Raw genomic sequence first — 112,655 nt, forward strand, 5'->3', positions numbered from 1 at the left:
GGCCGTACGCTTTCCAACGCTGCCGTGATCCTCGACGAGGCCCAGAACACCACGTCGATGCAGATGAAGATGTTCCTGACCCGTCTCGGCGAGAATGCCCGGATGATCGTGACCGGCGACCCGAGCCAGGTGGACCTGCCCCGAGGCGTGACCTCCGGTCTGGTCGAGGCTCTTCAGATCCTGAAAGGTGTCGAGGGCGTCTCGGTCGTGCGCTTCAAGGATGTCGATGTCGTACGCCATCCTCTGGTCGGACGTATTGTAAAGGCCTATGATGCCCAGTATGCGGTGCACGAGGAAAGCGAAAAGACCGACCGGTGAGGTCGAAACGGCACTCTATGCAGCTACTGGACATACAGATATCGATTGAAACGGAAGGCTGGCCGGCGGAAGAGGTGCTGGAGGTCATGGCCTCTCGCGTCCTCGGCGCGGCGGCGGATTTCCTGCGCGACGAGGAAAAGCAGCCTTTCCCCGGCATGCCGGTGGAGGTCTCGCTAGTCTTTTGTGACGACGACACCATTCAGGATATCAATGCGGAATGGCGCAATCAGGACAAGCCGACCAACGTCCTGTCCTTTCCGGCGTTCCCCCTTGTGCCGGGTGGCAAGCCCGGCCCGATGCTAGGCGATATCATCATCGCGCGCGAAACGGTGGCTCGGGAAGCTGTCGATCTGGGCAAGAGCTTCGAGGAACACCTGACGCATCTTATGGTGCATGGTTTCCTGCATCTCTTCGGTTATGATCACATGGAAGTGCAGGAGGCGGAAAGAATGGAGTCGCTTGAGACTCGCATTTTGGCGTCACTTGGCTTATCTGATCCCTATGCGGGGCAGGACCCGCTTTGATAGTCAGGACCAATGAACGATTTTTCGACGAAAGTGGCCGCAGAGGCCGATGAAGGGTCGGAGGGTTCCTCTTCGGACGAAGGCAGTAGTCCTTCGCGGCCGGAGACACCCGGCCGACAACGTAACTCAATCTGGGCGCGCGCCGTCCGTATCCTGAAGCCGAGCCAGGCATCGAGCCTGCGGGAGGATCTGACGGATGCGTTGAAAGAAGACGCTGCCACCAGCGATGTGTTCACCCCCGACGAACGGGCGATGCTGAACAACATCCTCCGCTTCCGGGAAGTTCGCGTTGAGGACGTCATGGTTCCGCGCGCCGATATCGAGGCCGTGGACCAGAATGTCAGCATTGGCGAGTTGATGACCATCTTCGAGGTTTCCGGCCGGTCTCGCATGCCGGTCTACAGCGAGACGCTCGATGATCCGCGCGGCATGGTGCACATCCGCGATCTCCTTTCCTATGTGACGAAAGAGGCCCGCGCCAAGCGGCGCACCGGCAACGGATCGGCGCAGATTGCTGCCGATACCTCTGCGAAGGCCGAAAAGCCGGCACGCGGGACTAAGCCCGATTTCGATCTTGGCCGCGTGGATCTTTCCAGGACCGTGGCCGAGGCCGGGATCGTGCGTTCGATCCTGTTTGTTCCGCCGTCGATGCTGGCCTCCGATCTCCTGAGCCGCATGCAGGCGGCCCGCACCCAGATCGCGCTGGTTATCGATGAGTATGGCGGCACCGACGGCCTCGTTTCCCACGAGGACATCGTTGAAATGGTTGTCGGTGACATCGATGACGAACACGACAACGACGAGGCCATGTTCACCCGAACCTCCGACGATGTTTTCGTCGCCGACGCGCGCGTGGAACTTGAGGAAATCGCTGAGGCCATCGGTGATGACTTCGACGTACGTGACCAGATCGAGGAGGTCGACACGCTGGGCGGTTTGCTCTTCTCCGCGCTTGGCCGGATACCCGTCCGTGGCGAAGTCGTGCAGGCCTTGCCTGGCTTCGAATTCCTGATCCTTGATGCCGACCCGCGTCGCATCAAACGTGTGCGCATCACCCGCAAACGTCCGCAGGCACGGCGACGCGCCAAGGCGGATGCGGATGGGGTGGCCGTGACAGTGAAGACGAACAGTGCTCTGCAGACCACGGAAGCGTCGGCACCCGACAACAGCGTCGCATCCTGATCCTTCTGCCGCCAATGCGCGGGACAAGTCCTCCGATTTTTGGAAGACTGCCCCCGTCGTGATTCGCACGGCATAGGGCAAGGAGAATTCATGGAGAGGCTGGCGGGCAGGATCATGCTGCTCTGGGGCGCCAGACGAGCGCTCCTGGCGGTTTTCGCAGGCGCATTCGGAGCTCTGGCCTTGCCGCCCGTGGGTTTTTTCGTTGCGCTCTTCGTCTCGTTCACCATTCTCGTCTGGTTGATGGATGGTGCCACCGGCAATCCTGACAAAAGCCACTCCTGGGGTCTGCGTTCCGCGTTCCTAACGGGTTGGCTTTTCGGCTTCGGCTATTTCGTCGCCGGATTGTGGTGGCTTGGCAGCGCCCTGCTGGTGGAGGCGGATGAATTTGCCTGGGCGCTTCCGCTGGCAATCCTCGGATTGCCGGCGGTGCTTGCCATCTTCTACGGCTTTGCAACGGTCGTCGCCCGCCTTCTCTGGTCCGAGGGTTGGGGCCGTCTTGCGGCCCTCGCTACCGGGTTCGGACTTGCAGAATGGCTGCGCGGCTTCGTCGCGACCGGGTTCCCGTGGAACACCATCGGCTACGGAGCAATGCCTATCCCGGTGATGATGCAGTCGGCCCATGTCATCGGCGTGCTTGGCGTCACGACGCTGGCCGTCTTTGTCTTTTCGGCTCCCGCGCTGATCGCCACGCGCAAGGGCATCGTGCCGGGCCTGACGATCGCCGGTTTGTTGTTTGCAGCTCACCTGGGATACGGCGCCTGGCGCCTGCTGCTGCCGCCCGATATCGCTTCGACTGTCAGTCTGAACATCCGCATGGTGCAGCCTGCCATCGATCAAGCGGAGAAGGTCGGCAACGGCAGGCGCATTGAGATCTTCAATGAGCATCTTGCGCTTTCCGCGCAACCTGCCGCTCCCGGAAAGCCACGGCCCGACATCATCGTCTGGCCGGAGACGTCCATACCTTTCATCCTGACCGAAAATCCAGATGCGCTCGCCCGCATCGGCGACATGCTGCAGGACGGTCAGGTTTTGATTACGGGGGCTGTCCGTTCGGAGGAGCGCGGGGCCGGTCACGCTCCACGCTATTACAACTCGATCTACATGATCGACGACAAGGGGCAGATCCTCGCCGCTTCCGACAAGGTGCACCTGACACCTTTTGGTGAATACGTGCCCTATGAGGATATCCTGCGGCGCATTGGGTTCGACAATCTGATCAGTCTGCCGGGCGGTTTTTCCGCGGCGTCCCGCCGTTCTCCGCTGACGCTGCCCTCGGGAGTAAGTCTCTATCCGCTGATATGCTACGAGATTATCTTTCCGAACGAATGGATGGGTGATCTGGGCAAGGCTGGCGTCCTTCTGAACATCACCAACGATGCGTGGTTCGGTGCGACGCCGGGACCATATCAGCATTTCCTGCAGGCTCGGATCAGGGCCGTTGAGACCGGTCTCCCCTTGGTTCGGGACGCCAATAGTGGCATATCTGCAGTAGTTGACCCCTACGGACGCATCCTGTCCGGCCTAACGTTGAATTCCCGAGGCGTCATCGACGCAACCATAGGCGTAGAAGCTATGGCGGATAGTGGCAACTATAGGGTGGTGAACAACTTTTGGTATGTGTTCCTGGCTGTGGCGTTCGCGGCAGTGATTTCACGTGCAGGTTTTATTTTTGGAAAGAATTGACCAAAAACCCCTAAAATTGCATAGTGCTAAAGATCATAAGTCACTACGTATGCTCCCAGTTCCGCTTTTGCGAATACAACCCGTGTTGTTATGATCGCTGGAGTGCTAAGGATTATGATCGTTATGCCAACATCATCAGGAACGAAACATGATCGAGAATAAGAAGAAGCCGAACCCGATCGACATCCATGTGGGTAGTCGGATTCGCCTTCGCCGTACAATGCTGGGCATGAGCCAGGAAAAGCTAGGCGAAAGCCTCGGCATTACGTTCCAGCAGATTCAGAAATACGAGAAGGGCACAAACCGTGTCGGCGCAAGCCGCCTGCAGAATATTTCCAGTATTCTAAACGTCCCCGTTTCTTTCTTCTTTGAGGATGCCCCAGGCGAACAGTCTGCTGGTCCGACGGGCATGGCGGAAGCGTCAAGTTCCAACTACGTGGTTGACTTCCTCTCCTCATCGGAAGGTCTCCAGCTGAACCGGGCCTTCGTCAAGATTTCCGACCCCAAGGTTCGTCGAAAGATCGTCGATCTGGTGAAGGCTCTTGCCGCCGAAGCAGATGCCGACTGAGCTTGAGCTTCAGTCGTCTTGAAGAGAGCGGCCCTTAGGCCGCTTTTTTTCTACCTGGGGTATCGGATTGCGCACATAAAGATATATTTATGTCGTTGTGCGCTTGTTTTTCGACAGCGAACTGACTAACAAGAGCATGGCTTGTTCTTTGAGGGGAATCCCGAATGCGCGCTAATTACCTCTTCACCAGTGAATCTGTTTCTGAAGGTCATCCGGACAAGGTCTGTGACCGCATCTCCGATGAAATCGTGGACCTCGTCTATCGTGAAGCCGCCAAGACCGGCGTTGATCCCTGGACTGTCCGTATTGCATGCGAGACCTTGGCAACTACCAACCGCGTGGTGATCGCCGGCGAAGTACGCCTGCCGGGAAGCCTCCTGAAAAAGGACAAGGACGGTTCCGTTGTCAAGGATGCCTATGGTGATCCGGCAGTGAACCCCGCAAAGTTCAAAGCGGCCGCTCGCAAGGCCATCAAGGACATCGGCTACGAGCAGGACCGCTTCCACTGGAAGAAGGTGAAGATCGACGTCCTGCTGCACGCGCAGTCGGCCGATATCGCGCAGGGCGTTGACAAGGCCGCCGACCATGGCAACAGCGAAGGCGCTGGCGACCAGGGCATCATGTTCGGTTACGCCTGCCGCGAAACCCCGGATCTCATGCCGGCTCCGATCTATTATTCGCACAAGATCCTTCAACTTCTGGCCGCCGCCCGAAAAAAGGGCGAGGGGGACGCAGGTAAGCTCGGCCCTGACGCCAAGAGCCAGGTGACCGTGCGCTATGTCGACGGCAAGCCGTCGGAAGTCGACTCGATTGTTCTCTCCACCCAGCATCTCGATGAAAGCTGGGATTCGGCCAAGGTTCGTTCGGTTGTCGAGCCCTACATCCGCGAAGCTCTCGGTGACCTCAAGATCGCCGACGATTGCAAATGGTATGTCAATCCGACCGGCAAGTTCGTCATCGGCGGCCCGGATGGTGATGCCGGCCTCACCGGCCGCAAGATCATTGTCGATACCTATGGTGGCGCGGCGCCTCATGGCGGCGGTGCATTCTCGGGCAAGGACACCACCAAGGTCGACCGTTCGGCAGCCTACGCCGCCCGTTACCTTGCAAAGAATGTGGTCGCTGCCGGTCTTGCCGACCGCTGCACCATCCAGATTTCCTACGCCATCGGCGTTGCCCAGCCGCTGTCGATCTATGTCGACTTGCATGGTACGGGCAAGGTAACGGAAGATGCAGTGGAGGCCGCGATCCGTAAGGTCATGGACCTGTCGCCGAGTGGCATCCGTCGCCATCTTGACCTGAATCGCCCTATATATGCCAAGACGTCGGCCTATGGTCACTTCGGCCGGAAGGCGGGTCGTGATGGTTCCTTCTCCTGGGAGCGCCTCGACCTCGTCAAGCCGCTCAAGGACGCCATCAAGGGTTGATCCTGGAATGACGCCGACCGAACGACGCAGCCGCGCGACCGAAGCCTTCTTCGGTCGCCGCAAGGGAAAACCTCTACGCGAGCTTCAGGTCGAGCGCATGACGCATCTGCTGCCGGAACTCCGTGTCGTTCCGGAAGGGCCGGCGTTGGAGAATCTGGCGGATCTCTTTCCGACGCAGGTCGACCGCCTGCGTCTGGAAATCGGTTTCGGTGGCGGTGAGCACCTCGTGCATCGCGCCGGAGAAAACCCTCAGACAGGTTTTATCGGTGTCGAGCCTTTCGTCAATTCCATGGCCAAGCTTCTGGCCGAGGTCGAGGCGAAGGAACTCCGCAATATCCGCGTCTATGACGATGATGCGACCCAATTGCTGGACTGGTTGCCGGCGGCATCGCTCGACCAGATCGATCTGCTCTATCCCGATCCGTGGCCGAAGAAGAAGCACTGGAAGCGTCGGTTCGTTTCTCAGGTGAACCTTGACCGGTTTCATCGCGTGCTGAAGCCAGGCGGGCTGTTCTGCTTCGCCTCGGACATCGATACCTATGTCAACTGGACTTTGATCCATTGCCGGGATCACGGCGGCTTTGCCTGGACGGCGCGCAATCGCGCCGACTGGATCACGCCTTTTGCCGGATGGCCCGGCACGCGTTACGAGGCGAAAGCCAAGCGTGAAGGCCGGTCTTCGGCCTATCTCACTTTCCGCAAAATCTGACGTCAGTGCAGACTGACCGTTTTCAAGTCGTCCTCGGCAGCCTTGTAGAAGGTGCTTGAGCGGTTGTCGGTCAACAGGATCGGAGTACCATCAGCGCCGAACAGAGCCCAGAGGTCGAGGCTGGGGTCGATATCGGGAGCTTCGGGAAAGCAGCGCGTCACTTCTTCGGATCGCATTTTTCTGATGTAACCGACCTCACCGGAGCCCAGATGGGCAAGTTCGTTCTGGGTCAGTCTTGCGTTTGCTTCTCTCAGTAACATTCCCGTTCCTCCGCCGATGAGGGAGCTACGGCACTTCGGCCGTTGCGCTCTATAGTGAAGCGGAAATGTTAATTTTCCTTTCCTCCTGTACGCGTTCGGGACGCACAAGGTAGATCGAAAGCAACCCGTTGCGCAGATGGGCGCGCTCCACGTCCATGCCTTCATCGAGCAGGAAGAGACGCTGGAACTGCCGGGCGGCGATCCCCCGGAAGAGAAAGATGGTTTCCTCCCGCTCTCCACGTCGGCCGCGAATGAGAAGTTCACGCCCCTGCTGAATGATCTCCAGTTCGTCTTCGGAAAAACCTGCGACCGCGAGCGTGATCCGTAGTCGCTCACTGGCATCGGGTACTTGGGTCAATAGCCGTTCGATATTGAACGGCGGATAACCCTCGCTGGCGCGGCCATGACCAGGCCCGGTTCGTTGCTCAGCCTCGAAGCCTACGGGCAGGGGGTGGTCGGGTGATCTCGTACGGCTCATCGCGATCCTTCGAATGCGGTTTTGCTGTTTTATATGGTGTTGCATTGCCCTGCGTGCAAGCTGGCTTACCCTTGACAAAGGCCAACGCCGGGCGCATCAGGCCGACCTTGGAAATCAGGACGAAGACATGAGCGAACGCAGAAAGATCATCATAGATACGGACCCCGGCCAGGACGACGCCGCCGCGCTGATGCTTGCCTTTGCAAGCGGCGAGGAACTGGAAATTCTGGCCATTACCACCGTCGCGGGTAATGTGCCGCTGCGGCTGACGAGCCGCAACGCCCGGATCGTTTGTGAGCTCTGCGGACGTACGGACATTCCTGTCTATGAAGGTGCGGACCGCCCGATCGAGCGCAAGCTGGTGACCGCCGAGCACGTGCATGGCAAGACCGGCCTCGACGGTGCCGAACTCGAAGAGCCGACAATTGCGGTTCAGTCGCAGCATGCCGTGGACTTCATCGTTGAGACGCTGCGCCGGGAGCCGGCTGGCAGCGTTACCCTATGCACCCTCGGCCCGCTGACGAATGTTGCGCTTGCCTTGAAGAAGGCACCCGATATCGCGCCGCGTATTCGCGAGCTGGTGATGATGGGTGGCGGCTTCTTCGAGGGTGGCAACATCACCCCCGCTGCAGAATTCAACATCTATGTTGACCCCCAGGCGGTTGAAATCGTGTTCGGCGCCGGAATCCCGCTTGTCATGATGCCGCTTGATGTGACCCACCAGCTCCTGACGACCAAGGCGCGTGTGGCTCGGATCGCCGCGATCGGCAGCCGTCCTTCTCAGGTGATGGTGGAATGGCTGCAGTTCTTCGAGCGCTTCGATGAAGAGAAGTACGGCTCCGATGGCGGTCCGCTGCATGACCCGACGGTCATCGCTTATCTGCTTAAACCCGAACTCTTCTCCGGGCGCCATTGCAATGTCGAGATCGAGACCCAGTCGGAACTGACCATGGGCATGACGGTCGTCGACTGGTGGAGGGTTTCCGGACGTGAGCCGAACGTTCAGGTCATGCGTAACGTCGATGCCGACGGGTTCTTCGATCTGCTGATCGAGCGGTTCGCGCGCCTCTGATCTCATCGTCATCGGACTATGAAAAAGGGCCGCCGAATGGCTTCGGCGGCCCTTTCTTTTTTTGGGTTATTTCCTTCAGAATTCCTGCCAGTCGTCGGCAGCTGCAGCAACTGCCGCATTGCCGGAAGCCGCACGCCGCGGGACGGCCTTATAGGCCGGAGCAGGGGAGGCGGCCGGACGCTGCACGGGTGCGCGCATCGTCTGGGCGGCGGCCTGCAGGGCCGCCACAGGGTTTTGTGCGCCCGAGACCGAGAAGCGTGAAACCAGCGTCTTGAGGTTTTCCGACTCGTTCTTCAGTGTCATGCTGGCAGCGGTAGTTTCTTCAACCATCGCGGCATTCTGCTGGGTCACCTGGTCCATCTGGTTGACGGCCGAGTTGATCTCTTTCAGCCCCGAAGCCTGTTCGCTGGCCGAAGCCGAGATCTGGCGGATCAGGTCGTTGATCTGCATGACCTGCTCGGCGATCTTGTGCAGCGTCTGGCCCGCCTGACCGACGAGTTCCACGCCGTCCTTGACCTGCGCGCCGGAGGTGTTGATCAGCGTCTTGATCTCCTTGGCGGCATTGGCGGAGCGCTGGGCGAGTTCGCGAACTTCCTGAGCGACGACCGCAAAGCCCTTGCCGGCTTCGCCCGCACGGGCAGCCTCGACGCCGGCGTTCAGCGCCAGAAGGTTGGTCTGGAACGCGATTTCGTCGATCACGCCGATGATGCGCGAGATTTCCTGCGAGGACTGGGCAATGCCGTGCATGGAAGCAACCGCCTTCTGCACCACCTCACCGGACTTCTCTGCATCCTGACAGGCGAGGTTGACTGTGGTCGCTGCCGTGTTGGCGTTGTCGGCGCTCGCATTGACCTGCTCGGTAAGCTCGTTGAGCGCCGCTGCTGTTTCTTCCAGGCTTGCCGCCTGCTGCTCGGTGCGCTTGGACAGATCCGCTGCGCTGTCGGCGATTTCGCCGGAGCCGGAGCCGATATTGATCACGCTGGCATTGACAGCATCGATCGTGCCTTCGAGGCTTGCCAGTGCTGCATTGAAGTCGCGCTTCAGGCCGGCATATTCGCCGGGGAAGTCGTCCGAGATGCGGTAGGCGAGATTGCCCTGGGAAAGCTCGGAAAGACCGGTTCCGAGTAGGGCGACCACATGCTGCTGGACGCTTGCAGTTTCGCTGCGCTCCTGTTCGGAGCGGCGGCGCTCGTCGTCAGCAGCGTTGCGATGACGCTCAGCCTCGGCGGCAACGGTGCGGCTGTCGGCCAGGCGATGGCGGAAGCCTTCGAGTGCCTTGGCGACCAGCCCGAGTTCGTCGGCGCGGTCCTGACCATTCACGGTGGTATTGTATTCGCCTTGGCTCAGGCGGTCGACATCGGCCACGAGGCTGTGGAGCGGCTTCTGGGCGAAGATGCGTACCGCGAAGAACAGGGCTGTCATTACGGCGCCGAGCACGAGGAGTCCGGCGAGGATCATGGCGAAGGTCTGGGCTTCGACGGCAGCGCCGGTCGCGCTATGTGGAATGTCGATGATGACAGCCCAGTTGGTGTTAACGCCCGGAACAGCGAACGGATAGATGAGGCGGTCGAAGCCTTCCTGCCCTTCAGCCTGAAGATCGCGAAGAAGTTCTGCCTTGCTGGAAGACAGTGCCGCCTTCAGTACCTCTGCTCCCGTGCCCTCGTAGGGCTTCATCATCAAGTCGTCCGACGGAGCGACAAGCCACTGGCCCGCCTGGGCGACCAGCAGTACGCGACCGGTTTCGAACGGGCGCAGTGCCTTGAGCTTTTCCGAGAGCGACGACAGCGAGATGTCGACGCCGGTCACGCCGATCAGCTTGTCTCCGGCGAATACAGGATAGCCGATGGAGGTCATGGCGACGGGAACGTCGGTATCCTGCGTCATGTACGGTGCGGTGATCGCACCCTTGCCGCTTGCCTTGGCCAGTGCATACCACTCGGCGCTGTAATCGTTTCGGAAGGTGGAGAACTGGATCTTGCCGTTGCGGTCCTTCGACCAGTAGGGTGTGAAGACACCCTGGTCGTTTGCGCCGAGTTCCTTATTGCCGGCTACGGATTCCTGTTCGCCGTCGAAGGCCTTGATTTCCTCACAGAACCAGCTCCCGAAGGCGAAGGGGTTCTGGTCGACATTCGCCTTCAGGACATTGATGGCGCCCTTGCGGTCGAAGCTCTTCTCTGACTGGGCTCGGCTGAGGACACCCGACATGGTGCGTGCGGCACTTGCAAGTTCGCCGATATCGCTGGCGACGCCATTGGCGATCGCCTTCGCTTCCGAATTGGCCTGGTCCATGGTCAGACCCGATACCCGGCTCCGGGTTTCGGAAATCAGGATGAAGTTGGAGAGGAAGAGAACGACGGCGATGGCAACGCCTGTGACAATCAACAGTTTCGCGGCGATGGAGCGCGATATGAAATGGAACATGGGGACCTCGAAAGAGACCAGGGGTTCTCGGAACAGCGGGGGATTTTCGGCGCCATCATGGTGCGCGATGCGTGTCCGATATCATCTCGGAACACACTCAATCGCTGAGAAAATATGCGGCAATGTTTAACGGTCGTTGAAGAGACCATTGCTCTTCTTGGCAACTGCACTTTTCGCGTCTGCCCGCCTGTGGGTCGCAACTTGATGACGAGCGTCCGGTTGATCAGGATGCGTTGAGTGGACGCAAACAAGCGCAGGGCAAGGCCCGGATGGCCTTGCCGAACATTGTTTGTAATCAGGCTGCTCGCCTAAGGGCTACAGCTTGCTTTCGACCTCTCCGGCGAGCGGGATCGAGGGTTGTGCACCGGCTTTCAGGCAGGCAAGCGAACCGGCGACCGCAGCACGGCGAAGCGCAGCTTCAAAGTCGAGCCCTTGATCGAGGCTCGCGGCGATGTAACCGCAGAAGGTGTCGCCGGCACCCACCGTATCGACCGGTGTGATCTCGAGCCCCTTGGTGCGGTAGAGCCTCCCGTCGCGAGCAGCGATGACGCCATCGGCGCCAAGCGTGACGATCAGCGTCTGGCTGGTCTCGGAATGAAGGCGCAGCAGGACCCTTTCGCGCTCGTCGGCGCTCATGCCGTCCTGGCCGGCCAGCCGCTCGAACTCGGTCTCGTTGGCCACGACGATATCGGCCATGCGCCCAAGCCGGGCGGCATCCGTCGTCAGGGGCGCGATATTGATGATCGTGATAACGCCTTTCGCCCTAGCTGCGGTCAGTGCCTGCTCGACAGCAGGGGCGGGGACTTCAAGCTGCAGCATCAGGGTGTCCCCGACCTTCATGCTTCCGACAGTCGTCAGTGCGTCCTCGGTCGTCACCGTGCCGTTTGCGCCGGGAACGACGACGATCATGTTTTCCCCATCGCCGCCGACCACGATCAGGGCTGTACCGGTCGGTTCCGTTACGTGTTTGATGGTCGAAAGATCGGCGCCGGCTTCCTTGAGCAGACGCAACGCGGGTTCGGCGAACTGATCCGCACCGACGGCCCCGACCATACGCACTTGAGAGCCTGCCCGCTGCGCTGCGAGCGCCTGATTGGCGCCCTTGCCGCCGGCTGCGGTCGAGAAACTGGTGCCGCCGACGGTCTCACCGGGCTTGGGCAGCCGCGGGCTAGTGGCGATGAGATCCATGTTGATGGAGCCGAATACCGTGATCATAGAACTGTCGTCCTCCGTTCCGGCGCTTCTTTTGGACGAATTGCTCAGTCCTCGTCAACAACCCTGAGCTTGAGAAACCCTGTACGGCTCTCGACGGCCTTGCCGGAGGGCGTTTCGCTTGGCTCTTCCTTCGTTTCGCCGGCGGCTTCGAATTCCATCGCTTCGATCCGGGCGCCCCGCTTGTTCAACTTGTCCGCCGAGGTCAGGATCATGTCGACATCCCGCTGAGCTGCAAGGAAATGACCCTGAAGTTTCCTTGTCCGCTCGTCGAGGCGGGCGAGATCTTCCATGAGGTGAACAACCTCACCCTGGATCAGATGTGCCTGCTCCCGCATTCGCTGGTCTTTCAGCACGGCCTGGATCACCTGAATGGAAAGCATCAGCAACGACGGCGAAACGATGACGACCCGCTGCCTGTGAGCCTTCTGCACGACACCCTCGAAGTTCTCGTGGATTTCGGCGAAGATCGATTCCGAGGGGACGAACAGGAAGGCCATGTCCTGTGTCTCTCCGGTGATGAGGTATTTTTCGGCGATATCGCGGATATGCACTTCGATGTCCCGGCGGAATTGCTGGCCGGCTGTCTTCTTGAGGTCGGGCGTCCCTGCCTCCCGGATAGAATTCCACGCTTCCAGCGGAAATTTTGCATCCACTACCAGCGGCGGTGCGCCATTGGGCATACGGATGGTGCAGTCCGGCCGATAGCCGTTCGAAAGCGTGGGCTGGAAGCTGTAGGCGCCCATCGGCAGCCCGTCTGCGACGATCGTCTCCATGCGGGATTGCCCGAAGGCGCCTCGCGTCTGTTTGTTGGAAAGAATTGCCTGCAGCCCGACCACATCCTTGGCGAGCGACTGGATGTTGTTCTGAGCCGCGTCGATGATAGCCAGCCGTTCCTGCAGGCGGCGCAGGTTTTCGTGCGTTGATTTGGTCTGTTCGCTGATCGTTGCGCCGATCCGATGCGTCATGCCGTCCAGCCGCTGATTGATCGTCTGGTTGAGTTCGGCCTGCCGGTTGCCGAAGACCTCGGACATGGCGGTGATCCGGCCCTGCATCTCGGACTGCATCCGAAGCATCTCCGAAAGTCTTGCTTCAGCAGCGGCCTCACGCCTTGCCGTTTCCATCTCATGCTCGATGCGCATCTGCCCGGCCCGTCGAATGGAAAACATCAGAAGGACGAGAATTGTGAGTGCGAGCACCCCGACGACGACGGTGATGACTGTCGAAGTCATGGTAGTTATATCCAGGCCAATGGGTGACATATCGATCATGTTCATGCTTTGATCCTAGCAGATTTCTTGTTTGACGATAGATCAAATCGGGAACGGATGAGGGCGGGGCAGGCCTTTGTCGCTTGTCCGAAGCGGACGTTCTTGTCTCCTCGCCGGTGCTGCCTGAGAATCGATGACGATGGCCCGGAACAAAAAAACTGTGAAATTTCACCTATTGTGCAAGGCAATATTTACCATTGCAGAATTTTATAAAGTTCTAAACGGATGAGCCAAGACGCATCCCGCGCAAGTCATTCTGATCTGGGGCTAATATGATGCAATTGGATGAAAAAGACGCGCTCGCGGCACGCCTGAGCTTTCTTGGTCTTGATGCCAACGCGAAGAATACCCTGCGCAAACTGGCCCCTACGATCAGGAAGAATATTGGTTCGGCGCTCGACGTATTCTACAAGAAAGTACGCAGCACCCCGGAAACGGCGGCTTTTTTCCGCAACGAAGACCACATACAGGGTGCGAAGAAACGGCAAGAAGGCCACTGGGATGTCGTGGCCAACGCGCAGTATGACGCGCGCTATGTCGAAGGCGTTGTCGCTGTCGGCAAGGCCCATGCCCGTATTGGTCTCGAGCCCCGCTGGTACATCGGTGGTTACGCGCTACTTGCGGAGCAGCTGATCCATGCCGTGATCCGTGAGCGTTGGCCGACACGGTTCGCCCGCAAGGAAGCCCAGACACTGGCCGAGGAAGTGGGCGTGCTGGTCAAGGCCGCGCTTCTGGACATGGACTATTCGATTACCGTCTATCTCGACATCCTGTCGGCTGAGCGTAAAGCGGCGGACGAGGCGCGCATCAAGACGGAGCAGGAACAGGCGGTGGCTCTGGCCGCCCTCAGCGACGTGTTGACCAAGCTCGCCGGTGGCGATCTGGAGGCGAAGCTGTCCAATGACCAGCCGCCGAATTTCGTCGGCATGGCGTCGGACTACAACGCATCCGTGGAGAAGCTTCGCGCCACCATCGGCACGGTGCGAAGCGCTGCGGAAGAGATATTGCGCTCGACTACGGCGATTTCTGATGCATCGGACGATCTGTCCCAACGCACCGAGCAGCAGGCAGCGGGACTGGAGCAAAGCACGGCCGCCCTGCACGAACTCACCCAGAATGTCACGCTGAGCGCGGACGGTGCGCAAAGGGCAGCGAAAGTGGTTGGCCTTGCCCTCGATGAGGCCCGCGTTTCCGGTGATGTTGTCATGAATGCCGTAAGTGCCATGGGTGCGATCGAAAAGTCCTCCGACGAGATCTCCAAGATTATCGGAGTGATCGACGAGATAGCCTTCCAGACCAACCTGCTGGCATTGAATGCCGGTGTCGAGGCGGCTCGCGCCGGAGAGGCTGGTCGCGGCTTCGCCGTCGTGGCGCAGGAGGTGCGCGAACTCGCCCAGCGCTGCGCGGGCGCGGCGAAGGAAATCAAGGGCCTCATATCGCAGAGTTCCACCCAGGTCCGGACGGGCGTGGGGCTCGTCAACAACGCCGGCGAGGCGCTCGACAAGATCATCGAACGCATCGGCGAGATAAACGGTATTGTGGCGGGTATCGCGTCGGCGGCTGCGGATCAGTCCGGTAGCCTGCAAGAGGTGAACACCGCGGTCGGCGGCATGGACACGATCACCCAAAGGAACGCGGCAATGGTGGAAGAGACCTCGGCACAAACGGCTACCCTGAGGGACGAGGTTGAACGATTGGTCACGGCATTGCGCGGTTTCCGGACACGCGACGAGAACAGTGCGGTCCAGTCTCACCCCTCCCGGCGGGGCGGGGACGTCCCCGCCTACCGCCGGGCCGGCTGATTTCGGACGTGAAGACAAGCGCGGCTGCATGTCGCGCTCTTGGAATTCGTCAATTTTAAACGGCTGTTGTTCATCGGTCGTTTAGGATTTTCACGAATGCTCATCTCATATTGGATGACATTCACGAGGCTCCTTCGGGAGGCTCGAAAATCGTGGCGAGACAATGAGCATAGATACTGACGATAATCTTTCCGAACGACTTGCTTTCCTCGAACTCGACCAGAAAACCTGCAGTACATTGAGCTCGCTGCGGCCGACACTGGCTGAGATCATCGGCGGCGCGCTCGACAAGTTCTATGCAAAGATTGCCGCAACGCCGAAGCTCAAGCGGTTTTTCAGCGACAAGGCGCACATGGATGCTGCCAAGAACGCCCAGATTGGCCATTGGGAAAAGCTGTCCAGCGGCAAGTTCACCGCCGACTACGTCAAGGGCGTAACCGCGGTCGGCAATGCGCATGCCCGGATCGGTCTGGAGCCTCGCTGGTATATCGGCGGCTACTCCATGTTGATGACCGAGCTGGTTTCGGGCGTGCTGAAGAAGCATTGGCCCTTTCCGTTCGGCAAGCGTCACGCCGATGCCCTGAGCGAGAAGCTCGGCGCGCTCATCAAGGCCTCCATGCTGGACATGGACTATTCCATCTCGGTTTATCTCGATGCTCTGGAGGAGAAGCGTCACAAGCTGGAGCAGGATCGGGAACGTTTCGAGGCCGACCAGCGCCTTGCCATGGATCACCTCCGCAAGGGGCTTGAAGCGCTGGCGCGTGGCGATTTCGAGACCAAGATGTCGACCGATTTGCCGGAAAACTTCAAGGAAATGGCTGGGCATTACAACGAGACGATCGTGCGCCTGAGCGCGTCTTTCTCCTCGATCCGGCGGACATCGGAAGAAATTCTCGACGGAACCGAAACCATTGCCAAGGCTTCCGACGAAATATCCGAGCGCACCTCCAAGCAGGCAGCCGGCATTCAGGAAAGCTCGACGGCCCTGCAGCAGCTTTCGGTGAGCGTCAGCCAGACGGCTGCCAATGCGCAGCGTGCATCGCAGGCCGTGAACGAAGCCCAGCAGCAGGCCCGTGCCTCCGGCGAGGTCGTGTCCAGTGCTATCTCGGCGATGGCCGAAATCGAGAAATCATCCGCTGAGATTTCGAAGATCATCGGCGTGATCGATGAGATCGCCTTCCAGACCAACCTCCTTGCGCTGAATGCTGGCGTCGAGGCGGCCCGCGCCGGTGATGCCGGCAAGGGCTTCGCCGTCGTCGCGCAGGAAGTGCGTCAACTTGCCCAGCGCACCGCCGATGCCGCCAAGGAGATCAAGCGTCTGATTTCCCAGAGCTCGGATCAGGTGAACGAAGGCGTCGGGCTTGTGTCCAATACCGGTACTGCTCTCGGGGACATCATCTCCCGCATCGACGCCGTGCACGCCATCGTCTCTGACATCGCCGGCGCGGCAAAGGATCAGGCAACGGGCCTCAGTGAAGTCAATCAGGCGACACACAGCATCGATCTGCTGACCCACGAGAACAGCGCGATGGTCGAGCAGACCTCGGCTGAAAGCCAGCGCTTGCGGAACGAGGTGGCCGGTCTGGTTCAGTTACTCGGAGAAATTCGCGTTCACGAGAGTTCGGCAGAACGGAACCTCATCCGCGCCCGCGCGGCGTAATGGCGCAAGCCATCCCTGATGCACTCCAAACGCGGGCATGTCCCGCGTTTTTCGATTCCATACGGGAAAAAGATCGGCTATGGGAGGCCATGACCATCAAGCCTCTCATTATCCTTCCCGATCCCCTCTTGCGCCAGGTTTCCGCGTCTGTGGAGCGCATTGATGACGATGTGCGTCGACTTGCCGATGATATGCTGGAGACCATGTATGATGCGCCGGGCATCGGGCTCGCCGCGATCCAGGTCGGCGTCGCGCGTCGCATGCTGGTTATCGACGTCAGTCGGGAAGGGGAGGAGAAGACGCCGCTCGTCTTCATCAATCCCGAGATCATCAAGAGCTCGGACGAGCGCTCCACATATGAAGAGGGCTGCCTGTCGATCCCGGACTATTACGCCGAGGTCGAACGCCCTGCCATCGTCACCGTCAAATCGCTTGATCGGGACGGCAAGGAGCAGATAACCGAAGCCGACGGCCTGCTGGCAACCTGTCTGCAGCATGAGATAGACCATCTGAACGGCGTGCTGTTCATTGATCACATTTCCAGGCTGAAGCGCGACATGGTGATCAAGAAATTCACCAAGGTAGCCAAGCAGAAGGCGCTCTGAGCCTTCTCATGGTTCGTTGACCGCCTCATCCGGCGGATATGCGTGATCGACGGAGGCTGAGAGGCAATGGCACTGCGCATCATTTTCATGGGAACTCCGGAGTTCTCGGTCGCCACGCTTGAGGCTCTGGCTGCCGCGGGCCACGATATCGTTGCGGTCTACACCCAGCCGCCGCGGCCTGCCGGCCGCCGCGGTCTCGATCTGCAGAAGTCCCCCGTTCATCTCGCTGCCGAAAAGCTTGGGCTACCTGTCCGCCATCCCCTGAACTTTCGCGCCGAGGAAGACCGCGAGGAATTTCGCGCGCTCGGTGCCGATGTCGCTGTGGTCGTCGCCTACGGGCTGTTGTTGCCGGAAGCGATCCTAACCGGCACTCGTCTTGGGGCGTACAACGGCCATGCCTCGCTGCTGCCGCGCTGGCGGGGTGCCGCTCCCATCCAGCGCGCCATCATGGCTGGCGATGTCGAGACCGGCATGATGGTGATGAAGATGGACAAGGGGCTCGACACCGGCCCCGTGGCGTTAACGTGTAAGGTGACAATCGATCCCGACATGACATTCGGCGAACTGCATGATCGCCTCCGGGACGCGGGCGCCGACGCCATGGTCGAGGCAATCGCGAAACTGGAAGCTGGTGACCTCGCGACCGTCCCGCAGGCGGAAGAGGGTGTGCTCTATGCAGCAAAGATCGACAAGGCGGAAACTCGCATCGATTTCCGTAAGCCTGCGGAAGACGTTCATAACCACATCCGTGGTCTCGCTCCTTTCCCGGGTGCGTGGTTGGAAATCGACCTGAACGGCAAGCCGGAACGGGTCAAGGTTCTGGCTTCGACATTGGCGGAAGGCGCGGGGGCACCGGGCACGGTGCTCGACGAAACGCTGACGATTGCCTGTGCTTGCGGCGCCATCAGGCTGACGCGATTACAGAAGGCCGGCGGCAAGCCGCTCGATGCCGCCGACTTCCTGCGGGGAACGCCGGTTGCGGCAGGCACGGTGCTTTCCTGATGTCTCGCTTCCGCATGACCGTCGAATATGATGGCACGCCTTATGTTGGCTGGCAGAGGCAGGAAAACGGGCCGTCGGTTCAGGGGGCGCTGGAGGCGGCCGTCCTGTCGCTGACGGGAGAAACAGTGTCCATTCGCGGTGCCGGCAGAACCGATTCCGGCGTTCATGCGCTCGGTCAGGTCGTCCATGTCGATCTCGCGCGCGCCTGGGTGCCTCACAAGCTCCGCAACGCGTTGAATGCCCATCTGGCCATGGCGGGAGAGCGTGTCGCCGTTCTCGACGTCGCCGGCGTCGACGATGCCTTTGACGCGCGTTTTTCCGCGATCCGCCGCCATTATCTTTACCGCATCATCAGCCGTCCGGCGCGTCTGGCGGTGGAGGCGGAGCGAGCTTGGTGGGTGCCGAAGCCACTCAACCATGAAGCGATGCATGCCGCCGCCCAGACGCTGGTCGGTCATCACGACTTCACGACCTTCCGCTCGGCGCATTGCCAGGCAACGAGCCCGGTTCGCACACTCGACCGGCTGGATGTGACAAGAACGGGCGAGCTGATCGAGATCCGGGCTTCGGCCCAGAGCTTCTTGCACAATCAGATCCGCTCCTTTGCGGGCACGCTCAAGCTTGCCGGCGAGGGCAAGATGGCTCCGGCGGATGTGCGCGCTGCACTCGACGCCCGCGACCGCGCGGCCTGCGGGCCAGTTGCACCGCCGGAAGGCTTGTTTTTCATGAAGGTGGATTACCCTGGCGACGAATGAGTGTCCGCTCAGGGATCCCGGTCATCAGCCGGGGTAGACTCCGAGATAGCGTTCCAGAAACTCCGACAGGATCATCGAAGGCACGAGCAACACCATTGTCACAGTGGCGATCGTCAGCACATGGTTGCCTAAGACCATCCGGAAGATACGGAAAAGGCTTACGATGAAGGCGAGCATTAGGCCGAGCCAGGCAAAGGCCACAAGCGTGTCGACTGCGGGAACCAGCATCATTAACAGGACCAGGGCGGCATAGGCATAGGAAACCGGCACTGCCATCCAGTTGGAGATCGCCACGACTGCGGCGAATTTCGAGCCGATCCCCACCATCCAGCAGAGGAGGCCGACGAGAACCAGCGGCACGACCCAGTTGGCGAATTCCACCAGCGTCAGGCGGAAGAAGAAGATGGTATCCACATCGGCGCCGGACGGCAGGGTTTCGAGGAAGGCCTTCCGCCACCAGAGGAACGAAATGACGATGGTGGGCAGGGCCCAGACGGCGGCCCAGAAGGACCGCAGCGCGCCGCGGTCGGAAAGATCGAGAAAAGAGAAGCCGCGTGGATCCTGTTTGAACAGGAGCCATAGTCCGGTCAGGTAGGTCTCGACCTCCTTAAGCGGCGGCATTCGCAAACCATTGTTCGATGAAAGTGCGATAGATGCGGGTCAATGTTTCGAGATCCTCTACCGCAACGCGTTCATCGACCATGTGCATGGTCTGCCCGACGAGTCCGAACTCCACCACCGGGCAATAGTCCTTGATGAAACGCGCATCCGAGGTTCCGCCTGTCGTTGAAAGCTGCGGCGAAGCGCCGACGACCTTCTCGATTGCATCGGAAAGTGACGCAATCAGGGCGTTATTGCGTGTCAGGAAAACGTGGCTCGGTCTTTCCGACCAGACGATGTCATAACCGATCGGTTCGCGGCCCGGACGCAGTGTCGTATCGGCAGCGGCGGCATCGAGGCGACGGAGGATTTCCGCCTGCAGGCTCTCCGCCGACCAGGTGTCGTTGAACCGGATGTTGAACTTGAAGACGGCGCTGGCCGGGATGACATTGGTTGCGGCATTGCCGACATCGATAGAGGTGACCTCAAGGTTCGACGGCTGGAAATTGTCCGTGCCATGGTCGAAGGGTGGGTTCATCAGGGATTCGGCGAGCCTGATCGCCCCGCGCACCGGATTGTCCGTCAGGTGCGGATAGGCGGCATGGCCCTGCACGCCATGCACGGTCACCGTGCCGGAGATCGAACCGCGGCGGCCGATCTTGATCATGTCGCCGAGCTGGTCGGGATTGGTCGGCTCGCCCACGAGGCAGGCATCCCATTTTTCGCCGCGGGAAGCGGCCCAGTCGAGCAGCTTGGTCGTGCCGTTGATCGCGGGACCTTCCTCGTCACCGGTGATCAGCAGGGAAACGGAGCCTTTGGGAGCGCCCTTCTCTTCGACCAGCCGGGCAAGGGCTGCGATGAAGCAGGCGATGCCGCCCTTCATGTCGACCGCGCCGCGGCCGTAGAGCATGCCGTCGGAAATCTCCGCGGCAAATGGCGGATGGCTCCAGGCCGCTTCGTTGCCGACCGGCACGACATCGGTATGCCCGGCAAACATCAGATGCGGTCCGTCCGTTCCGAGACGCGCGTAGAGGTTCTCGATATCGGGCGTGCCTTCGTCACGCGCCATGACGCGCGAGACTTCGAAGCCGAGAGGCTCGAGCAGCTGTTGCAGTGTTGTCAGCGCGCCGCCTTCAGCGGGTGTGATGGAAGGGCAGCGGATAAGAGCCTGGAGAACGTCGACGGGATTGGTAGCGATCATGACATACTGCACTGGATGGAGCCCGGACCACGAACGGGTGATCCGGCCTGAAAAGGGATCGGGCAGATTTATCTGATCGGCTGCGTCGTGTCACCATTCAAGGCGGGCATCACGACCTGGGCCAGTCGGTCGCGCCTCCATAGGCATTGGCATTGCGGGATGATGGCCACATGCAGAGCACGAAGAGGACCAGCATCGATACGGCGGGGATGAAGATCGTCAGCGCGATCAGCCCCGGCATACCCATGTCGTGCAGTCGCTTGATGCTCATCATCACGGCCGACACGATGGAAAGTGCCATGCTGGCGACGAACGCCAGCTGGTAAAGCGGAAAGAGATCGTCATCCTCCGGGACGAGCGTCAGCTTGGCCAGAGCAAAGGAATTCATCATCAGCCAGAACAGCCAGCCGAGAATGAAGGTCTGACGGCCCGCCCGGCCGGACGGGCTGAAGAACAGCCACGAAACAGTCGGCCGACGGGCCGGAGCCAGCATGGGGATCAGTCCCTGAGCAGCTCGTTGATGCCGGTCTTGGAGCGGGTCTTTTCATCGACGCGCTTGACGATGACGGCGCAGTAGAGGCTCGGACCCGGTTCGCCGTTCGGGAACGGCTTGCCCGGCAGGGTGCCTGCAACGACGACGGAATAGGGCGGAACTTCGCCATAGGTGATCTCGCCGGTGGCGCGGTCGACGATCTTGGTCGACTTGCCGATGAAGACGCCCATGCCGAGCACCGAACCTTCGCGGACGATGCAGCCCTCGACGACCTCGGAGCGCGCACCGATGAAGCAGTTGTCCTCGATGATCGTCGGGCCGGCCTGCAGCGGCTCCAGAACGCCGCCGATGCCGACGCCGCCGGACAGGTGGACATTCTTGCCGATCTGCGCGCAGGAGCCGACGGTTGCCCAGGTATCGACCATCGTGCCTTCATCGACATAGGCGCCGAGGTTGACGAAGGAGGGCATCAGTACGACGTTCTTCGCGACATAGGCGGAGCGACGTACCACGGCGTTCGGAACGGCGCGGAAACCGGCCGAGCGGAATTGTTCCTGACCCCAGCCTTCGAACTTGGAAGGAACCTTGTCCCACCAGGTGGAGGCGCCCGGACCACCCTTAACGACTTCCATGTCGTTCAGGCGGAACGACAGGAGGACGGCCTTCTTCAGCCACTGGTGAACGGTCCAAGCGCCGTCTGCGCCACGGGTGGCCGCGCGCGCCTTGCCGCTGTCGAGCAGCTCCAGCGAGGCTTCCACTGCGTCGCGGACTTCGCCTTTGGTCGCCGTCGTGACCGTATCGCGATTGTCGAAGGCGGCTTCGATGACCTTTTCGAGGGCGCTGATATCCGTGGCGTTCATTTGATTTCCTTAAATTTCGTTGTCTATCGTGGAAACGGACGATATCCGAATTCTCTAATCGGGAACCGGGACTGATCTAGCGTATTCGACCGGGGTTGAAAACAGCCACTGGCGTATTCGAGTCCCGGCAATGCAAAGAAAGGCATGAGGTATGGCAAAGCTGCGCAACGGACGGCAACAGCGGGACGGCGAGGTCTGGAAAACGCTGAAGAGCAGCGAGACCGACCGCAGCCGCGTGGCCGGCATCCCGCGCACTCCGCAGTCGGAATCACCGTCCTACCGGCTGGCCTATCTCGATGACGATTTTCTCTGCCGTGAAGAATTGCGGCCGGTCAGGCTTCAACTCGAACTCCTGAAAACTGAGATGATCCTGACCGAGCGCGGCATCAAGTCTACGATCGTCATGTTTGGCGGCGCGCGCATTCCCGCGCCCGGCGCCAGTGCCTGGGCCGCCCGTAACGAAACCCAGAAAGCCAATCTGGAGGCAGCCTCGATCTACTACGAGGAAGCGCGCAAGTTCGCCCGTCTCTGCGGTGAACACGCGGCCCTCCATAATCATCAGGAATATGTGGTCGTCACCGGCGGCGGACCGGGGGTTATGGAAGCGGGCAATCGCGGTGCGGCCGAAGTCGGGGCGCCGACGATCGGCCTCAACATCGTCCTGCCACACGAGCAGGCCCCCAACGCCTATGTCACGCCCGAACTGAGCTTCAACTTCCACTATTTCGCCATTCGCAAGATGCATTTCCTGATGCGAGCGAAGGCAATCGCGATCTTTCCCGGCGGCTTCGGCACGCTGGACGAGTTCTTCGAGGCGGTCACCCTTATCCAGACCAAGCGCATGGAGCCGATCCCGCTCATCCTGTTTGCGGAGAAGTTCTGGCGCAAGATCGTGAACTTCGAGGCGCTGGCGGAGTTCGGTACGATTGCACCCGAAGACCTGAACCTCCTGCACTTCGTCGAAACGGCCGATGAGGCATGGAAGATCATTGCGGAGCGGTACGAGCATACGCACGATGTCGTGGTGAAGTGACCTGAAAATGCAGAAAGCCGCCAGATGTCTGGCGGCTTTCCTTCCTCATCAAGACATATGGTGTCAGGGCAGGATCTTCGGCCCAGCCGGGAAATCGTCGGCCGAGATGAAGCCGTCCTTGTTGGTGTCGAAGCGGTCGAAAAGCTTGGCGACTGCCGCATCCGCTTCCGCCTTGCTGATCTGTCCGTTCTCGTCGGTATCGATCCGGGCCATCATGCGCCGCACGCCGTGGTGTCCCATCGGACCCATGCCCATTTCTTCGCGAGGACCGTCCCGTTCGGGGCGATTGCGGTCGTCATGGCGGCCGAAGCCTGGCTTGTCGTCGCGCCAGTTCTTTCCATGCCAACCCTTGCCGCCCCAGCCCTTGTCATCCCGTGGGCCGCAATCGCGTGCACCATCCGGCGGGATCATGCTGTCATCATCGGCCATGTCTTCCGGCGGCGGAGGTGGCGTCGATGCATCGTCCTGGGGTGCGGGGGCCTTGGTCTTGGCGGCATCTTCGGCGGCGGGCGGTTTCGGCATGGATTCCTTCCAGGCTTCCATCCGGGTCTCGTGATACTTGCGCAGCTCGCCGGGCGTCAGGCTGCCGTCCTTGTCGGCATCTATGGCGGCAAACAGGGTGTCGCCGCCGGCCTTCGCCTCGTCCTTCGAGATCTTGCCATCCTTGTTGGTGTCGAATTCCTGCAATGCGCGGATGAACATGCCGGCCGGTCCGCGCAGCATCATCGGGCGCGGGCCGCAGGGGCTGTCCATCGGTCCAGGCCCCTTACCGCCTTGAGCAAGTGCTATGCCTGATGATGCGCTGAAGAGCAGCGCGGTCGCAAGAGCGGCGAGTGTCGTTTTGCGAGCGTACATGGCTTTTCCTTTCCTCGTTCACGAAGAAAGACTAACCCCGACGGCCCGAAATGCCGACTTAAACCTTGTTAAGGCTGGGTGAAACTTCGGTAATGTTGGGGCTCGCCCGTTGTCAGCTGACCAGTCGTTCAAGAAAACCGGTGAGATCGTCGGTGACGAAATCGATGTTATCGGGCTCCGTATTCTCGGCCCGCTCCCAGCTTTCCAGAACGATCGTTTCCAGATTGCGTGGCACAAGCAGAACCGTCTTCATGCCAAGCGCCTTGGGCACCATCAGGTTGCGCGGCAGGTCCTCGAACATAGCGGCCTTCTTCGTGTCCACCCTGTTGAGGCTCATGAACTTGTCATAGGTGATGCCGGCAGGTTTCGGCTGGTATTCGGCGGCGACGATGTCGAAGATGTCGTCGAAATTGTCGAGGATGCCGAGCGCGCGCGCCGCGGCCTCGGCATGAGCGACAGTACCGTTGGTGAAGATAAACTTCCGGCCGGGAAGCGCCTTGATCGCCTCGCCCAGCGCCTCATCCGGCAAAAGCGCGGAATAGTCGATGGCATGCGCCCGGGCCAGGAAATCGTTGGGATCGACCCCGTGATGCGTCATCAGGCCGGCAAGGGTCGTGCCGTGGTCGTGATAGTATTTTTTCTGCAGGATCTTCGCTTCCGCAGGGTCCATCTGCAAAAGTTCTGACACATAGGCCGTCATGTTGCGATCGATCTGCGCGAAAAGGTCGATGTGATGCGGGTAGAGTGTGTTGTCCAGATCGAAGACCCAGTCACGGACATGGGCGAAATCTGCGGCAGAAGGGGCGGAAGCTGTCTTGTTCATGACGCTCTTATGGCACGCCTTGCTATGAGAAGAAAATGCGAAACTCCGCTTTTCGCCGGAAGTGGCCTTGGCGAGGATATTTGCGCCATGATACCGGCAAAAAATGGAACCCTGGATACTGATCACCATCGCCGCCGCCTTCCTGCAGAACCTGCGGTCGGCGCTTCAAAAGCACCTGCAGACGTCGCTTGGCACCCGAGGCGCGAGCTTCGTCCGTTTCGGCTATGGCTTTCCGATTGCCGTCCTCTATGTGATCGGCCTGCATTTCATCGGCGGTTACGAACTGCCGATGCCCAATCCGGTTTTCGCCTTCTGGGCCGTCATCGGTGGGCTTGCCCAGATCTTTGCGACCATGCTGCTGGTGCACCTGTTCTCGCTGCGCAATTTCGCGGTCGGCACGGCCTATTCGAAGACTGAGCCGGTGCAGGCGGCGATCTTCGGCTTTCTGCTGCTCGGTGAGCGCATCACGACCGGTGCGGTCGGCGCCATCGTCGTGGGCGTGGCTGGCGTGATGATGATCTCGGTCGCGCGCATGCCGTTGACGCTTGCCAACCTGCTGAAGGCGCTTACGGGCCGCACGGCATTGATCGGCATCGCCTCCGGGGCGGTTTTCGGTATATCCGCGGTGGCCTATCGTTCCGCGTCCCTGTCGCTCGGGGCCTCAAACCCCGTTGTCGCGGCAGCCGTCACGCTTGCCTGCGTCACCACCTTCCAGACAGTATTCATGCTTGTCTGGATGTTCGTTCAGGACAGGCGAGAAATCGTCGATGTCATCAGGTCCTGGCGCTCATCCTCGCTCGTCGGTCTCGCCGGTGTCCTTGGGTCAGCATGCTGGTTCACGGCGATGACGCTGCAGCAGGTAGCCTATGTCCGTGCGCTCGGGCAGATAGAATTGGTCTTCACCTTTATCGCCTCGTTCTTCCTGTTTCATGAGCGGGTAAACCGCATGGAAGTGGCCGGCTGCCTTCTGATTGTGACGGGTATTCTTCTCTTGCTGCTCGGTTGATCGCAGGTCGACCATGCCGCGTATCCTGGTTGTTGTCGAGGCAGCCAGCCGCTAGACTGCGAGTGTCGGGGAGGACGGAGTGATGGGACGCAAGGTCTATTGCGAATGGTTCGACAGTCCGGTCGGCGATCTCGCCGCCATCGCTGACGACACCGCATTGCTGGCGTTGCAATTCCGGGAACGGACTTCGCCCGATGCAGACGAGGCCGATATCCGGCAGCAGATGAATGCGGATGCGGTTCTTCCCGGCAACGCGCTGACCCGGACGATTGGCAGCGAGCTTGAAACCTTCTTCGCCGGCCGCGCCTTCGAATTCACCGTGCCGCTCGCGCCTGCCGGAAGCGAATTCGAACAGAAGGTCTGGGCGGAATTGCTGAGGGTGCCGCTCGGCGAAACCTGTTCCTACGGCGATATCGCACGAAATGTCGGCGGCATGGAGACGGTTCGGGCTGTCGGCAAGGCGAACGGCGCAAATCCCATCGCCATCATCATCCCCTGCCACCGCTGTATCGGTTCGGACGGGTCGCTCACCGGCTATGGTGGCGGGCTATGGCGCAAGAAATGGCTCCTGCGCCACGAAGGCAAGATGCGCCCGGTCGGCCTCTTCGCTTTGTGACCAAGCGAACTCAACAGAGCATTTCCGGCGAAAACGGGCTCGCCTTCAATGCTCTCTCTTTGTTTTCATGCAATTCCGGACGCGAAACCGGTTCCCCACTTTCGCTGGAATTGCTTCGGTTCAGGGAACCAGAAGCGTGCCGGCGCCGTGCTCGGTGAAGATCTCCAGCAGCACGGAATGGGCGGTCTTGCCGTTCAGGATGACAACACCCTGAACGCCGGCATGTATGGCGTCGATGCAAGTTTCGACCTTCGGGATCATGCCGCCGGAAATCGTGCCGTCCTTGATCAGGGCGCGGGCTTCTGAAACTGAGAGTTCCTTGATCAGTTCCCCCTGCTTGTTCAGCACGCCCGGCACGTCGGTAAGGAACAGCAGGCGGTCGGCGCGCAGCGCGCCCGCAATGGCGCCGGCGAAGGTGTCGGCGTTGATGTTGTAGGTGTGGCCGTCACGGCCGGGCGCGACCGGCGCGATGACCGGGATCATTTCTGATTTTGCCAGAAGGTCGAGCAGCGTGCGGTCGACTTCCACAACCTCGCCGACGAAACCGAGGTCGAGAACGCGCTCGATGTTCGAATCAGGGTCGATCACGGTCTTCCTGGCCTTTTCGGCGAAGACCATGTTGCCGTCTTTGCCGCACAGGCCGATCGCCCATTCGCCAGTCTGGTTGATCAGCGCGACGATTTCCTTGTTGATCGAGCCGGCGAGCACCATTTCGACGATTTCGACGGTCTTCTCGTCGGTGACACGCAGGCCGCCTTCGAACTTCGATTCGATGCCCATCTTGGTCAGCATGGCGCCGATCTGCGGGCCACCGCCATGGACGACGATCGGGTTGACGCCCGACTGCTTGAGCAGCGCGATATCGGCTGCAAACGCCTTGCCCAGCTCGGCATTGCCCATGGCGTGGCCGCCATATTTCACGACGATGGTCTTGTTTTCATAGCGCTGCATGAAGGGCAGGGCCTGGGCCAGAAGTTGCGCCTGGATTTCGCTATCGGAAGCCGTCATGGAATACCCTCGTCGTTGGATCGCGGCCTTTTAGCGCAAGATCGATCCTGATGGAATAATCGGTCGCCAATATATGAGGTTCATGACAGCCGCTTGCGGCATGGCCTTGGCCAGCCTCCAGGCTGGTGAAACATCCTTCGATTGCCGTGAAACAAAAGCGGATTGACACTCTTATATAAGCGATAGATCCTGTTGGTTGTGTACGCGGGGAGGCGTGCCGATGAGGAGGAGTTCTCACATCAGGGTTCGGCGGAACGGCGTGCCGCTCCGAACGGATTGGTGTGCGTTCGTGGCTGCTTTGCGGCCTGTTGATCGTGGGGGAGGAGTGCATGCATGACGATACCGCATCAGAGCAAGGGTAATCGTTCGCGAGACGAGGTTCTCGCAGGTGAATATGTGCTCGGGGCGCTCGGCACCGAGGACAGGCTGAAGGTGCAGGAGAGGATGCGCAACGATCATCCGTTTGCAGCCATCGTTCGCCGTTGGGAAGACAATCTGCTGCAATTCAGTGACGACTACGGCAGCGAAGTACCGCCGGAGATGTTGTTCACCAGGATGGATGGCCGGCCGTGGAAACCACGTCGGCGCCGATCCCTGGGCATGGTGCTTGCTTTCTGGAATTCGCTGGCTGTCTGGCGCGGCATCGGGCTCGCCGCGCTTGGCACGCTTTCGCTTTATCTCTGTCTAGAGGCCGGCGCGGATATGCGCCCGGGTTCAGAGCAATCCCTCATTGCCGGGTCCTCGGTCCGCAATGGTGCGATTCGCCTTGTGGCCCATTATGACGGCGGCTCGGGACGATTGCAGGTAACGCCCGCGGTTGCCGGTGGCGGCAAGGAAAAATCGTTGCAGATCTGGATGGTCAAGGGAACCAGTGAACCGCATTCTCTTGGCGTTCTGCCGCAGACGGGCGAAAACGAGGTCATTGTGCCGCCGGAACTGCGAAGCCGCCTGGCCGACGGAGCGACCCTTGCCCTGACGGTCGAACCCCTGGGAGGGGTTTCGCCCGGCGCGGCGCGAGGCCCCATGATTGCTCTGGGACCTGCGAATCCCTGAACCTTAAGGCGGACCTCGACCTTAGCTGACGGTCTCGACGATTGCCGCGCGCAACTCGTCGAGACCGTGGCCCTTCTCGGATGACGTTGCGAGGACAAATGGGTAGGCGGCGGGCCGCTTTCGGATCTTTTCCAGTGTTTCCGCGACGAGCCGCGGCACGCCGGCTTCCTTGATCTTGTCGGTCTTGGTCAGCACGATCTGGTAGGAGACGGCGGCCTTGTCGAGCAGGTCGAGAACTTCCTCGTCATTCTTCTTGAGGCCGTGGCGGGCATCGATCAGCACGTAGACGCGCTTGAGCGTCGCACGACCGCGCAGATAATCGAAGACAAGCTTGGTCCATGCATCCACCTGCTCTTTCGGAGCCTGGGCATAGCCATAGCCGGGCATGTCGACCAGAGCCATCGGTGGTAGATCGCCCGCCTCGCCGGAATAACCGTCCGGAACAAAGTAGTTGAGTTCCTGGGTGCGGCCCGGCGTATTCGACGTGCGGGCGAGGCCCTTCTTACCCGTCAGCGCATTGATCAGCGACGACTTGCCGACATTCGAACGGCCGGCGAAGGCGACCTCGAACGGTCCTTCCGGCGGCAGGAATTTCATGGAAGGCACGCCGCGGATGAAGATCCACGGGCGACCGAACAGGGGCTGTTCGCCGGCTGGCATTTTGGATGTCATGGGCGTTGCCTCTCCTGATGCGTTGATCGGACCGTATACCCGCAAGGGGCTCATAAAAAAAGCCCCGGGGAAACCGGGGCTTTTCTGTCTTACTTGGTCTCGGCCGGTTTTCGTTTGAACAGGCCCTTGAGATTGTCGAAAAGTTCGACCTTGACGCCATGGCGCTTCATGATGATCGCCTGCTGCAGGATCGAAAGTGTGTTGTTCCAAGCCCAGTAGATGACCAAACCTGCTGGGAAGGTGCCGAGCATGAAGGTGAAGATCAGCGGCATCCAGTTGAACAGCATCGCCTGCGTCGGGTCCGGCGGCGTCGGGTTCATGCGCATCTGCAGGAACATCGTGATGCCCATGATGATCGGCCAGACGCCGAGATGCAGGAACGTCGGGGCCTCGAACGGCAAGAGGCCGAACAGGTTGACGAAGGTCGTCGGATCGGGAGCCGAAAGGTCCTGAATCCAGCCGAAGAACGGTGCGTGACGCATCTCGATGGTGACGTAGATCACTTTGTAGAGCGAGAAAAACACCGGGATCTGCAGGAGGACGGGCCAGCAGCCCGCCACCGGATTGATCTTCTCGGTACGATAAAGTTCCATCATCGCCTGCTGCAGGCCCATCTTGTCGTCGCCGAACTTGGCCTTCAGCTCTTCCATCTTCGGCTGCATGCGCTTCATGTTGGCCATGGAAGCATACTGCTTGCTGGCAAGCGGGAAGAAGAGAAGCTTGACCACAATGGTGGTCAGCAGGATCGCGATGCCGAAATTGCCGACGTGGCGATAGAAGAAGTCCATCAGCTTGAACATCGGCTTGGTGATGAAATAGAACCAGCCCCAGTCGATCATCAGGTCGAAATGCGGGATGGACAGGGTCTGCTTGTAGCTGTCGACGACCGGAACTTCCTTCGCACCGGCGAAAAGCAGCTGCTTCACGCTGGCGTTCTGGCCCGGAGCCACGGAAACGGCCGAGTTCTTGTAGTCGGCCTGGAAGCGCGGCTGTCCATCGGTGAAGTGCGAGAAGCGGGAATCGTAGCTCAGCGTCTGCTGTGGAACGAGTGCGGTCGCCCAGTATTTGTCGGTGATGCCGAGCCAACCGCCGGTTGCCGCCGCGTTGCTGACGGCTTCTTTCTCGATGCTCGAGTATTTATCTTCGGTCAGGCCGTTATCTGCGCCGATGACCCCGAGGAAACCTTCATGCAGAACATAGACGGAAGGCGTCGAGGGTTTGTTGTAGCGGGTGATGCGACCATACGGCGCTACGCTGGCGGTTGCGGTGCCTGCATTGCTGATCGTGTCCTCGACGGTGAACATATAATGTTCGTCGACAGAGATCTTGCGCAGGAAGGTCAGGCCGGCCTCGTTCGTGAAGGAAAGGGTGACCGGGGTCGACTGCGTGAGCTTGTCGCCCTCGGCCAGCGTCCAGACGGTCGCCGGTCCTGGAGCGGCACCTGCGCCTTCGCCGGCGATGTAGCCGAGTTCGGCGAAGTAGCCGTCCTTGGTGTCAGCCGGGTTGAAGAGGGTGATGATCGGGCTCGTCGGGTCGACGGTCTCGCGATATTCCTTGAGCTTCAGGTCATCAAACCGGGCGCCGGCAAGGTTGATCGAACCGGAAAGGGCGGGCGTGTCGATGACGACGCGGGCCGACTTGGCAAGGGCGGCATCACGGTCGACGCCGCTGGCCGCGGTTGCCGTGGTGCCCGGAAGCGTGCCGTTGACCGCACCGGGCGTGGAGGCGGCGGCGTTCTGGTCTGCGGCGGGGGCGGTCTTGGCCTGCTCCTCGATCCGGGCCTGCTCGGCCTTCCGCTGCGCCTCGATCCTCGGATTCATGATGAAGAACTGCCATCCGAAGACGATCAGCACGGACAGAGCAATCGCGATGATGTAATTGCGGTTGTTTTGCATCATTCTTTCCTGGAACCGGTCGCGGGGGACCGAGTGTTTCTTGGTCTGGCCTTGATCCTCTCGGCCAATTGCGCGGCAAGCTGCTGGAAGGGAGCGTCGAGAACGTCCCTCCGGGCGACAACCACATAGTCGTGTCCGGGCTGCATTGCAAACGCTGCGTTCAACCGCACGGCCTCCTTGAGGCGGCGGCGCATGCGATTCCGCTCGACGGCGTTTCCATGTTTCTTGGTGACGGTGAATCCGACGCGAGCGGGGGCGTCGGGTTCGTTGCGGTCCAGGACCTCGAGCAGAAATAGTCTGCCCTTGCGTTTATCACCCGCGCGAACCGCAAGGAACTGCGGCCGGCTCTTCAGCCGCCCGACAGCAATCTTGTCTTTGGGAGCAGTCATTTGCCCGGCTCTCTCAACGGGCCAGCCCGGCCTTAGGCCGAGAGACGCTTGCGACCGCGGGCGCGGCGAGCTGCGATGACCTTTCGGCCGCCGGTGGTGGCGATACGTGCACGGAAGCCGTGACGGCGCTTGCGGACAAGCTTGGACGGTTGGTAGGTACGCTTCATTTATTTAATACCGCGGTGTGCGGCCCTTCTTGGGTTTGCATTGCTGCAAGAGCGTTGGATTGAGCGCACGGCAGACACCCGTCGGTGCGGGCAGGTCGGGCCGAACGTGCGCGGCTTATAGGTGCGAACGGCGACAGAGTCAATTCCGGCGCCTGAAACCCGCGCATTTCCCGCCTTTGCCAGAAATTGCAATCATCCGTTAACTTTTCGGGCTGAGCTGGACGAAGCTGAAAATCTTGATTTTGGTCAATACTTGCCCGGAATTGCCGGAACGATGAATGAAACGTCGGCCTTGATACCTTATTTGACATGAAGTGATTGCCGGGGCGGTCCGAAACTGGAAATTCTCCTGCCGCAACAGTTCGTTAACGAGCGTCTTCTACTTTAGTAAAATTGTAGGGGTCTTCTTCGACGCCCTCGTGAGGTAACCAGGGAGACGGGTTCGTGAAGATTAGTGGCAAGGTTTATTCGTTAGTTGGTATTCTGGGACTTTCAGCCATCGTGATCGCTGCGATGGGCATGTTCGTGACCATTCAGTACGGCGCGAAGTCCTATGAACTCAATACCGTATCGGACCGCGCCTATCTCGGCGAGCGTCTGAACCGCATGGTCACTGCCGTTGTAATGGAGGCACGCGGCATCTATGCGGCGCCAAACAGCGAAAAGGCTGCATCCTTCGCGAAGGGCTTGCTGAAGAATCTCGATGAAATGGACAAGGTACTTGCCGATTGGCAGCCGATGGTGCCTCCGGCGCAGAAGGCCACCTTCGATGCGATGGTTGCCCGCGCGAAGGAATTTCGTTCCTTCCGTGCGGAAACTGCCCGCCTTGGCACGGATGTCTCGCCGGTGGCGGCTAACGAACAGGGTAACAATGAGGCGAACCGCGCCAACCGAAAGGCTTTCCAGGCGGAGATCGATGCCGTGGTTGACGCCGACAAAGCCGAGCTTCATGCTCTGAGCGGTTCGCTTGCGTCCTTCCAGCAACTGATGCTCATTCTGATTTCGGGCGTCACAGTCGTTGCCGTTGCCGTAGGCTCCGGATTCGGCATCCATATCGGCGTCAATCATCTGAGCCGTCCGATCCGCAATGTCACCGCTGCCATGAAGAGGGTGGCCGACGGCGACTTCTCCACCGATGTGCCCTATAGCGGCCGTTCCGATGAGATCGGCGAGATGGCCGAGGCCGTCGAGGTGTTCAAGCAGAACGGCCTTGCCGTGCAGCGGCTGAATGCTCAGGAAGCCGCCATGCGGGCGAAGAGCGACGACCTGCAGTCGAGCATGTCCGTCGTGGTTGCCTCGGCTGCAGCCGGCGATTTCGGCAAGCGCATCGAGAAGGACTACCAGGACGCGAACCTCAACCAGTTCGCGGCCAATATCAACGATTTGCTTTCGTCGGTCGATACGGGTGTTTCCGAAACCCGCCGGGTTATTGCCAGCCTTTCGTCGGGCGATTTGACCCAGTCGATGCGCGGCGAGTTCCGCGGCGCCTTCGCCGAACTCAAGACCAACGTCAACAATACCTTCGATCGCCTGCGCCAGACAATGATGGAGGTGCGGACCAAGACGGATACGATCAACGGCAGCACGGACGAGTTGACCACCGCCACCAACGACCTTGCCAAGCGCACCGAGCAGCAGGCGGCTGCACTGGAGGAGACGTCGGCCGCGCTCGACCAGATCACCGTCGTTGTCCGCGGTTCCAGCGAGCGTGCCCAGGAAGCAAGCCGTATGGTTAGCGAAGCGAAGGAAAGTGCTGCCCAGTCCGCCGTCGTCGTCAGCAGTGCGGTCGAGGCAATGGGCCGCATCGAACAGGCCTCGCGCGAAATCAGCCAGATCATCAACGTGATCGACGAGATCGCCTTCCAGACCAACCTCCTGGCTCTGAACGCCGGTGTCGAGGCTGCCCGTGCGGGTGAAGCCGGCAAGGGCTTTGCGGTCGTCGCGCAGGAGGTGCGCGAGCTGGCGCAGCGGTCCGCGAACGCGGCAAAGGACATCAAGGCGCTCATCACCAAGTCTGGTGAGGAAGTTGCCGGTGGCGTGTCGCTGGTCCAGCGGACAGGTGAGGCTCTCTCCGAGATCGAAACACGCGTTCTGCAGATCAACGATCATATCCATTCGATTGCATCTGCCGCCAAGGAACAGTCGACCGGCCTCGCAGAGGTTGCCACCGCCATGAACCAGATGGACCAGGTGACCCAGCAGAACGCCGCCATGGTGGAGGAGACTTCTGCCGCCACCCATAAGCTCTCCGGCGAAGCCGATAGTCTCGTGGCGCTGATCGCCCAGTTCCGCACGGGCGAGGGATATGCTCAACAGTCTGCACCGGCGGCCGTAGTCCGCGCAGCGCAGCACAAGCCGGTTCCGTCGCCCGCCCGCCAGATGGTGGGATCGGTTGCCAAAGCCTTCGGTGGCGGTCGTGCGGCGACGGCCCGGGCCGTGGTGCAGGAGACCGAGAGCTGGGAAGAGTTCTAAGCGACACCCGCTCGCGATCACCCGCAAGATGGACCCCGGGCAATCATGCCCGGGGTTTTCGTTTGCCCGACATCAATAAGCAGTCGTCTTTCCGGGGTAGGCAATCGCGCAGTATTGGCGAAATCCCGCCCGCTCGGTTATGGTAGACATTCTGAATGAACGATATGGACCGATGCGCCGCGTGATGACGTAGCCCGGAGATCTGAGATGTTGGAGCACGAGGGAACTGAACCGGGCGCGGGAGGCGACATGATTGCTGCATCGCCGCGTTGGGTGCAGGGCCTTTCCGGCAAGCTTCTGTGGCTGACCATTGCTTTCGTCATGCTGGCGGAAGTGCTGATCTTCGTGCCCTCGGTGGCCAATATGCGGCTGCGCTGGCTACAGGATCGCCTCAATACGGCCGCTGCCGCCGCCGTCGTGATCGATGGCCTTCAACCGCTGGAACTGCCGCGCACTGTTCAGGATGACACGTTGATTGCCACTGGCACCAAGGCGATCGTGCTGCGAAAGGACGGTACCTCCCGCCTGCTGGTGGTGGACGATATGCCGCCGGAGGTCGATGCCAAATACGATCTTGCCGATGTGACGTCCCTACAATCGATAGGCGACGCGCTCTATACGCTCGCTCTTGGCGGTGACCGCATCGTGCGTGTCTATGGCCCCATCGGCGATAACGATACCATCGTGGAGATGGTGATGCAGGAAAAGAGCCTGCGCAGCGCGATGATTGCCTATGCCCGTAGCGTGTTCAAGGTTTCGTTGCTGATCTCCGTTTTCACCGCACTGCTGATGTATCTGGCTATCAACCGCATGATGATTCGCCCGGTAAGACGTCTTACGAGCAGTATGCAGGCCTTTGCCGAACAGCCGGAGGATCCCGCGCGCATATTGCAGCCCACACGGGGCAGCGATGAGATCGCCATCGCGGCACGCCATCTATCGATGATGCAGCAGCAGTTGCAGAAGACCCTGAAGCAGCAGAAGAACCTGGCCGATCTTGGTTTGGCGGTATCCAAGATCAATCACGACATGCGTAACATCCTCGCATCGGCGCAGCTGATGTCGGATCGGCTGGTCGATGTCGAGGATCCCATGGTGAAGAGCTTTGCCCCGAAGCTTCTGCGTACCATCGACCGCGCGGTCGGCTATACGACCGAAGTGCTGGCCTATGGGCAGGCTTCAGAAGCCGAGCCGCGCAGGCGGCGTTTTTGCCTTGCCGAACTCAGTCAGGAAGTCCGCGATATACTGGCGATCGATGCCGACAGCGGCATTGAATTCATCGATCTGGTGGGGACCGACATCGAGGTCGATGCCGACAGTGAACAACTGTTTCGCGTCATTCACAATATCTGCCGCAATGCGGTGCAGGCACTTTCCACTTACGGCGGCGATGTTCCGGGTGCTGTCCGTCGAATCACTTTGTCCGCCCAGCGCGTCGGCAGCGTCGTGGCGATTGCCATCGACGACACTGGTCCAGGCATGGCCCGCAAGGCTCGGGAAAACCTCTTCGCCGCGTTTCGCGGTTCGGCCCGCTCTGGCGGCACGGGCCTGGGGCTGGCCATTGCCCGTGAACTTGTGCTCGCGCATGGGGGTACCATCGCCCTTGTGGAAAAGCCGGGACCGGGCACGCTTTTCCGCATTGAAATTCCGGATCGCCCTGTGTCGCTTGACGATTGGCGTGCTCGGGCATGATCGGAAAAGCCTGAGATTTCAGAGGGTCGGCCGTCTTGTTACAGCAAAATGACTCTTTTTTCCGAAAGGTGCTTGCATTCCTCCGCGGCACCCTTTAGAGGATCGCCACACAGCCGGTGCACACCGGTTGGGGCAAGCACCCGTAGCTCAGCTGGATAGAGCACCAGACTACGAATCTGGGGGTCAGGAGTTCGAATCTCTTCGGGTGCGCCACTCTTCTTCAGAATATGACAAGCGTATTTGCGGTCTTCACGGGCCGCTTTTGCTTTTTGACGCTACTCCGGGTTTCGGTTGCGAATCCGGCGTCTATGCTGGTGCGATATTTCCCGATAGACTTTCGCATAATAGGTATGCGGTGAATGCATGTCAGCTCTGCGGTCGATGCGACTGAAGGATGATTGCGCCGGAAGCGGGGTCGCCGGTAAGCCTTTCGCCACCTGAATTGCTGGAAGGCAATCGGCAAAGCCCATTCATGAAGGACAAGAAATGTTGCGCGACCGGATCCGATACAAGCCCCTGCTTGACCGTGTGGTCAGTGCCGACCAGGCCGCCAGCCTTATAAAGGATGGCATGACGGTCGGCATGAGCGGCTTCACGCGCGCTGGCGAGGCCAAGGCTGTGCCGCTGGCGCTTGCCGAGCGTGCCCGCAGGGATCCCCTGAAGATCACGCTGATGACCGGCGCTTCGCTGGGCAACGATCTCGACAAGACACTTGCCGAAGCCCACGTGCTCGCTCGCCGTATTCCTTTCCAGTCCGATCCGGGTCTGCGCAAGGCGATCAACGCGGGCGAGGTCATGTTCATCGACCAGCACCTTTCAGAGACGGTCGAGCAGTTGCGCACCAACCAGATCAAGCCGGTCGATATCGCTGTCATCGAAGCGGTCGCAATCACCGAGCATGGCGGCATCGTCCCGACGACGTCCGTGGGTAACTCCGCAAGCTTTGCGATCCTTGCTGATAAGGTTATCGTGGAGCTCAACCTCTCCCAGCCGGTAACGCTTGAAGGGCTCCACGACATCTACATTCCGACCCGTCGTCCGGCGCGCATGCCGATCCCCGTGGTCACGCCGGAGGCCCGTGTCGGTCTCCCGTTCATTCCGATCCCGCCTGAAAAGATCGTCGCGATCGTTGTGTCGGAAAAGCATGACAGTTCCGCCACCATCCAGCCGCCGGATTCCGAAACCCGGGCGATCGCCAGCCACCTCACGGACTTCCTGCTGAACGAGGTGAAGCAGGGGCGCATGGGATATGAGTTGCAGCCGCTCCAGGCCGGCATCGGCACCATCGCAAACGCCGTGCTTCACGGCTTCATCGATACGCCTTTCCATGATCTGAAGATGTATTCGGAAGTTCTGCAGGATTCGACCTTCGAGTTGTTCGACGCCGGCAAGATGACCTTTGCGTCCGGCTCCTCGATCACGTTGTCGGCGGAAATGTACCAGAAGGTACTGCCGCGTCTTGCCGAATACAAACATCGCCTGATCCTGCGCCCGCAGGAAATCAGCAACCATCCGGAAGTCATTCGCCGCCTCGGCCTTATCTGTATCAACACCGCGCTGGAGTTCGACATTTACGGGAATGTCAACTCGACGCATGTCGGCGGAACGCACATGATGAACGGCATCGGCGGTTCGGGCGACTTTGCCCGCAACGGCTTCATGTCGATCTTCGTTACCAAGTCGGTCGCCAAGAATGGCGCCATCTCTTCGGTTGTGCCGATGGTGAGCCATGTCGATCATACTGAACATGACGTTGACGTTTTGGTAACAGAGGTCGGCCTCGCTGATTTGCGCGGTCTCGCACCTCGCGAGCGCGCGGCGGTCATCATCGCCAATTGCGTCGAACCCGCCTACCGCGATGCCCTGCAGGATTACTTCGACCGTGCCGTGAAACGCGGCGGCCATACGCCCCATCTTATCGAGGAGGCGCTGTCCTGGCATGTGAACCTGCGTGAGAAGGGCACCATGCGACCCGCCTGATGCGGGTCACACCGCGCAGTACGTTCCGTACAGGGCCGTAATGACGTTGCGTGCCGGTTCGCTCTCGATCCGGTACCAGATCGTCTGTCCATCCCGGCGTCCGGCAATGATCCTGTCGCGGCGCAGGAGCGCCAGATGTTGCGACACAGTCGAATCCCGGATGCCAAGAAATTCCGCGAGCTGTCCCACGGAGCGCTCGCCTTCCGCTAGTTGACAAAGGATAAGCAGTCGGTGGCGATTGGCGAGCGCTTTGAGCAATTCGCTAGCGTCATCGGCTGCAGCCTGCATTGTATTGGGGTCAATTTTCATTTTTGCGTATCTACGTTTGAATGAATACAATAACACGTGACCCACCCCGGCGATATGGGGTTCGAAATTGCGTGAAATTGCAAGACGTCCGGAGCGGGAAAGATCGCTTGTCCGCAATGTTTTGCCCCGACGCCCCGGAGATCGAACCGGTTGACGCCGCGATGGTTTGCCCGATGGCCAGCGAAAGGCCGAGGTAACTCGTCGGAGACGTCCTGGTAAACGCCGGCTCAGGGAAATGGGGCTAGTCACCGGTCGTGAAGCCCGATAAGACGAAAGCCGTTGCTTGCGTCTTGCGTTGGAGGGCTTCTGCCTTTGACATGCGCCGAACCTGATGCCGGAATGGGACCGGAATTCTTCCGCCGGCTTGGCAAAGTGACCCGCAGCCTTTTAATGCTGTCATTTGTTCTGCCCGCGCTGGCGACCTGCGCCGGCCGGCCCATCGGTGTCATGGAACCCGTTGGCAGGATGGGCGATGGCGCAACCCGCGTGGACCTCATCGCCGCGACGACCCGCGCGCCTACCGCCGACAAGGCGATACTTTTTACCGGCGAACGCGGCAGTGGCCTGATGATAGACGCTGTCACAATCTCCATTCCGCCCGAGAGCAAGCGCGAGGTCGGTCAGGTGCAGTGGCCGAAAAAGCTTCCTCCGAATCTCGACAAGGATTTCGCGACGGTTGCGGTCGAACCGATCGAGACGAAACAGGAAGCTTCCAAGTGGCTTGCGGGACACGTGCCGAAGAGCCGTCGCGTGCTGGTCTTCGTCCATGGTTTCAACAATCTCTACGAAGATGCGGTCTACCGCTTTGCCCAGATCGTTCACGATTCCAAGGCCGATGTAGTGCCGGTGGTGTTTACCTGGCCGTCACGCGGCTCCATTTTCGACTATGCCTATGACAAGGAAAGCACTAACTACTCCCGCGATGCGCTGGAGGATTTGCTGACCCAGATCTCTCGCAATCCGGCGGTGGGCGAAGTGACCGTCATGGCCCATTCCATGGGCACCTGGCTTGCGGTGGAATCCCTTCGTCAGATGGCGATCCGCAACGGCCGTATCGATCCGAAAATCAGCAACGTCATTCTGGCCGCGCCCGATCTGGATGTGGATGTTTTCGCCCAGCAATATCGCAGCCTTGGCAGCAAGCCGCCGCATTTCACACTCTTCGTTTCGCGTGACGACCGCGCCCTCACGCTTTCGAAGCGCATTTCCGGTAATGTTGAGCGTCTCGGCCGCATCGATCCCTCTGTCGAGCCCTATCGCAGTGAATTGGAAAAGGCTGGCATTACCGTGCTGGATCTGACCAAGCTGAAATCCGGCGACAGGCTCAATCACGGCAAGTTTGCAGAAAGCCCGGAAGTCGTGCGCCTCATCGGTGATCGTCTCATCGCCGGCCAGGCGGTGACGGAATCCAGCATCGGCCTTGGCGAAAGCCTGGGTGCGGTGGCAATCGGCGCAACGAGCACCGTCGGGCAGGCGGCAAGCTCGGTGATATCGGCTCCGATCGCGATCTTCGATCCGCGCACCCGGCGGAACTACGGCCAGCAATTGTTGCTTCTAGGCGATTCCGCTGGCAATACTATTGGAGCCGTCGGCGACAGTTTGGGAACGGGCGCGAAGTGAACTCTCATCGCCTTGCGGAATGAAAACGAAAGAGCGGCTTGCCGTAATCGGCAAGCGCGCCGTCTCCGACCAACTGTTTGGCAAGAACACCGTCCCGCGGTGCAAGAACGGGACGCAGCAGCATCTCGACCTGCAGATAGCCGATGATCTCGCCGCTACGAACCAGGCGCGGCAACTCGGCCGGTTGCCGGGGGTCGGGATTCGTTGACCGAAAGATCCCTATGAAAGGCGCCGGGATTTCGATGCTCTGTTGAGCTGGAACGGGTTCTTCATGTCGGACGGGGCCGATTTCGCTGATCCGTCCGTTGCTGACCAGGATATGCCGTGTGTCGTCCTCATATTCGAATTCGGCGATGCCGTATTGTTCTACCAGTCTGAGCACTGACTGCAGCCACGCATCGCTCATCGGTTCTGCCTCCCTAAGCCCTCGGCGAGCAGGCGCTCGAGGTGATGAATATCGAAGCCGCCCGCGACGATGCCCGGTTCATCGAGAAGCGCCTGATGCAGCGGGATTGTCGTGTCCGGTCCCGTGATCACCGTTTCAGCCAGTGCGCGCCGCATGCGGGAAAGCGCGATCTCCCGTGTGGGACCATGGGCAATCAGCTTGGCGATCAGCGAATCGTAATGCGGTGGGATCGTGTAGCCGGGATAGAGGTGCGTATCCATCCGCACTCCGGGACCGCCCGCCGCGATGAAGCGGGATACCTGGCCGGGCGAAGGCATGAACGTGAAGGGGTGCTCGGCATTGATGCGGCATTCGATGGCATGGCCGGAGAAGAGCACGTCTTCCTGCATCACCTGAAGCGGCTCGCCCATCGCGATCTTCAATTGCTCTCGGACGATATCGAGGCCGGTAATTTCTTCCGTGACGGGATGCTCGACCTGAACCCGCGTATTCATTTCGATGAAATAGAAGCCGCCGTTCTCGTACAGGAACTCGAAGGTGCCAGCGCCGCGATAGCCGATTGCGATGCAGGCCTCGGCACAGCGCCTGCCGATCGCGTCGATAGCCTCGGCGTCGATCCCGGGAGGCGGAGCTTCCTCGATCAGTTTCTGGTGACGGCGCTGCGTTGAACAGTCGCGCGCGCCAAGGTGGATGGCATGACCATGCGCATCGGCCAGCACCTGGATCTCGACATGACGCGGAAATTCAAGGAAGCGCTCCAGATAGACTTCCGGGTTGCCGAAGGCGCGGCCGGCTTCCTCGCGAGCCATCTGTACTGCCGAAGCCAGCGCCGCGGGTTCGCGCACGATCCGCATGCCACGCCCGCCGCCGCCGCCCGATGCCTTGACGATCAGCGGATAGCCGACCTCGTCGCCAATGGCCGCAATCGCCGCCTGATCGTCGGGCAGTGCGCTGTCCGGACCGGGCACACAGGGAACACCGGCTGCGATCATCGCCCGCTTGGCGGACACTTTGTCGCCCATCATGCGGATCGCGGCTGCAGGTGGTCCCACAAAGGTTATTCCCGCGGATTCGACGATGGCGGCGAAGCGGGCGTTCTCGGAAAGAAAGCCGTAGCCGGGATGAATGGCCCCGGCGCCAGTCAGTTTCGCCGCAAGCAGAATCTCGTCGATGTCGAGATAGCTGCGGGCGGCCGGAGCCGGTCCGATGCAGAGCGCCTGATCGGCGAGCTGGACGTGGCGCAGATCCCGGTCGGCCTCGGAATGGATGGCGATGGTCCTGAGGCCGAGGTCGCGGCAGGCTCTGAGAATGCGCAGGGCGATTTCCCCGCGATTGGCGATCAGGACGCTATCGAACATCGGGTCAGTCCGCGATCAGGGTGATGAGAGGTGTCCCTGCGGTCACCGGCTGGCCGTCCTCGACGAGGATATGGCCGATGCGGCCGGCAAGCGGAGCCTCCACCGGGTTCAGCATCTTCATCGCTTCGATCAGCGCCAGCGTCTGGCCTTCCTTTATGATATCGCCTTCCTTGGCGTAAGGCTCGGCGCCAGGTGCCGGCGCGCGGTAGAAGGTGCCGGGCAGACCTGCGACCACCACCTTCTCCACACTGTCTTCGACCTCCGGCAGGGCTAGAAGCGAGGCTATTTCGGCGGCGGCCATTGCTTCCGGCGATTCGCTCCGCACGTTGGCTGGGATGACGGAGCCACCACCGGCTCGGCCTGCGGTCTTGGACAGGCGGATGCGCGTGCCGTTTTCTGAGAGTTCAAGCTCGTTCAGCGACGAATCCTGCAGCATTTCCATAAGTTTCGCGATTGTGGCCAGATCCATGCGATGTCCTCAGTGCAGGAAGTTGCGGATGGTGATACCGGCGCCTTCCAGCCCGGCGCGCACCTTTGCTGCAATGCCAACGGCAGATGGCGTGTCGCTGTGCACGCAGATCGAATCGATCGGTGTCACGATGGAGCGTCCGGTGATCGTTTCGATCGCGCCGTTCTTCACCATGCGCGCCACCCGTTCGGCGGCCGCTGCCGCATCGTGGATGACCGCGCCCGGCTTGCTGCGATGAACGAGGAAGCCTTCATCCGTGTAGGCCCTGTCTGCGAAGATCTCGGACCGGCAGGAAAGCCCCATTTCCCGCGCCAGTCGCTCCTGATGGCCGAGCGCGATGGTAAGGCAGACGAGCTTCGGATCCACCGCCTTGATTGCGTTGTTGACGGCCTGCGCCACGCTCTCGTCCTGCTGCGTCAGGTTGCCGAGCGCGCCATGGGCTTTCACATGGGTGATCGGATGGCCGGCATAGGTCGCCAGAGCCTGCGCCGCGCCGATCTGATAGGCGACGAGCCGCTCTATCTCCCCGGCAGAAAAGGGAATGTTACGCCGCCCGAAACCCCAGAGATCGGGAAATCCGGGATGGGCACCCACCGCCACGCCCTTTTCCTTGGCCAGCGAAAAAGTCTGCGCCATGATTTCGGGATCGCCCGCATGCAGTCCGCAGGCTATGCTGGTGGAACTGACAATCGACAGCATTGCCGCGTCGTCGCCCATCCTGTAGGCGCCGAAGCCTTCGCCCATGTCCGAGTTGAGATCGACGCTGAGGCTCATGTCTTTGCTCCCATGTGTTCGGTCGGCTAATTCTAGAGCATAATCCGATAGGAGTGAAACGAGGTTCGATAAGATTATGCTTAAAAAATAAGGTTTTAGAGCGCTGATACGAATTATGCGGATCAAAGCGCACTCTAAAGAGAGCTTCGGGGCGCAGACACCGGCGGCTGCGAAGAAATGCTTGGGGTCTCCAGGGGCTTCTGATATATCACATCCGGCGAGGTTATCATGAAAAGCACCATGAGCGAGAGCGACGGCTATCCGAGGGTGAGCGCGGAAGGCGCTGGCTCCCTGTTGTTCGATGTCGCCGGCGCGGTCTTCGATCAGTCGCGGCAGGAGCGCATCTGGACGCTGGCCGAGGCGCTGAAGGGACTTGCCGGCGTTCTCGAGACGGCGCCGGGCATGAACAACCTCATGGTCGTCTTCGATCCGTTGCGCCTCGATCCGGATGTGCTGCAGGCGAAGCTTCTTGCCGGCTGGGAAAAGGCTGAAGCCGGTCACTCTCGCGCGCGTTTGGTGGAGATTTCCGTCGTCTACGGCGGTCCGGGCGGCGCCGATCTCGCTGAAGTCGCAGAGGCCAAGGGGATGACGCCCCGGGCATTGGTCGAACTTCACGCTGCTCCGGTCTACTCCGTGGCCGCGGTGGGTGCCATGCCGGGCTTCGTCTATCTGTCAGGGCTCGATCCGAAGCTGGCGATATCGCGCCGGGCGGTGCCGTGCATGGGTGTTCCCGAGGGTTCGGTGATTATCGGCGGCGCGCAGGCCGGCATCATGCCGCTCACCGCGCCTTCCGGTTGGCACATTCTCGGCCACACGGATTTCCATCTTTTCGATCCGTCCCGAAGCCAGCCGGCTGCCCTTCGTCCTGGCGACAAGATCCGTTTTGTCCCGAAGGAGATCCTCGCATGATCGAGATCCTCACGACAGGTGCCGCCAACAGCGTGCAGGATCTCGGCCGGTTCGGCTATCTCGATGCTGGTGTTTCTCGCTCGGGCGCTATGGACGGGCCGGCGCTCGAAGCTGCCAACCTCATGCTGGGCAACGATCCCGATGCGCCGGGACTGGAGATTGCCGTCTTCCCGTTCCGCGTTCGCTTCGAAGCCGCGACGCTTGTTTCCGTGACCGGTGCGGATTGCCCGGTGACGCTCGGCGGCAGGAGCTATCCGTCGTGGTGGGTCCTGCAGGTCCGCTCCGGCGACGTGTTGGAACTGGGTTTGCCGCGTTCGGGCGCGCGCGCCTATATCGGCTTTTCCGGGGGGATCTCCGTGCCTGCCGTGCTCGGCTCCGCCTCCACCGACATCAAGAGCGGCTGGGGTGGCTTCGAGGGCAGGGGCCTTCGGCGGGGTGACCGGCTGGAACTTTCGCGCGGCCTCGCAGCGCTTGCAAACCTACCGGGCGGTTTCGGCATCGATCCGTCTGCCATGGGGCGTCACGACGGAGCCGGCAGACCTATCCGGGTCCTCGCCGGTGCCGAGCATGCGGTCTTCGATTCGGCTTCCCTCGAGGCTTTCGAGGCTACGCCATGGCGCGTAACCGACGAGGCCAATCGTCAGGGCTATCGCCTTGCGGGCGTCGAGCTGAAACTGACCCGAGGCCTGGAACTCTTTTCCCACGGCATTATGCCGGGCACGGTCCAGGTGCCGCCCTCGGGGCAGCCGATTATCCAGCTGGCGGAAGCCAATACCTGCGGCGGCTACCCCAAGATCGCCCATGTCATCGAAGCCGATCTTTGGCGTCTGGCGCAGGCGCCTGTCGGCAGCGATCTGCGCTTCGCCGTCGTCGGGCGGCATGATGCGGTCGAAGCCCTGAAACGCCAGCGAAGCGCTCTCGACCGGGTCGCGGCGTTCAGCGCGCTCGCTCGCAAGGAACCCTCTCACCGTGAAAACCTTGCCGGTCTCGCGGTGAAATAAACTGTTTGATTGATGGAGTAATCTCATGAGATGGAAACGGACCCTTCAGCTTCTCGACGTGCATGCGGAAGGGGAAATCGGCAAGGTGGCGATCGGCGGCGTGCCGAAGATCCCGGGTGATACGATCGCCGAGCAGCTGCACTGGATGAACAACGACCCCAAGGGTCAGGAGCTGCGCCGTATGCTCGTGCTCGAGCCGCGGGGTGCGCCGATCGGCTCCGTCAATCTGCTGCTGCCGGCCAAGAACCCGAAGGCCGATGCCGGTTTCATCATCCTTCAGCCCGATCAGGCCCATGCCAGCTCCGGCTCCAACTCGATCTGCGTCACCACCGCGCTGCTGGAAAGCGGTATCGTCGAGATGCAGGAACCCGAGACGGTTGTCATGCTGGATACGGCCGCCGGCCTCGTCCGTGCGACGGCCACCTGCCGCGACGGCCGCTGCGAGCGCGTCAAGCTCACCATGGTTCCTTCCTTCGTCCATGAACTCGACGTCGGTATCGATACCGAGCAGTGGGGGCGGATCACCTTCGACCTGAGCTATGGCGGCATTTTCTATGCGCTCGTCGATGTCGATCAGGTTGGCCTCACCATCGAAAAGGGCAACGCGCGTGCGCTGGTCGAGGCAGGCATGATCCTCAAGGAACAGATCAACCGCACAATTCCCGTCGTTCACCCGGAAATCCCGGCGATCTCCGGCGTCGCCTACGTGATGTTCAGGGATGTCGATCCTGACGGAGCCGTTCGCACCTGCACGACCATGTGGCCGGGCCGTGTGGATCGTTCGCCCTGCGGTACGGGCAATTCCGCCAATCTCGCGACGCTCTACGCCCGCGGCAAGGTGAAGGTGGGAGACATCCTGAAGTCCCGTTCGATCATCGGTTCTGAATTCGAGGTCGGGCTCGATTCCGTGACCGAAGTGGCTGGCCGAACAGCCGTAATCCCGACGATCAGCGGCCGCGGCTTCACCTTCGGATTGCATCAGGTTGCGCTCGATCCGTTTGATCCTTTCCCCGAAGGATTTGCGTTGACGGACGTCTGGGGGCCTTCGGCCGGCTCGATAGGCTAGGAAGAAGAGATTTGTTCTTCGAATGAAATTGGTAATAGATCGGTAGGTTTCTTGTCGTCACCTATCTTGCTATTGATGAAGTGCAGGGAATATGTAGGGCCCTCACCCGCGCGCAGCGTAAATTAGCAAGTATAGTAAGTGGAACACACAATTGACGACAGGATCCACCCTCCTGGCAGGCTCACAGAACTCGTATTCTTTGCGTGTGGGTCCGATTTTCTCGAGCCTGACAGTGGAAACTGAACGAGAATGGTTGTCTCGATGCCACACCAGAAATTTATACGCTGGTGAAAGTCTGGTCGATTACGAAGATCTCTCCAAGGATGTATTTCTGGTACAGAGTGGCGAGGTACGCGCAGTCTTGCGTTTCTCGGTGGGGAAGGAAGCTATTCTGGGGAGTTTTCGGCGCGGCGACCTGATGGGCGAGTTGTCGGCTATCGATGATCTCGCTCGTTCTGCTAGCCTGATGGCGGTCAGCGATGCGGTCGTCACTGTCATTCCTTATACCGTTTTTCATGACATACTGCGTGGTAGCGCCGGAGTGAGCCGGGCTCTGCTGCAACTGCTGTCGCGCCGTATTCGCGCGACAAACGAGCGTGTGTCGGAACTGTCTTTCCTCGATACCAAGCACAGGCTCTACAACGCCCTGCTGCGTCTATCCCGTTCACGCGGCGATGGCGGCACTGAGCGCATCATCTCGCCGCCGCTCGTGCACGCGGAGCTTGCTGAACATATTGGTTCGAGCCGCGAGACGGTTTCCCGCGAAATGTCACGTCTCATCCGTGAACAATTGATCGAGCGCACCAGCCGGGCAATCGTGTTGAGGAACCCTGTCGAACTCTCGAAGCGCATCTCGAAGGCGCTGGAGGGTTAAGCTCAGGGGTAGATGACGCCCTTACGCAGGATGACATTGGCGTAGAGCCGCGGTTCACCTGTCTGGATCACCGCATGGGCCGCGCGCACGCGGTCATAGAAGGCTGCACCCACGAGCGGCACGACGGTCATCTTCGGCTCATGGCCGGCGCAGCATGCAATGATCTCCTGATGAACGGGATCGAGCCGTTCGGGATCGGTGCCGACCGTCGAGCGAAAGATCGCCTGCGGCACGAAATCGTCGACGGGGAGAACGCTGAGAACGGCGTTGAGCACGGGGACGAGACCGTGACCATCGAGACGTACGAGACGCCTTGCATGTTCCAGCGCCGGGTAGTTGCCGTCGACGATGGCGATCTCGTCGCCATGGCCCATGGCGCGCAGCGTCGCCAGCAGGTCGGGGCTCAGAAGCGGGTCAATTCCCTTCAGCATTGTCTATTTCCTTGAAAAGGACCGTCTGGTCGATGAGGTAACGGGCAAAGATCGGCAGGCTAGCACCGCCGATAGCGCGGGCCTGGGGACCAACGATGCCTTCGATGATGTCGGGTGTGACGATACCCTGAAGGTCGAGGCGGTTGACTGCCGCGACTGTCGCCTTGACGAGGCGTGCGCGCACCCAATCGGGAAAGCCGCCGTCTATGATCGCGGCGGAAAAGTCAATGATGGAGACGGCCGCGACAATGGCCTGTGCCAGCGCCTCGGCGCTGTCCTGAATCCAGATTTCCAGCGGTTCGCCGAAATCGATCCACTCTTCGGCGGCATACCATAGGGGTTGGGGATCGAGGCCGCGTTCGCGCAGCAGGTTTTCCAGCACGAAGATCGAGGCAATCTCGAGCAACTGCGCCGTCTCCCCACGCTTGTTGCGTACGGGGAGCGGTGCGATTGCGCCGGCAGTGCCGGTGCGTCCCACGAAGACGGACGAGTTCAGGACGATGCCGCCGCCGATAAAGGAGCCGACGTAGAAATAGATGAAATCCGGATAGAGCGGGCCGGCGCCGAAGACGAGTTCCGCACCGCAGGCGCTCGTTGCATCGTTTTGCAGATATACAGGATAGCTGATCCGCGCCGAGACCTCCGCCTGCAGATCGAAACCGCGCCATGCATCCATGGCTCCTTCCGGTGCCCCTACTTCCTCGGCCCAGTTCCACAACTCGAAAGGTGCGGCAATGCCGACGCCGGCGACGCTATCCCGCTGAGCCGCCGGAATGGCGGCCTCAACCTCGGCGATGCCGTCGCTGATGAAGAAGAGGATCTCCTCGGGGTTTGGATAGCGATATGTGCGGTGAAGCTGCGTGCGGATCTTTCCGACGAAATCCATCAGTACCAGATCGGCGCTTCGCCGACCAATCTTCACGCCGAACGAAAAGACGGCCTCGGGGTTGAGATACATCGGGATTGAGGGCTGGCCCACCTTACCGCGCACCGGTTCGCCGCGCATCAGAAGTCCGTCTTTTTCCAGTGCACGCATGATGACCGAGACCGTCTGTGCCGAAAGGCCTGTGCGTCTCGCGATATCCGCCTTGGAGAGCCCGCGATGACGCCGGACGATCGAAAGCACGAGCCGTTCGTTGTAGGCGCGCACGCGCACCTGATTGGCGCCGCCGCCGGCGCTGATCGGTTCCGGCTCGCGGGTCGGCGATGGTGAATGGTCATGCGTCAAGGACATGGTCGCTCCTCTCGACCCTGTCCTACCGTGAAGTAGGGCAGGGCGCCAGCATGTCACATTGGATTAATAATTCAATTGGATTTATTTATTGACGTTCGAATTTTTTGATGTTCTAAATGACCACGTGGAGGAGAGGTACGACCCAGAGTGGCGTGCCAGACCGGGCAGTTTTTATTGCCCGGGCCGACATCTCGCGGCCGGAGGAGCCGGTCGAGTTATCTTCGGGAGGAAAATATGACAAAGTCACTGATCGCAGCAGCCCTGTCCACGCTTGCCCTGGGCGTTGTTTTCGCCGCCCCTGCAACCGCAGCAGACGTGTCCGCATGCCTGATTACCAAGACCGATACCAATCCCTTCTTCGTCAAGATGAAGGAAGGCGCGACGGCCAAGGCCAAGGAACTCGGCATTACTCTGAAATCCTATGCGGGTAAGGTCGATGGCGATCATGACAGCCAGGTTGCGGCTATCGAATCCTGCATTGCAGACGGCGCAAAGGGCATCCTGATCACCGCCTCCGATACCAAGGCTATCGTCGATCAGGTGAAGAAGGCGAAGGAAGCTGGCCTTCTGGTGATTGCGCTCGATACCCCGCTCGATCCCGCCGACGCAGCGGATGCCACTTTCGCAACCGACAACCTTCTGGCCGGAAAGCTGATCGGCCAATGGGCCGCGGCAACCCTCGGCGATAAGGCCAAGGATGCAAAGATTGGCTTCCTCGATCTCACTCCGTCACAGCCGACCGTAGACGTTCTGCGCGACCAGGGCTTTATGATCGGCTTCGGTATTGATCCTAAGGATCCGAACAAGATCGGTGACGAAGATGATCCGCGCATCGTCGGTCACGACGTGACCAACGGCAACGAGGAAGGCGGCCGCAAGGCCATGGAAAACCTTCTCCAGAAAGATCCGGATATCAACGTCATCCACACGATCAACGAACCGGCTGCCGTCGGTGCCTATCAGGCTCTGAAAGCTGTCGGCAAGGAGGGCGATGTCCTGATCGTGTCCGTCGATGGCGGATGCCCGGGTGTGAAATCCGTTGCCGAGGGTCAGATCGGTGCCACTTCGCAGCAATATCCGCTGCTGATGGCCTCGCTTGGTATCGAGGCGATTGCCAAATATGCGAAGGACGGCACCAAGCCGCAGCCGACGCCCGGCAAGAGCTTCTTCGATACGGGTGTATCGCTGGTGACCGACAAGCCGGCCCCGGGTGTCGAATCGATCGACACCAAGGTTGGTACGGATAAGTGCTGGGGCTGATCGACTGACAGATAACACTACGACATCATGAAGAAGGGGCGGTGCAGGCCGCCCCTTCCCAAGGTGCGCACGCACCTGTCCTGGCGCATCGGCCCGAAAATCGGAATCGATTTTCGGAAAGTCCGATGCACATAAACAAGACGTTAGAGCGTACTTTGTGCGTCCGAATGGACGTACGGCGCTCTAGGGGATGGAGACACGTCCATGGCAAGCATCCAGGAATTCGAGAAGGTTCTCGACAAGAGCGACGCGTCTGTCGCGGCATTCGAGGATCATTCGCCCCTTCGCAGGATACAGCATTTCCTGCATTCCACGCCGGCGGCGGTGCCGCTGATCGTGCTGATTGCATCGATCGCCATTTTCGGACTGGCCATCGGCGGCAAGTTCTTTTCCAGCTACACACTCACCCTGATCCTTCAGCAGATCGCGGTTGTCGGTATTCTCGGCGCGGCACAGACACTTGTGATCCTGACGGCCGGCATCGATCTGTCGATTGGCGTCGTCATGGTCATCTCGGCGGTGGTGATGGGCAACTGCGCCCTGCATTACGGCATGCCCTCGCCGATCGCCGTCGTTGTCGGACTGGGGGTGGGTACGCTTTGCGGCCTTCTGAACGGCTTTCTGGTGGCCAAGATCAAGTTGCCGCCGTTTATCGTGACGCTCGGTACCTGGAACATCGTGATGGCCACCAACTTCATCTATTCGGCCAACGAAACGTTGCGCGCCGCTGATATCGAAACGATCGCACCCTTCCTGCAGATATTTGGCGAAAGTTTCCGGGTCGGCAAAGCGGTCTTCACGCTCGGGGTCGTTTTCATGGTCGTCCTCATAGGCGTCCTCTGGTACGCGCTCAATCACACCGCCTGGGGCCGGCATCTTTATGCCGTGGGCGACGATCCGGAGGCGGCGCAACTCGCGGGCATCCGTTCGGATCGCGTGCTGCTCGGCACCTACGCGCTGGCCGGCTTCATCGCAGCGCTGGCGGCCTGGGTTTCCATCGGCCGTAACGGGTCGATTTCGCCTTCCGCGGCCGTCACCGAATACAATCTTCAGGCTATCACGGCGGCCGTTATCGGCGGTATCTCGCTCTTCGGCGGACGCGGGTCCATCCTCGGAACACTGTTCGGCGCACTGATCGTTGGAGTGGTCTCCATGGGTCTCAATATGCTCGGCGCCGATCCGCAGTGGAAGGTTCTCCTGACCGGCGTACTCATCATCTCGGCGGTTGCCGTCGACCAGTGGATCAGAAAGGTAGCAGGCTGATGGAACGCGCACCCATTCTTACCACCCGCGGTTTGGTCAAGCGTTATGGCCGCGTGACCGCCCTCGATAACGCCGATTTCGATCTCTATCCCGGCGAAATTCTTGCGGTGATCGGAGACAATGGCGCCGGAAAATCCTCGCTGATCAAGGCGATTTCCGGTGCGATCACGCCTGATGAGGGCGAGATCAGGCTGGACGGAACCCCCGTGAATTTCCGTAGCCCTATGGAGGCGCGCGACGCCGGCATTGAGACTGTGTACCAGAATCTTGCCCTTTCGCCGGCGCTTTCCATCGCCGACAACATGTTCCTCGGGCGGGAGATTCGCCGGCCGGGCATTATGGGGGCAGTGTTTCGTTCCCTGGACCGGAAGAGGATGGAAAAGATCGCGCGGGACAAGCTTTCCGAGCTCGGCCTGATGACCATCCAGAACATCAATCAGGCGGTGGAGACGCTTTCGGGTGGCCAGCGGCAGGGGGTTGCGGTTGCCCGTGCCGCTGCTTTCGGCTCCAAGGTGGTCATCATGGACGAACCGACGGCCGCCCTCGGGGTCAAGGAATCCCGCCGCGTTCTCGAACTTATCCTTGAGGTCCGTTCGCGGGGTCTGCCGATTGTGCTGATCTCGCATAATATGCCGCATGTCTTTGAGGTGGCTGACCGTATCCACATCCATCGCCTTGGGCGACGGCTTTGCGTCATCAATCCGAAGGACTACACGATGTCGGATGCAGTCGCCTTCATGACCGGCGCTCGCCCCGCACCGGAAGAGAACATCGCGGCATGACATCGGCCATGTCGGCGGTCGATACACTGGCGAAAGCCATCAGCGAACAGGCGACCGTTTCGCCGCGTCTGCTCGTCGCCATTTCCGGGCCTCCGGGTGCGGGAAAGTCCACTCTCGCGGAAGCTCTTGAAAAGGCGCTGATCGCGCAAGGCGTGCCGGCATCCATTCTGCCGATGGATGGATTTCACATGGATAACGCCGTGTTGGAAGAACGTGGGCTGCTCGCTCGCAAGGGGGCGCCCAACACCTTCGACGTCCGGGGACTCGTCGACATCGTGCGCGCTGTGAGGGAAGGTGGGGAAGTTCTGGTGCCGGTGTTCGATCGCACACGCGAACTCGCCATCGCCGCTGCACGTGCAATCCCGGCGGGGCCGCGTGTGGTGTTGGTTGAAGGAAATTATCTTTTGCTCGAAGAGCAACCATGGTCCGTGCTCGCACCGCTCTTCGACCTGACTGTGATGATCGCACCGCCGGCGGATGAACTCCGGCGCCGGCTGGAGGCCCGCTGGCGCTGTTTCGGCCTCGATGAAGAAGAAGTCGCAGCCAAGGTTGAAGAAAATGACTTGCCGAACGGCCGTCTTGTGCTTTCCCGCAGTCGCAAGGCCGATTTCGTCTATAGTGACACCTGACAATCCTTCCGATGCGCACTGTGAGAAGGCATTCCCCTTGCGGCCCAAGGGGAATGCAGCATGTTAGTCAGACCTAAAAATTTAAGAAGCGATTAATGTAGCAACGATTAAAATTGTCGCTAATTGCTTCAACGAATTTCAGGGTCCGGTTGCTACAACCCTTCCATGAACCAATGAGGAAATTCCCCCATCCACAAGCGATGCGGGGCCGATTTCATCGGATGGTGTGATGGAGGAGAACGGCAATGACTATCCTGATCGTAGAAGACAATGCGACGAACGCGCTGATCCTGAAGCGTCTCGCCGGAAAGGTCACAGACGAGGATATCATCATCGAGGCTGATGGTGCGCGGGCACTCTCCCTCTGCCACAACACTTTTTTCAGCATGCTTATCGTCGATTACATGGTGCCGGGTATGACCGGCCTGCAGTTCGTCAAGGCGATCCGCATGCTGCGTCGCTATGACGAAGTGCCTGTCATCATGATCACCGCCGATCAGGATCCGAAGTTGCGCGAAACCGCTGTTGCGATGGGCGTTACCGGATTCCTGACCAAGCCGGTCGATGCCGTCACTTTCCGCGACCTGCTCGCCGCCCATGTCGGCTACGCGCCGGCTACGCTCGCAGCTCATCGCTGATACGAGGGTCCGGACCATCCGCATGAGCAAGCTGACCAACGCAATTTCGGAAAACCCGGTTTGTTCGCCTCGCCTCGTGGCGTTGCGTAACGGCGAGCGGGCAGCCCGTCGTGTTGCCAAGGCCCGGTATGTCGGAGTTTCGCCATGACCGTTCTTGTCCGCAGCAGCGAAGTCATGAAGAAGGCCGGCAGCACTACCCTGATCTTGCAACTTCTCTCGGCTATCTTTCTCGCCGCCTTGATCATGCTGGCGTTCCAGATCTCCCGTCAGTTTCTGTCCCTGCAGGATGGCACCGGAGAGAACGCGGTCTGGTCTGTCTATCAGCTCGATCGAGACATCCGCGCAGTCGGCACGGCTGTCGACGAACTCCGCCATCAGCGGGGAGCGGAAGACTTCGCCTCCACGCTTTCGCAAATACTCGACGCTGCTCACAGGCAAATCGCACATCTCCGCGAGCCGCAGTTCGATCGCTTCATTTCCGGGGATGCCGATGCCTCGGCGTTTCTTGCCGAGATTGACGCCGCCGTCGCGCGTTTTACCCCGCTCGCGCAGGCCAGCCTTCCGGGCCGGCAGTTGGAAGGCGCGCGACTCGACGCTCTGGCGGAGACGGTGGCCGGCCTTGTGCGGATCAGCGAAAAGCTTCTCGCCCATACCAACATGCAGCTTCACAATGAGCGCGTCGCCGCCCGTGAAACCGTCGTCCGGCTTGAAAAGACTTCAGCCGTGATGCTTGGCCTGTTGATGGTCTCGGTTGTATTCCTCGTTGCTACTCTTCGCCGTCAGCTGAAGTCTGTTCGCAAGACGGGTACCGAGCTTGAGACGATGGCACGGCAGTTGACGGAAGCTCTTGAAGGTGCAGACGCCGGAAACCGCGCCAAGTCGCAGTTCATGGCAACCATGGGCCACGAGATCCGCACGCCTCTGAACGCGATCCTCGGCATGTCCGAACTGCTGGAACTGTCGCAGCTGCCTTCCGATGCCCTCTCAAGCGTCAAGACCATCCGCTCCTCGGGCGAGGCGTTGCTGGAGATCATCAACGAGATCCTCGATTATTCGAAGATCGAACATGGTAAGATGGAACTTGAGGAGCGCATCGTCGATGTCGCCTCCCTGGCGGAGACCACGGTCAGCATTATTCGCGGTCGTGCTGACGACCACGAAAACACGGTCGTTCTCGATATCCCGGAATCGCTCGATGCGCTCTATGTCCGCACCGATCCGACCCGCCTACGGCAAGTGCTCCTCAACCTGCTGTCCAACGCCGTGAAGTTCACCAAGAACGGCACCGTTACGCTGCGGCTGCGGGAGTTTTATCGTCACGGTAAGCTGATGCTGCGCTTCGAAGTCGAGGATACGGGTATCGGCATCGATGAAGCCGGCCTTTCGAAGCTCTTCAAGCCATTCTCCCAGGTCGACGCCTCGATCAGCCGCAAATATGGCGGCACCGGTCTAGGCCTTACCATCTGCAAGCAGATCGTCGAAAAGCTTGGCGGCGAACTCGGCATGAGCAGCACCGTCGGCGTTGGTAGCATCTTCTGGTTCGAACTGGGAGTGATTGCCGTCGGCAAGGACGAGATGCGCCGGCTTTCTGCTGTAAAGAGCCAGAAGAGCCACGAGCTTCCCCGTCTGCGTATTTTGCTTGTCGAGGACAACAGGGTCAACCAGCAGGTCGCAACCCGTTTCCTCAACCATCTCGGCCAGGACGTCACCGTCGCCAACGACGGCGCGGAAGCGGTCTCCATGGCGTCCGCCCAGAGTTTCGACGTCATTCTGATGGACATGCAGATGCCAGTTATGGATGGCATCGAGGCGACACGCCGGATTATCTCCGAGCGCGGCCCGTGCGCTGCCGTCCCGATCATCGCGATGACCGCGAATGCGTCCGATGACGACCGTCGCCGTTGCCTGGATGCTGGCATGGCCGGTTTCGAATCCAAGCCTGTTACAATGGAAAGGTTGCGCAACGTGATCTCGTCGCTGAACGAAACCCTGGCCGCCGAATTTGTTGAGGCTCCGGCCGACGACGACGGTCTGCCGGATCCGGTCCTGCTCGGTGCTGTGGATCTTCCGGGCCTGCCGCAGCTCTGCCCTGATGGTCTTGATGAAGCCCGCTATGCGGAACTCGTTGATGCTCTCGGCGAGGATGTTTTCCAGGAACTGGTCGAATCCTTCTTCGACGATGCCTCCACGCTGATCGACGAACTGCATGGCGCGCTGAAAAGCCGCGACATCAACCAGATCGACCGAGTGCTGCACACGATCAAGGGGGCGGCCGTGAATGTCGGGCTCACCGAAATTGCCGGCAAGGCCAATTCGCTGCGCGAACAGCAGCCGACCATGGCCGATGTCGAAATGCTCACCAATGAAATCGAAACGATGAAGTTCAAGCTGGTTGCTTGAGTACTAGGAGGCGTCAATGCGTATCTTGCTGGTGGACGATAACAGCACCAACCTGAAGCTCCTGACGAAGCTCGTCGGCAAGCTTGAAGACTGTGAGGCGGTTGCCTTCTCGAGCCCGGATGAGGTTCTTTCCTCCCTGCCGGATATCGATTTCGACATCGCCATCATCGACTACCAGATGCCGGTCTACAACGGCGTCGAACTCTACACGGAGATCGTCCGCTTCGACAAATATGCCGACGTACCGGTCGTCTTCGTCACCGCAGACAAGGACATGACTACGCGCATGGCCGCGCTGAACGCCGGGGCGATCGATTTTCTCACCAAGCCGGTCAATCCGGTTGAGTTCCAGGCTCGCGTTCAGAACATCGTCAGCCTGTCGCGTGCGCGCCGTCAGCTTGCCGACCAGGCCGAATGGCTGCGTCGCGAAGTGGATCGCGCCGTTGGTGAACTTCGTCTGCGTGAGCAGGAGATCATTCATCGCCTCACGGTCGCCGCTGGCTACAAGGATCCGGAAACGTCGCGCCACACGCTGCGTGTCGCCGCCTATTCCGAGGCGATTGCACTCGAAATGGGCCTTACCCCGGAGTTCTGCAACGATATCCGCATGGCGGCGCCGATGCATGATATCGGCAAGGTCGCGATGCCGGATACGGTGCTTTTGAAGCAGGGCCGCCTGACGGAAGCCGAATACCGCCAGATGCAGGCTCATGCCCAGATCGGCAGCGACATCCTCTCCCGTTCGCATTCGTCGCTGCTGCAACTCGCCTCGGAAATCGCCGTCAGCCATCATGAGCGATGGGACGGGCAGGGATACCCGAACCGTCTCTCCGGTGCCGCGATACCGATTTCCGGCCGTATCGTCTGCATTGCCGATAATTTCGATGCGCTGACCACCGAGCGTCCCTACAAGCCGGCCTGGAGCTTCGAACGCACCGTAGAGCACATCCTCGGTCGCGCCGGTACCCAGTTCGATCCGGATTGTGTTGCCGCCTTCGAGCGCGCCCTGCCGCGCATCCGGCAGATCATGGAGGACGACCGTCGCGAGCAGGCCCAGGAGGCCATGCAGAAGACGTTCACTCCCTCCAGCGAAAAGGTCGCCTGAAAGGCGGCTTTGATCGGCTGATGGAACATGGTATCTGCGGGCGATAATCGAGGCCCGGAGATACCATCATGCGCACCCTTACCATTCGCCGCCCGGATGACTGGCACCTGCACCTGCGGGACGGCGCCATGCTTGATGGGGTGATTGGTGACACCAGCCGGCATTTCGCGCGCGCCATCATCATGCCGAACCTCGTGCCGCCGGTCGTGACAACGGCCGATGCACGCGCCTATCGCGAGCGCATCATGGCCGCCCTGCCGACGGGCGATCGTTTCGAGCCGCTGATGACGCTCTATCTGACGGAAGATACCAATCCCGACGATGTCGAGGAAGGCAGGAAGAGCGGCCTGATCACTGCTGTGAAGCTCTACCCGGCAGGCGCCACCACCAATTCGCACGGCGGTGTACGCAACTTCGAAAACGCCATGCCGGTTCTGGAGCGCATGGCGAAGATCGGCTTGCCGCTCTGCGTTCATGGTGAGGTCACGACACCGGAAGTCGACATCTTCGACCGCGAGAAGGCGTTCATCGACACCGTGCTAGATCCCCTCCGCCGCCGCCTGCCGGAACTGAAGGTGACAATGGAGCATGTCACGACCTCGGATGGAGTAGATTACATCCGCTCTTCCGACCGCAACATTGCCGGATCGATTACCACTCATCACCTGATCATCAACCGCAACGCCATTCTGGTTGGCGGTATCAAGCCGCATTACTACTGCCTGCCTGTAGCCAAGCGCGAGAGCCACCGGCTGGCGCTGCGTGCGGCCGCAACGTCGGGCGACGCCCGCTTCTTCCTCGGCACGGATTCCGCACCGCATGTCGATCCGTTGAAGGAATGCGCCTGCGGTTGCGCCGGCATCTACACCTCGATCAATACCATGAGCTGCCTTGCCCATGTCTTCGAGCAGGAAAACGCCCTTGATCGCCTGGAAGCATTCGCTTCGTTGAACGGGCCGGCATGGTACGGCCTTGCGCCAAACGACGAAACAATCACGTTGGAAAGGGGCGATGAGCCGGTTGAGTTCCCTGCGAAGATCGAGACGGGGGCTGGCCCGGTGACAGTGTTCGATCCTATGTTCCCGCTCTTTTGGCAGGTTCGCTAAATTGACTGCGGATTGCTAGGATTTTCACAATTCGGGTAATCTTTTGGAGAGAAGCTGCAGTTAGCGTCCGTCAGGGGAGGGACGTAATGATTTCAGGCTGAAGAGAGCGCTTGGCATGATGCTTGATTACAATTCTCTTCTGCTTGCACTTGGTTTCTCCGCCACTTGCCTGATGGTCACTCTTCTTGGAACCTGGGTTTCGCGCCGCGCCGATTCCTTCCTTCTGACCCTTGTCGTCGCACTTTTCTTTATCGTCATCGGCATCTTTGCCTTCAGTTCCTACACCATGGAAACCGGCATGCTCATGGCATCGGTCGCCTATGCGTTCCTGATGGCCGGCTTCAGCACGATCTATGCCGGTTCCGCCCAGTTCCGGACTGCTCAAAGCCCATGGATGTTGTCGGCCGCTCTCTCAGCCATCACGATCGCACCCGGTCTTCCGCTGATGGCGTGGGGCCTGGACGGAGTAGCGTTCATCTTCATGAATACGGCGACGGCCGTGCTCTTGATCGGCACGGGCTGGCAATACTGGCGCGCGCGTGCGGAAGCGCCGGGGCCGCTCACGGGGATGGTTTTCCTGTACGTGCTGAGCGGGATCTCCTTCATCCTGTGCGCCGGCGTCCTGCTTTACAAACGGCAGTGGGTTCTTGGCCACGCTCCGAACAATTGGGCTGAAAATCTCAATCTCGCGATCTGCATCGCCGGCATGTCCGGTATCGGTGCCCTTTCACTGGCTCTTCATCAGTGGCGGCTTGCAGCACGGCATCGCCATGAGGCCAATACCGATCCGCTGACTGGCCTGCTCAACCGCCGTGCACTTTTCGATCGCGTCTCCGGCCGTCCGGTCGGTTTGAAAACCGCAGTCGTCCTCTTCGATATCGACCGTTTCAAGTCGATCAACGATCAGCATGGCCATGCGGCCGGTGACCTGGTGATCAGGATATTCGCCGAGGAGCTGACCAATGGCACCGGCGGCCAGCACACGGTCGCCCGCCTCGGAGGCGAGGAATTCGCCATCATCCTAGCCAACACTTTGCCGGGCCGCGCTGAACGTGTGGCGGACGATATCGTCCGCAGCTTTGCTTCGCGGGAAATCCGCTTAGGAGAGGCGACGCTGCAATGTACGGTCAGTGCCGGCGTCGCCTTTGGCTCGCCGGACGCCGATAATTTCGAGGTCGTCCTCAATCTTGCCGATACAGCGCTCTATCAGGCTAAGCGCAACGGCCGGAACCGTGTGCAGATGGCGGAGTTCCTGCATCGGGTCGAAACGGTGGAAACCCGAAGCAACGCTTCCCCCTGAAAGCCCGAACTCTCTAGCATCTGAGGGCACATGCTGCTATTCGCCTGAGCAGGACGATAAGGAGCGGGCGCATGATCCAGACGACATTTTCCGAACCGGCCGTGATGGCCGAACTCGTGGCCAGGATGCTTTGGGAGATCAAGGCGGTGCATTTCAATGCAGCCGAACCCTACAAGCTTTCTTCCGGCATGCGCAGCCCCGTTTATATCGATTGCCGCAAGCTCCTTTCATATCCGCGCATTCGTTCGGCCGTGATGGATTTTGCCGCCGCGACCCTCATGCGCAATGCCGGCTTTGAGCAGTTTGACTGCATCGCCGGGGGCGAGACTGCGGGCATCCCGTTTGCCGCCCTGCTTGCAGATCGCCTCGGCCTGCCGATGATCTATGTCCGCAAGGCTCCGAAGGGTCATGGCCGCAATGCCCAGATCGAAGGCCATATGCCGGAAGGCTCCCGCGTCCTCGTCATCGAGGACCTGACGACGGCCGGCGGCAGCATGTTCAAGTTCATAGACGCCGTACGCGCTGCCGGCGGCATGGTCGATCATGGCATCGCGCTCTTCTACTACGGCATCTTCGCCGAGGCCGAGGAGCGCTTCACCAACGGCAATGTGAAGCTGCACTACATCGCTACCTGGCGGAACGTGCTGGCCGTTGCGCGTGAACAGAAGCTTTTCGATGAAAAGACTTTGTCGGAAGTCGAGGCTTTCCTCGATGCGCCGCTTGCATGGTCGGGCCGCAACGGCGGCGTCACCGAACTCGCCTGACGCATCGACGCGAAAATGGGGAGCCAAAGCGCCGTTTGTGTGCCTAATGGACGCATAGCGCTCTGCAAGGAAAAGCAGTTGTGGCGTTTTCGCGAGAATTGCTTTAAATCGATTTAAATTCGTTCTTGGGAAGGGAGGATGCCCGAATGATCCTGTGCTGTGGAGAAGCGCTCATCGACATGTTGCCGCGGGAAACGACGCGCGGCGAAAGGGCGTTTTCACCCTATGCCGGCGGCGCGATTTTCAACACCGCGATCGCGCTCGGGCGTCTTGGTATCCCGACCGGTTTTTTCACCGGCCTTTCCGACGACATGATGGGCGACATCCTGCGTGAGACGCTGCAGCAGAGTAATGTCGACTACTCCTTCTGCGCGACCCTTTCGCGGCCGACGACCATCGCTTTCGTAAAGCTGGTGGATGGTCATGCGAGCTATGCCTTCTATGACGAGAACACCGCTGGCCGTATGATCACCGAGGGCGATCTGCCGGTTCTCGGCGATGACTGCGAGGCTCTGCACTTCGGCGCAATCAGCCTTATTCCAGAACCCTGTGGCGCTACCTATGAAGCGTTGCTGGTTCGCGAACAGGCAAAGCGCGTCATCTCGCTCGACCCGAATATCCGGCCCGGATTCATCAAGGACAAGCAGGCGCATATGGCGCGCATCAACCGCATGGCTGCCATGTCCGACATCATCAAGTTTTCCGACGAGGATCTCGTCTGGTTCGGCCTTGAGGGCGATCAGGATACGCTCGCCCGCCACTGGCTGAACAAGGGCGCCAAGCTCGTCGTCATTACCCGCGGTGCGGAAGGAGCGACGGGTTACACCGCCGGTTTCAAGCTTTCCGTTCCGAGCGAACGCGTCGAGGTCGTCGATACCGTCGGAGCCGGCGATACCTTCGACGCCGGCATTCTCGCTTCGCTGAAGCGTCAGGACAAGCTTACCAAGGAAAAGATCGCCACGCTTGACGAAGCGGGTGTCGAGGCGGCTCTGCGTCTCGGTGCGAAGGCCGCTGCCGTAACGGTATCGAGGGCAGGAGCCAACCCGCCCTTCGCCGCCGAAATCGGCTTCTGAGGCGCGGCGCACTCTCTTATCTCAGCGCGCCTCAGTTATTTCTCTTTTCACAAGTTGTCGCGGCCTTAGCCGCGCGCAGTCTTCAATGCGGCAACGAGACCGGCGGTCGAACTGTCGTGCCCGGTCGCCGCGACCTTGCCTTCCACCACAGGCAGAAGACCGGTCGCCAGTTCCTTGCCCAGCTCGACACCCCACTGGTCGAACGAGTTGATGCGGAAGATCACGCCTTCCACGAAGACGCGGTGCTCATAAAGCGCGATTAGCCTGCCGAGCGCAAAGGGCGTCAGTTGGTCGTAGACGAAGGTGATCGACGGACGGTTACCCGAAAATACCCGATGCGGCGCGAGGAAATCGGCGGTTGCCTCCTCCATGCCCTTTGCCATCAGCTGCGCCTTCGCTTCCGCAAGCGTACGGCCGCGCATCAGGGCTTCCGACTGAGCAAGGCAATTGGAAATCAGCAGTTCATGCTGGTGCCGCAGTTCCGGTTCGAAGCCGTTTGCGGCGATCATGAATTCGGCCGGGATGATGCTCGTGCCCTGATGAATGAGCTGGTAGAAGGCGTGTTGGCCGTTGGTGCCTGGTTCGCCCCAGACGACAGGACCGGAGCCTCCCGCAACGGGCTTGCCGTCAATCGTCACGCTCTTGCCGTTCGATTCCATGTCGAGCTGCTGCAGGTAGGCAGGGAAGCGCGACAGCCGCTGGTCATAGGGCAGGATGGCGCGCGTCGGATAGCCGAGCACGTTGCGATGATAGACGCCGATTGCGCCAAGCAGCATCGGCAGGTTCTTCGAGAACGGGGCTGTGCGGAAATGCTGATCCATGGCATGGGCGCCATCGAGGAAGCGGCCGAAATTCTCGGGGCCGATGGCGAGCATCAGCGGCAGGCCGATCGCAGACCAGATCGAATAGCGTCCGCCGACCCAGTCCCAGAAACCGAAGACCCGCTCGGGAGCAATGCCGAAGGCCGCAACCTTGTCGAGTGCGGTGGAGACGGCTGCAAAATGCGCGCCGACGGCATCTTCGCCAAGCGCCTTGGCGATGAAGGCGCGGGCCGTCTGGGCGTTGGTCATTGTCTCGATGGTGGTGAACGTTTTGGACGCCACGATGAACAGCGTCGTTTCGGCGGAAAGCAGCTTCAGCGTATCGGCGATGTGAGCGCCGTCGACGTTCGATACGAAATGCAGGCGCGGACCGTCATGGAAGGGCGCGAGCGCCAGTGTCGCCATGGCCGGGCCGAGATCCGAGCCGCCGATGCCGATGTTGACGACATCGGTGATGGCCTTGCCCGTCGCACCGGTCAGCTCGCCGGAACGGATCGCTTCGGCAAAAGCGCCCATCGCGGCGAGCACCCCATTGACGTCAGGCATCACGTCGGCGCCATCGACGATGACGGGCGTGTTCGCGCGGTTGCGGAGCGCGGTGTGCAGGACGGCGCGATCTTCGGTGAAGTTGATCTTCTCCCCGGCAAACATCGAATCGCGCTTCTCGGCAACGCCAGCCTTTGTGCAAAGCTCTTCGAGCAGCGCCATGATTTCGTCGTTCACGGCGCACTTCGAATAGTCCATCAGCAGGTCGTCGAAAGACGTGCTGAAGCGGGTGAAGCGCTGGGCGTCGGCGGCAAAGGCGGCTCGCAGGTCCTCCGCTCGGGTGGCGGCGGCAGTGCTGGTGAGTTTGTCGATGATGGCCTGCATCTTCGTTTCCCTGGTTGGCAAAGATGAGGGCGACACTATTCTGGGGAATGCGCCCGATCAAGGCGCAGTCCATCGGAATAGAGCATCGACGGCGAGCGCCGGCTTCACCGGCAGCCCGCTGTTGCAAAGACGTTACTTGCTGGCCGCGCTGTCGCGGAGTTCGCGCCGGAGGATCTTCCCGACATTCGATTTCGGCAGTTCCTGGCGGAATTCGATGTAACGCGGCCGCTTGTAGTTGGTCAGGTTTGCCGCGCAATGAGCCTTGAGTTCGGCCTCGGTGAGCGCCGGATCCTTCTTCACCACGAACAGCTTGACCGCTTCACCGGAATGCTCGTCGGGAATACCGATTGCCGCACATTCCAGAACGCCCGGATGCATGGCTGCGACTTCTTCGATCTCGTTCGGATAGACATTGAAGCCGGAAACCAGGATCATGTCCTTCTTGCGGTCGACGATCTTTACATAGCCCCGCTCGTCCATCATCCCCATGTCGCCGGAACGGAAGAAACCGTCGGGCGTCATCACCTTGGCGGTTTCTTCGGGCCGCTGCCAATAGCCGGCCATGACCTGCGGACCACGGATGCAGATTTCGCCGACGTCACCGATCGGAAGCGTATTGCCATCCTCGTCGCGGATCTCGATGTCGGTCGAGGGAAGCGGCAAGCCGATCATCCCGGAGAATTCGTTGCTGTCGAGCCGGTTGACGGTGGCGACAGGCGAAGTTTCCGATAGGCCATATCCCTCGGTGATCGGGCAGCCGGTCATCTGGAACCAGCGCTCCGCGACCGGCCGCTGCACCGCCATGCCGCCGCCGAGCACAAGAAGCAGGGACGAAAAATCGAGAGCCTTGAAGTCCGGGTTGTTCATCAAGGCATTGAACAGGGTGTTCAGTCCTGGGAAGATATGCGCCTTGTGCTGCTGCAATTCCTTGACGAATGCCGGAATGTCGCGCGGGTTGGCGATCAGCACATTGTGGCTGCCGGTCGCGATACCCATCAGCGAATTCACCGTCAGCGCGAAGATATGGTAGAGCGGCAGCGCGCAGATGAAGGTCATGACATCGGGACGACCCTTGGCGACGTACACGGCTTCCAACCACAGCGCGATCTGCGTCTTGTTGGCCAGCAGGTTGGCGTGGGTGAGCGTCGCGCCCTTGGAGACGCCGGTGGTGCCCCCGGTATATTGCAGGAAGGCGACGTCACTGCCCTTCACGCTGGCGGGCTTCAATTGCAGCCGGGCGCCTTCCGAGAGCACGCGATTGAAGCTCTTGTGGCCGGGGATGGACCATGCCGGCACGAGCTTTTTGACCTTGCGCACCACGAAATTGACGATGTGGCCCTTGATGCCGAGCATGTCGCCCATGGTGGCGACGACTACATGTTTGATCGCAGTATGGGTGACAACCTGTTCGACTGTGCGGGCGAAGTTTTCCAGCACGAAGATGACCTTGGCGCCGCTGTCCTTCAGCTGGTGCTCCAGCTCGCGCGGAGTGTAGAGCGGATTGACGTTGACCACCGTGAAGCCGGCGCGAAGGATGCCATATACGGCAACCGGGTTCTGCAGGATGTTGGGCGTCATGACCGCGACGCGGTCGCCTGGCTTCAGGCCCTGCGCCTGAAGCCAGGCGCCTATTTTGCGAGACTGCGCTTCAAGCTCGCGGAAGGTCATGCCGCGACCCATGCTGGAAAAGGCCAGACGGTCCGCATATCGGGCGCAGCTGCTTTCGAACAGGGCGCCAAGCGAGGCATGTTCCAGAGGAGGAATGTCCGCCGGCACCATTGCCGGATAAGATGAAAGCCAGATTTTTTCCGCTGCCCGGCCGCTATGGCGGCTGACGAGATCAGACATAATTACCTCCCGGTCAAAGTTTCCTCCATGCCCGCCCTCCCGTGGCCGGCATGCCCCCTCCTCGACGCGCAAACCGAGCTTAGGCCTTTGTCAAGCCGGTTCAAGCCTCAATAGCTCTATATAACCTTGACGTAAGCGTCAATAAATCTGACCGGAGCCTCTCCTTTTTTGGATGGATCTATTTCAGTGCCTTACGGGGATTGTGCGACATCTGGGCGCCCGGCCCCATATCCGGGGGGCTTTTCGATCGGAACCTTGCCCTGACTCTGACGTTGACCTCGGCAAGTATCGACGAACCGCAAGAACGAAGGAGGTGCACCATGTTGCATCAGAACGAACAATCCACAGATCGTGACCCTTATGTGAAGGACACGCCGACGCTGATTGCCAGCGACAAGGTGGACGGTACGGCTGTCTACGGCTCCGACGGCAAGCGCATCGGCTCAATTCAGCGAATCATACTTGAGAAGCGGGGTGGTCGCGTCGCCTATGCCGTCCTGAGTTTCGGAGGCTTTCTCGGAATTGGCGACGAGTATTATCCGTTGCCGTGGGAAAAGCTGTCCTACGACGAGAATCTGGACGGATATCGTGTTGATCTGACGAAGAAACAGATCGAGGGCGCCCCACGTTTTCGTGAAGACGAACGCGACTGGTATCGTGAAAACGGTCGTTCCGTTTATGAGTATTATGGTGTGCCGCCTTACTGGATGTAAGGTCGCGTTGCCTCGGAAAGCCCCGCGAAAGCGGGGCTTTTTGCATGTGTTGCACACAATGCATTTCCGGTTTTATTAAGGTTAAGAAAGTAACCACAACGCTTCGCGCAGGAGGTGCTTGGTTTACGTTTCGCAATGCGGTAAGTGTTAACCGGCGATTAACATTTCTGAGTATCGGTCAGCGGAATGGCCTGTTCTTCGCAAGTCCGTTTGCCGGGTCTCCCAAGTCGGCGCAACGGGAAGGCGAGCTGACTGTTCCCCACAAAAAATCGAGTGGAGTCTGTTGTGCGCATAGCGATTATTGGTACCGGTTATGTCGGCCTGGTCTCGGGCGTCTGCCTTTCTGATTTCGGCCATGATGTTGTCTGTATCGACAAGGTCGAAGAAAAAATCTCGATGCTCAATAGCGGCAAGGTGCCGATTTTCGAGCCGGGTCTTGAAGAACTCATCCAGAAAAACGTTGCTGCAGGACGCTTGAGCTTCACCACGGATCTCGCAGGTCCGGTTGGTGACGCAGATGTCGTCTTCCTCGCCGTTGGTACGCCGTCGCGCAAGAGCGATGGCCATGCCGATCTGGCCTATGTCTTCGCCGCTGCGCGTGAAATCGCCCGGTCCGTGAAGGACTTCACGGTCGTCGTCACAAAGTCGACGGTGCCGGTTGGAACGGGCGATCAGCTCGAGCGCATTATTGCCGAAGAAAATCCGGATGCCGACGTCGCTGTCGTGTCCAACCCGGAATTCCTCCGCGAAGGTGCCGCGATCGAAGACTTCATGGCTCCCGACCGTGTCGTTGTCGGTATGAACGATGATCGCGCCAGGGACATCATGGCCAAGGTCTATGCGGCCCTCGATCCTCAGAAGCATCCGGTTCTCTTCACCTCGCGGCGCACTGCGGAACTGACAAAGTATGCCGCAAACGCCTTCCTGGCGCTGAAGCTTGCCTACATCAACGAGATCGCCGACCTTTGCGAACAGGTCGGTGCGAACGTTCAGGACGTGTCGAAGGGTATGGGCCTCGACAGCCGTATCGGTCAGAAGTTCCTCAATGCCGGTCCCGGTTATGGCGGTTCGTGCTTCCCGAAGGACACGCTTGCTCTCGTCAAGACTGCACAGGATCATAACAGCCCGATCCGTCTCATCGAGACCATCGTGGGCATCAACGAAACCCGTAAGCGCGCCATGGCTCGCAAGATCGAGCGTGCGCTTGAAGGCGACATTCGAGGCAAGACCATCGGCATCCTCGGCTTGACCTTCAAGCCGGATACCGACGACATCCGCGAATCGCCGGCTCTTGCCATCGTCCAGGCGCTTCTGGACAAGGGTGCCGTTCTGCAGGCCTACGACCCGGAAGGCATGCCCGCCGCGCGCGGCATGATGCCGGAGATCAGCTATCGCGACGGCGTCGACGAAGTGGCCAAGGATGCGGACGCCCTGGTTATCATCACCGAGTGGAAGCATTTCCGCGCGCTAGACTTCGACAAGCTGAAGTCCCTGATGAAGCAGCCGGTCCTGATCGACCTGCGCAACGTCTACGTACCGTCCCAACCGCTGAGCCACGGCTTCGTCTACGACAGCGTTGGTCGTGCGGACTATTGATGACGCGGGGCTGTCGGTGGGAGCTTGAAGCCTCCAGCCGGTAACCTGTTGGAATTTTGGGAAAAGGGGTGCCGAACATGCCGGCGCCCCTTTTTCATTCGCCGAGGCTGACGATCCCCCTATGCAGTGATCAGCTTACTCGCAGTCGATCCGGCCGGAACGGCCGAGCGCGAAAGCGTCATCGAAAGATGCAGCCGCTCGGTATGAAATTTTGCTGATTTTTGATGAAATGGTGCCGCTTACGTGACTCGAACACGTGACCCCGTCATTACGAATGACGTGCTCTACCAACTGAGCTAAAGCGGCCCGCACGCAATCTGCATGTCTGCGGTTGCGGCATGTCGGCGCTGATACAGGCATCGCGTCGGAATTTCAAGCGGGGAAATCGGCAGTATTGCGGTTTTCCTTGGGATCATCGCAACACTGCCGCTCTGGATGGTGCCTGTCAGAGCGAAAGGCGGGCGCGGGCCGCCTTGTATTCGTTTTCCAGCCGGTCGATGACCTTTGCCACGGGTTCGACTGCTTTGACCGCGCCGATGCCCTGGCCGCAGCCCCAGATATCCTTCCAGGCCTTGGCGCCGGTCGTGGCTTTGTCGAAATCCATCTTGGACGGGTCGGCTTCCGGCAGGTTGTCCGGATCCATGCCGGCGGCGATGATCGAGGGCTTCAGGTAGTTTCCGTGTATGCCGGTGAAATAGTTGGAGTAGACGATGTCGCTGGCATGGGCGTCCACGATCGCCTGCTTGTAGGCGTCGCTGGCGCGAGCCTCCGTGGTGGCGATGAAGGGCGAGCCGATATAGGCCATGTCCGCGCCCATCGCCTGGGCCGCCAGAATACCCCCACCGGTGGAGATCGCGCCGGCCAGCAACAACGGGCCGTCGAACCATTCGCGAATTTCCTGCACCAGTGCGAAGGGTGAAAGCGTACCGGCATGTCCTCCTGCGCCGGTCGCAACTGCGATCAGCCCGTCTGCGCCCTTGCGGATGGCCGAATTGGCATGCCGATTGTTGATGACGTCGTGAAGCACGATCCCGCCATAGGAATGCACGGCCGCATTCACTTCCGGCACGGCGCCGAGCGAGGAGATGACGATCGGTACCTTGTATTTCACACAGAGCATCAGGTCGTGCTCAAGACGCCTGTTGGAGGTATGAACGATCTGGTTGACCGCGAAAGGTGCTGCCGGGTGATCCGGGTTCTGTGCATTATGGGAGGCGAGCTCTTCGGTAATCTGTGCCAGCCATTCGTCGAGTTGGGCTTCCGGCCGGGCGTTCAGCGCCGGAAAGGCGCCGACAATGCCGGCCTTGCATTGCGCAAGCGTCAGCTCCGGATGAGAAATGATAAAGAGCGGCGAGGCGACCACCGGAAGCCTCAGATTTTCGGACAGAACTGGCGGAAGCGCCATGGTTACCTCCCGGTATGACGTTTACGAAAACGTCAATTTTCTATCAGAGACGACAGGTGAGGAAAAGGGCATCCACGTTCGACAGGCACATTCGTCGCAATCCCGTGTTGCCGTAGAAACACCCGTAAGGGCCGGCCGCCAAACGGTTTGCGTTCTTTTTCACTTCTTTCCGTCCATTGATTTCTGCCAGGTATCGGTGGGAAGCGAAGGGGCGGGGCTTGCAGATCGGCTAAGCAGCCGTTACCGAATCGTTAAGAACGGGTCTTGGCGGCATCGTGCCGCCTGAAGGAGCAGAATAGCCAGTGAACGGATTGGAAACAGCCATCAGAAACGCTCTCGAGCGGTCGGATCGCACCAATGCGGAAACCCGTGCCCGCATCTATCAATCGGCGCGTCAGGCGCTCGAAAGCGGACTGCGCAAGCAGAACGTCAACGATCCTGAAACTGTCGCCTATCAGCGTCACCGTCTGGAAACGGTTATCCACGCCATCGAACTCGAGGAACGTGCTCGTGTCGATGTGCAGGTTGTGCCGCCGGTTCCGGCTCCTTCCGGCCCGGTACCTCCGGTGGCAGCGCCGGTGCAGGCGTCGCCCGCGCCAGCATCTCCCGCATCGCGCGGCGGTATGCGCGAGGAACCGAGTTTCGCAGAACCTCCCGCGGCCGTGCGCCACACGGAGGAGCGGCGTGTAGCCGAGCCTTCCTTCGATGTGGAAGCCCCTTCGCGGGAAGCCGATCCCTGGCTCGATGATCCGTCGGATCGCATTGAACCAGAACCGGAAATCAGGGCCGGTGAGGCGTCGGAACGCGATCATGGTCTCAACCTTGATGTACGCCCCGAAGCCGTCGTGCGCCGCCGTGCTCGGCGCGGGTTTTATTCTCGGCTCTTCATTTCTCTCACCCTGCTTGCGTTTCTCGGCATGGGCGTGTGGTGGGTCTATACCTCCGGGGTCCTGCTGACCGCTGCCGAGCGGGATACCAGCGTACCGAATCCTCCGCCCCATGCGGAAGCCGAGGATTTCGATGAACCTCAGAGAACCCAGGAACCGAAGGCGCTCGATGCCCGCAGCGGCTTCTCCGACGACTGGATCGAGATTTTCGATCCGAAGCAGATTTCCGCAATCCGTCCCCGCAGCAACGCTCTCGTCGATGTCGTCAACGCCAGCGACGGCACCGCGGTGCGGGTAGTGTCGCGTAGCGGCGACGCTGATGGCAGCGTGGAAATCACCGTGCCGCCCGAGGTTCTAAGGGAAATGGCGGGGCGCACCTCGACCATTGCCCTTACCCTGCAGTCGGCGGACGACAAGCAGGTTCAGCTATCGGTATCCTGTGATTTCGATCGGATGGGAGATTGTGCCCGCCATCGCTTCACGGCCAATCCCGAAAAAACGGACGCCCTGTTTCGTGTATCGTTCGAGCGCGCCATGGCGCCCGGCACACCCGGTCGTCTGGTTCTGAACGGCGATCTGGCCGGCACGGGCCGCGGCATCAATCTCTACTCGGTGCGTGTCTTGCCAGGAGAGTGATGCCGGCTGTTGGGGGCCTTCAATGTAGCCTTGAAAGCCTTGAGGAAGGTTACTTCTTCGACAGAAAGTCCGGGCCGGAGCCTATGATCTTGTGGTCGATCTTGCCGATCTTGCTCTCATCCTTGCCCTCGTAGTCGATCGACAGCAGGATGTGGCGAATGACGTTGAGGCGTGCGCGGCGTTTGTCATTGGCCTTGACGATGGTCCATGGCGCGTGGTCCGTGTGGGTTTCCTTGAGCATGCGGTCGCGCTTTTCGGTATAGTCATCCCACTTGTTGAGGGCGGCGATATCCATCGGTGAAAGCTTCCAGAGCTTCAGCGGATCATGTCGGCGGTCGTGGAAGCGCTCGAGCTGCATTTTGCGGCCGATATTCAGCCAGAACTTGAAAAAGTGAATGCCATCCTGCTCGATCAGCTTCTCGACGCGTGGAGCCTGTTTCAGGAAGTCCTCGTACTGTTCCTTGGTGCAGAAGCCCATGACGGGTTCCACGCCCGCCCGGTTGTACCAGGAGCGGTCGAACATTACGAATTCCCCGCTTGTCGGGAAATGTGAGACATAGCGCTGGAAATACCATTGGCCGCGCTCGGTCTCGGTCGGCTTCGTCAGGGCAACGACCCGGGCGGAGCGGGGATTCATGTAGGCGAGCGTGGCGTGTATCGTGCCGCCCTTGCCGGCCGCGTCCCGGCCCTCGAGCAGGGCCATGACCCGCTTGCCCGTCTTCTGTTGCCAGAATTGCAGCTTTACCAGCTCGATCTGAACCTTCTCGAGTTCGTCCTCGTACTGCGCCTCGTCCATCTTCTTGTCATAAGGGAAATCGTCGGATGCGAGGGATTCATTGTTGATCCACTTGGGTAGCTTGGGGTCGTCGATGTCGAAGATGCGGCTCTGTCCGTCGATGACCAGTGTGACGGCGCGGCTTTCCTGTCCTGTTTCCATGTCTTCTCCACTCCCGATTCTGCGACGATATCTTTTCGATCCTGCAAAGGGGGCATATTTGGCACACTGTTTCAAGATCTTGCGGAAATATGCGTGCTGTTGCGGAATGCCACCGTCAGGCATGGGGATAACAGGGGCGAATGATGGCAAGCCTCGCATAGATCTGTCATGAATCGGCGATATCACGGCTGTTTGACGATCGGGCATGCACTCATCAGGCGAGGTTTCAGTGGCAGAAGGTTCATTCGAGTGGAGCAGGCTTTTGCGGCGGATCCGATCCGGTGGGGCATACCTGCTGGCTGCATGTCTGATTTCTCTCGCCGCCTATCTCTCCGGTGCCGACCCCGTATTCTCCGTCATTCTCTTCGTCCTCAGTGTTCTTGCAATTCTGGTGCAGCAGGGTGACGAGCAGGCGGGGGAACCGCTTGCGGTCCTGCCGGAGGTCGTTGCGAACGATGACGGGGAGCCGATTTTTCCCACCATCCTGTCAACGTTGCAGGCGCTGGACCTACCGGTCTTCGTCATTGGTCGGGACGGCATGCTGCGCGGTCAGAATTACTCCGCGCAAAAGGTCTTCGGTGAGCTTTCCCCCGGTCAGCACATTTCCGCGCGCTGGCGCTCCCCGAGCATTCTCGACATGGTGCGCGAGACGATTGCCACAGATGAGCCGAACCAGATAGAGCATTCCGAGCGGCTGCCATCCGAACGGGTCTATATCGTACGCATCGCGCCGGTGCCGATTTCCGAAGAGAGAGGCGATGAGGCACTGTTTCTTCTGTCGTTCAGGGATATCTCGGAACTGAGGCGGCTGGACCGCATGCGCAGCGACTTCGTCGCCAATGCCAGCCACGAACTGCGCACGCCGCTCGCGTCACTGCGCGGGTTCATCGAAACGATGCAAGGACCGGCACGCGCAGATCCGAAAGCGCAGGAGCGCTTTCTCGCCATCATGCTGGATCAGGCCAACCGGATGAGCCGTTTGGTGGATGACCTTCTGTCGCTCTCCCGTCTCGAACTCAAGGCGCATCTCGCACCCGACCAGAAGGTCGACCTCGTGCCCGTGATCGGGCATGTACGGGATTCCCTTGCTCCCCTGGCCAAGGATCTTGAGGTCGATATCCGTCTCCATCTGCCGGAGGAGAAGGCGGAGGTTCTGGGCGACCGCGACGAACTCGTCCAGGTTTTCGAGAACCTCATCGAAAACGCCTGCAAGTATGGACAGGAGGGCCACGTCGTCGATGTCTATGTCCGTAACCCGCCGGGTGGCCCAGTGGAGGTCAGTGTGCTGGATTTCGGCCCCGGCATCCCCGCTGAACACGTCCCGCGACTGACCGAACGGTTCTATCGTGTCAGCGTGGCGGACAGCCGTTCCAAGAAGGGAACCGGGCTCGGCCTTGCGATCGTCAAGCACATCCTGACCCGGCATCGTGCTCGACTGATCGTCAAGTCGGCCGTGGGTGTGGGAACGGAGTTCACCGTCCGCTTCTGACGGGTTTTTCGCCTTTGGCGCTCTCAGGGGCTGAAATGTTGCAGCGTTTGTAACAAAACCTGCACAGACGACTGTTTTGTTTTGAAAAAACCATTAAATTTCAAGTATTTGATGTGTCATAAATGTTTCACCGTACTGACATAAAAGGGTGAGTGAACAGGGGCTAATAAGGGCCTGCCGATCACGACGACAATGAGTGCCGTTGGCGGTCGCATCGACACACAAGCCCACTGACGGGAGATTTTGTATGAACATCCTCAAGCTTTCGGTTGCAGCTCTGGTTGCCTCTGTCGCCTTTGCTGGCGCTGCTGCTGCCCGCGACCAGGTCCAGATCGCCGGCTCCTCGACCGTTCTGCCGTACGCAAAGATCGTCGCTGAAACCTTCGGCGAGACCTTCTCCAACTTCAAGACCCCGGTCGTTGAATCCGGCGGCACCGGCGCTGGCCTGAAGGAATTCTGCAAGGGCGTCGGCCCTGACACCATCGACATCGCCAACGCTTCGCGCAAGATCAAGGACGACGAAGCTGAAGCTTGCAAGGCCGCTGGCGTAACCGACTTCCAGGAAGTCAAGTTCGGCTACGACGGTATCGTCTTCGCTGTCGATGCTTCCAACAAGGACCTCGCCCTGACCCCGTCCGACCTGTATCAGGCTCTGGCGGCGGAAGTCGTCGTCGACGGTAAGCTGGTTGCCAACCCCTACAAGAAGTGGTCGGAAATCAACAAGGACCTGCCGGACGCTGAAATCGCTGCTTTCATCCCAGGCGAAAAGCACGGCACCCGTGAAGTCTTCGAAGAGAAGATCATGACCCACGGCTGCAAGGACACCAAGGCCCTCGACGTTATCAAGACCCTGGTTGACGAGAAGACCGCTCCGAAGAAGTGTGTTGCTGTTCGCAAGGACGGCAAGGCTGTCGACATCGACGGCGACTACACTGAAACGCTCGCTCGTATCGACGCCAACAAGACCGCTATCGGCGTGTTCGGCCTGTCCTTCTACGAAAACAACGCCGACAAGCTGAAGGTTGCCACCATCAGCGGCATCAAGCCGAGCGTTGAAACCGTAGCTTCCGGCGAATATCCGGTTTCCCGCCCGCTGTACTTCTACGTCAAGAAGGCTCACCTGGGCGTTATTCCGGGCCTGAAGGAATACGTTGAATTCTTCCTCGACGACCAGATGGTTGGCCCGGACGGCCCGCTCGCTGCTTATGGCCTCGTCCCGGCTCCGGACGCAGAGCGTGAAGCCGCTCGCGCCAAGTTCGCCGAAGGCAAGTAATCAATGGCGCCGGCGCGGCGATTTCGTCGCGCCGGCTTCCTGCATGAGAATATTGTGGCCGTCCCGCTAATGCTCCGGCCCTGGCTTTTAGCCCATTTTTAAGTCGTGATCAGGTGAAACTTCGAGCAACGGATGCATGGCAGGTCAGACCTGCAGATCCGGGGAAGTGACGATGAGTACATCTCTTCTGCTGCTGATAGTGATCGTCATAGGCATTGTCGCCTATGTGATCGGCTCTTCGAGAGCTGCAAGTCTCGCTGCAGGCAAGCCCTCCAGCCTCCATTCCCGTTTTGGCTATCACGGGGCGTTCTCCGCGCTCGTGGCCATTCTGCCCGCATTGCTATTGATGGCCATTTGGTCCGCAGTCTCACCGGCGATGATCCATAGCCGCGTCACCGCGACTTTCCCTGAAGAGGTTCAGGCGTTGCCTGAGGCAACCCGCAACCTCAACTACGGAATGATCTCCTCAATCGCGAATGGCCTACGTCAGCTCGACGATGCCAACCGTTCCGCTGTCGAAGCCGCATCTCCTTCCGAGGTCCGCGCGCTTCTGGCCGAACGTGGCGTGGCCATCGCCGACGATCCGCAGCCTTACATGATGGCCGCTGCGGAAACGATGGTCGATTTTGCCAATGCCAATCGCATGGCAATGGTCGTCGTCGTCCTGACGGTCTCCGTCCTCGGCGCTCTCGTGAGCCAGCGTTTCATCGCGCCGCGCTTCAGGGCACGTAATCGCGTCGAGCAGGCGATTCTGGTGGCCCTGATCGTGGCGTCGTCGATCGCGATCCTAACCACTGTCGGCATCGTGCTCTCCATGCTGACCGAGGCCATCCACTTTTTTAGGGCGGTACCGGCTTGGGAGTTTTTCTTCGGAACTGTCTGGGATCCGCGCTTCGCCGCCGCCGGCTCGACGGACTCCTCCGGTCAGTTCGGTCTCCTGCCACTTCTTCTCGGCACGCTGTACATCGGCTTCGTGGCGATGCTGTTCGCAGTTCCAGTCGGCTTGTTCTCGGCGATCTACATGGCCGAATACGCCACGCCGACGGTACGCTCAGTCGTCAAGCCGCTGCTCGAAGTGTTGGCCGGCATTCCGACCATCGTCTATGGTTTCTTCGCCATGACCACGGTTGGTCCGTTCCTGCGTGATCTCTCGACGCAGCTCGCCGGGCTGACGACGGGCAACTACGTCACCTTCATTCAGGCACAAAGCGTTCTGACGGCCGGCTTCGTCATGGGCATCATGCTGATCCCCTATGTTTCCTCGCTGTCAGATGACATCATTACCGCCGTCCCCCGCGCGCTGCGCGACGGTTCGCTCGGCCTTGGTGCCACGCGTTCCGAAACGGTGAAGCGCGTCATCCTACCAGCGGCATTGCCGGGCATCGTCGGCGCGTTGCTGATGACGGCATCACGCGCCATCGGCGAAACAATGATCGTGGTGCTTGCGGCCGGCGTTGCCGCCCGCATGCAGCTCAATCCCTTCGAGCCGATGACCACCGTGACCGTCAAGATCGTCAACCAGCTCACCGGCGACCTTGAGTTTACCTCGCCGCAGACGCTGGTGGCTTTCGCGCTCGGCATCACGCTCTTCGCGATTACGCTTTGCCTCAACATCTACGCGCTCTACATTGTGCGCAAATACCGGGAGCAGTACGAATGAGCCAGGTCGTAACCCCCGCTTCGACCACGGTCGCCGGTGCGACCGGTGCCGGCAACCGTCGCGATATCGGCATCAAGCGCCGCTACGCCGCAGAACGCCGCTTCCGTGCGTATGGCATCGCTGCCATTGCCTTCGGTCTGCTGTTCCTGTTTCTCCTGCTGTTCTCGGTCATTTCAAAGGGCTATACGGCCTTTGAACAGACGATGATCACCGTTCCGATCGAGTTTTCGGAAAAGGTCATCGACCCGAACAACAAGCGGGCCGAGAGCCCGAACGTGCTGCAGATGGCGAACTATCCGGTTCTTGCCCGGGATGCGGTAGCCAAGGTTCTCGGCGTCGATACGAGTGACCGTACCCAGGCTCGCGCAGTCCAGGACATGCTGTCCGATGGCGTCCGCGTGACCCTGCGTGACATGGTTCTCGCCGATCCGTCGATCATCGGAAAGACCGTTCCGGTGACACTGCTTGCCAGCGCCAGTATAGACTCCGCCTATAAGGGGCAAATCGATCTCTCGGTGCCTGAGCAGAACCGCAAGGTTTCCGACAAGCAGGTCGGCTGGATGAACCAGCTTGCCGAAAGCGGCACCCTTGGCGGGCACTTCAACACCGGTATCTTCGTCAACGGCGCATCGAGCCGTCCGGAAGCCGCGGGTGTCGGCGTTGCCCTCATCGGTTCCGCCTACATGATGGCGATCGTTCTGGTGCTTGCGCTGCCGATCGGTGTCGCCGCCTCCATCTATCTCGAGGAGTTCGCTCCGAAGAACCGCTTCACCGACCTTATTGAGGTGAACATCAACAACCTTGCTGCTGTTCCTTCCATCGTGTTCGGTCTCCTCGGTCTCGCAGTGTTCATCAACTTCATGGGCCTTCCCCGTTCGGCCTCGATCGTCGGCGGTCTCGTCCTGACGCTGATGACGTTGCCGACGATCATCATCGCCACCCGTGCGGCTCTTAAGGCCGTGCCTCCGTCGATCCGTGCTGCCGCTCTTGGCCTCGGCGCTTCGAAGATGCAGACGGTCTTCCATCACGTGCTGCCGCTCGCCATGCCAGGCATTCTGACGGGCACCATCATCGGCCTGGCGCACGCTCTTGGCGAAACGGCGCCGCTGCTGCTGATCGGCATGGTGGCCTTCGTCGCCAACTACCCGGGCACCCCGCTCGATCCCTCGACCGCCCTGCCGGTGCAGATCTATCAGTGGGCGAACGAGGCCGAACGCGCCTTCGTGGAACGTACTTCGGGAGCGATCATCATCCTGCTCCTGTTCCTTCTGGTAATGAATGTGGGCGCAATCCTGTTGCGCCGGCGCTTCGAACGGCGCTGGTAGAGGGAGAATTGACATGAACATGATGTCGGAATCAGCAGTTGAAAAGGCGCTGGATCAGAAAATGAGCGATGTGAACTACAAGATGATTGGCAAGGACGTGTCGGTCTACTACGGCGAGAAGCGTGCGCTTTTCGACGTGAACCTGAACGTTCGCGAGAACACGGTGACCGCGCTCATCGGCCCCTCGGGTTGCGGCAAGTCCACCTTCCTCAGGACGCTTAACCGCATGAACGACACGATTGACGGCTGCCGTGTCACCGGCAAGATCACGCTCGACGAGATGGATATCTACGATCCGTCCATTGATGTGGTCGAGCTGCGCGCCCGCGTCGGGATGGTCTTCCAGAAGCCGAACCCGTTCCCGAAGTCGATCTACGAGAACATTTCCTACGGCCCGCGCATCCATGGTCTGGCCAGGTCGAAGGCGGATCTCGATCAGATCGTCGAAACCAGCCTCCAGAAAGCCGGCCTGTGGAACGAAGTGAAGGATCGCCTGCAGGAATCCGGCACCGGCCTCTCCGGCGGTCAGCAGCAGCGCCTTTGCATCGCCCGCGCCGTTGCCGTCAGCCCGGAAGTCATCCTGATGGATGAGCCATGCTCGGCTCTTGACCCTATCGCGACCGCCAAGGTCGAGGAACTGATCCACGAGCTGCGCTCCAACTTCACGATCGTCATCGTGACGCACTCCATGCAGCAGGCGGCCCGCGTTTCCCAGCGCACGGCCATGTTCCACCTCGGCCTTCTGGTCGAGGAAAACGATACCGACAAGATGTTCACCAATCCGGACGATCAGCGCACGCAGGACTACATCATGGGTCGCTTCGGCTGATGCAGCCGCGCCAGTGATCGATTTTCCAATTCAGGGATATAAAGAACATGTCTTCATCGCATATCTACTCGGCTTATGACGAGGAACTGAAGTACCTGATGCGCCGCATCTCCGAGATGGGTGGCCTTGCCGAGCAGATGGTCGGCGACAGCGTCCGCGCACTCGTCAATTCCGATGCCGCCCTTGCGCAGAAGGTCATCTCCGACGACGTCATCATGGATGCCGCCGAACGCGAAATCGGCGACAAGGCGATCGTCACGATTGCCCGCCGTCAGCCGGTTGCAGCCGATCTTCGCGAGATCATCGGTGCACTACGCATCGCCAACGACCTGGAGCGCGTCGGTGACCTCGGCAAGAGCAATGCCAAGCGCGTCATGGCCGTGCAGGCCACCGGCGTGCCGCGCAAGCTCGCCCGCGGTATCGAACACCTGTCCGAGCTTGCCCTGGTGCAACTCAAGGAAGTGCTTGACGTCTACACAACGCGCTCGCCCGAAAAGGCCAAGTCGATCCGTGATCGCGACGAGGAAATCGACGCCATCTACACTTCGCTCTTCCGCGAGCTTCTCACCTACATGATGGAAGATCCGCGCAACATCACCAGTTGCACGCATCTCCTGTTCTGCGCCAAGAACATTGAACGCATCGGCGACCACGCCACCAACATCGCCGAGACCATCTACTACATGGCGACCGGTGCCCAGCCCGAAGGCGAGCGCCCGAAGGAAGATCTGACGTCTACCGTCGGCGCTATCGCCGAATGAACCGTAAGGCACTGTGAGAGGTAATCGAAGTCGATGTTGCCCAAGATTGCTGTCGTTGAAGATGAAGAAGCACTGAGCGTGCTTCTTCGTTACAATCTCGAGGCGGAAGGCTACGAAGTGGAGACCATCCTTCGTGGCGACGAGGCTGAACTGAGACTGCAGGAACGGGTCCCCGACCTGCTGATCCTCGATTGGATGCTGCCCGGCGTCTCCGGCATCGAGCTTTGCCGCAGGCTACGCATGCGACCGGAGACCGAGCGTCTACCGATCATCATGTTAACGGCACGTGGCGAGGAAAGCGAACGCGTGCGCGGGCTGGCGACGGGCGCCGACGACTATGTCGTCAAGCCCTTCTCCACACCGGAACTCATGGCCCGTGTCAAAGCCATGCTGCGCCGCGCGCGTCCCGAGGTCTTGTCCAGTGTCCTGCGTTGCGGAGACATAGAGCTGGATCGAGAGACCCATCGTGTCCATCGCAAGAGCCGGGAAGTCCGGCTCGGGCCGACCGAATTCCGCCTGCTTGAATTCCTGATGGCCTCGCCTGGTCGCGTATTCTCCCGCTCCCAACTTCTGGATGGCGTCTGGGGCCACGATATCTACGTGGACGAGCGTACCGTCGATGTGCATGTCGGTCGCCTGCGCAAGGCACTCAACTTCTCCAACATGCAGGATGTCATCCGCACCGTTCGCGGCGCTGGCTACTCCATGGAAGCCTGACGGGTCGTCTCGAAAACAGCACTGTCGGTAACAAAAAACGGGCCGAAAGGCCCGTTTTGCATTTCCTGTGTCGGCCTGCCGATGGCCAGCCCTTAACGGGCGGCCTTGCGCCGATCGCTAACCGGCTGATAGGCCAGCTTTGCGTGGTAGCTGCAATAGGGAGAGCTGTCGGAAGACTCGCAGCCGCAGAAATGAAAGTCGTCCTTCATCGGATCACCGATCGGCCACTTGCAGGTGCGCTCAGTGAGTTCCGTCAGCGCCAGCCGGCGCGAGATCGGAACGATCACGTTGCGCGACGTCGACGGAACGATTTCCATTTCCTCGACGCCTTCGATCTCGATCTCTTCCTTCAGCATGTTGGCGCCAACCGGACGAGCAACGGTACGGGTTGCGACGCGCGGTGCATAGGCGGGAGCCCGCGGTGCGGTCGGTGCGCGCTTTGCGGTGCGCGCGGTCGTGGCGTTTCCGCCGGCCTTCGCTCGGCCAGGAAGGCTGAGACGGTGAACCTTGCCGATAACAGCATTTCGGCTCACTCCGCCAAGTTGCGCGGCAATCTGGCTCGCGCTCAAGCCCTCGGCCCAAAGCCGTTTCAGCTTTTCTACTCGCTCGTCTGTCCAGTTCATGCCATTATTCTCCGCCGTATCATTTCGTGCCGGCAGAATCGTTCACCGTTGCCTCGAAAAACTCCGAGACAAACCTACCTCGATATTGTCGGTGACTATTTCCGCCGCATGCAATTTCTTTATTTGACGTTAACCTAGTGTGAGGCTGACTCCGTGACAAGAGTCGGCGGAATCATCGGGAATCGATTTCCGAGTTTTCCCCAACTTGCTACCTCGGCGCGCTTTATCTCTCCTGGTTGCCGCCCAACCCTTACATGTGTCGCGCTATGCCGAAAATTCCGCTTTTCTGCGGTGTTTCGTTGACAGGCATGGGTGAAATGTCGATAGTGCCACCGCCGCCGCAAGGCGGCATTTTTGATTTTTCGGGCTTGGTCGTGAGAGTTCACGGACAATTCCCATCAGACAAGACAGATGCTCTTCCGAAAGGAGATTTCCGCCATGGCCGAGGCCTCTCCGCTCTATCAGACATACATGCGTGCGCCGCTGCGTTTCGAGCGAGGCGAGGGCGTGTGGCTGATCACGGAAAACGGAGAGCGATATCTCGATTTCGCAGCCGGCGTTGCCGTGAACTCGCTGGGGCATGCGCATCCTCATCTGGTCGGCGCACTGCGCGAGCAGGCAGACAAGGTCTGGCATCTATCGAACCTCTACGAGATCCCCGGTCAGGAAAAGCTGGGCAAGCGTCTCACCGAGGCAACTTTTGCGGACCGGGTGTTCTTCACCAATTCGGGTGCCGAAGCGCTCGAATGCGCCATCAAGACGGCGCGCCGCTACCAGTTTTCGAAGGGGCATGGCGAGCGGTTCCATATCATCACGTTCGAGGGCGCTTTCCACGGTCGTACGCTGGCGACGATCGCCGCCGGCGGTCAGGCTAAGTATCTCGAGGGCTTTGGCCCTAAGGCTTCGGGTTTCGATCAGGTGCCCTTCGGTGATCTGGACGCTGTTAAGGCTGCGATTACCGACGAGACGGCGGCCATCCTCATCGAGCCGATTCAGGGCGAAGGCGGCATTCGTCCGGCGCCTGCCGGCTTCCTGAAGGAGTTGCGCAAGCTTTGCGATGAAAAAGGTCTCCTGCTGATCTTCGATGAGGTCCAGTGCGGCGTGGGCCGTACAGGCAAGCTTTTTGCCTATGAATGGTCTGGCATCGCGCCCGACATCATGGCTGTGGCCAAGGGCATCGGTGGCGGCTTTCCGCTCGGTGCCTGCCTTGCGACTGAGGAAGCGGCCTCAGGCATGAAGGCCGGCACTCACGGCTCCACCTATGGCGGCAATCCGCTCGCTATGGCGGTCGGCAATGCCGTGCTTGACGTCATCCTCGCCGATGGTTTCCTCGAGCACGTGCGCGATGTCGCGCTCGTCTTTCGTCAGGGGCTTGCGGAACTCAAGGACCGCTTCCCGGATGTGATCGAAGAGATTCGCGGCGAAGGTCTGATGCTCGGCATCAAGGCAAAGGTTCCCTCGGGCGAACTGTTGCAGGCGATGCGCGACCAGCACATCCTCGGCGTTCCCGCCGGTGACAACGTCATTCGTCTACTTCCGCCACTGGTCACCACGGCAGAAGAAGCCCGGGAAGGTCTGAACCGGGTTGGTCTCGCAGCCGAGAAGGTTCGGGCGACGCTCGACACTGCAGCCCGGAATGAAAGCAGGTAACAGCATGGCATCCCCAAAGCATTTTCTCGATCTTTCCGCGGTCAGTTCTTCCGATCTGCGTCTCATGTTGGAAGACGCGAAGTCCCGCAAGCAGGCGACCAAGGCAGGGACTGCCGATAAGCCGCTGGCCGGCAAGATGCTGGCGATGATCTTCGAAAAACCATCGACGCGCACGCGCGTATCTTTCGATGTGGGCATGCGCCAGCTTGGCGGTGAAACGCTATTCCTGTCCGGCACCGAGATGCAGCTCGGCCGCGCCGAAACCATCGGCGATACGGCCAAAGTACTCTCGCGTTATGTCGATGCTATCATGATCCGCACGACCGACCATTCGCGACTTCTGGAAATGGCGGAGCATGCAACCGTCCCGGTCATCAATGCGCTGACGGACAGCACGCATCCCTGCCAGATCATGGCTGACGTGATGACCTTCGAGGAGCATCGCGGACCGATCAAGGGTAAGACGCTGGCCTGGACCGGCGACGGCAACAACGTGCTCCATTCCCTCGTAGAGGGCTCCGCCCGCTTCGGCTATCGCATGAACATGGCAGTTCCTCTCGGTTCCGAGCCGGACGACAAGTTCATGAACTGGGCTCGCAACAACGGTGGCGAAGTCATGCTGTGCCATGAGGCAGAGCGCGCCGTCGATGGCGCCGATGCCGTCATCACCGACACATGGATTTCCATGAATCAGGAGCACAAGGCGCGCGGACACAACGTCTTCCAGCCTTTCCAGGTCAATGGCCCGTTGATGAAGCGCGCCTCGGCCGACGCCCTGTTCATGCATTGCCTGCCCGCCCATCGCGGTGAGGAAGTGACCGACGACGTGATCGACGGGCCGCAATCCGTGGTATTCGATGAGGCGGAAAACCGTCTTCATGCCCAGAAGGCAATCCTTGCCTGGTGCCTCGGCGCCATCTGACCGCATCCGGTGTCGGACACCGCCAGCGGTGATTGTCTCGGCATTCGCTTGACCTTGTTGCAGAACGACCCCATTTGTGCGGAAAATGGGGCGTTCGCCCTGCATCTTTATGCGCTTCGGCGCCAGGAGTTCATGACATGCAAAGCAGGCCTGCCGAACTCGGCGAATTCGGTTTCGCCGGAGACGATCGCGTTGTTCCCTTCCAGGTGGAGGGACTTGATGTGCGCGGCCGAGCCGTCCAGCTCGGTCCGTTGCTCGATACCATTCTCGGACGACATGACTATCCGCAGCCGGTGGCGCGCCTGCTTGCAGAAGCGATCGTGCTCACGGTCCTGATCGGGACTTCGCTGAAATTCGAAGGCAAGTTTGTCGTTCAGACAAAGGGCGATGGACCTGTCGATCTTCTGGTTGCCGATTTTTCGACGCCGGAGAACCTCCGCGCCTATGCCCGGTTCGACGAAGAGGCGCTTGCGGAAGCCGTAGCCGCCGGACGGACCTCGCCGCAGGAATTGCTTGGCAACGGCATCCTTGCCTTCACCATTGACCAAGGCAACTTCATGCAACCCTATCAGGGTATCGTGCCACTGGACGGCGCCTCGCTCGAAGACATTGCCGGTGTCTATTTCCGCCAGTCGGAGCAAATCCCGACAAGGGTTCGTCTGGGCGTGGCCGAACTTTTCGATCGCGACGAAGAAGGCCGGCCGCGACGTGGCTGGCGGGCCGGCGGGGTGATCGCCCAGTTCCTGCCCGATGCGCCGGAGCGGATGCGGCAGCCTGACCTGCATGGCGGCGACGGTGATACGGGAGAGCAGGCACTTGCCGAGGACGATACTTGGTCGGAAGCTCGTATGCTCGTCGATACCATCGATGCGGATGAACTCACCGATCCTCAGATCGGCATCGAACGCCTGCTGTTCCGTCTGTTCCACGAGCGGGGTGTCCGGGTCTACGATCCGCAGGCCGTCTATGATCGCTGCAGTTGCTCTCGTGAAAAGGTGAAGGGCGTACTGAAGGGCTTCTCCGATGACGACATCGCCGCCAGCGCGGAAGACGGCAAGATCACCGTGACCTGCGAATTCTGCTCCACCGTCTATCGTTATGAGGCGGAAGAGGTTCGAGAGGTCTGAGAATGGTCAGGCCCTCCGGGGCTGGCCTGTCGTGGTTGCGGGTGGTTCAGTTGAGGATGCGCTGCATGCCCGGCGCATCCAGGGAGAATGCAGGGATAGCGACTTCGAATTCCTCGCCGTCATCCGTCTCCATCCGGTAATGGCCGAACATCATGCCTGACGGCGTATCGAGCGGGCACCCCGAAGAATACTCATAGGTATCACCGGGCCGCAGGCGGGGTTGCTCACCGATCACGCCGGGTCCGCTGACTTCGTCGACCTGACCGTTCTGGTCGGTGATGTGCCAGTAGCGATGGGTGAGGCGGACCGACATCTTGGAGTGGTTGGCGATCACGATCCGATAGCCCCAGACATAGCGACTATCGTCCGGATCGGATTGCTCCTCCAGATAATACGGCTCTACGCAGACCTCTATATCTCGTGTCAGGGCGCGATACATGCACCAGACCTTCTTAATGCCTCACTTACCATAGCTTACAGCATGCGGCCCGGCTCTGGAATTCAATAATGCCGGAAAGGTTACCGGCCGTATTGAGTGTCGCCATTAAGGCTAACGGTTGCAACATGAAACCGTTCCGGGCGGTTGCAGGAACCGCCCGGAAATATCTCGCCGACGATCTGTCCGCCGCCGAAATAACACTCAGGCCGGGACCGACTTCAGCGCGCGGGCGAAGTCTTCGAGAAGATCATCGGTATCCTCGATTCCGCAGGAAAGACGCAGCGTTCCACCCGAAATTCCGAGTTCGGCACGGGCCTCATCGGTCAGGTTCTTGTGGGTGGTGGTGGCCGGATGCGTGATCAGGCTCTTGGCGTCGCCCAGATTATTGGAGATTTTGACAATATCGAGCGCATTCTGCAACGCAAAGGCAGCTGCTTTGCCGCCCTTGAGTTCCAGCGCGACCAGCGTCGAGCCGCCCTTCATCTGCTTGGCGACGATATCGGCCTGCGGATGGTCGGCGCGGCCCGGATAGATGACCTTTGCGATCTGCTTCTGCTCGGCCATGAAATCGGCGATGCGGGCGGCGTTGCGGGCCTGCTGGCCGATGCGCAGCGGCAGCGTCTCGACAGCCTTCAACAGCGTCCAGGCGTTGAAGGGCGACATGGACGGGCCGGTGTGGCGGAAGTAGTCTTGGAAGTGCTCCTCGATCCATTCCTTGCTCGAAAGCACCACGCCGCCGAGGCAGCGCCCCTGTCCGTCGATATGCTTGGTGGCCGAGTAGACGACGACGTGTGCGCCAAGTTCAAGCGGGCTCTGGAATAGCGGCGTTGCGAACACATTGTCGACCACGACCTTCGCGCCGATCTGGTTGGCAAGTTTTGCCACGCCGGCAATGTCGACCACTTCCAGCGTCGGATTGGTCGGGCTTTCGAGGAACATCACCTTGGTGTTGGGACGGATCGCCTTTTCCCAGTTTTCCAGGAAGCGCCCGTCGACCAGCGTGCATTCGATGCCGTACTTGGGAGCGAGCGTCTCTACGACCCAGCGGCAGGAACCGAACAGGGCGCGGGCGGCAACGATGTGATCGCCGGCCTTGAGCTGGCAGAGGATGGCTCCGGCGACGGCGGCCATGCCGGAGGCGGTGGCGCGGGCCTCCTCGGCGCCTTCAAGCAGGCACATGCGCCTTTCGAACATGTCGTTGGTCGGGCTGCCGTATCTGGCGTAGATGAAGCCGTCGGTCTCGCCTTTGAAGCGGGCTTCCGCCGATTCCGCCGTTTCGTAGACGAAGCCCTGGGTGAGATAGATCGCCTCTGAGGTTTCGCCGAACTGTGAACGAAGAGTGCCGCCATGTACCAGCTGGGTTGCCGGACGCCAGTTCTTGCTCATGCCATTGCGCCTTTCAAAAACAAAAAAACCGGCCGCGATTAGCAGACCGGTTTCACCCCGGTCTCTTTAGCCACTTGTTTAACGTGGCTGCAAGCCGACCGGCCAAATCACCACGGGATAAGGCTGCATTACGCCTATCTCGGGCTTGCGTCAATTCCTTGGGTTTGCTTTTGTCGGCTCCGAAAAGGATGGGCAGAATGGACAGGAAATCGGGGATTTTGGCGGATCGCGCCATCAGCGCATTGTTCGCGGAAGGTCGGCTGAAGAGCGAAGGTGCGCTTGACGACGACCAGATCCAGCCGGCGAGCCTCGATTTGCGTCTCGGCTCCAAGGCCATGCGCGTGCGTGCGAGCTTCATGCCGGGCCGCGCCCACACGGTCGCTGAAAAGCTCGAGCGGCTGACCCTCCATGAGATCGACCTGCGGGAAGGGGCCGTTCTCGAGACGGGCTGTGTGTACATCGTGCCCCTGATGGAAAGCCTCGATCTGCCGGAGGAGATTTCGGCATCGGCGAACCCGAAGAGTTCGACGGGCCGGCTCGACATCTTTACCCGCGTGATGGTCGATCATGCCCAGGAGTTCGACAAGGTGCCTGCGGGCTACCGGGGACAACTCTATCTGGAAATCAGCCCGAGAACGTTTCCGATCATCGTCCGGCGCGGTTCGCGCCTGTCACAGATCCGCTTCCGCACCGGCCATGCGCTGCTCAACGAGACGGATCTTCTCGGCCTGCATGCAGCCGAAACCCTGGTTGCTAGCGATGCTCCCAACGTTTCCGGCGGCGGCATCGCGCTCTCCATCGACCTCAAGGGGTCCGGCAGCGACGGCCTGATCGGTTATCGCGGCAAGCATCATACCGCCGTGATCGATGTCGATCGCAAGGACGCCCACGACATTCTGGATTTCTGGGAACCGCTCTACAGCCGCGGTGGAAACGAGCTGATCCTCGATCCGGACGAATTTTATATCCTTGTCTCGAACGAGGCGGTTCATGTCCCGCCGCTGTATGCGGCGGAGATGACGCCCTATGACCCGCTGGTCGGCGAATTCCGTGTACATTACGCTGGCTTCTTCGATCCCGGCTTCGGCCACGCGGCGGCCGGTGGCACCGGCAGCCGGGCGGTGCTTGAGGTGCGCAGCCATGAAGTGCCCTTCATCCTAGAGCACGGTCAGGTGATCGGCCGTCTGGTGTATGAACACATGCAGGAACACCCGCAGGGGCTTTATGGTGCGGGAGTCGGCTCCAACTATCAGGCCCAGGGACTCAAACTATCCAAGCACTTCCGCCGGGGCTGAGCGTCCCTGGGAGCGCATGATGGCCGCCTCTCGGCGAAATGCTGGCAACCCGTCGGCAATCTGCCGTTGCTCTTCAGTCACCTTGTCCTGTGGCACCTGCGAGTTCGTGCCCTCCGTGGGTTTCGCTCTTGACATGACGCGGCAACTGTTGGAACTGTGCGGGCCGTCGCGGGTGTAGCTCAATGGTAGAGCAGCAGCTTCCCAAGCTGAATACGAGGGTTCGATTCCCTTCACCCGCTCCAGCTTTCATCTCGTGTTTTTGTGGGTCATGCCGATCCTGTGCCGGAGCGGCAGCAGGCCGAGAAGCGTCAGCAACGTGAAAATGGCACCGCCGATGAAGGTGCCGGTGGGGCCTATGCTGTCCCATAAGGCTCCGGCGATCACGCTGGCGATGAGAAGCGCTACCCCGGTCACCAGATTGAACATGCCGAAAGCCGTGCCCCGCAATGTTGGCGGTGCGGTGTCCGCGACCAGCGTTGCGAGCAGTCCCTGCGTGAACCCCATATGCAGGCCCCAGAGCGTAGCCCCGATGAGGAGACCCGCGAGGCCGGGTGCGAAAGCAAGCAAGAGATCGGCCGCGAGCAGGAGAAAAAGGCCGGTGATGAGCAGTGACAGCCGGTTCATCTTGTCGGAAAGCGCGCCGACGGGATAGGCGGAGAGGAAGTAGGCGACATTCATGGCCACCATGATCGATGGCACAAGGGCGATCGAAAGGCCGATATCTTGTGCCTTGAGCACGAGGAAGGCCTCGCTGAAACGCGCCAGTGTGAAGGCCGATCCGACGATCACCACCCACCAGTAGGTCGCTCCGAGCTTGGCGAGTTCCTTGCGGCTGAGTGGCGTGCGCACCCTGTGCTCGTCCCCGCCGCGCTTCGGGTCCTCGACCGCAAAGATCGCCAGTCCCGCGGAAAGGAAAGCCGGTACCACGGCGATCCAGAAGACGAGGGTGAAATTATCGGAGAAGAACGCCATGAAGAGAATGGCGAGCAGGGGACCAAGCAATGCGCCAGCCGTATCCAGCGATTGCCTGACGCCGAAGGCGGCACCAAGCAATTCCGGCGGCGTGATGTCGGTGATCAGCGCATCGCGCGGAGCGCCGCGAACGCCCTTGCCGATGCGGTCGACGAAACGGGCAGTGACGAGAAAGCCGACATGGGGCGCCAGCGGAAAGATCGGCTTCGTCAGCGCAGCAAGTCCATATCCGAACGCCATAAGCATCTTGCGCTTGCCGAGCCAGTCGCTCAAGGCCCCGGAAAAGACCTTGGTAATGGCCGCGGTCGCTTCCGCGATACCCTCGATGATGCCGACCGCGAGCGTTGAAGTGCCAAGAACGCCGACCATGTAGAGCGGCAGCAGCGCATGGATCATTTCCGAGGATATATCCATGAAGAAGGAGACGAAGCCGATGGCCCAGATGCTGCGTGGCACCCTGCGCCATGCAGCGCTTGCCGTGCCCTTGTCTCCCATCTCCAGAGGCTCCTGCTCATCCCTGCATCGATGCCCGCTGCATCGATGGCGAAGGCCTCGCAGAGTTTCGGGATTCGTCCGCTATCGTCAAGCGGTCTGAGGGTGTGTGTTCGCAGCAGGTAAAGTTGTTGCCGATGACAACGAGAGTGCGACAGGCTTGTGCGGGGTCTTGTTCCAGAAGAAAGGGCGGGAGCGGAGCTCGAACACCGCGCGCCATGCAGCGACGGACGTCATGACCCAGTAAAACGGGACGCCGGCCCAGCGCCGGCCGATCAGCTTCTTCTCATGCTCGGTCATTGCAGCGGCTCCAAGTGCGAGGAAGGCCGCGTAGCTACCGAAGATGTTAATGAAGTCGATCGAGAAGAGCACGGCCTGTAGCAAGCCTATATTTTCTGCCGGGCTTTGCATCATGGCAATGGCCGACGAAGCGAGAAAGATGATGATGGCGGGGTGAGCGAGCGACGAAATCAGCATTCCGCCAACCATCAACTGGACGACAACGAAGGCCACAACACCCATCTCACGGGCCGTTTTCACGGGCTCACGCATCAGCACCAGCCATGTCTGCAGCCAGCCCTTGAACCAGCGGGTCCGTTGACCCAGCCAGACCCGTGTGGTGGTCGGCGCATCTTCCAGTGTCTGGCGGCGCATGGTTTCCGAACGATAACCCTGCCGGTAGAGCCGCATGCCGAGGTCGGCATCTTCCGTGACGTTGAACGGATCCCAGGCACCGACTTCGATGAGCGGGCCGGTACGGAAATGGTTCGATGTGCCGCCGAGCGGCAGCGGCATCCGGTAACGGGAGAGAACGGGCAGCAATCGCCGGAAGAGTGCCGAATATTCGAGCGCAAACAGCGCGCTCGTATAGGATTGTTCAATGTTGGTAATGATGAGTGGAGCCTGCAGGCATGCGACTTCCGGCGGGGATGCGAGAAATCTGGCGTGGGCTTCCCGCAATTGGCCGGGATGCGGCCGGTCTTCCGCATCGTATACTGCGACATAGGAACCCCGCGCGCCGGCGAGCGCATAGGTGAGAGCCTTCGGCTTGGTGCGCGGCGCCATGGGCGGCACTTCGACGATCTCGATGTGGGGACCGGGTGCGAGCGCCCGGATGGCGGAAATCGTCGCCTCGTCATCGGCTTCGCAAACCAGCTTGATGTCCAGCCGGGAACGCGGCCAATCGAGGCGATCTAGCGCGGCGAGAAGTTGCGGCACGACGTCCTGCTCCCTGTAGAGCGCGACGAGCACCGTATAGACGGGCAATTCGCCATCCCACTGGTTGGCGGGCAGATGACTCTTCCGACTGTTGCCATGGACCAGAGCCGCAAGACGAAGCTGCAGCGCCGCGAGATAGAGAAGGGACAGGACGATATGGGTCGTCAGTACGGCCTCTTCCGGCAGAAGCAGGAAGAATGCGATGGCGAGGCTGAGCAGGGTTCCGGCGAAAAAGCCCTGCCGTCCCGTCATGACGATGCGGGCCGAATGCCGGGGCTTTTCTTCGAAGAGGTGATTGACGGTTCTCTCCACCCGTCGTTCCGAACCGGCTTTCCAGGCGGCCGCGCGGATCGCCGAAGGTGTGGCGATCGCGAGTGCATTTCGTAGTGCGGGAAAGCGTTGAAGGCGTTCGATCAGGTGGTCGATGCGTTTTGCCTCAGGAGCAATCAGCGTCACCGGTGGGCGGCTCGCATCGTGCAGGCGGAGCGTGCAGGGGCGCTTCAGTTGGCTGTCGAGACCCCGATGATCGACGACCGCGGTCTCTGGAATGGCCTCGACGAAGGGTAGCCCAAGCAACCGGGCCATGGCTTCGTAATAGGCTTCTTCGCGCACATGACCACTGGTCAGCAGTTCCCGTTCGATTGTCGTGCGGTTTGCGAGCGCCGCCCGGCCCATGCGGGCGATCAGCGGCTTTGCGAAGCCCAGCGATTTCAGGACGAGTGCCTCGTCCTGCAGCGAGGATAGATCTCCACCGCCGCCATCCGCCGTTGCAAGGTTTTCGGATTTTTCACGCAACACCACTTTGGCGGCCGCGTGTTCCGGACTGCCGTATTCCCCGATTTGCATGACTCTGTTACATCGTCATACGTGATGACGCCCCACATTCCCCTGGATCGGTATGATAATGAAGCAGGCCACGTTTTCATCCCCGGATTTCAGGGGGTTCCGCTTCACCTTTGTGTGTGTTCTGGCGCTTTTTTCCATGTTCGGCGCGCCGGCTTCGCCTCGGGCCGATGACATGCCGGTGATGTTCGATGTGCGCGAGAGGCTCGTTCGCCCGGATCTCTCGACATTATTGCGGTTGCGCTTTCTTACGACGACGGATTTCCCACCCTTCAATTTCACCGACCAGACCGGCCGACTGGCCGGCTTCCATGTGGAGCTTGCCCGCGCAATTTGCGTCGAACTCGGTATCGAGAACAGGTGCCAGATCCAGGCCTTGCCCTATGCGGAGCTTGAGACCGCGCTGGAAGGCGATCAGGGCGAAGCGGTGATTGCCGGTGTCGCAGTCACGGACCGGCTGCGTCAGCGCTTTGCTTTCTCGCGCCCTTACATGATGTTGCCGGCGCGGTTCGTCCGCAACAAGCAGGCGGAGCTTGCCGGCGACGATGCCCGCGCCCTCTTCGGCCGTCCGGTGGGAGTTCTCACCGGTACGGCCTATGAGGCCATGCTGAAATCCTTCTTCCCGGACATCCGCGCCGTCGGTTTTGCCGACAGGGCCGCGATGTTGGAGGACCTGAAGCAGAAGAAGGTCGATGCTGTCTTCGCCGATGGTCTCCAGCTATCCTTCTGGGCCTCGGGGGAAGCGTCGGCCGGCTGTTGCGCCTTGTTTGATGGTCCTTATGTGTCAGAGCGCTTCCTCGGAGAAGGCCTGACCATCATGGTCAAGAAGGACGATGCCACTCTGGTTCAGGCGATCGACAGCGCGCTTGCCGCCCTGTCCCATGACGGTCGGCTGGAAGAGATCTATCTGCGATATTTCCCTTACGGCCTGTTCTGAGACAGAGCCGGACTCGATCGCAATGCGTTTAGAGCGGACGATAGCGAATAACGGCGGAGTGCTCGATTGCCGCGCACGTCAGCTTGTCCAGGTGGAGCCGGTCCCTGAGCAGTTGAAGAAGACGGATCTCTTCCGGCTTGACAGCAAGGTCGACGGCCATGATTTCGACGGCGAGCGCGTAGGCAGCGCGGTAGGCCTGCGGGGGCAACGCGTCCTTGATGGTTTCAAGCGCGATATCGAGGCCTTCCTGCCCCGAGAGGATTTCCGCGCAGTGTTGCGAAACCTCGATCAGCCGCTCCTTGTCGAAACCCTCGAACACCGGAAGGATATCGATCAATTGGCCGATCCGGCGCAACTCCTTCTCGTTCATCGAATTGTCGACTGCTGAGGCCATCACCATGACGAAGATAAGGGCGTCATGGGGCGTTACGCGATTTGTCATCTGTTTGGAGATCCTCGTTGTTTTGACCGAGAGTAGGAAGTGAGGGCGACGCTTTCAAGTTCGTCTTAGAGCGTAATCCGACCGGAGTGAAACGAGGATCGACAAGATTCTGCTTCAAAAAAGAAAGTCTTAAAGCGCCGATCTGTTTCAATCGGATCGAAGCGCGCTCTATGGTCAGCGCGGGTCTCCGCCAAACAGGCCGAGGCGCGAGGAACGCGCTTTTTCCGTGAGCGGCCGGAGTGGGGAACCGTCCGGTGTATCAACCCAGCCATTTTCAGCAAGCCAGGAGGAAAGGTCAATCTCTCCAAGCCGGCAATGGGTTTCAAGCGTTCCCTGCCACTCGACGCTATCGATGTCGCAGTTGACAGTGCGGTTTCTGATGAACAGCCGCTGCTGGGTCCGGGCGAGCATCCCGCAGGGCCATTGCGTGCCACCGGCGCCGGTGCATGTGCGGGCGGGATCCGTAGGTTCGATATCGGCAAGTTTCACGGTCTCTTCCCCGAAGGTCAGGATGCCGGCGCCCGAGGTCTGCGGCCGGGGCAGGTCTATTCCTTCGCGACCGCCGTCGGGCGCTTGTGTCTGTGCCGTGGCTGGCTGCTGTGGGGCCGCCTGCGCGATGATGGTCTCGCCGGTCGTTTCTGCCGCAGCCTCTGCAGGCTGGCTTGATGACGGCTGTTCGTCGTCGACATCTGCCGGCACGGACAGGTCCGGCTCTTCGGCCGAAGCCGGCGGCGTCGTGGCCGGCGGAACCTCGGTGATATCGATGGTTTCCATGCTCGAGGGGTCGAAGTCGGCGGCCGTTTCCTCGCCGATGCTGACGCTGCGAGCGCCCGCCACCACCGCAATTCCCCAGATTGCGAGACCTGCAATGCCGATGACGAGCGTGGACGCTGATCGCATAGGTCGTAATTCCTATTGGCTGGCCCAGATGATGCGGGCGATCCATTCGACGTCTGTCATGTCGAGATTGCGGTTTGGGTGCTCAGGGTTGAGCGAGACGAGTTCGATCGCTTTTGCGCTCTGGCGGGCAAGCACCTTGGCCATCACTTCGCCTTCACGTGTCTTCACCACCACCCGGTCGCCGCGGCGCACCTGAGCGCCCGGCTCGACGATCAGCACGTCGCCATCCCGATAGAGCGGTTTCATACTATCGCCCTGTACCTCCAGCGCATAGACACCTGACTTGAGACCTGGGGCCGCCGGGAATTCTACGAGATCCCAGCCTTGGCCGGCCGGAAATCCGCCGTCATCGAAAAAGCCGCCGGCACCTGCCTGGGCAAAGCCGAGCAGCGGGATTGATCCGGTCTGCGGCGGGAACGATCCGTTTGGAACGCTGCTCTCACCCTGGATATAGCTCATGAACTGGTCGATGCTGGAACCTGTGGCATCGAGCACTTTGGAGATCGATTCCGTCGAAGGCCAGCGCATGCGCCCGTCGGATGCAATGCGCTTGGACTTGTTAAATGACGTGGGATCCAGCCCGGCGCGACGCGCCAGTCCGGAAGGTGTCAGCTGATGGCGTTCGGCAAGCCGGTCGATCGCGGCCCAGATCTTGTCGTGCGAAAGCATTGTCGCCCATGCTCCAAGCCCGGCGGTGATCCTTGAAAGATCCTTATGGCCCAGGCGCTGGCCGCGACTCTAACGGAGCTTGTTGCGGGAGTAAAGATTAAAAGAGGAATAAAATCCTCTATTGATATGCGCTGCCCGATCAGGCGACCATCGCCATGTTGATCTTGCCGAGCTGGATGACCGCCTGCGTGCGGCTGTCGACCTTGAGCTTCAGGAGGATCGCGGAAACATGGGCCTTGATGGTGGCTTCCGAAACGCCGAGTTCATAGGCTATCTGCTTGTTGAGCAGGCCCTCGCCGAGCATACCCAGAACGCGGCTCTGCTGCGGGGTCAACGTGCGCAGGCGATTGATGAGGTCTGCGACGTCTGGATCCTGCTCCTGGCCGCCTTGATAGAATTTCGGTGTCCAGATGTCGCCTTCCAGAACGGCCTGAATCGCGGCGCGGATGTCCTCGATGCCCGAAGATTTCGAAATGAAGCCGGAAGCTCCGAGTTCCAGCGCGCGGCGGATGGTGGTCGGATCGTCGGAGGCCGATACGATGACGATCGGCAGGCTGGCGAATTCGGCGCGCAGAGCCATCAGGCCCGAGAAGCCCGATACGCCGGGCATGGCTAGATCCAGAAGCAGGAGGTCGGCTTCGGGGTGGGCGGATGCGGCCTTGCGCGCGGCTTCAAAATCACCGGCCTCGATGATGGCCTGCTCTCCGTCAAATCCGCTGGCGGCCTGCCGAAGCGCGCCGCGAAAGAGCGGATGGTCGTCTGCAATGATGAAAGTGGATGCCGTCATGTCGAGCCCCCTCCCAAGAGCAAAGTCCTTAAACCGCGCGGGCGGATGTTTTTCTTTTAGCCGCTGCTGTGAATATATACAATGGTCTATGTTTTGTTTGGTGGGCTATTCTCTTCCTGTTGCTTGAATTCTTCGACCAGTCCGAAGAATGAGCGCATGAAGCGCTCCATGATGCCGATCGAGCGTTCGACCTCTTCATCGGACGGCAGGTTTTCGCTTGATCTCGCAAGAGGTTGGCCTTCGCCCTGCTTCCTTTCAAGCGCTGCGACCCGCTTTTCCAGGCGATCCAGTTCCTCTTCGTAGGCTGCGCGTTCGTCGGCGGCCATCCGGCAGGTCAGCGTGCCGTCCTTTTCTTGACAGAGTGTAAGCGCTCCGGTCTTGCGATCGAGACGGACGAAGCCCGAATCCGTCTTTTCGAGTGAGAAACGGTTCGTATCTGCGTCCTGGGCAAGGGCCGGAAGGGCGCTGCACGCTATCACGCTCATCAACGAGGCTGCCATCAGGCTTATCGGTTTCATGATGTCTCTCCCGAAATGGCTCACCACCAGAGGATGACCGGCGATGGCCGTGGACAATCCTGGCACTTTCCGGCAAACCGCATGCATCGATCGCATCGGAGACGGAAGGACGCGCCCTTGGAACGCATCATATACAAGATCGTGCCGCAGGAATTATGGCATGAGGCGCGGGCCGAAGGTTTATTTCGCGGAGCGTCCATAGATCTGCAGGATGGTTACATCCATTTTTCGACCGGGGCGCAGGCCGTGGAGACGGCTCGGCGTTACTTTGCCGGCGTCTCCGGGCTGCTGCTGGTCGCGGTCGAAGCGGCTGCGCTCGGCGATGCCTTGCGTTACGAGCCATCGCGCGGCGGAGAGCTCTTCCCGCATCTCTACGCAAACCTGCCGATGGGCGCGGTACTTTGGGAAAAGCCGCTGCCGCTGAGGGCGGATGGCTCCCACGAATTTCCGGAGATGGCATGATGATCGATGCTTTCAAGACCTTTGCCCGCCGCGGCCTTTTCCTCTTCGATGCGGAAACGGCGCATGGCATGTCCATCACAGCGCTGAAATCCGGCATTCTGCCGGCTTGCCGCCTGTCCTCCGATCGGCGTCTCGCCGTGACGGTTGCAGGCCTGCGTTTCCCAAATCCACTCGGCATGGCTGCCGGCTATGACAAAAACGCCGAGGTGCCGGATGCGCTTCTGCGCCTCGGCTTTGGTTTCGCCGAAGTCGGTACGCTGACCCCGAAGCCCCAGTCAGGCAATCCAAAGCCGCGTATCTTCCGTCTGGAGCGGGACATGGCGGTGATCAATCGACTGGGCTTCAACAATGAGGGACATGAGGCGGCCTTCACCCGGCTGACCGCACGCCGTCCCGGCGGGCTTGTCGGCGTCAACATCGGCGCCAACAAGGACAGCGAGGATCGCATCGGCGATTATGTCCTCGGCATCAGGCGCTTCCAGTCCGCCGCGGATTATTTCACCGTCAACATCTCATCACCGAATACGCCCGGCCTGCGCGACTTGCAGGCGCGTGAAAGCCTGGCGGCCCTTCTCTCCGCCGTTCTAGCAGCCCGGGACGAGGGAGCAACGGCGACCGGCAAGAGACGTCCGGTCTTCCTCAAGATCGCGCCGGATCTGACCGAAGAGGGCATGGACGATATCGCGGCGGAAGCGTTGGCTCATGATCTCGATGGCCTGATCGTTTCCAACACCACGCTGTCCCGCGAGGGCCTCTCAGATGCCCGTCTTGCCGGCGAAGCCGGTGGCTTGTCCGGTCGACCGCTGTTCGAAAAGTCGACGGCTGTTCTGGCGCGCATGCGCAAGCGGGTCGGCGCCAGGCTTCCCATCATCGGCGTTGGCGGTGTTTCCTCCGCCGAGACGGCGCTGGAAAAGATCCGCGCGGGCGCCGATCTAGTTCAGCTCTATTCCTGCATGGTTTATGAAGGCCCGGGTCTTCCCGGCAGCATCGTCCGTGGTCTCTCGGCTCTTATGGACCGGGAGAAGGTAAACTCGATTTCGGACCTGCGGGACAGCAGGCTCGATCACTGGCTGGCGGCAAAGGTCTGAGCAAGCTTGCGCGGCAGGATCGCAGCAAGCGTCAGGCCGCGTAGCGCCAGAAAGATGTTGAGTGCCAGCCATAGGCCGTGATTGCCGAGCATCGAGGCAAATAGCGCGAGCGCGGCGCAATAACCGGCAAGCGCGAGCAGCATCATGTTGCGCATCTCGCGCGACCATGTTGCCCCGATAAAGACGCCGTCCATCTGGAAAGCCAGCGCTCCGGTCAGAGCGGTCAGTGCCGCCCAAGGCAGGAAATCGCGCGCCATTGCCCGGACAGGCTCCGAAGTAGTCATGACGTCGATGAGCGTACCGCCGAGCAACAGGAAGAACAGGGCGCAGGCGGCCGCAAGTCCGAACGACCAGATGGCAGTCAGCTTGATTGCCCGTTCAAAACCGGGGCGGAAGCGGGCGCCGATCGCCCGGCCGGTGATTTGTTCGGCGGCGTTGGCCATGCCGTCGAGGAAGAAGCTCGCGATCAAGAAAAAATTCATCAGCAGTGCATTGGCCGCCAGCAGTTCCGGCCCGAAAAGCGTGCCGACCCGGGTTTGCAGCGTGAAGGCGGCCACCAGCGCCAGCGAACGGATCATGATGTCGCGGTTGATCGCAAACAGCGCCTTCAGTTTTTCTCGCGAAAGCACGGTCGCCAGTTTGGGGCGCAGGGTTCCGCGAAAGGCAAACAGCATGTAGGTGAGCCCGGCGATGAAGGCGACGGCTTCGCCCGTAAGCGTCCCCCATGCGACGCCGGCAATGCCGAAATCGAGCCACAGGCCCAGCCAGATCGACATGACGATGTTGACACCGTTCAGCAGGATCTGCAGCGCCAGTCCGACGGAGCCGCGCCCCATGCCGAGTACCGACCCGAGCAGGGTGAAATTGCCGAGCGTCAGCGGCGCTCCAAGCACGCGGATGGCGAAATAGGTCGATGTCGCTTCGGCGACCGGTCCCGTTGCCCCCATGAGAGCGACGCCGGTTGTCAGGATCAGCGGTGACAGCGCAAGAATGACGATGCCAAGACAGAGCGACAGCAGGAAGGAACGGTAGAACACGGCCTGCTGTTCAGTCTTGTCGCCCCTGCCGAGCGCCTGTGCCGTCAGCGCCGTGGTCGAGGCGCGTACGAAGCCGAAGCCGGCATAGATCAGGTCGAAAAGCACGGCGGCGATTGCGAGCCCCGCAAGGGCTTCCGCCGAACCGGTGCGTCCTACTACCGCCGTTCCTGTGAGGCCGAGCAGTGGCGTGGTGACGAAACCGAGTGTCATGGGAACGGCGATCGACAACACCAGTCGGTGCGTCACCGCGAAGGAATTATGCTGTCTGCCGGCCTGATCCATGCCGCCTCTCTTTTCCGGCCGGGCGGGAATCGCTCAGGCCGAGAGCACCATGGCCCAGAAAGGTCTGTTGGCGGAAGAGGGCGCGCGGGCCACGGCAACGCCAAGCCCGTTATATCGGCCGAGCATGTTTTCGAGATGCTTCTTCGAGTCGATCCACGCCTGGACGGCGCGCTCGACTGTGTCCTGCCCGGTCGCAATGTTTTCGGCGGCGGGCAGCGGTACCTCGCCAGCTTTCATGCGGCTGAAGAAACTGTCGTTGAAGCCGATGACATGGGACATCTTGTCGGCCCTGGCCATGCGCCGCGCCTGGAAGATCGCCGCCGTTTCCGCCGCCGGGCTCTTGGAAAGCGTGGAAAGCCCGTTCCTCGCTCGCAATGCGTTGACGAGGGGAAGGGCGGCATCGGTCTCCGGCTGGGCCGCATCGTCCGAAACGGTCAGCACTTCCGTGCTGCGGCAGCTGGCGAGCAAAAGCGCCAGCCCGCTGCCGGCAAGGATCAGGAGGCCGCGACGCGGCAAGGGCTGGACGAACACGGAATGCGTCATGTCAGTTGCGGCTTCCGAAGAGGCGGAGAACGATGAAGATAGGGATGACCACCGTTGCACCGAGCAGCAGATAGTCGCCGACCCGGCCGAGTGCGGAGAAGCCCCTGTACCAGAGCTCGAGGAAGAAGTGGCGGATGCCATCGACGATGTCGAGCGGATAGATGCCGAACACCGTCATGATGAAGCCGACGATCAGCGATACGACCAAAAGCTTGACGAGGGTCCGGCCCGGCGTATCGCCCAGAAATCTGTTCACTCGATCCGACATGCAAATCTCCTGTTTCGCCTGAGATAGGACGACGCATTCCCTTGCGCAAGCAAGCCATGGTTCCCGGCGTCTTGCTATGCGCCAAATAGCTCTTGTGTTTTTCTCGCGTATCGGTCAAGACCGCGCGCCGCCAGAGGTTTCACCATGCAGCTGACCCAGTTCTCGTCCGGTGACGTCATCGCCGACCGCCGCGCCGATTATGCCCGCATGCTTGCCGAAAGTGGCGATCCTGCGGCAGCAGCCGAATTGATGGAGCAGGCGCTGGAACTCGCGCCCGCATGGGCTGCCGGCTGGCTTCGCTTTGCCGAATATCTGGAAAAGGCCGGGAATGGCGACGGTGCGATAACGGCGCTCCGCAAGGTGCAGGAACTCGATCACGAAGAGATTTTCGGCGCGCGGCTGAAACTGGCGCTGCTCGGCGCCATCGACGTCCCGGACCAGCCCCCGAGCCGTTATGTCGAGGCGCTGTTTGACGATTATGCCGACCGTTTTGAAACGGCGCTCGTGGAGCGGCTCGACTACAGCGTGCCGGAGAAGCTCTCGGCGCTGCTGAAGCGATATCGTGGAGAGTGCGGGCCTTTCCGGCTGGCTATCGATCTTGGTTGCGGGACAGGCCTTTTCGGCGTCGAGATCCGTTCGGTCGTGGAACGCCTTGAAGGCTTCGATCTCTCGGTCAATATGCTGGCCAAGGCGGAAGAGAAGGGCGTGTATGATTTTCTCGCACGCGCGGACCTCTCGCTCGACGCTGAAGGCTCGGGACTGTTCGTTGACGGCCTCTCGCCCCATCGCGCCGACCTTCTGACGGCTGCCGACGTGCTGATGTATCTCGGCGATCTGGAAGCACCCTTTTCTCTCGTATCCAAGCTTTCCGATCGGGGTGCGTACTTTGCATTTTCCGTCGAGGATGCGGGCTGCGATGACGGCTTCCATCTGGCGCCATCGCTTCGCTATGCCCATTCCGAGGCCCATGTCCGAAGAAGGCTTGCCGCAGCAGGCTTCGATGTGGCGGAACTGGAGCGAACCGTCATTCGCATGGATGGCGGAAAACCGGTCTCCGGCATTTTGTTTATTGCGGTGCGAAAGGGCTGAACCGACTGAAAATTGCGAAGTTTGCAATGGGTCAGCATGGCTTACATATCGTGCTTGCGGACGCCCGAATCTGCGCTACCCTGTTGGCTTCTAAACTTGTTTCTGGAGATGGTGGCGTGGCGCAGATCAGCAGCATGTTGGGTATCTGGAACACCAATCCGTCCCGTCACACGCCCGTGGAAGACGTACAGGGAATTCTGGCAGGTGCCATGATTTCCGCGCTTGGCCTCTATCTTCTGGCAAAGGTGGGATTGCTGACCGGCGGCATGGCCGGCCTCGCTTTTGTCCTTCACTACTGGAGCGGTGTGAGCTTCGGTCTTCTCTTCTTCCTGCTCAACCTGCCGTTCTACTGGCTTTCCCTGCGTCGCGTCGGGGTCGATTTCACCCTGAAGACCTTCGTGGCGGTCGGCCTGACCTCCTTCCTCGTCGAAATCGAAAGCCGTTTCCTCGTCATCGAGACGGTCGCGCCCTTCTGGGCTGCAGTTCTTGGCGGCCTGCTTCTCGGCTTCGGCCTTCTGGCGCTTTATCGACACCGTGCAAGCCTTGGCGGCCTTGGCATTCTTGCGGTCTATATCCAGGATCGTTTCGGCGTCCGCGCCGGTCTCGTCCAGCTTGCCTTCGACCTCTGCATCATGGCGTTGGCCTTTGCGGTGCTTTCGCCCATGGTGGTGGTCTATTCGGTTGTCGGAGCCGTGGTGCTCAATCTCTTTCTGACGATCAACCACCGTTCGGATCGCTACATCGCTCTTCGCTGACCATAAGCGTCGTGCCTCTTGAGCAATCGCCTTTGGCGCGATACCGAGGTGTGAGGGCTTTCATTGGCAGGGGTAGTGAATGGCGACGGGTGAAGTGAAGACGCGGTTCAAGGGTTTGCTGGCGTCTTCAGCCGAAAGGCACTCACTCGTGGACGATGTGCAGGGTGTTCTCGCCGGCAGTATGCTGGCTGCTTTTGGTGTTCTGCTGCTGTCGGGTGGAAAATTGCTCTCGGGCGGAACGGCGGGCGTCGCCTTCCTGCTGCACTACATGACGGAGATCGGCTTCGGTCCCATCTTCTTCGTCCTCAACCTGCCGTTCTATTACTTCGCCTACCGGCAGCTCGGCGCTGCCTTCACCATCAAGACCTTTTCCGCCGTCGCCCTGACGTCATTCCTGACGGCAACGCTGCCGCGCTTCATATCCTTTTCCTCGCTCGATCCCCTGATCGCCGGCGTCTTCGGCGGACTGCTGGTGGGGACAGGCATGCTGGCGCTGTTTCGCCATCGGGCGAGCCTTGGCGGGTTCGGTATCCTTGCGCTCTACCTGCAGGATCGTTTCGGCTGGCGCGCCGGATTGGTTCAGCTCGGCTTCGATGGCCTCGTGCTGGTATTTTCCTTCTTCGTCGCCACGCCCTTCATCATCTTCTGCTCGGTCATGGGCGCTGTCGTGCTCAATCTGACGCTTGCCATCAATCATCGGAAAGACCGCTACATCGCGATGTAACGGTCTTTCGGCTGGCCTCAAGCCGGCTGATATCAGGCTGCAACGGCCGGCTGGTCGAGCGGGTGCTGGGAGCGGAAGCCGACGGCGAGGCGGTTCCAGACATTGATGGTCCCGATCGCCACGGTGATGTTGGAGATTTCCGTTTCGCTGAAGTGCTCTCTCAGTGCCTGGAACTCGGCGTCCGGTGCGCCGGTGCCGGCAATATTGGTGACGGCATCGACCCAGCCCAGCAGGGCACGTTCACGCGGTGTGTAGATGGGCGATTCCCGCCATACGCTCATCAGGTTGATCCACTGTTCCGAAAGCCCGTCATGGCGGGATTCCTTCACATGCATGTCGACGCAATAGGCGCAGCCGTTGATGATCGATGCGCGAAGCTTGATCAGGTGGATTTCGGCGCGGCTTAGGCCGCTCTTCTGCACGAAGAGTTCGAGCGCATAGACGGCCTTGAATGCGGCCGGGGATGCCTTCTGGAGATCGAGACGCGGATGCATGGCTTTCTTCCTTTCATTCCTGCCCCTGGCGGGCGGATTTACGTTCGTTGAGTTCAAGGAAGGCGCAGCCGCGGGCGGCGATCCCTCCGTCATCGGTGGTCTGCAGATCCGAAATCAGATCCGCGATGCTCGTCTTCCTGAGCTCTGCCCGGTAGACCCGCTCTGCCGCCAGCATCGCAGCGGCAATCCCGCATGGTTTTTCGAAGTATCGCAGCGGGAGGGGATCGGGTCCCCGCTGGCGGATTTCCTGACAACGGAAGGCCGGCTGCGGGCCTTCCACCGCGATCACGATGTCGAGCAGGGTGATCGCGCTCGCTTTCCGCGCGAGGCGATATCCGCCCTTGGGGCCGGGAACGGTCGTCACCAACCCGGCGGCCGAAAGCGCCTGCAGATGCTTGAGGAGATAGCTCGGCGACACTCCATGAAACTCCGCAAGCGCCGCTGCCGACAGGACGCCATCTCCGGAAAGCGAAGCCAGCATGGTCATGCTGTGAATGGCCTGTTCGACGCCGTCACCCAGTTTCATTCTCGTCGCCTCCTAATCATGGATAATAATTATCCGTGATTCTGAATGCTGTCAATGACGCTTCTCTTTCGCGCAGCATGCACTAGGTTGACGCTGTGTTCGTGAATCAGGCCGCCGATATGCTGTTGCCCGCTCCCTTCATCCGCTGGTTCGCGGGAAAGGGCTGGCAGCCGCGTGCCCACCAGCTGGAGCTTCTGCAAAAAGCGCGAGGAGGGGAAAGCCTCCTGCTGATCGCGCCGACCGGCGCCGGCAAGACGCTCGCCGGCTTCCTGCCATCGCTCACCGAGCTTGCCGAACGCGGCCGCCTTCCGGCCGGTGCGCCGTTCACCGGTGTCCACACGCTTTATATCTCGCCGCTGAAGGCGCTTGCCGTCGATATCGAGCGCAACCTGATGAAGCCGGTGTCGGAAATGGCATTGCCGATCACGATCGAAAACCGCACGGGCGATACACCGCAGGGAAAGCGCCAGCGCCAGAAGCTCAACCCGCCGGACATCCTGCTGACCACGCCAGAGCAATTGGCACTGTTGCTCTCCCATTCAGATGCCGAGCGCTTTTTCGGGGATCTGCGTTATGTGGTCTTCGATGAATTGCACTCGCTGGTAACCTCCAAGCGCGGTCATCTGCTGTCCCTCGGGCTTGCGCGTCTTCGTCGCCTCGCTCCCGATCTGCGCACCATCGGTCTCTCCGCCACGGTGGCGGAACCCATGGAATTGCAGCGCTGGCTGGTCGGGCAGTCCCCGGAGGAGCAGCGCCATGCCGGCCTGATTACGGTCAAAGGCGGTGCGCGACCTGAGATCACCATCCTGAAGACCGAGGAACGTGTTCCCTGGTCCGGCCATTCGGCACGCTATGCCATGCCGGAGCTTTACGAGGTGCTGAAGGAGTTCCGGACGACACTGATCTTCGTCAACACCCGCTCGCAGGCCGAATTGTTGTTTCAGGAACTCTGGACCATCAACGACGACAATCTGCCGATCGCGCTCCATCACGGTTCGCTCGATGTCGGCCAGCGCCGCAAGGTTGAGGCCGCCATGGCAGACAACCGGCTCCGCGCCGTCGTCGCCACCTCAACCCTCGATCTCGGCATCGACTGGGGCGATGTCGATCTCGTGGTTCACGTCGGCGCGCCGAAAGGGGCGTCGCGGCTCGCCCAGCGCATCGGTCGCGCCAACCACCGGATGGACGAGCCGAGCCGGGCGATCCTCGTGCCGGCTAACCGCTTCGAGGTGATGGAATGCCAGGCGGCGCTCGACGCCAATTATGTCGGCGCGCAGGATACGCCGCCCATCGGTGACGGTTCTCTCGACGTTCTGGCGCAGCATGTGCTCGGCATGGCCTGTGCGGCGCCTTTCCTTGCCGATGACCTGTATGAGGAAGTGACGAGCGCTTCGCCCTATGCGCTGTTGCCACGCGAGACCTTCGACCGCATCGTCGATTTCGTCGCCACCGGCGGTTATGCGCTGAGAACCTACGAACGCTACGCCCGCATCCGGCTGAACGGGGAAGGGCGCTGGCGGGTTTCCAATCCGCAGGTCGCGCAACAATACCGGCTGAACCTCGGCACCATCGTCGAAATGCCGATGTTGAACATTCGGCTCGTCAAGCGCAATCACCTGGGCTCCATCGGCCGGGGCGGCATGTCGCTCGGCAAGGTCGAGGAGTATTTTCTGGAACAGCTCAGCCAGGGTGATACCTTCCTCTTCTCGGGCAAGGTGCTTCGCTTCGAAGGCATCCGGGACAATGAATGCCTTGCTTCCAATGCGTTTTCGCAGGACCCGAAAATCCCGGCGTATGCCGGCGGCAAGTTTCCGCTTTCCACCTATCTGGCCGAACAGGTCCGCGCCATGCTCGATGATCCCGCCCGCCGTGCCGGCCTGCCGGATCAGGTGAGGGACTGGCTGGAGATACAGCGGGAAAAGTCGATCTTGCCGATGCGTGGCGAACTGCTGATCGAGACCTTTCCTCGCGCCAGCCGCTTCTTTCTGGTCGCCTATCCCTTCGAGGGGCGGCTGGCCCACCAGACGCTCGGCATGTTGCTCACCCGCCGGCTGGAGCGAATGGGCGCCAAACCGCTCGGTTTCGTCGCGACCGATTATTCGCTGGCCATCTGGGGACTGGAAGACATGGGCACCATGGTGGCCTCGGGCCGCCTGCGCCTTTCCGACCTGTTCGACGAGGACATGCTGGGCGACGATCTCGAGGCATGGCTCGACGAATCGTGGATGCTGAAGCGCACCTTCCGTACCTGCGCCGTCATCGCCGGCCTGATCGAAAAGCGGCACCCCGGCAAGGAAAAGAGCGGACGGCAGGTGACGGTGTCGGCGGATCTGATCTATGACGTGCTGCGCAGCCACGAACCGGATCATATCCTGCTTGAAGCGACGCGACAGGATGCCGCCGCGGGCCTTCTCGATATTGCCCGGCTCGGCGATATGCTAAAGAGAATCAAAGGGCATATCACCCACAAGCGGCTGGATCATATTTCGCCGCTCGCCGTGCCGGTGATGCTGGAGATCGGCCGTGAGCCGGTCGCGGGCGAAGCCCAGGAACATGTGCTTGCCGAAGCCGCGGACGATCTCATCGCCGAGGCCATGGCGTGAAGGAAAAGAACACCGCATGAACCGCCTGGCGCAACTCAAGGCTCCGGCCATAGACGATCCCGATTGCTCGGCCCGTTTTGTGCTGAACGGGGTCGAGGCGATTGCCGATCCCTGCGGTGTGCTCATGTTGCCCGAACTCGACATGCTCGTGGTGTCGGACCTGCATCTGGAAAAGGGAGCCGCCTTCGCTCGCCGTGGCCAGTTACTGCCGCCCTACGACACGCTGGCGACGCTTCGCATTCTTGAAGCCGCAGTCGAACGGCATGATCCGAAGATCGTCGTCAGCCTCGGCGACAATTTCCACGACGGCGTCGGTTCCGCCCTGTTGCCTGCCCCGTTCCGCGACAGGATTGTCGCCATGGCGCGGGGGCGGGAATGGATCTGGATCAACGGCAATCACGATCCGGATGGCACCTCGGGTCTGCCAGGTATATCCGCCGACGAAATCGTCTTTGGCGGCCTGACGTTTCGCCATGAGCCGAGCCTGATTACCGGCAAGGGCGAGATTTCTGGCCATCTCCATCCCTGCGCCACCGTGCGCCGGAGGGAAAAATCCGTACGCCGTCCCTGTTTCGCAACCGATGGGCAGCGCTTGCTGATGCCGGCTTTCGGGGTCATGACCGGCGGGCTCGATCTGCGCCACCGGGCCTTTACTGGGCTGTTCGACCGCGCGGAACTCGTTGCCCATCTGCTGGGTCGGGACCGCGTCTATTCGGTACGCTTCGCCAACCTGCTGGGATGATCGATATAGGTGCCCGCCGTCAGTCCTTGCGGAACATCAGGCTCGCGCCCCAGCCCGTAATCAGCGCCAGAAGCACGGACAGCATGCCGTAAGCGAGCGGGTTTTCGTGCGCGGCCCGTGAAATCGAATCCTCGATGCCGGTCTTGATGACCCGCAGCGGCAATTCCTTCTCGCCGATGAATTCGCCGGTCTTGAACAGATATGCATGCACGATGTGCACGCCATCGGGAATATTGGCCGGCAGCCGCAGTGTTGCCTTGAACAGGCTGGAGCTGACGAAGCGCACGCCATTGGTGTCGCGCTGGTAAAGCCCGTGCGACTGCTTGATGCGACGGAAGGCATCGCGGAATTCGGTGAGGTTGGCGTCGTAGCTGATATAGCCGGTTGGCGTCAGCGCCAGATGGTCGATTCCGACGCCGAGACCTGTCAGGACCTGGGCCGGCGCGATCTGCTCCACCGGCCGGGTGCTCGCCAGCGAATAGGAAATCGGCATCCGCTCGAAAGTCATCGAGGTCCGGTTCATCCATATGCCGAAGAGGCGGTCCTTGCGGCGTACCGTGGTTTCCTCGCGTGGCCCTTCGAGCGTCACCACGACGTCGTACTGACCGATGGCTAGCAGCAACTGGTCGGCATTGGTCAGCGCCCCGAAGATCGTCAGGTCCGCGCCGCGAAAATCCGAGGTGATGGCGATTTCGCTGGTCGATGTCCCGATGTCGAGGCCTTCCTTACCCATCATGTCGCCGGCAAGCGGGATCTGGGCGAGCACGTGGGAGGCGGTGAAGAGAGTGGCTGCGATGGAGAGTGTGGCGAGGAGCCTGCGCATGTCAGCCTCCAATCGCGATGGAATAGAGGTCTTCCGGCGTTACCACCAGCTCGATCGCGAGTCTCAGGCCCACGGCAAGCACCAGCAGGCCGAGCAGTGCGCGCAGCTGTTCGCCGCGCAGCTTCTGGCCGACGCGAACGCCGTATTGCGCGCCGATCACGCCGGCAAGCATCAGGATGAAGGCGAGCACGATATCAACGGAGAAGTTGGTCGCGGCCTGCATCACGGTGGTGAAGGCGGTGGTGAAGATGATCTGGAACAGCGACGTGCCAACGACCACGTTGGTCGGGATGCGCAGCAGGTAGATCATTGCCGGCACCATGATGAAGCCGCCGCCCACACCCATCACGGAGGTCAGGATACCGATGGCGAAGCCGAGGCCGAGTATCGGCAGAACGCTCAGATAAATCTTCGATTTCTTGAAGCGCATCTTGAACGGCAGCCGGTGCACCCAGTTGTGCTGTCCGGGCCGTTTGAGGCTGACCGGCTGGTTCTTCGCAGCGCGCCGCATGGCGTTCAGGCTTTCCATCAGCATGAGCGCGCCGACGGTGCCGAGGAAAATGACATAGAGCAGCGAGATGACGAGATCGAGCTGGCCGAGCCGCCTGAGCCAGGAGAAGATGACGACACCGACCGAGGCACCGGCCAGACCTCCGATCAGCAGCACCGTGCCGAGCTTGACGTCCAGGGTGCCGCGCCGGAAATGCGTGATCGCGCCGGAAACCGAGGATGCCACCACCTGGTTTGCGCCGGTCGCGACGGCGACCACCGGAGGGATATTGTAGAAGATCAGCAGGGGCGTGATCAGGAAGCCGCCGCCGACGCCGAACATGCCGGAAAGGAAACCGACGGCTGCGCCCATCCCGAGAATGATGAAGATGTTCACCGACAATTCTGCTATCGGCAGGTAGATTGTCACGCTCGGGCCTCTGAATGCGTCTGCCCGCCGGAGCGGGTTGGTACAAAACGGGTTCGGAAATGCGGCCGGTCTCAGGCAAAAGCCAAATGGGCTCAAGTCCTTGCCGGACTTGATCCCCGTCATTTCTCTTGCGCTCGCAGACCGGTCGAGTCAATTCGCGCTCAAGCCATACGCCAGCATTTTCCGAATTTTATGACCGTTCGCGACTATTTGTTGCGTTCCAGCAGCGCATTCACCAGCTTGTCCGTAACCTGACCCGTCGGCTGTTCGCCGATCGAGGTCTGGAACGCCTTGATCGCGGCGACCGTCTTGGCGCCCATTACGCCATCGGGGTTGCCGGCGTCGAAGCCGTTCTTGTTCAGGATAGCCTGAATGTTGCCAATCGCCTTCTTCATGTCGACGCTGGCGGTCTTCAGTCCCTTGCCTGCCCATTCGTCCGGCGTGTTGGCCGTGTTGGCATCCGGATCGAGCGGCTTCGGCTTCCAGAGATCGACCGCAGCGCGGGCGCGTTCGAGCTGCTCCGGCCGCATGGCGTTCGCCACTTCGTCGCGCTTCTGGGCGGCGTCCTTGTCGCCATCCTTCGCCGCAATCGCAAACCACTTGTAGGATGTCTCCAGATCCTGCTGCACGCCGTTTCCGCGGGCATAGAGGATGGCAAGGTTGAACTGGCTGTCGGAGACGCCGTAATCGGCGGCCTTGGAGAACCACTCGACCGCCTTGACATAATCCTGGCCGCCGTCCGCACCAGAGGCGAAGAGCACGGCGAGATTATGCATGGCGCTGGCATTGCCGGCATCGGCCGCCTGCTGATAAAAACGCTTCGCCGCCGCGATGTCACGCGGAACGCCGGTTCCCTTTTCGTAAAGGTTAGCCAGCCGGTACTGCGCCGGCGCAAAGCCGCGGTCGGCTGCAAGCTGGTACCACTTTGCGGCTTCGGAAAAATCGCTGGTAACGCCGCGGCCATCGGTATAGCGCGCGCCGATTTCGAACAGCGCCACCGGATCGCCTTCCTTCGCGGCAATGACGAGAGACGGCGGAGAGATTGCATCAGGCACGATGATGGCCGGAGCGGCTTCCGCCTGCACGGACTGGGTCGCTGCGTTGCCTGCGGGCTCCGCCTGACCGGCAGGCGGCGCGAAGGCGGCGCTATCCTGCGGGCTGTCCTCGGCGGCGGACTGCAGCGTGGAAAGAGAATCGCCGCCATCGAGCGGTGCCTGTTCGACGCTTGCGACCGGTGCCGCCTGCGATGTTGCATCCGTACCTTCTTCCGTCACAGACGGTGCGACAGCGGCAACCTTGGCTTCAGGCTGGCTTTCGACCGGTGTCGGCGCCATGCCGCTTTCCTGCGGCTTGGTCGTCTCGATGATGACCGGCGGTGCCTTCTCTCCGCGGATGAGTGTCGTGACGAGCGGCATTGCCATCGCAGCCAGCAGGATCGCACCGACAGCCATCAGGATTGGACGGCGGTAGCGGGCAAATCCGCTGAGGGCGGAAATGCCGGGCTTTGCGTTGCGGGCGCCCTGCTGCGCAAGATCCATCTCCTGCGCGGCAGCCTGTGCAGCCCTGCGCGCGGCGGCAATATAGTCGGTGCGGTCGCCGTCGGCGGACGTATTTCCGGCGTTACCCTTCTGGTTCGCCTGGGAGGCACGCACGCGCTCGAGGATCTTGCGCACGTCGGGGGCGCCGGAGCCGGGTTCCAGCAGTTCGTTTGCCTGTTCCGGTGGCAGCATGTCGGAAGGATCGATCGACGGAGCCGGATCGATTACCTGTCGACCGACCGGTTGCTCCTCGGCGTTTTTCTTCTGGCCGGGCAGAAATCGCTTGCCAAGGCCGGCCAGGAGGCTGGGCTTGCCCGGTTTCTTGCTGGGACGGGTTGCCTCGATGACGGGCAGGGCGGTCATCGTCGGTTCGATTGCTGGAGAACCGAACAGTGGGGTGTGCTCGCGATCGTCTTCCTCCGCCTGTATGGCCGGAGAAGCGAAGGGAGGGCGGAACGGCTCTTCTTCCTGAACGGCATAGGCCGGGGCTTCCGCCTGGGCGGGTTCGCGGTACGGAGCGGAAGCCGGTGGCTCATCGAAATGCGCTGTACGGTCATCGATCTGGTCGAGCCGGCTCGCGATCTGCACAAGGGTATCGTGCAGGGCCTCGAACGTACGGTGGGTGCGTTCCTCGGAGTTCCGGCTGAAATCCTCGAGATTGCGCAGGTGCTCGGAGAGCGCCGACAGTGCGGCAATATCTGCCGATCCGCCCGCACCTTGCGAGGGCATCCGCTGCGCATAGCTTTCCATCACGGTTTCGGCAGCCTGACGGGCCGCCTCGATGATGTATTCGTCGCTCGTCGCCATGTAGTCTTCGAGCGCGGAAATGCGGTCTGCCACGGCGTCGTCGATGCCGCCCGTCGATGGGCGGGCGATCAGCGCTGAGAGATGGGCGATCTGTTCTTCAAGCCCGCGCAGGCTGGCGCCTTCGCCAGCCGGAACGCCGGCATTTTCCTCGATCCGGTCGACAACGGCGTTCAGGCGATCCTCGAGACCACGCAGCATGCTGTCATCGATCCGCGCGACCGCAGCCGGCTGCGGCACTTCCAGCCCCTCGATGCGGCGGGCGAGAAGCTCCAGCCTATCGGCCAGCCGATCGTTGACAGCGCCGTGATCCAGCGCGTCGATCTTGCGGGAGATGTCTGCGAGATAGCCCGTGAGCTCGGGTTGTGGCACCGGGGCCTGTGTATTGCGTTCCAGCACATGCGAAAGCATATCCAGCCGCTCTTCGAGGCGGCTTGCCGAGCGTTCCTCGGACAGAAGCTCGATGCGGTCGGTCAGCTGTTCGATACGGCGGGCGAGATCGGAATTCGGCCGTTCCTCATTGACCCTGCGGTCGGCAAAGGCCTCGATCTGGTGGGCAAGTCCTGCGATACGGTCTTCGAGACGCTGGAAAAGGCTATTGTCAGCGCCACCGGAATTGCGCGTGCCGGCCACGATGGCGCGGCTGATCTCGTCCAGTCGCATGTCGATGCCGGCGAACTGCTCGCTCATCATCCGTTCGCTCGGGTCGATATGCGAACCGATCTGCTCGAGCGCGGTTGCGACCTTCATCAGCTTTTCTTCAAGCGCCTGAATGGATCGATTGTCGCCGACGCGGCCGAGATAGCTCTTGATGTCGTCGAGGCGGTCGGCCAGGCGCACCAGTTCCTCACGCATTGCAGCCGGATCGACGTCGCCGATCTTCTCCTCGATATGGCTCCAGCGATTGTCCATGCGGCGCACGGAATCCTCGCGGGCAAGGCCATCCATCAACGAACGAAGCTCTTCGAACTCCTCACGCAATCCATCGGCGCCCGGTGCGCGGGCGACGCCGAGGTGCTGGATGCTTTCCGCCAGCCGGGCAATGTCGTTGCGCAGCGTCTCGGAGGGGCGCTGTTCCTCGGCGAGCGAGCGAATGGTGCGCATCTCGGCGCGCAGCGTGCTGACCTCGCGCGAAAGGCTCTCGGAAATATCCTGCTTCAGTTCCTGCCTCAGTCCGAGCAGGGCCTGAGTGATCTCGCGCGTCATCGTATCGGGAGCGGGAGCCGTCGAGGTGACGCCATGGGAAAGAGGCGGGTTCTGACGAAGTGGGGCCTGCCGCGGGCGTTCTTCCCGCGGCTCATAGGAGCGGCCATAGCCGGACGATCGCTCAACCGGGCGGTGGCGGCTGTCTTCAAGCGCACGCTGCCGCTGGCGGATTTCGCTGAGCGGGTCCATCGCGGCTTCGCGCGCTGGCCGCTGGTAGCGGTCCTCGGTGCGGTCGCGGTATGTTTCTCGCGGCGGCATTTCCTCGGCGGGACGCGCGCGCGGCGACGTGGTTCCCATCAGTCCCTCGATCCTCGCTTCCAGTCCCTCGATGGTACGGCTCAACGCATCGAGCGACGAAGATCCGCCGGGACGGGAAGAGGGAGATCGCGATCCGTTCATGGTTCTGCTCGCTTCGAAAAGCACCTTCGGCCGGGCTGAAGGCGGATTAGTGGGTCGATGATGCGCATTTTCACCTCTTTCGGCGGCATTGCCGACTCAATGGCGATCACGGGTTGCGGATCATCACCTTCACCGGCCACAATTCATGAAACGTGGTAAATAAGCCGTTAACCTGCCTGAAAATTTTTTAACGTTTGCGCTGTACGATCCGAAGGATAGGGGGCGGATTAGCCCCTTTGGGTGAGGCGCGGAGGAGCGACGCCGCCACAAAAACAGGACTGCATCCGGATTTTGACGTTTACGCGCACGTCAATTATTTGTATAAGCATGAACCAGCCCGGCCCGCCCGGTTTCACGTCTTGGAGGAAGATGATCCATGCCTGTGTATAAGGCTCCCGTAAACGATACGCTTTTCGTTCTGAACAACGTCCTTGGCCTCGAGCGTTACCACAACCTGCCCGGGTTCGAGGATGCTACGCCGGACATGGTCGAGGCGATCGTCGGGGAAGCCGCGAAGCTGGCAGAGGAACAGCTCTTCCCGCTCAATCTTTCCGGGGATCAGGAAGGCTGCAAACGTCACGACGACGCGAGCGTCACCGTGCCGAAGGGCTTCAAGGAAGCCTATGACGCCTATTGCCAGGGCGGCTGGATCGGTCTGGCCGTGCCGCAGGAATTCGGCGGCCAGGGCCTGCCTTACACACTTCACGCCGCCGTTGGCGAATACATGTCGTCCGCCAACATGGCATTGATGATGTATCCCGGCCTGACCCAGGGCGCGATTGCCGCGATCCTCGTCCACGGTTCGGACGAGCAGAAGCAGACCTATCTGCCGAAGATGGTCGACGGCACATGGTCCGGCACGATGAACCTGACGGAGCCCCATTGCGGCACCGATCTCGGCCTGCTGCGCACCAAGGCCGTTCCGAACGGTGACGGTAGCTACAGGATTTCTGGCCAGAAGATCTTCATCTCCGCCGGCGAACACGGCATGACCGACAACATCATCCATCTGGTGATCGCCCGTATCGAGGGCGCGCCGGAAGGCACCAAGGGCATCTCGCTCTTCATCGTGCCGAAGTATCTCGTCAATGAGGATGGTTCGCTTGGCGCGCGCAACGGTGTCTCCTGCGGCGCCATCGAGCACAAGATGGGCATTCACGGCAACGCAACCTGCGTCATGAATTATGACGAGGCCACCGGTTTCCTGATCGGTCAGGAAAACAAGGGCCTCTCGGCCATGTTCGTGATGATGAACGAGGCCCGCCTCGGCGTTGGCCTGCAGGGCCTTTCCATCGCTGAAGTCGCCTATCAGAACGCTGCCAATTATGCCCGCGAGCGCATTCAGGGTCGTTCGCTTTCCGGCGTCAAGGCACCGGACAAGAAGGCCGATCCGATCATCGTGCATCCGGATATCCGCCGTTCGCTCCTGACCATCAAGGCCTTCACCGAAGCTGGCCGTGCCTTCACGCTCTGGACCGCGCTGCAGTCCGATATCGCCCATCGCTCCGGTGACGAGAAGGAAAAGCAGGCGGCCGACGATCTGCTTGGCCTGATGACCCCCATCCTGAAGGGCGTGCTGACCGACAAGGGCTTCGATCACGCCGTCATGGCGCAGCAGGTGTTCGGCGGTCACGGCTATATCGAAGAACACGGCATGAGCCAGTATGTCCGCGATGCGCGTATCGCCATGATCTATGAGGGCGCTAACGGCATCCAGGCGCTCGATCTGGTCGGTCGCAAGCTCGGCATGAACGGCGGCCGCGCCGTAATGGCCTTGTTCAACGAGATCGGTGCTTTCTGCGAGGAGAACCGCGCCGATGAAAATCTCGTCCTCTACACCAAGAGCCTGAAGAAGGGCCTGAACGACCTGCAGGCCGCGACCATGTGGTTCATGCAGAACGCCATGGCCAAGCCGGACAATGCCGGTGCCGGCTCCACCGATTACATGCACCTCTTCGGTCTCGTCGTCCTCGGCTACATGTGGGCGAAGATGGCGAAATCCGCCAACGAGGCTCTTGCCGCCGGCAATGGCGATGCCGACTATTACAAGAACAAGCTTCTGACCGGCCGCTTCTACATGGAGAAGGTCATGCCGGAAACGGCACTCCGCAAGACCCGCATCGAGGCTGGCAGCGACAGCCTGATGGAGATGGCAGCGGAAGCATTCTGAGGATTTGCCCTTCACCCTAACCCTCTCCCCGTCAGAACGGGGTGGAGGTGCCGACAGGCGGATGAGGGGCCATCACCGTATGGCCAGCAACAATTCGGCGCTCAAGCGCCAAAGGGAGAGAGAACGATGACCGAAGTCTTCATTTACGACCACGTCCGCACGCCGCGCGGGCGGGGCAAGAAGGACGGTTCGCTGCACGAGGTGCCGTCCGTCCGTCTGGCAGCCAAGTCTCTGGAAGCTATCCGTGACCGCAACGGTCTTGATACCGCGACCGTCGACGACATCATTATGGGCTGCGTCGATCCGGTCATGGATGCCGGCGCCGTGATTCCGAAGGCGGCCGCCTTCGAGGCAGGCTATTCGAACAAGGCTCCGGGCATGCAGATCTCGCGCTTCTGCGCGTCCGGTCTCGATGCCGTGAATTTCGCCGCCGGCAAGGTCAAGGCGGGTTCGGACGACATCGTCATTGCAGGCGGCGTCGAGAGCATGTCCCGCGTCGGCATGGGCATGTCGGGCGGCTCCTGGTACATGGACCCGTCGGTCAACTTCCCGGCCTATTTCATGCCGCAGGGTGTTTCCGCCGACCTGATCGCCACCAAGTACGGCTTCGGCCGCGACGATGTCGACGCCTATGCCGTCGAAAGCCAGAAGCGCGCCGCCC

General features: G+C 60.6%; 106 protein-coding genes, 3 tRNA genes and 1 riboswitch (2 of these 110 only partly in view). Of the genes, 63 read left to right on the forward strand and 46 right to left on the reverse strand.

Annotated features, from left to right (window positions below; genetic code table 11):
• From H4I99_RS11465 to trmB, 7 genes are all read left to right on the forward strand, one after another.
• A protein-coding gene (locus tag H4I99_RS11465) for a PhoH family protein (RefSeq protein WP_163903107.1) crosses the window boundary here: on the forward strand, positions 1-318 show its 3' end. It extends 738 nt beyond the left edge of the window; the window shows 318 of its 1,056 coding nt (coding positions 739-1,056); its start codon lies off the left edge, out of view; its stop codon occupies positions 316-318.
• A gap of 17 nt (positions 319-335) precedes the next feature.
• The gene (gene ybeY / locus H4I99_RS11470; RefSeq protein ID WP_163903109.1) at positions 336-842 is read left to right on the forward strand and encodes an rRNA maturation RNase YbeY; all 507 of its coding nucleotides are present in this window, start codon (positions 336-338) and stop codon (positions 840-842) included.
• Positions 843-854: 12 nt separating this feature from the next.
• Positions 855-2,024 (forward strand): hemolysin family protein, encoded by a 1,170-nt coding sequence (locus tag H4I99_RS11475; protein WP_163903111.1) that lies wholly within the window; start codon positions 855-857, stop codon positions 2,022-2,024.
• A 90-nt stretch (positions 2,025-2,114) separates the two neighbouring features.
• Positions 2,115-3,707, forward strand: coding sequence for an apolipoprotein N-acyltransferase (gene lnt, locus H4I99_RS11480; protein WP_163903113.1), 1,593 nt, complete (start codon positions 2,115-2,117; stop codon positions 3,705-3,707).
• 148 nt (positions 3,708-3,855) lie between these two features.
• Positions 3,856-4,275: a helix-turn-helix domain-containing protein gene (locus tag H4I99_RS11485; RefSeq protein WP_099056392.1), complete on the forward strand. Its 420-nt coding sequence runs from the start codon at positions 3,856-3,858 to the stop codon at positions 4,273-4,275.
• Positions 4,276-4,439: 164 nt separating this feature from the next.
• Positions 4,440-5,702 carry a methionine adenosyltransferase gene (gene metK, locus H4I99_RS11490; RefSeq protein ID WP_163903115.1) on the forward strand — a complete coding sequence of 421 codons (1,263 nt, stop codon included), beginning with the start codon at positions 4,440-4,442 and terminating at the stop codon, positions 5,700-5,702.
• Between the two features lie 7 nt (positions 5,703-5,709).
• Entirely contained in the window at positions 5,710-6,411 is a 702-nt protein-coding gene (trmB, locus tag H4I99_RS11495; RefSeq protein ID WP_163903117.1) for a tRNA (guanosine(46)-N7)-methyltransferase TrmB, read from the forward strand.
• A 2-nt stretch (positions 6,412-6,413) separates the two neighbouring features.
• On the opposite strand, the gene H4I99_RS11500 is transcribed toward trmB, so the two are convergent.
• Positions 6,414-6,671 (reverse strand): BQ00720 family protein, encoded by a 258-nt coding sequence (locus tag H4I99_RS11500; protein WP_099056395.1) that lies wholly within the window; start codon positions 6,669-6,671, stop codon positions 6,414-6,416.
• A 49-nt stretch (positions 6,672-6,720) separates the two neighbouring features.
• A complete protein-coding gene (locus H4I99_RS11505) occupies positions 6,721-7,149 on the reverse strand; it encodes an Hsp20 family protein (RefSeq protein WP_163903118.1) in 429 nt (142 codons plus the stop codon).
• A gap of 127 nt (positions 7,150-7,276) precedes the next feature.
• Between H4I99_RS11505 and H4I99_RS11510 the strand changes: the two genes are divergently transcribed.
• Positions 7,277-8,221, forward strand: coding sequence for a nucleoside hydrolase (locus H4I99_RS11510; protein WP_163903120.1), 945 nt, complete (start codon positions 7,277-7,279; stop codon positions 8,219-8,221).
• Positions 8,222-8,296: 75 nt separating this feature from the next.
• Here H4I99_RS11510 and H4I99_RS11515 read toward each other — a convergent pair whose 3' ends face one another.
• The 3 genes from H4I99_RS11515 to H4I99_RS11525 all read right to left on the reverse strand — a co-directional run bounded on the left by H4I99_RS11515 (position 8,297) and on the right by H4I99_RS11525 (position 13,086).
• Positions 8,297-10,642 carry a methyl-accepting chemotaxis protein gene (locus H4I99_RS11515; protein WP_163903122.1) on the reverse strand — a complete coding sequence of 782 codons (2,346 nt, stop codon included), beginning with the start codon at positions 10,640-10,642 and terminating at the stop codon, positions 8,297-8,299.
• 315 nt (positions 10,643-10,957) lie between these two features.
• A complete protein-coding gene (locus tag H4I99_RS11520; RefSeq protein ID WP_163903124.1) occupies positions 10,958-11,857 on the reverse strand; it encodes a ribokinase in 900 nt (299 codons plus the stop codon).
• Positions 11,858-11,901: 44 nt separating this feature from the next.
• Positions 11,902-13,086 (reverse strand): DNA recombination protein RmuC, encoded by a 1,185-nt coding sequence (locus tag H4I99_RS11525; RefSeq protein ID WP_244625038.1) that lies wholly within the window; start codon positions 13,084-13,086, stop codon positions 11,902-11,904.
• 311 nt (positions 13,087-13,397) lie between these two features.
• Between H4I99_RS11525 and H4I99_RS11530 the strand changes: the two genes are divergently transcribed.
• The 5 genes from H4I99_RS11530 (at position 13,398) to truA (ending at position 18,949) form a co-directional block, all read left to right on the forward strand.
• On the forward strand, positions 13,398-14,927 hold the full coding sequence (locus H4I99_RS11530; RefSeq protein ID WP_163903128.1) for a methyl-accepting chemotaxis protein: 1,530 nt from the start codon (positions 13,398-13,400) through the stop codon (positions 14,925-14,927).
• Positions 14,928-15,090: 163 nt separating this feature from the next.
• Complete coding sequence (locus H4I99_RS11535) at positions 15,091-16,587, forward strand: globin-coupled sensor protein (protein WP_163903130.1); 1,497 nt, start codon at positions 15,091-15,093, stop codon at positions 16,585-16,587.
• Between the two features lie 89 nt (positions 16,588-16,676).
• Positions 16,677-17,192, forward strand: coding sequence for a peptide deformylase (gene def / locus H4I99_RS11540; protein WP_163903132.1), 516 nt, complete (start codon positions 16,677-16,679; stop codon positions 17,190-17,192).
• 66 nt (positions 17,193-17,258) lie between these two features.
• Positions 17,259-18,194: a methionyl-tRNA formyltransferase gene (fmt, locus tag H4I99_RS11545; RefSeq protein WP_163903134.1), complete on the forward strand. Its 936-nt coding sequence runs from the start codon at positions 17,259-17,261 to the stop codon at positions 18,192-18,194.
• Positions 18,194-18,949 (forward strand): tRNA pseudouridine(38-40) synthase TruA, encoded by a 756-nt coding sequence (truA, locus tag H4I99_RS11550; RefSeq protein ID WP_163903136.1) that lies wholly within the window; start codon positions 18,194-18,196, stop codon positions 18,947-18,949. The genes fmt and truA overlap by 1 nt, the downstream gene beginning before the upstream one ends.
• Before the next feature lie 24 nt (positions 18,950-18,973).
• On the opposite strand, the gene H4I99_RS11555 is transcribed toward truA, so the two are convergent.
• The 4 genes from H4I99_RS11555 to dapD form a co-directional block, all read right to left on the reverse strand.
• Positions 18,974-19,570, reverse strand: a complete 597-nt coding sequence (locus H4I99_RS11555) for a hypothetical protein (protein WP_163903138.1) — start codon at positions 19,568-19,570, stop codon at positions 18,974-18,976.
• The gene (dapE, locus tag H4I99_RS11560) at positions 19,557-20,750 is read right to left on the reverse strand and encodes a succinyl-diaminopimelate desuccinylase (RefSeq protein ID WP_163903140.1); all 1,194 of its coding nucleotides are present in this window, start codon (positions 20,748-20,750) and stop codon (positions 19,557-19,559) included. Before dapE ends, H4I99_RS11555 begins: the two co-directional genes overlap by 14 nt.
• A 109-nt stretch (positions 20,751-20,859) precedes the next feature.
• Positions 20,860-21,243, reverse strand: coding sequence for a DUF805 domain-containing protein (locus tag H4I99_RS11565; protein ID WP_163903142.1), 384 nt, complete (start codon positions 21,241-21,243; stop codon positions 20,860-20,862).
• 5 nt (positions 21,244-21,248) lie between these two features.
• Positions 21,249-22,103 carry a 2,3,4,5-tetrahydropyridine-2,6-dicarboxylate N-succinyltransferase gene (gene dapD, locus H4I99_RS11570; RefSeq protein WP_163903144.1) on the reverse strand — a complete coding sequence of 285 codons (855 nt, stop codon included), beginning with the start codon at positions 22,101-22,103 and terminating at the stop codon, positions 21,249-21,251.
• A 151-nt stretch (positions 22,104-22,254) separates the two neighbouring features.
• Between dapD and H4I99_RS11575 the strand changes: the two genes are divergently transcribed.
• Entirely contained in the window at positions 22,255-23,136 is an 882-nt protein-coding gene (locus H4I99_RS11575) for an LOG family protein (protein ID WP_163903146.1), read from the forward strand.
• Between the two features lie 63 nt (positions 23,137-23,199).
• Here H4I99_RS11575 and H4I99_RS11580 read toward each other — a convergent pair whose 3' ends face one another.
• Complete coding sequence (locus H4I99_RS11580; protein WP_163903148.1) at positions 23,200-23,991, reverse strand: EF-hand domain-containing protein; 792 nt, start codon at positions 23,989-23,991, stop codon at positions 23,200-23,202.
• A gap of 112 nt (positions 23,992-24,103) precedes the next feature.
• Positions 24,104-24,814 (reverse strand): pyrimidine 5'-nucleotidase, encoded by a 711-nt coding sequence (locus tag H4I99_RS11585; protein ID WP_163903150.1) that lies wholly within the window; start codon positions 24,812-24,814, stop codon positions 24,104-24,106.
• A gap of 103 nt (positions 24,815-24,917) precedes the next feature.
• On the opposite strand from H4I99_RS11585, the gene H4I99_RS11590 reads away from it, so the two are divergent.
• Both H4I99_RS11590 and H4I99_RS11595 read left to right on the forward strand, forming a co-directional pair.
• The gene (locus tag H4I99_RS11590) at positions 24,918-25,820 is read left to right on the forward strand and encodes a DMT family transporter (RefSeq protein ID WP_163903152.1); all 903 of its coding nucleotides are present in this window, start codon (positions 24,918-24,920) and stop codon (positions 25,818-25,820) included.
• A gap of 82 nt (positions 25,821-25,902) precedes the next feature.
• Positions 25,903-26,436, forward strand: a complete 534-nt coding sequence (locus H4I99_RS11595; RefSeq protein ID WP_244625059.1) for a methylated-DNA--[protein]-cysteine S-methyltransferase — start codon at positions 25,903-25,905, stop codon at positions 26,434-26,436.
• A gap of 120 nt (positions 26,437-26,556) precedes the next feature.
• Here the strand turns inward: H4I99_RS11595 and argB are convergent, their stop codons facing one another.
• Positions 26,557-27,444 carry an acetylglutamate kinase gene (gene argB / locus H4I99_RS11600; protein ID WP_163903156.1) on the reverse strand — a complete coding sequence of 296 codons (888 nt, stop codon included), beginning with the start codon at positions 27,442-27,444 and terminating at the stop codon, positions 26,557-26,559.
• A 333-nt stretch (positions 27,445-27,777) separates the two neighbouring features.
• Here argB and H4I99_RS11605 point away from each other — a divergent pair, with 333 nt between their 5' ends.
• A complete protein-coding gene (locus H4I99_RS11605; RefSeq protein WP_163903158.1) occupies positions 27,778-28,497 on the forward strand; it encodes an anti-sigma factor in 720 nt (239 codons plus the stop codon).
• 21 nt (positions 28,498-28,518) lie between these two features.
• Here H4I99_RS11605 and yihA read toward each other — a convergent pair whose 3' ends face one another.
• The 4 genes from yihA to rpmH form a co-directional block, all read right to left on the reverse strand.
• Entirely contained in the window at positions 28,519-29,169 is a 651-nt protein-coding gene (yihA, locus tag H4I99_RS11610) for a ribosome biogenesis GTP-binding protein YihA/YsxC (RefSeq protein ID WP_425314375.1), read from the reverse strand.
• Positions 29,170-29,258: 89 nt separating this feature from the next.
• A complete protein-coding gene (gene yidC / locus H4I99_RS11615; protein WP_163906053.1) occupies positions 29,259-31,064 on the reverse strand; it encodes a membrane protein insertase YidC in 1,806 nt (601 codons plus the stop codon).
• Positions 31,064-31,453 carry a ribonuclease P protein component gene (gene rnpA / locus H4I99_RS11620; RefSeq protein ID WP_163903160.1) on the reverse strand — a complete coding sequence of 130 codons (390 nt, stop codon included), beginning with the start codon at positions 31,451-31,453 and terminating at the stop codon, positions 31,064-31,066. The genes yidC and rnpA overlap by 1 nt, the downstream gene beginning before the upstream one ends.
• Positions 31,454-31,485: 32 nt before the next feature.
• A complete protein-coding gene (rpmH, locus tag H4I99_RS11625; RefSeq protein ID WP_112827735.1) occupies positions 31,486-31,620 on the reverse strand; it encodes a 50S ribosomal protein L34 in 135 nt (44 codons plus the stop codon).
• 444 nt (positions 31,621-32,064) lie between these two features.
• On the opposite strand from rpmH, the gene H4I99_RS11630 reads away from it, so the two are divergent.
• From H4I99_RS11630 to scpC, 4 genes are all read left to right on the forward strand, one after another.
• Positions 32,065-34,092, forward strand: coding sequence for a methyl-accepting chemotaxis protein (locus H4I99_RS11630; protein WP_163903162.1), 2,028 nt, complete (start codon positions 32,065-32,067; stop codon positions 34,090-34,092).
• Positions 34,093-34,341: 249 nt separating this feature from the next.
• Positions 34,342-35,784 (forward strand): sensor histidine kinase, encoded by a 1,443-nt coding sequence (locus H4I99_RS11635; protein ID WP_244625061.1) that lies wholly within the window; start codon positions 34,342-34,344, stop codon positions 35,782-35,784.
• 136 nt (positions 35,785-35,920) lie between these two features.
• Positions 35,921-35,997, forward strand: a tRNA-Arg gene (locus H4I99_RS11640).
• 273 nt (positions 35,998-36,270) lie between these two features.
• A complete protein-coding gene (gene scpC, locus H4I99_RS11645) occupies positions 36,271-37,764 on the forward strand; it encodes a succinyl-CoA:acetate CoA-transferase ScpC (protein WP_163903166.1) in 1,494 nt (497 codons plus the stop codon).
• Positions 37,765-37,770: 6 nt separating this feature from the next.
• Here scpC and H4I99_RS11650 read toward each other — a convergent pair whose 3' ends face one another.
• A complete protein-coding gene (locus tag H4I99_RS11650; RefSeq protein WP_163903167.1) occupies positions 37,771-38,073 on the reverse strand; it encodes an ArsR/SmtB family transcription factor in 303 nt (100 codons plus the stop codon).
• 390 nt (positions 38,074-38,463) lie between these two features.
• Between H4I99_RS11650 and H4I99_RS11655 the strand changes: the two genes are divergently transcribed.
• Positions 38,464-39,693: an alpha/beta hydrolase gene (locus H4I99_RS11655; protein ID WP_163903169.1), complete on the forward strand. Its 1,230-nt coding sequence runs from the start codon at positions 38,464-38,466 to the stop codon at positions 39,691-39,693.
• A 4-nt stretch (positions 39,694-39,697) separates the two neighbouring features.
• Here the strand turns inward: H4I99_RS11655 and H4I99_RS11660 are convergent, their stop codons facing one another.
• Genes H4I99_RS11660 through H4I99_RS11675 form a run of 4 tightly spaced genes read right to left on the reverse strand, consistent with a single transcriptional unit; the run spans position 39,698 to position 42,700 of the window.
• Entirely contained in the window at positions 39,698-40,099 is a 402-nt protein-coding gene (locus H4I99_RS11660; RefSeq protein WP_163903171.1) for a hypothetical protein, read from the reverse strand.
• Positions 40,096-41,457 carry an acetyl-CoA carboxylase biotin carboxylase subunit gene (gene accC / locus H4I99_RS11665; RefSeq protein ID WP_163903173.1) on the reverse strand — a complete coding sequence of 454 codons (1,362 nt, stop codon included), beginning with the start codon at positions 41,455-41,457 and terminating at the stop codon, positions 40,096-40,098. Before accC ends, H4I99_RS11660 begins: the two co-directional genes overlap by 4 nt.
• 4 nt (positions 41,458-41,461) lie before the next feature.
• Positions 41,462-41,926 carry an acetyl-CoA carboxylase biotin carboxyl carrier protein gene (gene accB, locus H4I99_RS11670; protein WP_163903175.1) on the reverse strand — a complete coding sequence of 155 codons (465 nt, stop codon included), beginning with the start codon at positions 41,924-41,926 and terminating at the stop codon, positions 41,462-41,464.
• 9 nt (positions 41,927-41,935) lie between these two features.
• Positions 41,936-42,700, reverse strand: coding sequence for a LamB/YcsF family protein (locus H4I99_RS11675; protein WP_163903177.1), 765 nt, complete (start codon positions 42,698-42,700; stop codon positions 41,936-41,938).
• 240 nt (positions 42,701-42,940) lie between these two features.
• Here H4I99_RS11675 and pxpB point away from each other — a divergent pair, with 240 nt between their 5' ends.
• The 4 genes from pxpB to H4I99_RS11695 all read left to right on the forward strand — a co-directional run bounded on the left by pxpB (position 42,941) and on the right by H4I99_RS11695 (position 46,550).
• A complete protein-coding gene (gene pxpB, locus H4I99_RS11680; protein ID WP_163903179.1) occupies positions 42,941-43,609 on the forward strand; it encodes a 5-oxoprolinase subunit PxpB in 669 nt (222 codons plus the stop codon).
• Positions 43,606-44,610, forward strand: coding sequence for a 5-oxoprolinase subunit C family protein (locus H4I99_RS11685; protein ID WP_163903181.1), 1,005 nt, complete (start codon positions 43,606-43,608; stop codon positions 44,608-44,610). Before pxpB ends, H4I99_RS11685 begins: the two co-directional genes overlap by 4 nt.
• Before the next feature lie 25 nt (positions 44,611-44,635).
• On the forward strand, positions 44,636-45,676 hold the full coding sequence (locus H4I99_RS11690) for a 4-hydroxyproline epimerase (RefSeq protein ID WP_163903183.1): 1,041 nt from the start codon (positions 44,636-44,638) through the stop codon (positions 45,674-45,676).
• Positions 45,677-45,827: 151 nt separating this feature from the next.
• Positions 45,828-46,550, forward strand: a complete 723-nt coding sequence (locus tag H4I99_RS11695; protein ID WP_163903185.1) for a Crp/Fnr family transcriptional regulator — start codon at positions 45,828-45,830, stop codon at positions 46,548-46,550.
• Between the two features lie 2 nt (positions 46,551-46,552).
• On the opposite strand, the gene H4I99_RS11700 is transcribed toward H4I99_RS11695, so the two are convergent.
• The gene (locus H4I99_RS11700) at positions 46,553-46,981 is read right to left on the reverse strand and encodes an RbsD/FucU family protein (protein ID WP_163903186.1); all 429 of its coding nucleotides are present in this window, start codon (positions 46,979-46,981) and stop codon (positions 46,553-46,555) included.
• The gene (locus tag H4I99_RS11705; RefSeq protein WP_163903189.1) at positions 46,965-48,215 is read right to left on the reverse strand and encodes an ROK family transcriptional regulator; all 1,251 of its coding nucleotides are present in this window, start codon (positions 48,213-48,215) and stop codon (positions 46,965-46,967) included. The genes H4I99_RS11700 and H4I99_RS11705 overlap by 17 nt, the downstream gene beginning before the upstream one ends.
• A gap of 234 nt (positions 48,216-48,449) precedes the next feature.
• On the opposite strand from H4I99_RS11705, the gene H4I99_RS11710 reads away from it, so the two are divergent.
• The 12 genes from H4I99_RS11710 (at position 48,450) to H4I99_RS11760 (ending at position 60,535) form a co-directional block, all read left to right on the forward strand.
• The gene (locus tag H4I99_RS11710; RefSeq protein ID WP_163903191.1) at positions 48,450-49,475 is read left to right on the forward strand and encodes a sugar ABC transporter substrate-binding protein; all 1,026 of its coding nucleotides are present in this window, start codon (positions 48,450-48,452) and stop codon (positions 49,473-49,475) included.
• Between the two features lie 204 nt (positions 49,476-49,679).
• Positions 49,680-50,738, forward strand: coding sequence for an ABC transporter permease (locus H4I99_RS11715; protein ID WP_163903193.1), 1,059 nt, complete (start codon positions 49,680-49,682; stop codon positions 50,736-50,738).
• Positions 50,738-51,520 (forward strand): ATP-binding cassette domain-containing protein, encoded by a 783-nt coding sequence (locus tag H4I99_RS11720; protein ID WP_163903195.1) that lies wholly within the window; start codon positions 50,738-50,740, stop codon positions 51,518-51,520. The genes H4I99_RS11715 and H4I99_RS11720 overlap by 1 nt, the downstream gene beginning before the upstream one ends.
• Positions 51,517-52,149: a nucleoside/nucleotide kinase family protein gene (locus H4I99_RS11725; RefSeq protein WP_425314376.1), complete on the forward strand. Its 633-nt coding sequence runs from the start codon at positions 51,517-51,519 to the stop codon at positions 52,147-52,149. The genes H4I99_RS11720 and H4I99_RS11725 overlap by 4 nt, the downstream gene beginning before the upstream one ends.
• A gap of 245 nt (positions 52,150-52,394) precedes the next feature.
• Positions 52,395-52,787: a response regulator gene (locus H4I99_RS11730; RefSeq protein ID WP_163903197.1), complete on the forward strand. Its 393-nt coding sequence runs from the start codon at positions 52,395-52,397 to the stop codon at positions 52,785-52,787.
• A gap of 22 nt (positions 52,788-52,809) precedes the next feature.
• Positions 52,810-52,935, forward strand: coding sequence for a hypothetical protein (locus tag H4I99_RS24700; protein WP_280513869.1), 126 nt, complete (start codon positions 52,810-52,812; stop codon positions 52,933-52,935).
• Positions 52,932-55,187, forward strand: coding sequence for an ATP-binding protein (locus H4I99_RS11735; RefSeq protein ID WP_244625039.1), 2,256 nt, complete (start codon positions 52,932-52,934; stop codon positions 55,185-55,187). The genes H4I99_RS24700 and H4I99_RS11735 overlap by 4 nt, the downstream gene beginning before the upstream one ends.
• 16 nt (positions 55,188-55,203) lie before the next feature.
• Positions 55,204-56,292, forward strand: coding sequence for a response regulator (locus H4I99_RS11740; RefSeq protein WP_163903199.1), 1,089 nt, complete (start codon positions 55,204-55,206; stop codon positions 56,290-56,292).
• Between the two features lie 68 nt (positions 56,293-56,360).
• Positions 56,361-57,398: a dihydroorotase gene (gene pyrC / locus H4I99_RS11745; protein WP_163903201.1), complete on the forward strand. Its 1,038-nt coding sequence runs from the start codon at positions 56,361-56,363 to the stop codon at positions 57,396-57,398.
• Between the two features lie 115 nt (positions 57,399-57,513).
• Positions 57,514-58,698, forward strand: coding sequence for a GGDEF domain-containing protein (locus H4I99_RS11750; RefSeq protein ID WP_163903203.1), 1,185 nt, complete (start codon positions 57,514-57,516; stop codon positions 58,696-58,698).
• A gap of 71 nt (positions 58,699-58,769) precedes the next feature.
• Entirely contained in the window at positions 58,770-59,462 is a 693-nt protein-coding gene (locus H4I99_RS11755) for an orotate phosphoribosyltransferase (RefSeq protein WP_163903205.1), read from the forward strand.
• A 146-nt stretch (positions 59,463-59,608) separates the two neighbouring features.
• Entirely contained in the window at positions 59,609-60,535 is a 927-nt protein-coding gene (locus tag H4I99_RS11760) for a carbohydrate kinase family protein (RefSeq protein ID WP_163903207.1), read from the forward strand.
• A gap of 65 nt (positions 60,536-60,600) precedes the next feature.
• Here H4I99_RS11760 and pgi read toward each other — a convergent pair whose 3' ends face one another.
• Positions 60,601-62,226: a glucose-6-phosphate isomerase gene (pgi, locus tag H4I99_RS11765; protein WP_163903209.1), complete on the reverse strand. Its 1,626-nt coding sequence runs from the start codon at positions 62,224-62,226 to the stop codon at positions 60,601-60,603.
• Positions 62,227-62,358: 132 nt separating this feature from the next.
• A complete protein-coding gene (locus H4I99_RS11770) occupies positions 62,359-64,074 on the reverse strand; it encodes a long-chain fatty acid--CoA ligase (protein ID WP_163903211.1) in 1,716 nt (571 codons plus the stop codon).
• A 320-nt stretch (positions 64,075-64,394) separates the two neighbouring features.
• On the opposite strand from H4I99_RS11770, the gene H4I99_RS11775 reads away from it, so the two are divergent.
• Positions 64,395-64,787 carry a PRC-barrel domain-containing protein gene (locus H4I99_RS11775; RefSeq protein WP_163903213.1) on the forward strand — a complete coding sequence of 131 codons (393 nt, stop codon included), beginning with the start codon at positions 64,395-64,397 and terminating at the stop codon, positions 64,785-64,787.
• 285 nt (positions 64,788-65,072) lie between these two features.
• On the forward strand, positions 65,073-66,383 hold the full coding sequence (locus tag H4I99_RS11780; protein WP_163903215.1) for a UDP-glucose dehydrogenase family protein: 1,311 nt from the start codon (positions 65,073-65,075) through the stop codon (positions 66,381-66,383).
• A gap of 230 nt (positions 66,384-66,613) precedes the next feature.
• Here the strand turns inward: H4I99_RS11780 and H4I99_RS11785 are convergent.
• Both H4I99_RS11785 and H4I99_RS11790 read right to left on the reverse strand, forming a co-directional pair.
• Positions 66,614-66,689: transfer RNA gene (locus tag H4I99_RS11785), tRNA-Thr, on the reverse strand.
• Positions 66,690-66,828: 139 nt separating this feature from the next.
• Positions 66,829-67,788, reverse strand: a complete 960-nt coding sequence (locus tag H4I99_RS11790; protein WP_163903217.1) for an NAD(P)H-dependent flavin oxidoreductase — start codon at positions 67,786-67,788, stop codon at positions 66,829-66,831.
• A 302-nt stretch (positions 67,789-68,090) separates the two neighbouring features.
• Between H4I99_RS11790 and H4I99_RS11795 the strand changes: the two genes are divergently transcribed.
• The gene (locus H4I99_RS11795; RefSeq protein WP_163903219.1) at positions 68,091-69,311 is read left to right on the forward strand and encodes a hypothetical protein; all 1,221 of its coding nucleotides are present in this window, start codon (positions 68,091-68,093) and stop codon (positions 69,309-69,311) included.
• A gap of 49 nt (positions 69,312-69,360) precedes the next feature.
• Here H4I99_RS11795 and ppk2 read toward each other — a convergent pair whose 3' ends face one another.
• A complete protein-coding gene (ppk2, locus tag H4I99_RS11800) occupies positions 69,361-70,248 on the reverse strand; it encodes a polyphosphate kinase 2 (RefSeq protein WP_163903221.1) in 888 nt (295 codons plus the stop codon).
• Between the two features lie 262 nt (positions 70,249-70,510).
• On the opposite strand from ppk2, the gene phoR reads away from it, so the two are divergent.
• The 7 genes from phoR to phoB all read left to right on the forward strand — a co-directional run bounded on the left by phoR (position 70,511) and on the right by phoB (position 78,302).
• On the forward strand, positions 70,511-71,737 hold the full coding sequence (gene phoR, locus H4I99_RS11805; RefSeq protein ID WP_244625063.1) for a phosphate regulon sensor histidine kinase PhoR: 1,227 nt from the start codon (positions 70,511-70,513) through the stop codon (positions 71,735-71,737).
• A gap of 247 nt (positions 71,738-71,984) precedes the next feature.
• A complete protein-coding gene (locus H4I99_RS11810; RefSeq protein ID WP_163903223.1) occupies positions 71,985-73,010 on the forward strand; it encodes a substrate-binding domain-containing protein in 1,026 nt (341 codons plus the stop codon).
• 172 nt (positions 73,011-73,182) lie between these two features.
• A complete protein-coding gene (gene pstC / locus H4I99_RS11815) occupies positions 73,183-74,670 on the forward strand; it encodes a phosphate ABC transporter permease subunit PstC (protein ID WP_163903225.1) in 1,488 nt (495 codons plus the stop codon).
• Entirely contained in the window at positions 74,667-75,995 is a 1,329-nt protein-coding gene (gene pstA, locus H4I99_RS11820; protein WP_163903227.1) for a phosphate ABC transporter permease PstA, read from the forward strand. The genes pstC and pstA overlap by 4 nt, the downstream gene beginning before the upstream one ends.
• A gap of 13 nt (positions 75,996-76,008) precedes the next feature.
• On the forward strand, positions 76,009-76,824 hold the full coding sequence (pstB, locus tag H4I99_RS11825) for a phosphate ABC transporter ATP-binding protein PstB (protein ID WP_163903229.1): 816 nt from the start codon (positions 76,009-76,011) through the stop codon (positions 76,822-76,824).
• Between the two features lie 47 nt (positions 76,825-76,871).
• A complete protein-coding gene (phoU, locus tag H4I99_RS11830; RefSeq protein ID WP_163903231.1) occupies positions 76,872-77,585 on the forward strand; it encodes a phosphate signaling complex protein PhoU in 714 nt (237 codons plus the stop codon).
• 33 nt (positions 77,586-77,618) lie between these two features.
• Entirely contained in the window at positions 77,619-78,302 is a 684-nt protein-coding gene (gene phoB, locus H4I99_RS11835) for a phosphate regulon transcriptional regulator PhoB (RefSeq protein WP_112827844.1), read from the forward strand.
• Positions 78,303-78,394: 92 nt separating this feature from the next.
• Here phoB and H4I99_RS11840 read toward each other — a convergent pair whose 3' ends face one another.
• Positions 78,395-78,925 carry a GcrA family cell cycle regulator gene (locus tag H4I99_RS11840; RefSeq protein ID WP_163903233.1) on the reverse strand — a complete coding sequence of 177 codons (531 nt, stop codon included), beginning with the start codon at positions 78,923-78,925 and terminating at the stop codon, positions 78,395-78,397.
• Between the two features lie 438 nt (positions 78,926-79,363).
• Between H4I99_RS11840 and H4I99_RS11845 the strand changes: the two genes are divergently transcribed.
• From H4I99_RS11845 to H4I99_RS11855, 3 genes are all read left to right on the forward strand, one after another.
• Complete coding sequence (locus tag H4I99_RS11845) at positions 79,364-80,575, forward strand: aspartate aminotransferase family protein (protein ID WP_163903235.1); 1,212 nt, start codon at positions 79,364-79,366, stop codon at positions 80,573-80,575.
• A gap of 4 nt (positions 80,576-80,579) precedes the next feature.
• Positions 80,580-81,497 (forward strand): ornithine carbamoyltransferase, encoded by a 918-nt coding sequence (argF, locus tag H4I99_RS11850; protein WP_163903237.1) that lies wholly within the window; start codon positions 80,580-80,582, stop codon positions 81,495-81,497.
• Positions 81,498-81,634: 137 nt separating this feature from the next.
• Positions 81,635-82,624, forward strand: a complete 990-nt coding sequence (locus H4I99_RS11855; protein ID WP_163903239.1) for an Hsp33 family molecular chaperone — start codon at positions 81,635-81,637, stop codon at positions 82,622-82,624.
• Positions 82,625-82,670: 46 nt separating this feature from the next.
• Here the strand turns inward: H4I99_RS11855 and apaG are convergent, their stop codons facing one another.
• Positions 82,671-83,063 carry a Co2+/Mg2+ efflux facilitator ApaG/CorD gene (gene apaG, locus H4I99_RS11860; protein WP_163903241.1) on the reverse strand — a complete coding sequence of 131 codons (393 nt, stop codon included), beginning with the start codon at positions 83,061-83,063 and terminating at the stop codon, positions 82,671-82,673.
• A 201-nt stretch (positions 83,064-83,264) separates the two neighbouring features.
• Entirely contained in the window at positions 83,265-84,449 is a 1,185-nt protein-coding gene (locus tag H4I99_RS11865) for an O-succinylhomoserine sulfhydrylase (RefSeq protein WP_163903243.1), read from the reverse strand.
• Positions 84,450-84,494: 45 nt separating this feature from the next.
• Positions 84,495-84,573, reverse strand: a riboswitch (SAM riboswitch).
• Positions 84,574-84,646: 73 nt separating this feature from the next.
• On the opposite strand from H4I99_RS11865, the gene H4I99_RS11870 reads away from it, so the two are divergent.
• Positions 84,647-85,744, forward strand: coding sequence for a 2'-deoxycytidine 5'-triphosphate deaminase (locus tag H4I99_RS11870; protein WP_163903245.1), 1,098 nt, complete (start codon positions 84,647-84,649; stop codon positions 85,742-85,744).
• A 168-nt stretch (positions 85,745-85,912) separates the two neighbouring features.
• Positions 85,913-85,986 (forward strand) — tRNA-Gly (locus H4I99_RS11875).
• A gap of 4 nt (positions 85,987-85,990) precedes the next feature.
• Here the strand turns inward: H4I99_RS11875 and H4I99_RS11880 are convergent.
• Positions 85,991-87,211, reverse strand: a complete 1,221-nt coding sequence (locus H4I99_RS11880) for an MFS transporter (protein ID WP_163903247.1) — start codon at positions 87,209-87,211, stop codon at positions 85,991-85,993.
• An 87-nt stretch (positions 87,212-87,298) separates the two neighbouring features.
• Positions 87,299-89,272 (reverse strand): glycosyltransferase family 2 protein, encoded by a 1,974-nt coding sequence (locus H4I99_RS11885; RefSeq protein ID WP_163903249.1) that lies wholly within the window; start codon positions 89,270-89,272, stop codon positions 87,299-87,301.
• Between the two features lie 58 nt (positions 89,273-89,330).
• On the opposite strand from H4I99_RS11885, the gene H4I99_RS11890 reads away from it, so the two are divergent.
• Entirely contained in the window at positions 89,331-90,206 is an 876-nt protein-coding gene (locus tag H4I99_RS11890) for a transporter substrate-binding domain-containing protein (RefSeq protein ID WP_163903251.1), read from the forward strand.
• A gap of 28 nt (positions 90,207-90,234) precedes the next feature.
• On the opposite strand, the gene H4I99_RS11895 is transcribed toward H4I99_RS11890, so the two are convergent.
• The 5 genes from H4I99_RS11895 to H4I99_RS11915 all read right to left on the reverse strand — a co-directional run bounded on the left by H4I99_RS11895 (position 90,235) and on the right by H4I99_RS11915 (position 93,504).
• Complete coding sequence (locus tag H4I99_RS11895; RefSeq protein WP_163903253.1) at positions 90,235-90,648, reverse strand: tellurite resistance TerB family protein; 414 nt, start codon at positions 90,646-90,648, stop codon at positions 90,235-90,237.
• 174 nt (positions 90,649-90,822) lie between these two features.
• Positions 90,823-91,548, reverse strand: a complete 726-nt coding sequence (locus tag H4I99_RS11900) for a thermonuclease family protein (RefSeq protein WP_163903255.1) — start codon at positions 91,546-91,548, stop codon at positions 90,823-90,825.
• Between the two features lie 12 nt (positions 91,549-91,560).
• On the reverse strand, positions 91,561-92,217 hold the full coding sequence (locus tag H4I99_RS11905) for a S24 family peptidase (RefSeq protein WP_163903257.1): 657 nt from the start codon (positions 92,215-92,217) through the stop codon (positions 91,561-91,563).
• A 139-nt stretch (positions 92,218-92,356) separates the two neighbouring features.
• Positions 92,357-93,004, reverse strand: coding sequence for a response regulator (locus H4I99_RS11910; RefSeq protein WP_163903259.1), 648 nt, complete (start codon positions 93,002-93,004; stop codon positions 92,357-92,359).
• Positions 93,005-93,090: 86 nt separating this feature from the next.
• Entirely contained in the window at positions 93,091-93,504 is a 414-nt protein-coding gene (locus tag H4I99_RS11915) for a hypothetical protein (RefSeq protein WP_163906060.1), read from the reverse strand.
• A 135-nt stretch (positions 93,505-93,639) separates the two neighbouring features.
• On the opposite strand from H4I99_RS11915, the gene H4I99_RS11920 reads away from it, so the two are divergent.
• On the forward strand, positions 93,640-93,984 hold the full coding sequence (locus H4I99_RS11920) for a DUF952 domain-containing protein (protein ID WP_244625040.1): 345 nt from the start codon (positions 93,640-93,642) through the stop codon (positions 93,982-93,984).
• Positions 93,984-95,072, forward strand: a complete 1,089-nt coding sequence (locus tag H4I99_RS11925) for a quinone-dependent dihydroorotate dehydrogenase (RefSeq protein ID WP_163906062.1) — start codon at positions 93,984-93,986, stop codon at positions 95,070-95,072. Before H4I99_RS11920 ends, H4I99_RS11925 begins: the two co-directional genes overlap by 1 nt.
• On the opposite strand, the gene H4I99_RS11930 is transcribed toward H4I99_RS11925, so the two are convergent.
• Genes H4I99_RS11930 through H4I99_RS11940 form a run of 3 tightly spaced genes read right to left on the reverse strand, consistent with a single transcriptional unit; the run spans position 95,048 to position 97,202 of the window.
• Positions 95,048-96,391, reverse strand: a complete 1,344-nt coding sequence (locus H4I99_RS11930; RefSeq protein ID WP_163903263.1) for an MATE family efflux transporter — start codon at positions 96,389-96,391, stop codon at positions 95,048-95,050. The two genes, H4I99_RS11925 and H4I99_RS11930, sit on opposite strands and share 25 nt — an antisense overlap.
• 33 nt (positions 96,392-96,424) lie before the next feature.
• Complete coding sequence (locus H4I99_RS11935; protein ID WP_163903265.1) at positions 96,425-96,934, reverse strand: CAP domain-containing protein; 510 nt, start codon at positions 96,932-96,934, stop codon at positions 96,425-96,427.
• 1 nt (position 96,935) lies between these two features.
• Positions 96,936-97,202 carry a DUF6460 domain-containing protein gene (locus tag H4I99_RS11940; RefSeq protein ID WP_099056561.1) on the reverse strand — a complete coding sequence of 89 codons (267 nt, stop codon included), beginning with the start codon at positions 97,200-97,202 and terminating at the stop codon, positions 96,936-96,938.
• A gap of 144 nt (positions 97,203-97,346) precedes the next feature.
• Between H4I99_RS11940 and H4I99_RS11945 the strand changes: the two genes are divergently transcribed.
• The 3 genes from H4I99_RS11945 to H4I99_RS11955 all read left to right on the forward strand — a co-directional run bounded on the left by H4I99_RS11945 (position 97,347) and on the right by H4I99_RS11955 (position 99,770).
• Positions 97,347-98,291: a class I SAM-dependent DNA methyltransferase gene (locus tag H4I99_RS11945; protein ID WP_163903267.1), complete on the forward strand. Its 945-nt coding sequence runs from the start codon at positions 97,347-97,349 to the stop codon at positions 98,289-98,291.
• Between the two features lie 134 nt (positions 98,292-98,425).
• The gene (locus tag H4I99_RS11950) at positions 98,426-99,046 is read left to right on the forward strand and encodes a YitT family protein (protein ID WP_244625064.1); all 621 of its coding nucleotides are present in this window, start codon (positions 98,426-98,428) and stop codon (positions 99,044-99,046) included.
• A 79-nt stretch (positions 99,047-99,125) separates the two neighbouring features.
• Positions 99,126-99,770, forward strand: coding sequence for a YitT family protein (locus tag H4I99_RS11955; RefSeq protein ID WP_163903269.1), 645 nt, complete (start codon positions 99,126-99,128; stop codon positions 99,768-99,770).
• Between the two features lie 32 nt (positions 99,771-99,802).
• Here the strand turns inward: H4I99_RS11955 and H4I99_RS11960 are convergent, their stop codons facing one another.
• Both H4I99_RS11960 and H4I99_RS11965 read right to left on the reverse strand, forming a co-directional pair.
• Entirely contained in the window at positions 99,803-100,264 is a 462-nt protein-coding gene (locus tag H4I99_RS11960; RefSeq protein WP_163903271.1) for a carboxymuconolactone decarboxylase family protein, read from the reverse strand.
• Positions 100,265-100,277: 13 nt separating this feature from the next.
• Positions 100,278-100,790 (reverse strand): RrF2 family transcriptional regulator, encoded by a 513-nt coding sequence (locus H4I99_RS11965; protein WP_163903273.1) that lies wholly within the window; start codon positions 100,788-100,790, stop codon positions 100,278-100,280.
• A gap of 119 nt (positions 100,791-100,909) precedes the next feature.
• Between H4I99_RS11965 and H4I99_RS11970 the strand changes: the two genes are divergently transcribed.
• Together H4I99_RS11970 and pdeM are read left to right on the forward strand one after the other, a co-directional pair.
• Complete coding sequence (locus H4I99_RS11970; RefSeq protein ID WP_194362101.1) at positions 100,910-103,393, forward strand: ligase-associated DNA damage response DEXH box helicase; 2,484 nt, start codon at positions 100,910-100,912, stop codon at positions 103,391-103,393.
• A gap of 16 nt (positions 103,394-103,409) precedes the next feature.
• Positions 103,410-104,135 carry a ligase-associated DNA damage response endonuclease PdeM gene (pdeM, locus tag H4I99_RS11975; RefSeq protein WP_163903275.1) on the forward strand — a complete coding sequence of 242 codons (726 nt, stop codon included), beginning with the start codon at positions 103,410-103,412 and terminating at the stop codon, positions 104,133-104,135.
• 19 nt (positions 104,136-104,154) lie between these two features.
• Here the strand turns inward: pdeM and H4I99_RS11980 are convergent, their stop codons facing one another.
• The 3 genes from H4I99_RS11980 to H4I99_RS11990 all read right to left on the reverse strand — a co-directional run bounded on the left by H4I99_RS11980 (position 104,155) and on the right by H4I99_RS11990 (position 109,824).
• Entirely contained in the window at positions 104,155-104,958 is an 804-nt protein-coding gene (locus H4I99_RS11980; RefSeq protein ID WP_163903276.1) for a TIGR02186 family protein, read from the reverse strand.
• A 1-nt stretch (position 104,959) separates the two neighbouring features.
• Positions 104,960-105,877: a sulfite exporter TauE/SafE family protein gene (locus H4I99_RS11985; protein ID WP_163903277.1), complete on the reverse strand. Its 918-nt coding sequence runs from the start codon at positions 105,875-105,877 to the stop codon at positions 104,960-104,962.
• Positions 105,878-106,083: 206 nt separating this feature from the next.
• Entirely contained in the window at positions 106,084-109,824 is a 3,741-nt protein-coding gene (locus H4I99_RS11990) for a peptidoglycan-binding protein (RefSeq protein ID WP_163903278.1), read from the reverse strand.
• Positions 109,825-110,200: 376 nt separating this feature from the next.
• Between H4I99_RS11990 and H4I99_RS11995 the strand changes: the two genes are divergently transcribed.
• Both H4I99_RS11995 and H4I99_RS12000 read left to right on the forward strand, forming a co-directional pair.
• Complete coding sequence (locus tag H4I99_RS11995) at positions 110,201-111,994, forward strand: acyl-CoA dehydrogenase C-terminal domain-containing protein (RefSeq protein ID WP_163903279.1); 1,794 nt, start codon at positions 110,201-110,203, stop codon at positions 111,992-111,994.
• A 126-nt stretch (positions 111,995-112,120) separates the two neighbouring features.
• On the forward strand, positions 112,121-112,655 hold the 5' end (the start) of the coding sequence (locus tag H4I99_RS12000) for an acetyl-CoA C-acetyltransferase (RefSeq protein ID WP_163903280.1). 674 nt of this gene lie beyond the right edge of the window; only the first 535 of its 1,209 coding nucleotides appear in the window; it begins with the start codon at positions 112,121-112,123; its stop codon lies beyond the right edge, outside the window.

It is taken from the genome of Paenirhizobium daejeonense (genome assembly GCF_014280875.1).
Lineage (GTDB): Bacteria > Pseudomonadota > Alphaproteobacteria > Rhizobiales > Rhizobiaceae > Allorhizobium > Allorhizobium daejeonense.

What these genes read in the sequence shown, in the direction of transcription:
- ybeY (WP_163903109.1), top strand. Translation starts at nt 336, where the DNA reads ATGCAGCTACTGGACATACAGATATCGATTGAAACGGAAGGCTGGCCG.
- H4I99_RS11475 (WP_163903111.1), top strand. Translation starts at nt 855, where the DNA reads ATGAACGATTTTTCGACGAAAGTGGCCGCAGAGGCCGATGAAGGGTCG.
- lnt (WP_163903113.1), top strand. Translation starts at nt 2,115, where the DNA reads ATGGAGAGGCTGGCGGGCAGGATCATGCTGCTCTGGGGCGCCAGACGA.
- H4I99_RS11485 (WP_099056392.1), top strand. Translation starts at nt 3,856, where the DNA reads ATGATCGAGAATAAGAAGAAGCCGAACCCGATCGACATCCATGTGGGT.
- metK (WP_163903115.1), top strand. Translation starts at nt 4,440, where the DNA reads ATGCGCGCTAATTACCTCTTCACCAGTGAATCTGTTTCTGAAGGTCAT.
- trmB (WP_163903117.1), top strand. Translation starts at nt 5,710, where the DNA reads ATGACGCCGACCGAACGACGCAGCCGCGCGACCGAAGCCTTCTTCGGT.
- H4I99_RS11500 (WP_099056395.1), bottom strand. Translation starts at nt 6,671, where the DNA reads ATGTTACTGAGAGAAGCAAACGCAAGACTGACCCAGAACGAACTTGCC.
- H4I99_RS11505 (WP_163903118.1), bottom strand. Translation starts at nt 7,149, where the DNA reads ATGAGCCGTACGAGATCACCCGACCACCCCCTGCCCGTAGGCTTCGAG.
- H4I99_RS11510 (WP_163903120.1), top strand. Translation starts at nt 7,277, where the DNA reads ATGAGCGAACGCAGAAAGATCATCATAGATACGGACCCCGGCCAGGAC.
- H4I99_RS11515 (WP_163903122.1), bottom strand. Translation starts at nt 10,642, where the DNA reads ATGTTCCATTTCATATCGCGCTCCATCGCCGCGAAACTGTTGATTGTC.
- H4I99_RS11520 (WP_163903124.1), bottom strand. Translation starts at nt 11,857, where the DNA reads ATGATCACGGTATTCGGCTCCATCAACATGGATCTCATCGCCACTAGC.
- H4I99_RS11525 (WP_244625038.1), bottom strand. Translation starts at nt 13,086, where the DNA reads ATGACTTCGACAGTCATCACCGTCGTCGTCGGGGTGCTCGCACTCACA.
- H4I99_RS11530 (WP_163903128.1), top strand. Translation starts at nt 13,398, where the DNA reads ATGATGCAATTGGATGAAAAAGACGCGCTCGCGGCACGCCTGAGCTTT.
- H4I99_RS11535 (WP_163903130.1), top strand. Translation starts at nt 15,091, where the DNA reads ATGAGCATAGATACTGACGATAATCTTTCCGAACGACTTGCTTTCCTC.
- def (WP_163903132.1), top strand. Translation starts at nt 16,677, where the DNA reads ATGACCATCAAGCCTCTCATTATCCTTCCCGATCCCCTCTTGCGCCAG.
- fmt (WP_163903134.1), top strand. Translation starts at nt 17,259, where the DNA reads ATGGCACTGCGCATCATTTTCATGGGAACTCCGGAGTTCTCGGTCGCC.
- truA (WP_163903136.1), top strand. Translation starts at nt 18,194, where the DNA reads ATGTCTCGCTTCCGCATGACCGTCGAATATGATGGCACGCCTTATGTT.
- H4I99_RS11555 (WP_163903138.1), bottom strand. Translation starts at nt 19,570, where the DNA reads ATGCCGCCGCTTAAGGAGGTCGAGACCTACCTGACCGGACTATGGCTC.
- dapE (WP_163903140.1), bottom strand. Translation starts at nt 20,750, where the DNA reads ATGATCGCTACCAATCCCGTCGACGTTCTCCAGGCTCTTATCCGCTGC.
- H4I99_RS11565 (WP_163903142.1), bottom strand. Translation starts at nt 21,243, where the DNA reads ATGCTGGCTCCGGCCCGTCGGCCGACTGTTTCGTGGCTGTTCTTCAGC.
- dapD (WP_163903144.1), bottom strand. Translation starts at nt 22,103, where the DNA reads ATGAACGCCACGGATATCAGCGCCCTCGAAAAGGTCATCGAAGCCGCC.
- H4I99_RS11575 (WP_163903146.1), top strand. Translation starts at nt 22,255, where the DNA reads ATGGCAAAGCTGCGCAACGGACGGCAACAGCGGGACGGCGAGGTCTGG.
- H4I99_RS11580 (WP_163903148.1), bottom strand. Translation starts at nt 23,991, where the DNA reads ATGTACGCTCGCAAAACGACACTCGCCGCTCTTGCGACCGCGCTGCTC.
- H4I99_RS11585 (WP_163903150.1), bottom strand. Translation starts at nt 24,814, where the DNA reads ATGAACAAGACAGCTTCCGCCCCTTCTGCCGCAGATTTCGCCCATGTC.
- H4I99_RS11590 (WP_163903152.1), top strand. Translation starts at nt 24,918, where the DNA reads ATGGAACCCTGGATACTGATCACCATCGCCGCCGCCTTCCTGCAGAAC.
- H4I99_RS11595 (WP_244625059.1), top strand. Translation starts at nt 25,903, where the DNA reads ATGGGACGCAAGGTCTATTGCGAATGGTTCGACAGTCCGGTCGGCGAT.
- argB (WP_163903156.1), bottom strand. Translation starts at nt 27,444, where the DNA reads ATGACGGCTTCCGATAGCGAAATCCAGGCGCAACTTCTGGCCCAGGCC.
- H4I99_RS11605 (WP_163903158.1), top strand. Translation starts at nt 27,778, where the DNA reads ATGACGATACCGCATCAGAGCAAGGGTAATCGTTCGCGAGACGAGGTT.
- yihA (WP_425314375.1), bottom strand. Translation starts at nt 29,169, where the DNA reads ATGACATCCAAAATGCCAGCCGGCGAACAGCCCCTGTTCGGTCGCCCG.
- yidC (WP_163906053.1), bottom strand. Translation starts at nt 31,064, where the DNA reads ATGCAAAACAACCGCAATTACATCATCGCGATTGCTCTGTCCGTGCTG.
- rnpA (WP_163903160.1), bottom strand. Translation starts at nt 31,453, where the DNA reads ATGACTGCTCCCAAAGACAAGATTGCTGTCGGGCGGCTGAAGAGCCGG.
- rpmH (WP_112827735.1), bottom strand. Translation starts at nt 31,620, where the DNA reads ATGAAGCGTACCTACCAACCGTCCAAGCTTGTCCGCAAGCGCCGTCAC.
- H4I99_RS11635 (WP_244625061.1), top strand. Translation starts at nt 34,342, where the DNA reads ATGATTGCTGCATCGCCGCGTTGGGTGCAGGGCCTTTCCGGCAAGCTT.
- scpC (WP_163903166.1), top strand. Translation starts at nt 36,271, where the DNA reads ATGTTGCGCGACCGGATCCGATACAAGCCCCTGCTTGACCGTGTGGTC.
- H4I99_RS11650 (WP_163903167.1), bottom strand. Translation starts at nt 38,073, where the DNA reads ATGAAAATTGACCCCAATACAATGCAGGCTGCAGCCGATGACGCTAGC.
- H4I99_RS11655 (WP_163903169.1), top strand. Translation starts at nt 38,464, where the DNA reads ATGCTGTCATTTGTTCTGCCCGCGCTGGCGACCTGCGCCGGCCGGCCC.
- H4I99_RS11660 (WP_163903171.1), bottom strand. Translation starts at nt 40,099, where the DNA reads ATGAGCGATGCGTGGCTGCAGTCAGTGCTCAGACTGGTAGAACAATAC.
- accC (WP_163903173.1), bottom strand. Translation starts at nt 41,457, where the DNA reads ATGTTCGATAGCGTCCTGATCGCCAATCGCGGGGAAATCGCCCTGCGC.
- accB (WP_163903175.1), bottom strand. Translation starts at nt 41,926, where the DNA reads ATGGATCTGGCCACAATCGCGAAACTTATGGAAATGCTGCAGGATTCG.
- H4I99_RS11675 (WP_163903177.1), bottom strand. Translation starts at nt 42,700, where the DNA reads ATGAGCCTCAGCGTCGATCTCAACTCGGACATGGGCGAAGGCTTCGGC.
- pxpB (WP_163903179.1), top strand. Translation starts at nt 42,941, where the DNA reads ATGAGCGAGAGCGACGGCTATCCGAGGGTGAGCGCGGAAGGCGCTGGC.
- H4I99_RS11685 (WP_163903181.1), top strand. Translation starts at nt 43,606, where the DNA reads ATGATCGAGATCCTCACGACAGGTGCCGCCAACAGCGTGCAGGATCTC.
- H4I99_RS11690 (WP_163903183.1), top strand. Translation starts at nt 44,636, where the DNA reads ATGAGATGGAAACGGACCCTTCAGCTTCTCGACGTGCATGCGGAAGGG.
- H4I99_RS11700 (WP_163903186.1), bottom strand. Translation starts at nt 46,981, where the DNA reads ATGCTGAAGGGAATTGACCCGCTTCTGAGCCCCGACCTGCTGGCGACG.
- H4I99_RS11705 (WP_163903189.1), bottom strand. Translation starts at nt 48,215, where the DNA reads ATGTCCTTGACGCATGACCATTCACCATCGCCGACCCGCGAGCCGGAA.
- H4I99_RS11710 (WP_163903191.1), top strand. Translation starts at nt 48,450, where the DNA reads ATGACAAAGTCACTGATCGCAGCAGCCCTGTCCACGCTTGCCCTGGGC.
- H4I99_RS11715 (WP_163903193.1), top strand. Translation starts at nt 49,680, where the DNA reads ATGGCAAGCATCCAGGAATTCGAGAAGGTTCTCGACAAGAGCGACGCG.
- H4I99_RS11720 (WP_163903195.1), top strand. Translation starts at nt 50,738, where the DNA reads ATGGAACGCGCACCCATTCTTACCACCCGCGGTTTGGTCAAGCGTTAT.
- H4I99_RS11725 (WP_425314376.1), top strand. Translation starts at nt 51,517, where the DNA reads ATGACATCGGCCATGTCGGCGGTCGATACACTGGCGAAAGCCATCAGC.
- H4I99_RS11730 (WP_163903197.1), top strand. Translation starts at nt 52,395, where the DNA reads ATGACTATCCTGATCGTAGAAGACAATGCGACGAACGCGCTGATCCTG.
- H4I99_RS24700 (WP_280513869.1), top strand. Translation starts at nt 52,810, where the DNA reads ATGAGCAAGCTGACCAACGCAATTTCGGAAAACCCGGTTTGTTCGCCT.
- H4I99_RS11735 (WP_244625039.1), top strand. Translation starts at nt 52,932, where the DNA reads ATGACCGTTCTTGTCCGCAGCAGCGAAGTCATGAAGAAGGCCGGCAGC.
- H4I99_RS11740 (WP_163903199.1), top strand. Translation starts at nt 55,204, where the DNA reads ATGCGTATCTTGCTGGTGGACGATAACAGCACCAACCTGAAGCTCCTG.
- pyrC (WP_163903201.1), top strand. Translation starts at nt 56,361, where the DNA reads ATGCGCACCCTTACCATTCGCCGCCCGGATGACTGGCACCTGCACCTG.
- H4I99_RS11750 (WP_163903203.1), top strand. Translation starts at nt 57,514, where the DNA reads ATGATGCTTGATTACAATTCTCTTCTGCTTGCACTTGGTTTCTCCGCC.
- H4I99_RS11755 (WP_163903205.1), top strand. Translation starts at nt 58,770, where the DNA reads ATGATCCAGACGACATTTTCCGAACCGGCCGTGATGGCCGAACTCGTG.
- H4I99_RS11760 (WP_163903207.1), top strand. Translation starts at nt 59,609, where the DNA reads ATGATCCTGTGCTGTGGAGAAGCGCTCATCGACATGTTGCCGCGGGAA.
- pgi (WP_163903209.1), bottom strand. Translation starts at nt 62,226, where the DNA reads ATGCAGGCCATCATCGACAAACTCACCAGCACTGCCGCCGCCACCCGA.
- H4I99_RS11770 (WP_163903211.1), bottom strand. Translation starts at nt 64,074, where the DNA reads ATGTCTGATCTCGTCAGCCGCCATAGCGGCCGGGCAGCGGAAAAAATC.
- H4I99_RS11775 (WP_163903213.1), top strand. Translation starts at nt 64,395, where the DNA reads ATGTTGCATCAGAACGAACAATCCACAGATCGTGACCCTTATGTGAAG.
- H4I99_RS11790 (WP_163903217.1), bottom strand. Translation starts at nt 67,788, where the DNA reads ATGGCGCTTCCGCCAGTTCTGTCCGAAAATCTGAGGCTTCCGGTGGTC.
- ppk2 (WP_163903221.1), bottom strand. Translation starts at nt 70,248, where the DNA reads ATGGAAACAGGACAGGAAAGCCGCGCCGTCACACTGGTCATCGACGGA.
- H4I99_RS11810 (WP_163903223.1), top strand. Translation starts at nt 71,985, where the DNA reads ATGAACATCCTCAAGCTTTCGGTTGCAGCTCTGGTTGCCTCTGTCGCC.
- pstC (WP_163903225.1), top strand. Translation starts at nt 73,183, where the DNA reads ATGAGTACATCTCTTCTGCTGCTGATAGTGATCGTCATAGGCATTGTC.
- pstA (WP_163903227.1), top strand. Translation starts at nt 74,667, where the DNA reads ATGAGCCAGGTCGTAACCCCCGCTTCGACCACGGTCGCCGGTGCGACC.
- pstB (WP_163903229.1), top strand. Translation starts at nt 76,009, where the DNA reads ATGAACATGATGTCGGAATCAGCAGTTGAAAAGGCGCTGGATCAGAAA.
- phoU (WP_163903231.1), top strand. Translation starts at nt 76,872, where the DNA reads ATGTCTTCATCGCATATCTACTCGGCTTATGACGAGGAACTGAAGTAC.
- phoB (WP_112827844.1), top strand. Translation starts at nt 77,619, where the DNA reads ATGTTGCCCAAGATTGCTGTCGTTGAAGATGAAGAAGCACTGAGCGTG.
- H4I99_RS11840 (WP_163903233.1), bottom strand. Translation starts at nt 78,925, where the DNA reads ATGAACTGGACAGACGAGCGAGTAGAAAAGCTGAAACGGCTTTGGGCC.
- H4I99_RS11845 (WP_163903235.1), top strand. Translation starts at nt 79,364, where the DNA reads ATGGCCGAGGCCTCTCCGCTCTATCAGACATACATGCGTGCGCCGCTG.
- argF (WP_163903237.1), top strand. Translation starts at nt 80,580, where the DNA reads ATGGCATCCCCAAAGCATTTTCTCGATCTTTCCGCGGTCAGTTCTTCC.
- H4I99_RS11855 (WP_163903239.1), top strand. Translation starts at nt 81,635, where the DNA reads ATGCAAAGCAGGCCTGCCGAACTCGGCGAATTCGGTTTCGCCGGAGAC.
- apaG (WP_163903241.1), bottom strand. Translation starts at nt 83,063, where the DNA reads ATGTATCGCGCCCTGACACGAGATATAGAGGTCTGCGTAGAGCCGTAT.
- H4I99_RS11865 (WP_163903243.1), bottom strand. Translation starts at nt 84,449, where the DNA reads ATGAGCAAGAACTGGCGTCCGGCAACCCAGCTGGTACATGGCGGCACT.
- H4I99_RS11870 (WP_163903245.1), top strand. Translation starts at nt 84,647, where the DNA reads ATGGACAGGAAATCGGGGATTTTGGCGGATCGCGCCATCAGCGCATTG.
- H4I99_RS11880 (WP_163903247.1), bottom strand. Translation starts at nt 87,211, where the DNA reads ATGGGAGACAAGGGCACGGCAAGCGCTGCATGGCGCAGGGTGCCACGC.
- H4I99_RS11885 (WP_163903249.1), bottom strand. Translation starts at nt 89,272, where the DNA reads ATGCAAATCGGGGAATACGGCAGTCCGGAACACGCGGCCGCCAAAGTG.
- H4I99_RS11890 (WP_163903251.1), top strand. Translation starts at nt 89,331, where the DNA reads ATGAAGCAGGCCACGTTTTCATCCCCGGATTTCAGGGGGTTCCGCTTC.
- H4I99_RS11895 (WP_163903253.1), bottom strand. Translation starts at nt 90,648, where the DNA reads ATGACAAATCGCGTAACGCCCCATGACGCCCTTATCTTCGTCATGGTG.
- H4I99_RS11900 (WP_163903255.1), bottom strand. Translation starts at nt 91,548, where the DNA reads ATGCGATCAGCGTCCACGCTCGTCATCGGCATTGCAGGTCTCGCAATC.
- H4I99_RS11905 (WP_163903257.1), bottom strand. Translation starts at nt 92,217, where the DNA reads ATGCTTTCGCACGACAAGATCTGGGCCGCGATCGACCGGCTTGCCGAA.
- H4I99_RS11910 (WP_163903259.1), bottom strand. Translation starts at nt 93,004, where the DNA reads ATGACGGCATCCACTTTCATCATTGCAGACGACCATCCGCTCTTTCGC.
- H4I99_RS11915 (WP_163906060.1), bottom strand. Translation starts at nt 93,504, where the DNA reads ATGGCAGCCTCGTTGATGAGCGTGATAGCGTGCAGCGCCCTTCCGGCC.
- H4I99_RS11925 (WP_163906062.1), top strand. Translation starts at nt 93,984, where the DNA reads ATGATCGATGCTTTCAAGACCTTTGCCCGCCGCGGCCTTTTCCTCTTC.
- H4I99_RS11930 (WP_163903263.1), bottom strand. Translation starts at nt 96,391, where the DNA reads ATGGATCAGGCCGGCAGACAGCATAATTCCTTCGCGGTGACGCACCGA.
- H4I99_RS11935 (WP_163903265.1), bottom strand. Translation starts at nt 96,934, where the DNA reads ATGACGCATTCCGTGTTCGTCCAGCCCTTGCCGCGTCGCGGCCTCCTG.
- H4I99_RS11940 (WP_099056561.1), bottom strand. Translation starts at nt 97,202, where the DNA reads ATGTCGGATCGAGTGAACAGATTTCTGGGCGATACGCCGGGCCGGACC.
- H4I99_RS11945 (WP_163903267.1), top strand. Translation starts at nt 97,347, where the DNA reads ATGCAGCTGACCCAGTTCTCGTCCGGTGACGTCATCGCCGACCGCCGC.
- H4I99_RS11950 (WP_244625064.1), top strand. Translation starts at nt 98,426, where the DNA reads ATGTTGGGTATCTGGAACACCAATCCGTCCCGTCACACGCCCGTGGAA.
- H4I99_RS11955 (WP_163903269.1), top strand. Translation starts at nt 99,126, where the DNA reads ATGGCGACGGGTGAAGTGAAGACGCGGTTCAAGGGTTTGCTGGCGTCT.
- H4I99_RS11960 (WP_163903271.1), bottom strand. Translation starts at nt 100,264, where the DNA reads ATGCATCCGCGTCTCGATCTCCAGAAGGCATCCCCGGCCGCATTCAAG.
- H4I99_RS11965 (WP_163903273.1), bottom strand. Translation starts at nt 100,790, where the DNA reads ATGAAACTGGGTGACGGCGTCGAACAGGCCATTCACAGCATGACCATG.
- H4I99_RS11970 (WP_194362101.1), top strand. Translation starts at nt 100,910, where the DNA reads ATGCTGTTGCCCGCTCCCTTCATCCGCTGGTTCGCGGGAAAGGGCTGG.
- pdeM (WP_163903275.1), top strand. Translation starts at nt 103,410, where the DNA reads ATGAACCGCCTGGCGCAACTCAAGGCTCCGGCCATAGACGATCCCGAT.
- H4I99_RS11980 (WP_163903276.1), bottom strand. Translation starts at nt 104,958, where the DNA reads ATGCGCAGGCTCCTCGCCACACTCTCCATCGCAGCCACTCTCTTCACC.
- H4I99_RS11990 (WP_163903278.1), bottom strand. Translation starts at nt 109,824, where the DNA reads ATGAACGGATCGCGATCTCCCTCTTCCCGTCCCGGCGGATCTTCGTCG.
- H4I99_RS11995 (WP_163903279.1), top strand. Translation starts at nt 110,201, where the DNA reads ATGCCTGTGTATAAGGCTCCCGTAAACGATACGCTTTTCGTTCTGAAC.